Consider the following 113,029-nt stretch of genomic DNA (forward strand, 5'->3'; position numbering starts at 1 on the left):
CGGCTGATGCAAGGGACCCGGCCACGCTAGGCCTGCCGGGGGCATATCGATTGCCCCGCAGCGCACCGGTTGTTGACCGGTGGCGCACATGCGGCCGGTGATCCTCCGCCCGGTGCGCCTGCCGGCCCGCGCCTCCTGCCCTGTCTCCCGCTCACCGGTGCGAGCCGGTCACTCCGGCAGGGGGCGGTCGTCGACGACGTGCTTCATGACGAGCGTGGAGTTGAGGCGCTGGACGCCGGGGAGCCTGGCGAGCTGCTGGTCGTAGAGCTGCTGGAAGGCGCCCAGGTCGGTGGTGGCGACGCGCAGGAGGTAGTCGGGGTCGCCGAACAGGCGCTGCGCCTGGAGCACGTGCGGGACGGCCGCCACCGCCTCTTCGAACGCGGAGACGGTGTCCGCGTCCTCCCAGCGCAGGGTGACGAAGACCAGGGCTTCGAAGGTGAGGCCCACGGCGGCCGGGTCCACCACGGCGCGATATCCGCGGATCGCGCCCTCGCGTTCGAGATCGCGCAGTCTGCGGTGGCAGGGCGAGACGCTCAGTTTCACGCGGGCGGCCAGCTCGGTGACGGTGAGGCGGCCGTCCAGCTGCAGCTCGGTAAGAATTTTCCGGTCCAGGGCATCCATGGAGAAGATTCTGCCCCAGATCACGCGATCAAGGAGTAAAGAAGGGAACACCTTCGGGCCGATCCGCCCTAGCCTTCCTCTCGCACCACGGCATGTGAGAGGGAACGATCGATGGACACGACGACGCTGGCGGCCTTCCTGGCGGTGGATCTGCTGCTGATATTCACCCCCGGTGCGGACTGGGCCTACGCGATCACGGCGGGCCTGCGGGACCGGTCGGTCGTGCCGGCGGTCGCCGGGCTGGTCGCCGGATACGCGGGGTACACCCTGCTCGCGGTAGCGGGTCTGGTGGTGATCGTGGCGAGCTCGGGGACGCTGCTCACCGCGCTGACCGTGGCCGGGTCCGGCTACCTGGTGTGGCTCGGGTGGGGGGTGCTGCGGCAGCCGGCCACCCTGACGGCCACCGGGGCCGAGCTGGGCGCCGGGGGTTCGTCCCGGGTGCGGGTCATGCTCAAGGGAGCGGGTACCAGCGGGCTGAACCCCAAGGCCCTGCTGCTCTACTTCTCCCTGTTCCCGCAGTTCATCGACCCCGCGGGTGCCTGGCCGGTCGCCGGCCAGACCGGCCTGCTCGGCTCACTGCACATGACCGCCTGCGCCGTCGTCTACCTCACCGTGGGGGTCCTGGCCCGCACGGTCCTGAGGACCAGGCCCTCCGCGGCCCGGGCGGTGACCCGTGCCTCCGGCGCCCTGATGATCGTCATCGGCGGCTTCCTGCTGGTGGAACGCCTGGCCGTCTGACGGACCCGAGCGGGCCTCTGCCGCAGACGAGCCCGGGGGGAATCCAGCGCAGGATCACCGTGCTCGGCGGTGAGGCTTGGCGCACTTGAAGCCCGGCGGGAACGAGCGACGGATGTCGCTCATCCGGCCGGGCAGCCGGCCACACAGGTCGCCGGAGAGCACCTCCCTGTCGCAGGCGACGGGTGCGGACCGGTTCGACACCCCGGGCCCCGGTGACGGTGGCGGCGCGCATCCGCTCCGCCAGACCGGCCAGGGGGCTTCTGCGCGGGGCCGCCACGTCGGTGTCGATCGTCCGCTCAGCCATCTCGCCTTCGTCTTCACTGGTCACCGCGGTGGCGCACGGCAGACGAGCCACAGCGGGTCGGTAGCGGGACAATCGGTGCAGGGAAGCGTGAGCAGGCAGGGGCGGCACATCCGGAGGCACCGTGGAGGGACGCGTACCGGAGGATTTGGCGGTCGTCGTCGACGCCGACGGGGCGATCATGGTGTGGAGCGACGGTGCTCGCCGCCTGCTCGGATACGAGCCGGCCGAGCTCGTGGGCAGGCCCGTCGTCGACCTGCTCGCCGCCCGGCTCCCGGAGTCCACGCGGCGGCACGCGGCCGAGGGCCGACGCTGGGCCGGTGAGGTGGCGCTGCGGCACCGGGACGGCAACCGGGTGGTGGTCCGGCTGCAGGGGACGCCGCTGCTGGACGCGGAGGGCAGGCGGCTCTGGCTCGTGACCGGCACGGTGCCCGTGTACACGGCCGCGCCGGCCGATCACGGGGCCCTGCCCTTGTGGGACCTCACGCTCGCCCAGCTCCCCGTGCCGGTGGCGGTCTACGACCGGGACGCCCGGCTGGTGGCGGCCAACGAGATCATGACCGAGGTGATGGGCAGGTCCGAGGAGGAGATGAAGGGCCTGACCCTGTGGGAGATCGAGCCGAACCCGCCCTTCGACGCCTACGACCGCCTCCAGCGGGAGGTCCTGCGCACCGGCGAGCTGATCTTCCACGAGGAGCACGGCAAGGCCCCGGGCGAGATCCGGCCGCACGCCTGGTCGATGTTCATGTCGCCGCTGAAGGACGAGACCGGCGCGGTCCAGGGCATGTCGGCGACCGTGTTCGACACGACGGAGCAGTACTGGGCCCGCCGCCGGCTGGCGGTGCTCAACGAGGCCAGTCTGCGGATCGGAAGCACCCTGGACGTGACCCGGACAGCCGAGGAGATGGCCGAGGTGGCCGTCGCCGGGGGGTTCGCGGACTTCGTCACCGTGGACCTGCTGGAGTCCGTCGCCCTGGGTGACGAGCCGGAACAGCTGCCGCCCGACACGCCGGTCACCCTGCGGCGCACCGCGCAGCGGTCGGTGCTGGAGGGCTGCCCGGAGTCGGTGGTGGCCCCGGGCTCCACCACCCGCTACCCGGTGGGGACGCTTCCGCTGCGGACCCTGGCCGCCGGCCGGGGCGCCCGGCACCGGCCGGGCGATCCGGAGCTGCGGGAGTGGCTCGTGGCCTCCCCCGGCCGCGCCGAATCCGTGTCCAGGCACCTGATCCACTCGGTGATGATGGTGCCGCTGCGCGCCCGGGGCGTGACCCTGGGCCTGGTGCACTTCCTGCGCCACCGGACCCCGGACCCGTTCAGCGAGGACGACCTGCTGCTCGCGGAGGACATCGTCGCGAGGGCGGCGGTGAGCGTGGACAACGCCCGCCGCTTCACCCGGGAACGCCGCACGGCCCTGGCGCTCCAGCGCAGCCTGCTTCCCGAGCGGCTCCCGAAGCTCGCGGCGATGGACCTCGCCTACCGCTATCTGCCGACCGGGGCCGGAGCGGACATCGGGGGCGACTGGTTCGACGTCATCCCGCTGTCCGGTGCCCGCGTGGCCCTGGTCGTGGGTGACGTGGTGGGCCACGGCATCCACGCGTCGGCCACGATGGGCCGGCTGCGGACCGCCGTACGGACCCTCGCGGACGTCGATCTCGCCCCCGACGAACTGCTCACCCAGCTGGACGATCTCGTCATCCGCCTCGACCGGGAGGAGGGCCCGGAGGCGCGCGGGGCGGAGGAGGCGTCCGGGCAGGTCGGCGCCACCTGCCTGTACGCCGTGTACGACCCGGTGTCCCGCCGCTGCACCATGGCCCGTGCCGGGCATCCGCCGCCCGCGCTGGTCACACCGGACGGCGGCGTACGGTTCCTCGACCTTCCGGCGGGGCCGCCGCTGGGTCTGGGAGGCCTGCCGTTCGAGGCCGTCGAGGTGCAACTGGAGGAGAACAGCCTGCTCGCCCTGTACACCGACGGTCTGATCGAGGCGCCCGGCCACGACCTCGAGATCGGCACCGCCCTGCTGCGCCAGGCCCTGGGCAGTCCCGCCGGCACGCTGGAGGAGACCTGTGATCAGGTGCTGCACACGCTGCTGGCCGGCCGGCCCACCGACGACGTCGTGCTGATGCTGGCGCGCACGGCCGTGCTCGACGCCGGGAAGGTCCGCACCTGGCAGCTGCCGCCGGACCCCGCTGCCGTGGCCCGGGCCCGCAAGATGGCGGGCGAGCAGCTGGCCGAATGGGGGCTGGCGGAGGCGGAGTTCGCCACCGAACTGATCGTCAGCGAGCTGGTGACCAACGCGCTCCGCTACGGCGGCGCCCCCATCGAGCTGCGGCTGATCCGCGATGCGACCCTCATCTGCGAGGTGTCCGACGGCAGCAGCACCGCGCCGCATCTGCGCCGGGCCCGGGTCTTCGACGAGGGCGGGCGGGGTCTGCTGCTCGTCGCCCAGCTCGCCGAACGGTGGGGCACCCGCCAGACCCCCACGGGCAAGACCATCTGGACGGAACAGGCCTTGCCGGCCGGGGTGTGAGCCGATCTCACGCGTGTCGAGGGTGTCCGGGTCCCGACAGGCATGTTCCCCGGCGTCCGGTACGGGCGCGGTGTCCGAAGCGGCATGCCCGCAGGTACGAGGGGTACCCCGACGATCTTGCAAGCCGGCCCTCGGGCCGTACGTCGTCGGAAGGAGAGCCGTGTCTGACGAGACGGTGAAGAACGTCTTCGTGATCGGGCTCGACGAGGCCAATCTGCCCACGCTCCAGCAGGTCCCGGGAGCCGACCGGTTGCGCTTCCACCAGCTGCTGACGATCGAGGAACTCCAGGTCGGCGAAGTGCACCTGCCCACGCTGCTCGACAAGGCCCAGGGCGTGCTCGACGCGTTCGACGGCAGCATCGACGCGATCGTGGGCTACTGGGACTTCCCGGTCAGCACCCTCGTCCCGATGCTGAGCGAGCGCTACGGCACCCGCAGCACCAGCCTGGAGTCGGTGGTCAAGTGCGAGCACAAGTACTGGAGCCGGCTGGAGCAGCAGAAGGCCACCGATCGGCACCCGCGCTTCGACCAGGTCGACCTGTCGGCCGACCCGCCGCGCCCGCCGGAGAACGTGACTTTCCCCATGTGGCTCAAGCCCGCCCTCTCGTACTCCTCCGAACTCGCCTTCGGAGTGGATGACGAAGAGGAGTTCCACAAGGCCGTCGCCGAGATCCGCGAGGGCATATCGCGCATCGGCCGGCCCTTCGAGCACATTCTCGAACGCATCGACCTGCCGCCGGAGATGGACGGCGTGGGCGGCCGGGTCTGCCTCGCCGAGGAGGCGATGTCCGGCGTCCAGGTCGCCGTCGAGGGCTACGTCCATCGGGGCGAGGTGACCATCTACGGCGTCCTGGACTCCATCCAGTACCCCGACTCCTCCTGCTTCCTGCGCCACCAGTACCCCTCGATGCTGCCGCCGCCGGTCATCACACAACTGCACGACGTCAGCGAGCGGGTGATGCGGCAGATCGGGATGGACTCGGCCACCTTCAGCATCGAGTACTTCTACGACCCGCGGACCCAGGAGATCAACCTGCTGGAGATCAACCCCCGGCACTCCCAGTCGCACGCGGAGCTGTTCCAGTACGTCGACGGCGTGCCCAACCACCACTGCATGGTCAGCCTCGCCCTCGGCGAGGACCCGCACATGCCGCACCGCGAGGGCTCGTACGCGATGGCCGCGAAGTGGTACCACCGCTGGTTCACCGACGGTGTGGTGCGCCGGGTGCCGAGTCCCGAGGAGATCGCCCGCATCGAGCGGGAGACCCCGGGCGTGCGCATCGAAGTGATCCCCGGGGAGGGCGAGAGGCTCTCGGACCTTCCCGGGCAGGACAGCTACAGCTACGAGCTGGCGCACATCTACACCGGCGGAGCCGACGAGGCGGATCTGCGGAAGAAGTTCGACCACTGCGTGGCCGCTCTGGGCCTCTCCTTCGAGGACGCCCCGTCCGAGGCCGAAGCCGCGCGCAAGTGAGGAGCACGTCACTTCCATGCGTTACGTGACCAACCTGCCGTACGAGACGAAGGAAGAAGAGCACGTCACGATCCCGATGTCCGACGGGGTCCGGCTCTCCGCGCACATCTGGCGCCCCACCTCCTCCGACCAGGAGCCGGTGCCGGCGGTGCTGGAGTACATCCCGTACCGCAAGCGCGACCTGACCGCCGTACGCGACTCGATCCACCACCCCTACCTCGCCGGGCACGGCTACGCCTGCGTCCGTGTCGACCTGCGCGGCACCGGTGACTCGGAGGGCGTGCTGCGCGACGAGTATCTGGAACGGGAGCAGGCGGACGCCGAGGAGGTTTTGGCCTGGCTGGCGGAGCAGCCCTGGTGCGACGGCGGCACGGGCATGATGGGCATCTCCTGGGGCGCGTTCGCGGCGCTCCAGGTGGCGGCCCGCCGGCCGCCGAGCCTGAAGGCCATCGCCATCGCCTCGTTCACCGACGACCGGCACGCCGACGACATGCACTACATGGGCGGCGCCCTGCTGTCGGACAACCTCGCCGAGGCGGGCACCATGTTCGCCTACGGCACCTGCCCGCCCGACCCGTCCGTGGTCGGCGACCGCTGGCGCGAGATGTGGCACGAGCGGCTGGAGAACACCGAGCCCTGGGTCCTGCAGTGGCTGCGTCACCAGCGGCGCGACGACTACTGGCGGCACGCCTCGGTGTGCGAGGACTACTCCAGCGTGCGCTGCCCGGTCCTGGCCTCCAGCGGCTGGGCGGACGGCTACTCCAACGCCGTGACCCGGCTGCTCGGCCATCTGGACGTGCCCCGCAAGGGGCTGATCGGGCCCTGGTCGCACAAGTTCCCGCATCTCGGGGAGCCCGGTCCCGCGATCGGCTACCTCCAGGAACTCGTGCGGTGGTGGGATCACTGGCTCAAGGGCGTCGACAACGGCGTCATGGACGGGCCGATGCTCCAGGCGTGGATGCAGGACAGTGTGCCGCCCTCCACCTCCTACGAGGAGCGGCCGGGCCGCTGGGTGGGCGAGCCGGACTGGCCGTCCCCGCACATCCGACCCGTCACGCACCCGCTCACCCGGCACACCATCGGGCCGCCGCGGGACGCGGCGGCCGAGGCGCCCGAGGGCGGTGAGGCGATGGCCGTCCGGTCGCCGCTGTCGGTCGGGCAGTTCGCGGGCAAGTGGGCCTCCTACAACGCGCCGCCGGACCTGCCCTACGACCAGCGGGAGGAGGACGGCGGTTCGCTCGTCTTCGACACCGAGCCGCTGACCGAGCCGGTGGAGATCCTCGGCTCGCCGAGCGTGGAGCTCGACCTGTCGGTCAGCGAACCGGTCGCCCTGGTGGCCGCGCGGCTGTCCGACGTGAGCCCCGACGGCGCCGCGACGCGCGTCTCGTACGGCATTCTCAATCTGACCCGGCGTGACAGCACCGAGTCGCCCGAGCCGCTGGAGCCGGGCCGGCGCTACCGGGCCACCCTCCCGCTGAACGGTGTGGCACAGGCGTTCCCGCCGGGCCACCGCATCCGGCTGTCCCTGTCGACGTCGTACTGGCCGCTGGCCTGGCCGGCGCCCAAGCCGGCCCTGCTCAGCGTCCACGAGCACTCCAGCACGCTCACCCTGCCGGTGCGGCCGGTGGACGAGCCCGACGAGGTGCCCTCGTCCCCCTTCGGCGAGCCCGAGGGCACTCCCCCGCTCGCCATGACCCAGGTGACGCCCCCGGAGGAGCGCTGGGAGGTCAAGCGGGACCTGATCGACTACCGCTCCGAGCTGGACATCGTGAAGGACCGGGGCACGGTCCGCTTCGAGGACATCGGCCTGGAGGCCGGCCGCCGCGCCCACGAGCGCTACACGGCGGTCGCCGACGACTTCACCTCGGTCGGCGGCGAGACCACCTGGACCATGCGGTTCCGGCGGGACGACTGGGACGCACGGGTGGTCACCCACACCCGGCTGACGTGCGACGAGACGGACTTCTTCGTCGACGCGACCCTCGACGCGTACGAGGCCGACCGGCGGGTCTTCTCCCGCACCTGGAACGAGAAGGTCCCCCGCGACCTGCTGTAGGCCGCCTCATCTCAGCCGGGCGGCGCACCAGCGGAAGTGCCCGTCGTGCGGGCCCATGCCGAAGAGGTCGTACGTGATGAGGGCGTAGGCCCTCTGGTAGAGGGCCAGGACCTCTTCGGCATGGCCCAGTTCCCGGGCGAAGAGGCGGCTCAGCTCGGCTGTGTGGTGGGCGGCGTCGGGTCCGTACATGTCCCAGACGGCGGCCGTGACCGCGGCCTCGAAGGCGGGGTCGCCCGCGGTGGTGCAGAACCCGAAGTCGAGGACGGCGACCGGCCGCCCGGCCCCGTCCACGTGGAGGTTGGGCGGCACCAGGTCGCCGTGGATGACGCTGTCGGCCTGATCGGGCAGCGCCCGCAGCGCGGAGGCCGTGCGGGACACCACGTCGGCCAGCCCGGGCACCTGCGCGGCCAGGGCGGCCCGGTTGCGGTCGGCGGCCCGCTCCACGAGGGCGGCGAGGGCGTCGGAGAAGCGGGAGTGGCCCTGCCAGAGCGGCCGGTCGTCCCCCTGGAACACCAGACGCCGCATGACCTCGCTGCCCGGGACGGAAGCCAGCCCGCGCAGGACGGTGAGCAGGGCGTCGGTCTCCCGGCGGGGCAGGTCGCGGGCGGGCTGCTCACCCTCGGAGCCGGACCGCAACGGACGCCCGCCGAGCTCGCGTTCATAGCTGACGAGCACGCCGTCGCACTCCTCGGCGTCGAGGATCTCCGGAGTGCCGAAGGGCAGGGGGTGCCCGGCGATGTCGGCGTAGAGCCGTCGGACGAGGTCGAAGTCCCCGGGAGGACGCCCGGCCCACACCTTCGCGACGGTCCCCTCCTGAAGCCGGTAGACGGTTCCTTCCATGCCGGAGGCGAGCCGCCGCGCGTGGGGGTGGCCGCGTCGGGCGAAGTACTGAACCCAGGGGTCGGTCTCGTGCGCGCCGGTTTCGGTCATGCCCGGCATTCAACCAGCGCCCGTGTCGGGCCTGTCGAGGCCGTCGAAGTCCTGGTCACCGTCGGCGCACGCCCGGACACCGAATGGCCGGCGTGTACGCGGCCGGAAGTGCGGCCCGCCGGGACGACCCGCTGTTCGGAACGTCGGCCGGGTAGGAGGCGGTCGGGGCCGTGTCGGCCTGACCCGGGACACCGCGCGGGGCGGGCGCGGACAGGTGCCGCTCCCGCCTTGTGGCCCCCGCGGGTACGGCGGCGGATACTGGAGGACTCGCGATACGGACCGGTTCCCGACCCACCGTCACCGCCAGGAGGACCAGATGACCGTGCGCACAGGACGTGTCGAACTGACCCCCGCCGCCGAGGAACTGCTGCGGCGGCTGACCGCGGCGCACGGGCCGGTGATGTTCCACCAGTCCGGCGGTTGCTGCGACGGCAGCGCCCCGATGTGTTACCCGCGCGGCGAGTTCCGGGTCGGCGCCTCGGACGTCCTGCTGGGGCACGTGGCCGCAGACACCCCGTTCTGGATCAGCGCGGACCAGTTCACGTACTGGTCGCACACCCACCTCACCGTGGACGTGGTCCCGGGCCGCGGCAGCGGCTTCTCACTGGAGGCTCCGGAGGGCGTCCGCTTCCTGCTCCGTTCCCGCCTCCTCACCGACGAGGAGCTGCGCCGCCTGGAGTCGGAACCGCCGCTGCCGAACGGGGCGGACCACACCCCCTAGGGTGGGCCCATGTACACGTCCCGGGTCTCCGGTCATGTCGACGCTCCCCGTGCGGCCGTCTACCGGGCGCTGGTCAGCGCGGAGGCGATCGCGCGCTGGCGGGTTCCGGCCGGGATGAGCGGCGACGTGCACGAGTTCGACGCCCGCGAGGGCGGCAGGTTCCGCGTCTCGCTCACCTACGACGCCCCGGACGCCGCGGGGAAGTCGGCCGCGCACACCGACACCTACCACGGGCACTTCGCCCGGCTGGTGCCGGACGAGCGGGTGGTCGAGGTGCTGGAGTTCGAGACGTCCGACCCCGCGCTGGGCGGCGCCATGACGCTGACGACCACGCTCTCCGACGCGGAGGGCGGCGGCACCGACGTGCTCATGGTCCACGAGGGCATCCCGGACGCCGTGCCCGCCGCCGACAACGAGACGGGCACGCGCACGGCCCTGGCGAACCTGGCCCGGCTCGTCGAGAGCGGCGACTCCGTCTGAGCGGCGGGGCTACCGGGCCTCGGCGCACACCGGCGGCAGCGCCCGTCCGAGTCCCTTCAGATGCAGGGCGTCGAGCCGGTGGCTGTAGGCGGACCAGCCGGCCGCCGTGGCCAGGCGCGGACCGCACGACGGCACGGCCCGGGCCCGTTCCGTCTCCTGCAGCGCGGCCAGCAGCCGAGTGGTGATGCGGTCCAGGGCGGGCCGGACCTCCTTGGCGAGGTCAGGGCGTTCGGTGGGGCGCTCGCCCGGGTGCGCGTCCCAGCGGGCGTACAGACCGCGCTGCACCAGCTTGTTCGCCTCGATCTGGTCCCGGAACACGGCGGCCACGGCCTCCGGGTCGAGCCCCAGGCCGGCCGCCCTGGCCCGGACGTCGTCCAGGATCTGCGCCTCGCGCACCGGGTCGTCGATCGGCGTGGCGGTGCCGTACTTGGCGGCGGCGACCTTGTCGGCCAGCAGCAGCCGCTGGGCGAACAGGCCGGTCATCGGAGTGAGGCCGTGGGCGGCGGCCGTCTGACGGGCGGGAGCGGGCCGCTGGGCTTCGGCGGTGGCCGGTCCGGCCGCACCGAGGGTCAGCGAGACCGCCACAGCGGCAGCGGCGGGAACGGTGAGAGCGGACCGGAGGGATGGAGAGCGCACCAGGTTGACCTTCCGTGGGGGGCGAGGCGGGCGACAACCTACCGATCCCCCGTCGTGACGCGCGACGGCGCCCACGTCCGCCGTGGAGCACGTTCCGTCGGCCCGTGCCCCGCCCCAACTCTCGCTGCGGCAGGGGCTCCCGGGCCGGAAGCGGTGCACCAGCGGACCCACCGCCCACATCTGGACGCTCTCACAGGGCCTCGCCTATGGTGCAGCGGCAAGCGCTTTCTAGCCTGCCCATGCCACCTCCCTGTGCGCGCAGCCCCGCCGACGGCCGGACGTCGACCGCCGCGGGGCCGGCGCGGAAAGGCAGTGCCCAGTGCCCCAGAGACCGCCGTTCCCGTCCGTCACCCGCAAATCCTTCTTACGGGGCATGGCGGCCGCGGGTGCCGCTCCCCTGCTCCCCGTCACCGCCGCCGAAGCCGCGGCGCCCTCGGCCCACCGCCCCGGTTTTCCCCTGCTCCGGGACGGCACCGCCGTGGACGTGTTCGTCGACGCGGCGGACGACCCCGCCGTCATCCGCGCGGCCGGCGACCTCCAGGCGGACGTGGAGCGCGTCGGCGGCGTGCGACCGGGGCTCCTGCACACCGTGCCGCCCCGCGCCGAACTGCTGGTCCTGGTGGGGACGATCGGCACGAGCCCGGTGATCGACCGCCTCGTCGGGCAGGGACGCCTGGACGTCTCCCGGGTGAAGGGCCGCTGGGAGGCGTCCGTCACCCAGGTCGTGGACCGCCCGCTGCCCGGTGTGGGACGTGCCCTGGTCATCGCCGGAAGCGACCGCCGCGGCACGGTCTACGGCGTCTACGACACCTCGGAACGCATCGGCGTCTCGCCCTGGTACTGGTGGGCCGACGTTCCGGTGGCCCGCCGTGACACGGTGACGGTCCCGGCCGGCCCCTTCGTCCGCCGGGAACCCGCCGTCCGCTACCGGGGCGTCTTCATCAACGACGAGCAGAACCTCACCACCTGGTCCCACCGCACCCAGGAGCCGGACAAGAACATCGGCCCCAGAACGTACGAGCGGGTCTTCGAGCTGCTGCTGCGCCTCAAGGCCAACTACCTCTGGCCCGCGATGCACCCCTACTCCGACTTCTTCAACAAGCACCGCGAGAACCCCGAACTGGCCGACCGCTACGGCATCGTGGTCGGCTCCAGCCACCCCGAGGCCATGCTGCGCAACGGCGTCCACGAATGGGAGCCGTGGGCCGAGGAGCACCGGGCCGAGGACGGCACGCCGCCCGTCTACGACTACACGGTGAACCCCTCCGTCATCTCCGACTACTGGCGGGCGCGGGCCCGTCAGAACGCCGCCTACGAGAGCAGCTGGACGATCGGCATGCGCGGTCTGCACGACTCCGCGCTGGAGACGAGGCACGCCACCACCGTCCCGGAGAAGGTGCTGGTGATGAACGACATCATCGCCGACCAGCGCCGCATCCTGGCCGAGGAGGTGGGCCCGGCGGCCGAGCCGCAGATCTTCATCCCGTACAAGGAGGTCCTGGAGCTGTACAACGCGGGCGTCCGGGTCCCCGAGGACGTCACGCTGATCTGGCCGGACGACAACCACGGCAACATGCGCCAGCTCCCGAACGACGCCGAGCGACGCCGCCCCGGCGGCAACGGCATCTACTACCACCTCTCCTACTGGGGACGCCCCCGCAGCTATCTGTGGCTGGACACCACGCAGTTGAGCAAGGTGTGGCAGGAGTTGCGCCGGGTCCACGAGCACCAGGTGGACCGCATGTGGATCTTCAACGTCGGTGACATCAAGTCGATCGAGACCGGGCTGTCCTTCTGCCTGGACATGGCCTGGGACGTGGACCGCTGGGGCCCCGGGAACGTCGAGGACTTCCTCGTGGAGTGGGCCGGGCGCCAGTTCGGCCGGCGGTACGGTTCGGAGATCGCCGCCATCCGCACCGAGTACTACCGCCTGGCGGCGGAGCGGCGCCCGGAGTTCATCGACCGGGCGGTCTTCTCGACGGTGCATCACGGCGACGAGGCGGGCCGCCGCATGGCGGCCTACGAGCAGTTGCTGGACCGTGCGCGGCGGCTCGGCGCGAAACTGCCCGAGGCCTACCGGGACGCCTACTACGAGCTGGTCGAATACCCCGTCCACGGTGCCTGGTTGATGAACCTCAAGTACTACTGGGCGGACCGCAACGCCCTCGCCGTCAGGCAGGGCCGCGGGGCGGGCACGAACCGCTTCGCGGACCTGGCCGAGGCGGCGCACGCCGAGGAGCAGGCGATCACCCGGCGCTACACCACCGAGGTCGCGGGCGGGAAGTGGGACGGCATCGTCAACCCCTACCCCTCCGAGATCCCGAAGGCGCCGGGCCGCCCGGCCGTGACCAGGGTCCCCCGCCAGGAGACAGCGGGCCTGGGCCTCGCGTCCGAGGGCAACGAGACGGGGGCCGACCGCCCGTTGTCCTTCTCGTCCTACACCCGCGACCGCCGCTTCGTGGACGTCTTCAACACCGGCTTCCTGCCGCTGGAATGGCGGGCCGAGCCGAGCGCCCCCTGGGTCCGGCTGAGCGCGGCGGGCGGTGAACTCACCGACCAGGTCCGGGTGTGGGCCGAGCTCGACTGGGCGCGGGTGCCCGAGGGCACGCACCGTCCCGTGCTGACCTTCACCGGCGCGGACCGGAGCATCGAGGTGCCGCTGCTGGTGGTCAACGACGGGGAGCGGGCGCGGCGGCGCGTCCGCGGCTTCGTCGAGGCCCATGGCCATGTGTCGATCGACGCCGCGCACTTCGACCGGGAGGTGCCGCGCGGCGGTGCGCGGTGGCGGGTCGTGCGGGGGCTGGGCCGCCGTACGGCCGCCGTCGAGGCGGTCCCGACGACGGCACCGCCGATCACCGAGGACCTCACCGTGCGGTCCCCGGAGCTGCGGTACCGCATCCGCTTCTCCACGGCCGGCACGTTCCCGGTGACGGTGTTCCGGCTGCCCTCTCTCGACGAACGCGGCAAGCGGCGCGTCGCGGTCGCCCTCGACGACCAGCCCCCGACGGTCCTGTCGGGCCAGGCGATCGCCACCGGCAACCGGGGCGACACCTGGGCCCGCAACGTGGAGGAGGGCATCGAGAAGCTGACGACCCGGGTGACGGTGTCCGCGCCCGGCGAGCATGTACTGAGGGTGTTCATGGTGGACCCGGGGATCGCGGTGGACCAGATCGTGATCGACACGGGTGGGGTGGCGGGCGGGTATCTGGCGCCGCCGGAGAGTTATCGCCGCTCCTGACCCCGGGGCCGGGCGGACCCGAAAACCGGCCATGGGCACCGCCCGGCCCTTCGCTCCGGCATATTCCTCCGCTTCGTGTATACGGAAAGGACGTGAGGACTCCCCGAGAAGCGCGAGTGACGGAAGAAGACCACTTGTCGCCTGGCGTGCTTCGGAAGTGATTCACCCAGCGCTTCCCCCGTGCACCCGTGCGCCCCCCTGGAGAAAGGGTTCGTCAAGTCGGCGGCCCGCTTGGACTGGGCAGGACATGGTGCAAGCGCCACGTCGGTGAAACGTCACCGTTTTCCCTGGTCGACCGAAGCGGGTGGTATTTCGATGAACGGTTCCGTTCCTGAATCGGAACAGGCATGGACGGTTGGTACTGCTCCAGGCATATTCCCATCCATCGGCCACGGTATCGCCTTGTTCCGTCGGCCGCTGGAGTTTCTGAATTCTCTTCCCGCGCAAGGCGATCTGGTCGAGATACGCCTGGGCCCCCAGAGGGCGTGGATGGTGTGTCATCCGGAGCTCGTTCACCGGATGCTCCGGGACACCCGGACGTTCGACAAGGGCGGGCCGCAGTACGAGCGACTGCGGGCGCTGATGGGCAACGGCGTCGTCACCTGTCCGCACGGGGAGCACCGGCGTCAGCGCCGCATGCTGCAACCCACCTTCCGCCCTGCCGGCGTCGCCGCTCAGACGGACCTGATGGCCGAGGAGGCCGAGTCGCTGTGCCGTGACTGGCGCGAGGGTCAGCAGGTCGATGTCAGTGCCGCCACACTGGGTCTGACGACCCGGCTGATCAGCCGGCTCCTGCTGTCCGACTCGCTCGGTCCGGCCGCGGCCGACGAGGTGCGGCACTGCCTCGCCGCCATCGTCCGCGGCCTGTTCGTGCGCACGGTCGTACCGGTGGACGCCCTGTTCCGTCTTCCCACTCCCGCGAACCGCCGTTACCGGCGCGCGGTGCGGCGGGTGCGCGAGCTCATCGACGCGGCTGTCGCCGAGCGCCGCCAGGGCCCGCCCCGCGACGATCTGCTGGGGCTCCTGCTGGCGGCCGCCCAGGCCGAGGACGACACGGCTCCGGTCACGGACCGGGAGGTCCAGGACCAGTTGGTGTCACTCCTGCTCACCGGTTCGGAGAGCCCCTCGATGTGTCTGGCCTCGGCCTTCAGTCTCCTGGCCCGGCACCCGGAGGCGGAGCGACGGCTGCACGCCGAGGTCGACTCCGTCCTGGGCGGCCGGTTGCCGGGCGTCGACGATCTGCCGCGTCTGGTCTACACCCGCTCCGTCCTCACCGAGACCCTGCGCCACTCCCCGCCGGGCTGGCTCTTCACCCGGGTCACGACCCGCGAGGCGGAACTGGCCGGACGCCGGCTGCCGCCGGGAACGACGGTCCTGTACAGCCCGTACCTGCTGCACCACGACCCGGCGTCGTTCCCCGAGCCCGACCGGTTCATGCCCGAGCGCTGGGCGGCGGACGAGGCCGCCCCCGGTCCGCACGGGGCGCTCATCCCGTTCGCCGCGGGCAGCCGCAAGTGCATCGGCGACCTGTTCTCCATGGCCGAGATGACGGTGGCCCTGGCGACCATCGCCGGCCGCTGGCGGTTACGGCATCCGGCCGGGCGCATCGCACCGCCGCGCCCCGGCGCGACGCTCGGGCCGCGGTCCCTGACGATGATCTGCGCACCACGGGGGGACGCACCGGGCGGCACCGTGCCGCACGCCGCCGCCCTCGCGCCCGGAGCCGCGCCCGCGGTGGCCGGCGTGGAGAAGACCCGGAGGGAGGGTGACAACGGTGTCCACCACGCATGAGGAAACAGCGATCGTCACACCGAGTGGAATTGCCAGTTCCACCTTGGTGGAGCTCATCGACGCCCATCTCTACATGCCCTTCCCGTTCCGCCGGAATCCGCATGAAGCGGCGGCCACGGCGGGCGTCGACCAATGGCTGCGCGGGACCGGACTGAGTGACGAACCCGGAGTGCCGGCCATGATCTCCCGCACCCGCCCGGCCGAACTCGCGTCCTGCAACAGCCCCGATGCGGATCCCGGCGTGCTGCAGCTCATCGCCGACCAGATCGCGTACCAGTTCGTCTTCGACGACAGGGCCGAGGAGGTCGGCCGGCACCGGCCGGGCCGGCTGCTGCCGATGCTGTGCGAGAGCATCGCGATCCTGCGGGACGGAGCACCGGCCTCCACCTCTCTGGGAGCGGCCCTGGCCGACCTGTACCGGCGAGTCCGCGAACGGTGCACACCCGCGCAGGCCGCGCGCTGGGCGTGGAAGAGCCGCGAGTACGTGCACGGACTGCTGTACGAGGCGGTGGCCCAGACCCATCCCTCCCCCCTGCGGTCCGGGCTGTGCACCTCGATTCGGTCCCTCACCGCGGGCGTCGAGCCCTTCTATCCGCTGTGCGAGGCCGCGCAGCCGTGCGAGCTGAGCTCCGGGGAACTCCACCACCCGCTCATGCGTCACCTGACCCGGCTGTCGGCCGACGCGGCGGTGTGGATCCCCGACCTCTTCTCCGCGGTCAAGGAGCAACGGTCCGGCGAAATGATCAACCTGGCCCTCGCCTACCAGCGGTCCCACCAGTGCCCCCTGCCGGTGGCCGTCACCCTGGCCATCCAGCAGATCAACCGCACGATCCGCGAGTTCGAGAAGGTCTACGACGAGATCAAACCGTCGTTGAGCCCTTCGGGCGTCGGCTATGTGGAAGGCATGGCCGGCTGGATCCGCGGCTGCTACTACTGGTCCCGCACGGTGCCGCGCTACGCGGATGCGGCGGCCCCGGCCCCGGGGTGAGAGGGCGCTTCCACAGGCCGCGGGGCGGGTGCCCATTCGAGCGACGGTACCCGCCGGACCCACGTTTCACGCGCCTGCAGCAGGTCATTCACCCTTCTTTGTCGTGCTTGTTTCAGATTGCGGAACCGTGCCCCTCGGGAGGCGTACGCTCTCGCTGCCTCCCGATGGGCGACGACAGGAAGCGGTACGGCACATGGCGAATGAGCTGCGGCAACCCCCGCCCGAGACCCGGCCGTTGCTCGAGCGCCGCAAAGAGCTCCGCGCGCTCGACTCGGCGCTGACGCGCCTGCGTGACACCGTCGACGGCGTGCCTCAGGCGCCGCGCGGCGGACTGCTCGCCTTCACCGGTCCGGCCGGGATGGGCAAGACCGCCCTGCTGACCGAGGCGCGGGCCCGCGCCCGGGCACACGGGTTCACCGTGCTGTCGGGCAGGGGCGGCGAGAAGGAGCAGGAGCTGGCGTTCCACCTGGTGCGCCAGATCGTCCAGCCCGCGCTGGCGTCCATGGACGAGAAGGAGCTCCGCACCTTCCTGGGCGGCTGGCACGACATCGTCGCCGCCGCGCTCGGCCTGGTCGCGACGCCGAGCGGCCATGTGCCGGATCCGACCGGGGTCCGAGACGGTCTCGACTGGGTGATGACCCGCCTGGCGGTGATGAAGGCACCCGTCGTGCTGCTCCTGGACGACCTGCACTGGGCCGACGTCGAGTCACTGAGCTGGCTCGCCTCGTTCGCGCCCCGGGCCGTGGACCTCTCGCTGCTGATCGTCGTCGCCTTCCGGCCCGACGAACTGCCGCTCGAGGCGGCCGCCTTCAGCGCTCCGGCCCCCGACCTGGGGAACCGCCCCTTCGCCCTGGCTCCGCTCAGCGCGACGGCCGTGGCACGGATCGTCCGGGACGAGGTCGGCGAGGAGGCCGAGGACGCGTTCTGCGAGGAGTGCTGGGAGGTCACCGGAGGGAGCCCCTTCGAGGCCGTGGAGCTCTCCATCAGGCTCGGCGAGCGCCGTCTGCGGGGCACCAGCGAGGACCTTCCCGCGATGCGGGACCTCGCCGCCGCGGTGAAGGGGCCCGGGCTGATCGAACGACTTCAGCGGCTGGGCACCACCACCGTCCGCTTCGCCTACGCGGCGGCCGTCCTCGGGCAGGCCATCTCGCCGGAAGTGGCCGCCCGTATCGCGGCGATCGGCCGCACGGCGGCGGCCGAGGCCACGGAGAAGCTGCGCGCCGCCCGCATCCTGGCCGACGGCGAGGGGCCGGGAGAGAGCCTGGACTTCGTCCACCCGCTGATCGCCACCACGATCTACCGGTCCATCGCGCCGAGCCTGCGCGAGGGCCTGCACAATTCGGCCGCGGAGGCCGTCCGGGCGGCCGGACTCGGCTACGCCGCCGCGGCCCGGCACCTGCTCGAAGTGCCCTGCGAGGGCAGCACCGAGGCCGTCGCCTGTCTGCGGCAGGCCGCCCGTGAAGCCCTGCACTCCGGTGCCCCGGAGGCGGCCCGGCGGCTGCTGAACCGGGCCCTTCAGGAGCCGCCGCTGCCGGAGGACCGCGCCGCGCTGCTGCACGAACTCGCCTGCGCGACCTTCCTCATCAAGCCCACGGCCACCGTCTCGCATCTGCGGGAGGCGCTCACGGAAGGGGACATCGACCCCGAGCTGCGTGCCTCGATGGTGTACCGGCTCACCCAGGCGCTGGCCCACACCGACCGGATGGCGGAGGCCGCGACGGTGGCCGCCGATGAGGCCAAGCGGGCCACTGCCCATCCCCGGATCCGGTTGCGGATGCAGGCCGACCACTTCGTGTGGAGCGCGTTCCGCACCGACGAGGCGGACTCCTCCGGGCGTTCGCGGGCCCTGGCCCGGCTGGCCGACCGGCTTCCCGGCCGTGGTCTGGAGGAGCGTTACATCCTCGGCTCGCGCGCCTGGGACGCCATGATGCGCGGCGAGCCCCGGCAGAAGGCACTCGCGTACGCCGAGGAGGCCCTGCGTGGCGGACTGAGCTGGACCCACGAGAACCGGGGCTTCGAGGTCCCCGTCTCGGTCGCTCTGGTGTTCATGTACTGCGACCAGCCGCGGCGGGCCGAGGAACTGTTCGCGAAGGGCATGGCCGAGTGCGAGTCCAAGGGCTGGCGCGGCTCCCATCTGGCGTTGGGCCAGACGCTCTCCGGGTACATCCGGTACCGCCGCGGGTGCCTGGCCGAGGCCGAGAACCTGGTGCGGGAGGGCCTGCGCATCGCCGACCGGGTGGAAGGCGCGGTCCCCGCCCAGTGGTTCGCCATCGGCATCCTGATCCAGACACTCCTGGCCCGCGGCCGTGTCGTGGCGGCACGCCGGCTCGCCGACGGGTACCACTACGGCGAGAACATCCCGAACGCCGTCATCTACCCCGACCCGCGCACCGTCTACGCGGAGCTGCTCCTGGCCGAGGGCCGGCTCGACGACGCCGCCGCCCTGCTGACCGCTGTCGGCGAGTGGCTGGAGGGCCGGGACTGGCGCAACCCCGCCTGGTGTCCCTGGCAACTGGGACTGGCGTCCGCTCTGTCGCGCCGTGCTCCCGACCGGGCGGTGCGCCACGCGCAGGACGCCGTGAAGCGGGCCCGTGACTTCGGCGCGGCCTCCGCGATCGGCCAGGCGCTGCACGCCCAGGCGGAGGTGACGGGTGGGGAGGCCGCGCTCGATGTGCACGCGGAGGCCGTCGACCATCTCCAGCAGTCGCCCGCCGCGTACGAACTGGCTCGCGCCCTGGTCGGCCACGGGGCCGCGCTGGCCCGCGCCGGCCGTCTGCACGACGCCGCCGACCGGCTCTACCAGGGCCTGGAAGGGGCGGTGCACTGCGGTGCCGAGGGCCTCGCCGCCCGGGCCAGGCGGGAACTCTCCGCGGCCGGACTGCGCCCCCTGCCCCTGCGCTACGCACAGACCGACATGCTCACGGCCCAGGAACGCAAGGCCGCCGAGATGACAGCCCAGGGCCACCCGGCGTCGGCGGTCGCGAAGGAGCTGCGGATCACCGCGCAGGGGGTACGGCAGCGGATGTCCTCCGTGTACCGGAAACTCGGCACGGACGCGGGCGGCCTCGTGGCGGCGCTGGAGGCCGGTCCTCGGCCCGGGCGGTGACGGGCCGGCCCCCTGCGCCACGCACCCGGCCGCCGGGAAACCCGCACGCCGCCACCGCTCACCGCGGTCGCGCGTTGTGCCGCGCCCGGTGCCCTGTGGACGCCCTGGGGCGCAACGTCCGCCCCCCACCGATGACTTGACGCTGAACCGTTTCACTGCTTCCCTCGAAAGGCTGCCAATGGGAGCGCTCCCACCTCCACCCCCCACGTGAAGGGAACCCCGTGCAGACCACCCCCCACACCTTTCCGAGACGTGCCCTGCCGGCCCTGCTGGCGGCGGCGCTCATGGCCTGTCTGCTGTCCTGGGCCGGCGGCTCGCCCGCGCACGCCGCCCCCGGTGACGGCTCGGTGTCCGATCCCGACATCGCGTACGTCGAACGCCGGGACACCTCCGCCGGCACCGCGGCCGTGCCCCACCGGGCCGAGCGTCCGGCTCCCGTCGTCCGCGCCCGGCTCGGCGGCACCGCCACGGCGAAGGCGGCCGCCCCCGGGCAGCCCGGTGACCCGAACATCAAGTTCGTCGGCCGCTGGGACACCACCAGCTCCACCACCGCCTACACCCCGTACTGGGCGGGCGCGTACTACCGGGCCGGCTTCACCGGCCGCACGGTCAAACTGAAGCAGCGGGGCACGATCGACCTGTGGGCGCGGATCGACAACGGTCCCGTGAAGTTCTACGACGACGTCAAGGGGACGGTGAACCTGACCCCGACGGCCCTGTCCCCCGGCAACCACACCCTCCAGGTCAACTACCAGGTGGTGGCCGGGTCGTACAAGGGCGACGCCGTCTTCCAGGGACTGGTCCTGGACAGCGGCGCGACGACGTTCGCACCGCCGGCCCCGTCCAAGCTGGTCGAGTTCGTCGGCGACTCCATCACCGTGGGCACCACGAGCTCGCAGAACGCCCGCACCGCGTACGGCTGGCTGATCGGCGAGCGGCTGGGCGTCGAGCACACGCAGATCGCCCAGGGCGGGGCGTGCCTGGTCGCGGCGGCGGACGGATGCGTGGGGCTGGAGCGGCAGTTCACCAAGCTCAACCCGAACGCGGCGACGCCCGACTGGAACTTCTCGCGCTACCGGGCCGACGCGGTCGTCATCAACCTCGGCACCAACGACGTCGGGCACGGGGTGACTTCGGCACAGTTCCAGTCGGCGTACAGCAGTCTGCTGCGCAAGGTGCGGGCCGCGTATCCGCAGGCGTGGATCTTCGCGCTGGAGACGTTCCGGGGGCGGTTCGTCCCGCAGACCGAGGCCGCGGTGAAGGCCGCCGTCGCCGGTGGTGACGCGCGGGTGTCCTTCGTCGACACGACCGGCTGGCTGGGCTCGGGCGACCTGACGGACTCGGTGCATCCCAACGACCGGGGGCACCGGGCCATCGCCGACCGCCTGGCGCCGGTCATCGCGGCGCGGATCGGTTCGTAGCGGCCCTGAAGGGTGCGGGGGCGGGCCTCACATCGGACCGGGGCCCGCTCCTCCCTTGAGGCGTTCGAGGTCCGAGGGCCGGACCTGGATGACGACCAGGGCGATCAGCGCGGCGACGGCGGTGAAGATCGCCGCCACGATGAAGGCGGCGGAGACGCCGGCGGTGAGGATCTCGTCGGACCAGGGCTTGGGCAGTTGCCCGGTGCGCTCGAACCGGATGCGCTCGGCCGGGGTCGCCTGCCGGAGGAAGTCCGGGACCTGCTTGTCCGCCTCGTTGGTGCTGGCCGTGCCGTACATCGTGACCAGGATGGACAGGCCGAGGGAGCCGCCGACCTGCTGGGTGGCGTTCAGGAGCCCGGAGGCCGCACCGGTCTCCGGTGTGGGCACGTTGGACAGCGCCATGAGCGTCAGTGACACGAACTCCATGCCCATGCCCAGGCTGAAGACGAGCATCGGGCCGAGGACGCTGCCCGCGTAGGTGGAGTGCACGTCGGTCAGGGTCAGCCAGGCCAGCCCGGTCGCGGCCAGGATCGCACCCACCACCATGAACGGCTTGGGTCCGTAGACGGGCAGGAACCGCGAGGCCAGTCCGGCGCCGACGGCGATGACCGCGCTGACCGGCAGGAAGGCGAGGCCGGCCGAGAGCGGGCTGAACCCGAGCACGTTCTGCACGAAGAGGGTGAGGAAGAAGAACATGCCGAAGATGGCGGCGGCCAGGCACAGCATGATGCCGTAGGTGCCCGCGCGGTTGCGGTCGGCGAACATGTGCAGCGGCGTGATGGGCTGTTTCGAACGCCGCTCGATCGCGATGAAGACCGCCAGGAGCACGACCGCTCCGGCGAACGAGGCGAGGGTGAGGGGGTCCCGCCAGCCGTCCTGCGCGGCTCTGATGAAGCCGTAGACGAGCAGCACCATGCCCGCGGTGGAGGTGAGGGCGCCGGTGATGTCGAAGCGGCCGGGATGGCGTTCGGACTCCCTGATGAAACGCGGCGTGGCGAGCACGATGAGCAGGCCGATGGGCACGTTGACGAACAGCACCCACCGCCAGTTCAGCCACTCCACCAGCATGCCGCCGGCGAGCAGGCCGATCGCGCCGCCGCCGGCCGAGACCGCGGCGAAGACCCCGAAGGCACGGTTGCGTTCCGGTCCCTCGCGGAAGGTGGTGCTGATCAGGGCGAGGGAGGTCGGGGAGGCGATGGCCCCGCCGACGCCCTGGAGGGCACGGGCGCCGAGGAGTTGGCCGGCGTTCTGGGCGAATCCGCCGAGCAGGGAGGCGAGTACGAAGAGCAGCACGCCGAAGACGAAGACGCGCCGTCGGCCCAGGATGTCTCCGGCCCGGCCGCCGAGCAGGAGCAGACCGCCGAAGGTGAGGGTGTAGGCGTTCACCACCCAGGACAGGCTCGTGGTGGAGAACTCCAGTGAGCTCTGGATGTGCGGCAGCGCGATGTTCACGATGGTGATGTCGAGGACCACCATCAACTGGCAGGAGGCGATGACGAGCAGCGCCATCGCGTTTCCGCCACCACCGGATTCCCTGGTGGTGGTCGCCTGTGGTGAAGCCGGCTGCGGGCTGCTGCCTGCGGTGTCCACCGTTCGACGGTACGCCCGGCTCCCACGCCTCACCACTCGATCACCGTCGGCCTTCGAGGGCGCCTTGCGGGGCCGCTCGGGTGCGCGGGGCGGCCGGTCGTGCTGCCGCCCGAACTGAAATCAGCGCGAGGTGCGGGGATAATCCGATCAAGGTGGCCCGGCGGGCCGCGTACGGCGGAGAGGAGCGACCGTGATCCGCGTTCTTCTCGTCGAGCAGACCCGTCTCGTGCGGGGAGCCTTCGCCGCTCTGCTGTCGCGCGAGGACGACATCGAGGTCGTCGCCGAGGCCGACGGCAACGGTGACGTCCTCGCGCGTGCGCTGGTGTGCCGGCCGGACGTGGCCGTGATCGGCGTGGACTCCAGGCAGGGCGAGGAGATCGCCGTGCGGGGCGAGCTGCGGGCGCGGCTGCCGGAGTGCCGGCTGCTGCTGATGATGGCCTCGACGACACCCGAGCGGTTGCGCCGCATGCTCGATCTGCACGCTGCCGGTGTCATCAGCACCAATGCCCCGCCGGACCGGCTGGTGCACGGTGTCCGCAAGCTGGTGAGGGGGCAGCGGTTCGTCGACCCCGAGTTCGCGCTGGCCGCGCTGGACGCGGGGGCGAACCCGCTGACCCCGCGCGAGGTGGAGGTGCTGCGGCTGACCGCCGTCGGCACTCCTACACGGGAGATCGCCGAGCGGCTGTGTCTGTCCGCGGCGACGGTCCGCAACCACCTGTCGGCGATCACCCGGAAGACGGGCGGCCGCAATCGGATCGACGCGATCCGGATCGCCACGGAGTCGGGCTGGGTGTGAGCCTCCGGGCCCCGTTCACGCCCCCGTTCCGCGCCTGGGTCCCCGGCTCCGGACCGGGTGTCCCCGGCTCCGGGCCTGACACGGGAACGGCCGGGCAGGTCATCGAGGTGTACCTGCCCGGCCCCCGCGGGCCCTCGCGCCCTGTCCCGGGATCTGCCACGAGCATCCCACCGCGGGCACATCGCCGGCCAGCACCGTTTGTCACGTGTGCGGCGTGAAGGCGTCACCCCGGGACCGTGAGGAACGACGGTGCGGGATGGTCGTTCGGCTCGGTCTCCGCCGGTCAGCGGCCGCCGCGGATGAGGCCCGTCAGATAGCGCCACAGCGAGGAGCGCTGGCGGGCGGTCGGGTCGGGCAGGACCTCCTCGGCCACCCCCGGCGCGGGCTCCTCCGCCCACGGCCGCGGAGGCGGCGCGGAGGCCAGGTCGTACCGCACGGGCAGGGAGCGCAGGCCCCGCATGAACGGCGAGGAGCGCCACGGCAGTTGGTCGGCGGGCAGGGCGAGATCGAGGTGGTCGAACCGCTCGAACAGGCGCCCGACGCCGGCCGCCGCGACCGTCGAGGCGAGCTCCCGCGCCGGGCACTGGCGCGGCCCGGCGCCCCAGGACAGGTGGGCCCGCGTGCTGATGGCGGTGCCCGAGGCGACGTGGTCGGCGAAGAGCGGATCGGCATGGGCGGCCCCCGGGGAGACCCACACCGGGTCGCCGGCCCGGATGGTGTAGTTGCCGAGCGGGGTGTCCCGGGCGGCGAAGCGCGGGACGAAGTTGACCAGCGGCGGCTTGCGCATCACCACCCGGTTCATGGTCTCCCTGACCATCCCGGCGGACAGGCTGGCGCGCACGCTGCCCTCGCCCGAGATGACCTCCACGACGGTGTTGGAGATGAGGATGCCGACGTGGTCGGAGGTCATGCCCAGCAGCATGAACAGCTCGCGGGCGAGGTGGTCGAGCGACAGGTCCGGGTGGGCGGCCAGCAGGTACGAGGGGAAGTCGTCGCCCGGCTTCTCCAGCTTCAGCGCGGCCAGTTCGGCCAAGGTGGCCAGCAGGCGCTCCAGTGCGGCCTCGGCGTCGGGGCCGGCGTCGAGCACGCGCCACATGTCCATCAGCGCGTCGTCGCCCTGCGAGCCGGGGAAGCCCAGCAGGTGGCTGGCCACCATCAGCGGAAGCGGCCGGGAGAACTGGGCGGACAGGTCCGCGACGCCGGCCTTGCCGCCCTGCCCGATGAGGGTGATCAGTTCGTCGGCGTAGGCGGTGACGGCGGCCTTCAGGCGCCTGGCCTGGGGGTGGCGGGGGTCCTGGAAGGGCTTGAGGGCGACGTCCCACGCGGTGCGCAGCGGCCGGTAGCCGGCACCGCCCTGGATCAGGATGTGGTTGACCTCCAGGGAGGGGCCGAGCGGCCAGTCGGCCGGCACCCGTCCCTCGGAACGGGCCCGCCAGTTCTCCAGGCCCTTGGGCCAGCCGTCGTCGTCCTGGAGCACCTGGAGCGACTCGCGGTAGCCGAGGACCAGCCAGGCGGGCACCCCCAGCAGGTCGACCGGCGCGACCGGGCCGTGCTGCTGGCGCAGCCGCTCGTACACGAGCGCGGGACGCGTCTCGTAGTCCCTGGTCAGCAGTGGTTCGGGACCGAGTGTCTCCAGCCTCGTGTCGTCCAGGTCCACGGATCCGCCGTCACCCCACTGGGATTCCATCGTCTTGCCACCCTCCGACACGCCCTGTACCGGCGCACCATCAGTCGGTAGCCGGAAACGGTGGGGACCCTACCCCAGGCCGAACCCATGGGTAACGACGGGGGGTGGGGTGGCGAGGGCGCCTCCGGCGGCGGGTCAGGCCGCCGTGTAACCGAGTTGGCGGCGCATGTAGGGCGTCATGAGGCTCTTCGCCTTGGCCAGGGTGGTGGTGCGGCTGCCGAGTACGGCGGACTCGCCGCCCGGCACGGGCAGCACGGTCAGTCCGTCGGCGAAGCCGAACGGCACGATGAGCGGGATGCGCCGGATCGGGCGGTACAGGCGCGGTTCCTTGCGGTGCTTGCCGGAACTCCGCAGGTAGCCGCGGATGTTGTGGGCGGCGATGTCCGCCTGGGCCAGGGCGGCGGGGGTGATCTTGAGTTCGCTGACGTCGTTCACGTCGCCGACGGCGAACACGTCCGGCCTGCCCACGACCCGGAGTGTCCGGTCGACCTTCACCCGTCCGTCACCGTTGAGCCAGTCGCCGTGCCCGGCCAGGCGCAGCCAGAGCGTGTTGGGTGTGGTGCCCGTCGCCCAGAAGGACAGGTCGGCCTCGATGACCGTGCCGCGGGCGTCGCGGTAGGTGCCGAAGTCGTTGCCGGGTGACATGAAGGAGTCGAGCCGTACCTCGATGTCGTGGGATTCCAGCCAGGCCAGCGCCTTGCGGCCCGGGCGTGGGCTGCCGGTGGCGTCGAGCAGCGCGGGCCCGGAGTGGGCGAGGGTGACCCGGGCGTCCGGGCGGGCGAGGCGGATCTCGGCGCTGAGCTCGACTCCGCCGGGGCCGCCGCCGACGACCAGGACGTGCTCGGCCGTGGCGACGTCGCGCTGGTGCTCGGCGAAGGACTTGGCCGCTTCCTCGGTGGTGGTGCCGGTGAAGCGGGCCGGTTCGGGGTAGTCGGCGCCGGTGGCGATCACGACCACGTCGTACGGCAGCCGCTCACCGGTGGCGAGGACGACCTGCCGTTCGGCGGTGTCGACGCGGACGGCCTTGCCCGTGACCACCCGGCCGTGGCGCAGCAGCCGGTCGTAGGGGATGAAGGGCGTGTGGGTCCACTCGGGGTGCACTCCGGCGCGCAGGGAGGCGATGCGGTGGAAGAAGACCTCCTTGCGGTCCACCAGTGTGACCCGGGCCGTGGCGTCGAGCCGCTTGGCCAGCCGGACACCGGCGTACCCGCCGCCGATCACCACTACGTCGCCGTCGTACACACCGAGTCTCCTGTACCGGGGTGGGGGGGAGCGAGGGCCGCCGCGGACGGGCCCCGCTCGGATCGACCCACGGCGGCCACTCGACTGACGCGACAGTAGCGCTTGAAACCTAAAGGGATTCCGAGGTTCCGTGCATGTTCCGTGAAGGGATCGGCACCTGACCGGCCGTCACTTCCCCCAGATCTTCCGGTACGCCTCCCGGTAGCCCGACGGGTCCCAGGTGCTGGCGCCTTCGCTGTTGGCGGCCGTGGCGATGTGCACCGGCGCCACGTATCCGCTGTGGGGACGGCCGGAGAAGGCGCGGTTGAACTCGTCGACGATCTGCCATCCCTGGAGGGACAGCGGCTCGGGCACGGTGGCGGCCTGGTACTGCCTGCTGTTCACGCGCTGGAAGGCCGACGGGTCGCCGTCGCCGGCCCCGATGTTGAAGGGCGGGCCGGAGCCCTTCTCGCCGGCGGCGCGGAAGGCGGGGGCGGCGTCGGCGAAGTACAGGTCGTTGATGGCCACGGAGTGGGTCCACCGGTCCTTGAAGCGGGACAGCAGGGAGGAGATCTCCCGAGGGGTGCGGCTGCTGGCGTCGGGGATCGGGATGTTCTCCACCGAGAGCAGCCGCACCCCCTGACAGCTCGCCAGTTCCTTGCGGATCAGGTCGGACTTGTTCCGTGCGAAGGGGATCGAGGCGTCGGTGATGAGCACGACCCCGGCGCGGCCGTCCGAGTCGGAGATGATCCACTGCGCGCTGATCCGGGCCACGTCCTGGACGCGGGTGGTCACGTTGGTGAAGAGGTCGGGCTGCCGGCTGGGGCCTGGCTCGGGGACCGCGTGCCAGCCGACGAGCGGAATGCGCTGTGCGTTGGCCCGGGCGGTCTGCTGGGCCGTCGAGTCGGGGTCGAACCCGCCGATGACGATGCCCGAGGGCCGCAGGGCCACGGCTTCGCTCATGGCCGCCTGGATGCCGGCCGGGGTGCCGCCGCCGTCGATGACCCGGACGTTCCAGCCGATGGCCCGAGCGGCGTCCCGCACCCCGTCGGCGGCGCCCGCGACGCCGGGGTTGGTCATGGTCTGGGCGACGTAGACGATCGTCCTGCCGGACACCGCCTCGGGGCCGCTGGTGGGCCCTCCCCAGGGGATGCCGGTCCGCTGCGCCCGCGTGACGGCTTCCCGGGCCCGGGCGTGAACGACGGGGCAGCCGTTTTGGCCGGTCGCGGTCTCCTCCGCGCTGTCGGAGGAACCGCGTTCGCAGCCGATGAGGGCGGCGGCCGTGGCCAGCAGGGCGCAGGAGGCGAGCCGCGCGGTGCGGACTGCGGGGGCGGCCTTGCGGGTGCGGTGCACGGGAGCTCCAGTGAGGGGATCGACGCGGCGGACGTGCCGAGGGGGTCAGGGCGGTGACGTCCCGTTCTCCGGCGCCGGGGAGGACGGGGGCGGGGGCGGCGCGGCGGGCGTGTCGCGGGCCGCGCCGCCGCGCAGCCGCCGGCGGGCCGCGTAGCCGGCCAGGCCCACCGCGATGAGCAGGGTGCCGCCGTTGAACAGCGGGACCGTCCAGAACTCGGCGCCCAGCTGGGCGATGCCGGTGAGGCCGACGGCGAGGACGGCGACGGCGACGACGGTGCCGAGGGCGTTGGGCCGGCCGGGCTTGATCGCCGTGGAGCCCAGGAGGGCGCCGACGAAGGCGGGCAGCAGGTAGTCGAGGCCCACACTCGGGTTGCCGATCTGCTGCTGGGCGGCGAGCAGCACACCGGCGAAGCCGACGATCAGGCCCGAGGCGGCGAACGCGTAGACGGTGTACCTGCGGGTCGGGATGCCCACGAGACCGGCCGCGCGCGGGTTCGACCCGACGACGTACAGGTACCGGCCCAGCGGCAGCCGCTCCAGCACCAGCCAGAGGGCGGCCGCGAGGGCGAGCACGTAGAAGGCGGGGACGGGGAGGCCGAGGAACGAGGAGTCGTAGAGGTCGGTGAACGCGGGCGGCAGGCCCTGCGGGCCGGGGACGATCCGGCCGCCGTCGGTGATCCAGCCGGTCACGGCGTACATCATGCTGCCGGTGCCGAGGGTGGCGATGAAGGAGTCGATCCGGCCGAACTCGACGACGACGCCGTTGAGGACGCCCACGGCCAGTCCTCCGGCCAGCACGGTGAGACAGGCGAGCGGCCAGGGCCAGCCCTCCTCGACGACGAGCCACAGCACCATCACATGGGCCAGGCCGAGGCCGTAGCCGATGGAGAGGTCGAACGCGCCGGTGACGATGGGCACCATGGCGGCGAGCGCGAGGACCGCCGGGATCGACTGGTTGGACAGGATCGAGTCGACGGTGTCCAGCGTCGGGAAGGTGTCCGGCAGAGCGAGGGAGAAGACCAGGTAGAGCAGGGCGGTCAGGACGAGCAGGCCGTAGGCGCCGACGAGGTGGCCGCCGGGGCGGCGCCGGGACCGGGGCGGCGGCGTCATGGGCGGCCGGCCGTGGACGGGGGCAGGGCCGAGGCCGCCCGGGTGAGCCCGGCGACGGTGAGGGCGGGGCCGCTCAGCTCCGCCGTCACGGCACCGCGCACGAAGACCAGCGTGCGCCGGCACAGGCTCGCCACCTCCTCGAAGTCGGTGGACAGCAGCAGGACCGCGAGACCCGCCCGAAGCGCCTCCTGGAGCAGACGGTGGATCGCGGCCTTGGCACCGACGTCGACGCTCGCGGTCGGCTCCTCCAGGATCAGCAGCCGCAGGTCCGATCGCAGCCAGCGGCCGATCATGACCTTCTGCTGGTTGCCCCCGGACAGCGTGGCGATGGGGGTCTCGGTGTCCCGGGGGCGCACCGCGAACCGTTCGATCAGGGCCGCGGCCCGGACCCGTTCGCCGCGGGGGCCGATCCAGCGCGGTGCGGGCAGGCCTCCGGCGCGGGGGTTGGCCAGGAGGTTCTCCCGTACGGTCAGCTCGGCGAGGCAGCCCTCCCGCAGCCGGTCGCCCGGTACCAGGCCGACTCCGAGGGCGACGGCCTCCGCGACCGTGCGGGGGCGGTACGGCCGCCCGTGCAGCACGGCCCGCCCGTCCAGGAGGGGCCGGGCGCCGGCGAGGGCGCGGCCCAGGTCCATGTGCCCGGCTCCGGAGAGGCCGACCAGGCCGAGGACCTCACCGGCCGCCAGTTCGAGGCTGACGGGCCCGGTCCCGGGGGTGCGCACGCCGTCGAGGGTCAGGGCGGGGGGTGCGCCGGCCGGGGTCGCGGCGGTGCGGTGCGGGGCCGGTTCGTCCACCTCGCCGACGATGTCGTGGACCAGCCGGGCGGGGCTGTGGTCCGCCAGCGGACCGTGGCTGACGAGGCGTCCGTCGCGCAGGACGGCGAAGGCGTCGGCGACCCGGTAGACCTCGTCCAGGCGGTGGCTGACGTAGAGGATGGCGTGCCCTCGGTCGCGCAGGTCGTGCAGGACGCGGAAGAGCCGGGCGCTGTCCGCGGCGGGCAGGCGGGCGGTCGGCTCGTCGAGGACGACGATCCGCGCGCGGGCCGCCAGGGCCCGGGCGATGGCGACCAGCGAGCGGTCGGCCGGCGCGAGTCCGGAGACCGGGGCACCGGGGTCGACTCGGGCGGCGACGGTCCGCAGGGCGTCGGCGCAGCGCTCGCGGGTGCGCCGCCAGGAGATCAGCCCCGACCGGCTGCCGTACCCGGTGGTCAGGGCGAGGTTCTCGGCGACCGTCATCCACTCCACGAGCCCGAGGTCCTGGTGGATGAAAGACATGGTCCGGGTGGCGGCCGGGCTGCCGAGAGGCTCCCCGGCGACGGTGATCTGTCCCGCGTCGGCGTGGTGGACTCCGGCGAGGATCTTGATGAGGGTGGACTTCCCGGCACCGTTGGGCCCGAGCAGGGCGAGGACGCTGCCAGGGCGGACGTCCAGATCGACCCCGGCCAGCGCGACGGTGCCGCCGAACCGCTTGCTGAGCCCGCGGATGCGGACCAGGGGTTCCGGCCCGAAGGGCGAAGCCGCCTTCGCCGGCCTGTCGGGAGCGTCACGCACTCGATCAAATTACAGCATTTCGGGCATTTTTCGGTTCGCTGCGGCGTCGATGGGGCGCGCCTTCATGGACGGGAGCGGGGCCGGCATGGGGCCGGTGGCCGCGTCACGCCGCGTCGAGCCCGCATTCGGCCCAGATGACCTTGCCCTCCGGCAGGTAGCGCGTGCCCCAGCTCTGCGAGAGCTGCGCGACGAGGAACAGACCGCGGCCGCCCTCGTCGGTACTGGCCGCACGGCGCAGGTGCGGGGCGGTGTTGCTGGCGTCGGAGACCTCGCAGATCAGGGTCCGGCCGTAGAGCAGCCGCACCCGGATGGGCGCGGCGCCGTGCCGGATGGCGTTGGTGATCAGCTCGCTGAGGATCAGCTCCGCGGCGAACGCGGTCTCGTCGAGTCCCCGGTCGGTGAGCCACCGCATGGCGGACGCGCGGACCTCGCCGACGAGAGCCGGGTCGGCCTGCATCTCCCAGCCGGCGATCCGGCCGGGGTCCATGGCGTGGACGCGGGCCACGAGCAGGGCGATGTCGTCGTGCGGGTGCGCGGGTGCGACGGTGTCCAGGACCGCCCGGCAGGTCTCCTCGGGGGCGCGCTCGGGGTGGGCCAGGGCCTCGCGCAGCTGTTCGAGGACCACGTCGACGTCGCGGTGCCGGTCCTCGATGAGCCCGTCGGTGTACATGACCAGCTGACTGCCCGCGGGGAGATCGACCTCGACGGCGTCGAAGGGCAGGCCTCCGAGGCCGAGCGGGGGCCCGGCGGGGAGCTCGGGGTAGGTCACGGCGCCGTCGGGACGGACGAGCGCGGGCGGTGGGTGCCCCGCGCGGGCCATCAGGCACCGCTGCGAGGTCGGGTCGTAGACGGCGTAGAGGCAGGTCGCGCCGATGACGCCGGCACCTTTGCCGTCCGGGTCCTCCCGGTCCAGGCGGCCCACGAGGTTGTCCAGGTGGGTGAGGACCTCGTCCGGCGGGAAGTCGAGTTCGGCGAAGCTGCGGGCGGCGGTGCGGAGGCGGCCCATGGTGGCCGCGGAGAGCATGCCGTGGCCGACGACGTCACCGACGAGGAGCCCGACGCGGGCGCCGGACAGGGGGATGACGTCGTACCAGTCGCCGCCCACGTCGGACTCGGCGGGCAGGTAGCGGTGGGCGACCTCGACGGCGTCCTGGTCGGGCAGGCCGTGCGGGAGGAGCCGGCGCTGGAGGGCCAGGACCATGCCGCGTTCGTGGGTGTAGCGCCGGGCGTTGTCGATGGACAGGGCGGCGCGGGAGGCGAGCTCCTGGGCCAGGGAGCGGTCGTCGTCCCCGAAGGAGCCGCCGGACCGGTAGAAGCTGGCGATGCCGAGGACGACACCGCGGGCGAGCAGCGGGACCGCGATGAGGGAGTGGACATGGGTCAGCAGGCGCGCGGTGTGCTCGGGGTCCTGGGCGAGCCATCCCGCGGCGGCCTTCAGGTCCGGTTCCAGCACGGCGTCGCCGCTGGTGAGGCAGCGCAGCTGGGGCGCGGTCGGGCCGAAGTCGATGCGCTTGCCGGGCGGGGTGAAGGGCAGGCCCTCGCGGATGCCGTGGAGGACCGTACGGCGCAGGTCGGCGAGGGGATCGGCGGACTCCTCGCCCCGCAGCACGGCGTCGGGGAGGTCGATGGTGACGAAGTCGGCCAGCCCGGGAACCGCGGTCTCGGCCAGTTCCTCGGCGGTGCGGCGCACGTCCAGGGTGGTGCCGATGCGGCTACTGGCCTCGGACAGCAGCTCCAGACGCCGGCGCGCGGCCAGGGCGTAGGCCCCGACGTGCGGCTCCCCCAGCATCACCAGCCCCCGGGCCGGGAACGCCGCCTCGGAGTGCTCACCCGCAGGGCCCCGGCCTGTGCCGGCCGCGAGGGGCGCGCCGGACCCGGAAGCGCTCCGGCCCCCTCGGGCCGTGCCGGCGTCGCCGGGCCCGGCGACGCCCTCACTCCTGCCGGCCGTGCCGGGCTCGCCGGGGCGGTGGCCACCGGCGGTGGGGGGCTCGGGGGCCCGGTCGCCACCGGCCCTGCCGGGCTCGGCGGGGCTTTCGCCCCCGTCCCCCGCGACCGGCCCGAGGGCGCTCCCGCCGCCGTCCGCCGGGAGGGTCGCGCCGGGCTCGGTGGGCACCCCCGATGAGGCGGCCGCGCCGGCCCTGGCGACCGCGTGCGGCCCGTCCGTGCCGCCGTCTCCGTCGGCCGTGACGACCGGGCCGGGGACCGCGGCGAGGTGGCCGGGCGGCAGGATGATCGCCGGGCGCGCGGCCGAGAGCGGGGCGGCGAGGGCGGGCAGCTCGTCCGTCTGGTGGGGTATGGCAAGCGGCTCCCCCGCCGGGGCGCCGGGCAGTACGGCCTCGATGGCGATGCCCCGTACGCCGGAGCTGCTCGTCACCGGGCGGCTCACGAGCGTCACCCGCCGGCCGCCGGGCAGGGTCACCTCGACGGCACCCCGTTGTGCGCCGGAGATCAGCTCGGCGGCCTTCTCCCTCAGGATCGCCTCGTCACGGGAGCGGAACTCGTTCGCCAGCGCGTCCATCGCCACGCCGCGATGCGGACCGGCGGTTTCGGCCCCGGCGGCCAGGTACGTCCGCAGCAGGGCGCGCTCGTGCGCGGAGCTCTGCGCCAGCAGCCGCCGTTCGATGCCCTCGGCGGCCCTGCGGATGGCGACGCCCAGGGCGGGCCGCTCGAAGCCGCGCGGATAGCCGAGGCACAGCACGCCCTCGATGCGCCCGCTGAGCGGGTCCCGGACGGGCAGCGCGACGCAGGCGCTCTGCTGGGAGCGCTCCGCGAAGTGCTCGGCGCCGTAGACGCGGATGAGCTGCCGCTCCGCCAGGGCCAGCCCGATCCCGTTGGTGCCGGCGACCTGCTCGGCGAACACGAACCCTGGCACGACCTGGATGGCGGGGAGGTTCCTTGCCATCGACGGGTCCCCGAAGCGGCGCAGCAGCACCGTCCCGTTCGCGTCGGCGACGGAGATGTTGACCTGGCTCCCGGCGAACGTGGCCTGAAGCCGGTCGAGCACCGGCGCGGCCGCCCGGACGATACGGCCGCCCGGGTCGAAGTCCTCCCGGTAGGGCAGGTCGAGCGTGTTCGGCGACAGACCCAGGGAGCGGCAGCGCCGCCACGAGTTCAGGATGGACGTCCGTACGCCCTCCGCGACCGGCTCGCCCTGGAGGAACAGCTCACGAAGACTGGCGGGCCCCGTGCCGTCCGTCGCACGCCCCGCCGGCTTGGGTTCCTCGCCGGACCGAACCACGCTTCGCCTCACTTGCGCCGCGGCAATCCGCTGCTCGAAAGACAGTCTGGCATTGATGAGGATACGGGCATTACGGTCAGGCGTCACGGCGCGCGGACGTCACACGGGCCGGGGACCGGCGGGCCGCGGCGGGCGGGCGGCACTCACCCCAGGAAACTCAGGCGCACCTTCCGTTCGGGGTTGTCCCTGTTGGTGTCCACCAGGCACACCGACTGCCAGGTGCCGAGCTCCAGCCGGCCGCCCAGCACCGGCAGGGTCGCGTGGGGCGGGACGAGGGCGGGCAGGACGTGGTCGCGGCCGTGGCCGGGGCTGCCGTGCCGGTGCTGCCAGCGGTCATCGGCGGGCAGCAGGGTGTGCAGCGCGGCCAGGAGGTCGTCGTCGCTGCCGGCGCCGGTCTCCAGGACGGCGATGCCGGCCGTGGCGTGCGGGACGAAGACATTGAGGAGGCCGTCGCGGCCGGCCGCCGCCTCGCGCAGGAAGGACTCGCAGTCACCGGTGATGTCGAGGACCCTCTCCGCGGCACCGGTGCTGACGTTCAGAACTCGGGTGGTGAAGACATCTGACATGCCCCCATCCTGACGCACGCGCCGGGCTTCCCCGGGTCATGCCCGGCCGGGTGGCGAAACGGCCTTCGGACGGGGCGCGGGCCGGGCGGGCATCGCGAGCCTCGCCAGGGCGCCCTCGCGCGAAGATCCACGGCGGGAAGATCCATGACCCCGTCCCGGTTAGTAGAAATGTGAACTACACGCGTGAGGTCGAGGTAGTCGTCATAGGCGCAGGTCAGGCCGGTCTGGCCGGCGCCTATCACCTGCGGCGGTCCGGTTTCGAGCCGGACCGCGACTTCGTCGTGCTGGACCACTCCCCCGGCCCCGGCGGTGCCTGGCAGTTCCGGTGGCCGTCGCTGACGTACGGCAAGGTGCACGGGATGCACGCGCTGCCGGGTATGGAGCTCACGGACGCCGACCCGCGGCGGCCGTCCGCCGAGGTGATCAGCGCCTACTTCGACCGTTACGAGCGGACCTTCGACCTGCGGGTCAGGCGCCCGGTGGACGTACGGGCCGTGCGCGAGGGGCCCGGCGGGCGGCTGCTCGTGGAGACCTCGGACGGCGTGTGGGCGGCACGGGCGCTGATCAACGCGACCGGCACCTGGGACCGGCCGTTCTGGCCGCGCCATCCGGGCCAGGAGACCTTCCTCGGGCGGCAGTTGCACACCGCGCAGTACCCCGGGCCCCAGGAGTTCGCAGGGCAGCGGGTCGTGGTGGTGGGCGGCGGCGCCTCGGGCACCCAGCACCTGCTGGAGATCGCGCCGTACGCGGCGGCCACCACCTGGGTGACGCGGCGCCCGCCGGTCTTCCGTGAGGGACCCTTCGACGAGGACGCGGGCCGCGCGGCGGTCGCGCTCGTCGAGGAACGGGTTCGTCGGGGACTGCCGCCCCGCAGTGTCGTCTCGGTCACCGGGCTGCCGCTCAACGACGCGATCCGGCAGGGCATCGAGGACGGGGTGCTCGACCGGCAGCCGATGTTCGACCACATCACACCGACGGGCGTCGACTGGGTCGACGGCCGCCATGCCGACGCCGATGTCATTCTCTGGGCCACCGGATTCCGCGCCGCCATCGACCACCTCGCCCCGCTCCGCCTGCGCGCCCCCGGCGGCGGCATCCGCATGGACGGCACGCACGCGGCCGCCGACCCCCGGGTCCACCTCGTCGGCTACGGCCCCTCGGCCAGCACCATCGGAGCCAACCGGGCCGGCCGCGCGGCCGTACGGGACATCAGGCGACTGCTGGAGAGGGAGCAGGCCGCGGCCTGACACCGGCCGGAGAGGGCCCACCGGGCGGTCACCCGGCCGCCCGCGCTCCGCTCTTCTTGCTCTGCGCGTTGAACTCCGCGACGTTGCGCTGGTGTTCCTGGTAGTCCGCCGTGAAGCGGGTGTCACCCGGGCGGACCGTGACGAAGTACAGCCAGTCCCCCGCAGGCGGGTTGACGGCCGCCCGCATCGCCTCCTCGCCCGGGTTGTCGATGGGCGTGGGCGGCAGCCCCATGCGCTGGTACGAGTTGTAGGGGCTGTCGATCCGGGTGTCGCTCTCCGTCGTACGGAGGGTGGAGCGGTTGAGCGCGTAGTTGATGGTGGAGTCCATCTGCAGGGGCATGCCGCGTTCGAGGCGGTTGAAGATCACCCGGGCCACCTTGCCCATGTCGGCCCTGGTGGCCGCCTCCGCCTGGACGATGCTGGCGATGGTGACGGCCTGATAGACGTTCATGGCGTTGCGCTGCGCCCCGGCGGCGATGGGCGCGCCGTTGAACTTCTCGTTCGCGGTGTCGACCATCAGCGCGAGGAGCTTGTCCGGCGTGGCCTTCTCCTGGAGCGGATAGGTGGCCGGGAAGAGATAGCCCTCCGGGTTGCCCTCGGCGTCGTTCGGCAGTTTCAGGGCCGCCTTGTCCAGGGACTTCTTCGTGCTCCCCGCGGGCAGGTCCAGGGCCTTGTCGACGGCCGCGTAGACCTGGCTCGCGCGCCAGCCCTCCGGGATGGCCAGGGTCGTGGGCCGGCCCTCCTCCTCGGTGCCCAGGGTCAGCAGCGGCACCGCCACGGCGGTACCGACCACGACGGCTCCGGTCGCGACGAGGGCGATACGGCCCCGGCGCGTCAGTCGAATCGTGCTCCGTGGCGGAGTGTTCTTCTGCATGCGGGCACGGTAACCCGCATATCGTCATAAACCCGGCATATTTTCATCTTGTCGGTTCCAGTTGGGCGTCCCGGCGTACGAGCGTCGCGTACCGGCCGCCCTGCCGCAGGAGTTCCTCGTGCGTGCCGCGTTCGACCGCCCGCCCCGAGTCGAGGACCACGATCTGGTCGGCGCCGCGCACGGTGGACAGCCGGTGGGCGATCGTGAGGGTGGTGCGGTTCGCCGACAGGGCGTCGATGGCGTCCTGGACGGCGGCCTCGGTCCGGGTGTCCAGCGCGCTGGTGGCCTCGTCGAGGATGAGGACCGGCGGATCGCGCAGGATGGTGCGGGCGATGGCCAGGCGCTGCTTCTCCCCGCCGGAGAAGCGGTGGCCGCGCTCGCCCACGACGGTGTCGTAGCCGTCGGGCAGGGCCGCGATGTGGTCGTGAATCTGCGCCGCCTTCGCCGCCTGGTGGAGTTCGTCGTCCGTGGCGTCGGGCTTGGCGAAGCGCAGGTTGTCGGCGACCGAGGCGTGGAAGAGGTACGTCTCCTGCGAGACGACGCCGACCGCGCGGGCCAGGGTGTCGAAGTCGAGGTCCCGGACGTCGACCCCGTCGAGGGTGACGCGGCCGCCGGTCACGTCGTAGAGCCGGGGCACCAGATAGCCGAGCGTGGACTTGCCGGCGCCCGTGGGGCCGACGACCGCGAGGCTTCCGCCGGCCGGGACGGTGAGGTCGATGCCGTCGAGGACCGGGCCGCCCTTGCCGTCGTAGCCGAAGGAGACGTTCTCGAAGCGGACCTCGCCCTTGATCCGGTCCAGGCGCACGGCGTCGGGTCGCTCGGTGATGTCGATCGGCAGGTCGAGGTACTCGAAGATGCGCTGGAAGAGGGCGAGCGAGGTCTGGATCTGCACACCGGTCGACAGCAGGCTCACCGCCGGGCGGAACAGGCCCTGCTGGAGCGAGACGAAGGCGACGATGGTGCCGATGGAAACCTCGGGGCCGCCCAGCTGGAGGGCCATGCCGGCGGTCCAGTAGATGACGGCGGGCAGGGCGGCCATGACGATGGTGATGACGGCCATGCGCCACCGGCCGGCCATGTTCGACCGCACCTCCAGGTCGACGAGTTCCTCGGACTCGTCGGAGAAGGACTTCGTCAGCGAGTCGGAGCGGCCCATCGTGCGGCCGAGCAGGATGCCGCTGACGGAGAGCGACTCGGTGACGGTGGCGGCCATGGCGGCCATCTGCTTCTGGCGCTGGGTGGTGATCTTCCGGCGTTCGTTGCCGACGCGGCGGCTGATCCACACGAACACCGGCAGCAACAGCAGTGAGACGACCGTCAGGCGCCAGTCGAGGGCGATCATCGCGACGATCGTGGCGACCACGCTGGTGACGTTGGAGACCAGGGAGGTCGCGGTGGAGGTGACGGTGGCCTGCATGCCGCCGATGTCGTTGGCGATGCGGGACTGCACCTCGCCCGTGCGCGTGCGCGTGAAGAAGGCGAGGGACATGCGCTGGAGCCGGCCGTAGACGGCGGTGCGCAGGTCGTGCATGACGCGCTGGCCGATCGTCGTGGAGATCAGGGTCTGGAGGACTCCGAAGACACTGGTGAGGACGGCGCTGAGGATCATGCCGAGGGCGAGCAGGCTGAGCAGGCCCGTGCGCCCCTCGGGGATCGCGACGTCCAGGATCTCCTTCAGCAGGAAGGGCGTGGCGACCGAGACCAGTGACGCGGCACCGACCAGCAGGCCGACGATCGCGAGCCGGCCACGGTAGGGGCGGAAGAGGCCGAGGATGCGGCGGACCTGCCGGGGCTGCTCCTTCGAGTCGGCCGGCGGGGTCCAGGGGGCTTCACGGTCGGGATGCATGGGCTCCTACGAGGGATGCGGCGGATCAGATCACAGCTCATTGTTACCTATACTCACAATGAACTGCATCCTGATATTGTTCCCGTATGACCACGCCCGACTCCGACGGCCTGCTCGCCGAGCAGTTGCTGCGGCTCACCCGCCGGGTGCACCGCATCCAGAAGCGCCATCTGGAGCAGCGCGAGCTCGGCATCACCCCGGCCCAGTCCCGGCTGCTGCGCACGCTGGCGCACTGGGGCTCACCGCCCCGCATGGCCGACCTGGCCGAGCGGCTGGAGGTGGTGCCGAGGGCCGTGACGACGCTCGTCGACGGCCTGGAGGCGAGCGGCAAGGTGCGGCGGGTCCCGGACCCGGCGAACCGGCGGGTGATCCGCATCGAGCTCACGGACGACGGGCGGGCCGCGCTGCGCGAGCTGCGGGCGGCGCGCAGGTCGGCGGCGGAGGAGATCCTCGCGCCGCTGACCGGGGATCAGCGCGAGGCGCTCGGGGGGCTCCTGGACACGCTGATCGACGGGGCGCCGGTGCGGTCCTGCTGACCGGCCGGACCACGGCATCGGGCCGCGGCCGCCGCTCGTCCTGCCGGAGCGGTGGCCGCGGCCCGTTCGGTCCGGGTCAACCGGCCTCGGGGGCGGGCTCCTTGAGCTCCTCGACTTCCCTGGGCTTCTGGGCCGGGATGCCCGGGGCGAGCGCGTCGGCGCCCGTCTCGGCGCCGGCGGCCCCGTCATCGCCGTCCGGTTCGGAGGTGTCCTCCCCGTCGAGCACCCTCTTCGCCCGGGCGGTGTCCAGGGCACCCTCCCAGCGGGACACCGCGAAGACGGCGACGCAGTTGCCGAGGAGGTTCGTGACGACGCGCATCGAGTCCATGATGCGGTCCACGCCGAGCAGCAGCGCGACGGCACCGGCGGGGATCGCCCCCAGGGACGAGGCGGTGGCGGACAGGGCGAGGAACGCCGAACCGGGGATGCCCGCCATGCCCTTGCTGGTCAGCATCAGCACCAGGACGACGGTGATCTGCTGGCCGAGGCTCAGGTCCACGCCCACCGCCTGGGCGATGAACAGCGTGCCGATGGACAGGTAGAGCGAGGCGCCGTCGAGGTTGAAGGAGTAGCCGGTGGGGAGCACCAGTCCCACGGCGTCGTCGCGGGCGCCGGCCCTGCGCAGCTTCTGCATCACGCGTGGCATGACCGACTCGGTGGAGGCGGTGCCGAGCGCGAGCAGCATCTCCTCGCGGATGTAGCGCAGGAACTTCCAGAGGCTGAGCCCGGTGACGGTCTTCAGGGCGACGGCGAGCAGCGCGACGAACAGCGCCGCGGCCGCGTAGCAGAGCACGATGAGCTCGGCGTACGTCCTCATCACGCCCAGGCCGTAGTTGCCGACGAGGTGGGCCATCGCGCCGAACACCGCGAGCGGGGCCAGCCGCATGATGAAGCCGACCACGGCGAAGACGATCTCCTGGGCCTGCTCGATCGCGGGCAGGACCTTCGGCACCTTGGTGTGCCCGAGGTGGAGCAGGGCCGCGCCCACCAGGCAGGCCAGGATGAGGACTTGGAGCAGCTCGTTCTCGGCGAAGGCGCCGACGAAGCTCTGCGGCAGCGCGTTCAGGACGAACTCGGCCGTCGTGGGCAGATGTCCGCCGCCGGTCGTCTCGTCCACCGCCGCGGTGTTCAGCGAGGAGGGGTCGACGTTCATGCCCCTGCCCGGTCCGACGACGTTCGCCGCGACGAGGCCGATGACCAGGGCGGCCGTGGAGGCGATCTCGAACCAGATGAGGGCCTTGACCCCGATCCGGCCGAACGCCTTCAGGTCACCGGCCTTGGCGATGCCGACGACGACCACGCAGAACACCAGCGGCGAGATCACCGTCTTGATCAGCCGGGTGAAACCGTCGCCGAGCGGCTGGAGCGCCGTGGCCGTGTCCGGCCACAGCTTTCCGACGACGATTCCGAGGACCAGCGCGCAGGAAACCTGCGCGAAAAGGGAGGTGCGTAGAGTGCGGGCGACGCGGCGCGGGAGGGACGGTACGGACGGCGGCACGAAGCCTCCTCGGGGGACGGGACGCACAGAAGCCCGAGAGGGCCTCCGTGATACGGAATGCAAATTCCGTTTCCGACACTGTGGAGGCCGTCTTGATCACGCACAAGACCGCAGCGTTTCAGCCATGTAAAAGCGCCATGCGTGACGCACATCACCCGCGTCGCGCGCCTCCCCTCAGCAACGCGAGCGGTCGTCCGTGAGCACCCCCTGGACGGTGGTCAGCGTGCGGTCGTAGCAGCCGCGCGAGCCGTGCAGCCGGTAACGCTCGCTCGTGGTGCCGACCGCGTGGCGCTGATCGCGCGGCACGTTCACCGTGTACGTCGCGTCGCCCGTATACGAGTGGTCGAGCCGGGACCACGAGGTGCGCCGCCCGCCGTGCGTCCCGGCGACCGTGGCGCGGTCGCCGAGGGTCAGCACGGTGCGCAGCCGGTCGTCCGCGCCGAGGGTGGTCGTGCCGTCCATCGTGTAGGTGCGGCGGGTGCGTGTGGCGTGGCCGTCGACCGTCACCGATTCGTCGTCGGTCCAGGTGGCTTCGAGCGCGTCCGTCGTCTCGCCGTCGGTCCAGCGGTGCGCGGAGGAGTGGGCGAGCGAGCGGCTCACCGTGGTCCGGACGCGGCCGTGCGAGGTGTCGACATGGCCGCCGACGGTCAGCCGGTGGGCGCCCTCGGTGTCGACCGCATGCTCCGAACCGGGCGTGTACACCGATGAGTCGGCGAGGTCGCCTTCCCTGTGCACGGTGAGCTTCCCGGTGACCCGCTCGCGCTGCTCGTCCTGCCAGACGAGGACGTTCACGGGTGTGCTCCAGCCGCTCTGTCCCTCGGGCACGCCGACGACCGAGACCTCGACGTGGTGCGGGCGGCCGTCGTTGAGGATCCCGGCGAAGGGCGTGAGGTCGTAGGTGATCGGCTCGATGTCGAAGGCGCGCGGGCCCGGGATCACGTACCAGAGGAACGGGTTGGACCAGCCGCCGGTCCACACCGTCGGGAACGGGGCGGCGATGCCGGCGAGGCGGCCGTCCACGCTGATCCGCACCTCCCTGTAGGGTCCGTGGCCGGCCTTGCAGGAGTACGGCGCCGGATCGGGCACCGTCAGGTACCAGTACTCCTCGCAGCCGCCGCCGGAGCCGGTCGCGTACACCTCGGCGACGATGCGCTCGCTGTTGCGCGGGGTGGTGAGGGCCGAGTCGCCGTCGAGGGTGAGGACCCGGTCGGGGCTCGTACCCTCGGGGCGGCCCCGGTAGAACGTCAGCGTGACCTCGATGTCGAGGACGCCCGTGTAGGTGTCGTCGACGACGTTCCCGATGAGCATCTCGACGCCCCGGACCGACCGGAAGGTGTCGCTGTAGCGCGTGACGTCCTTCTCCACGGACCACTCGATGCCGTCCGGTGAGGGCTGTGGCGTCGACGTCCGGAAGATCTCGACCCCGCCGACACGGAGGTACCCGAGCCGGTCGTACTGGCGTCCCTTCACCTTGCCGTCGAGCCTCAGCACCACCTTGCTCCAGCGGTCGCCGCAACCGGTGGGCGGTGTGTACGTGCCGCGGTACGGGGTGAAGTCACGGAACTGCGCCCGGGCGAGGGGGACTTCACAGAACTTTCCGGCGGGCCTCCCGACGGGCGGGGCGGCCGTGACCGGGTCGTGCCAGTCGGTGCCGAACTCGGCGGGGACATCGGCCGGCCGGGCCGGGACGTCCGCCGCCCCGGCGGTTCCGGTGCCGAGGAGGGTGCTTGTCAGGAGGGCCGCTCCGGCAAGCATGGACATGACGATCCGTCTCTTCATGGGCGGTGTTCTACGGGGAGTCGACCACCCGCGCAATGAGGACTAGGCCGCCAGGTCCGCTCTGTCCCCCATGACCACCACGGGACGCTGTCGCGGGTCGAGCGTGCGCAGCAGGTACCTCATCGCCTGCTCGGGCATGCTGACGCAGGCCGACGTGCCGCTGCCGTGGTCCATGTGCAGCCAGATCCCGCCGCCCTTCTTCTCGCCCTCGGGGCGGGTCTGGTCGTTCGGCGGGGTGCCCTTGACGCGGTTGTAGTCGATGGCGATGACGTAGTCGAAGTCATGCCAGTACGACTTGGCCCACCAGCGCGGGGCGGCGAAGGCGGCGGACCGGGTGTACGGGAGCCGGGAGCCCGGGTCCGGCAGCACGCCACCCGCGTCGCTGAGGGTGAACACGCCCACCGGGCTGCGGTCGTCGTCCTCGTGGTGGTCGGTGGTCCAGCCCTTCTTGCCGTTGTGCCCGGCCCAGCCGCGCTCCCGCTGCCAGGTGGAGCCGTGCTTGGTGTACAGCACGACCGTGGAGTCGGCGGAGTCCTTCCCGTCGCCGTAGACCGCGACGACCTGGCGGGAGTCGGACGGGATCCGCCGCTGGAGCCGGTCGCCGACGCCGGGGATGCGCGTCGGGGCGGCCGTGGCCGCCTGGGTGCGGGCCGCCTGGCCCGCGGCTCCCGTCCCACCACCGCCGTCCACGCCGCCGCAGCCGGACAGAACCGTCAGGAGTGAGGCGAGGCCCGCCGTCGCGGCCACCGCTCGTCGTACGCCACCACCGTGCATCGCTCCATGGTCGCACCACGTTCCCGACGGCGGTGGGCTGAGACCCGGACAGCCGGTGCGCGACGGACGGCGGCCCCTTGCCGGCCGGTTGCACCCGGCTGTCGGCCGGTTCCGCACGGTGGACGGAAAACCGTTTGCCTCCGGCTACGTCGCGACGCGAACCTGTCACGGTTTGCTGCCTCTGTCGGCGGCCGCCCCACTCCCCTGCCGACTCCGTCTCCCCATCCCGTTCGCCCCCCTGACACGAGCCACTGGGACGTCATGCAGATTCAAGACCTTCCGTACCCCGACCCGGGCGTGCCGGACGCGCGTTCGGGGCCCCGATTCCTGTGGTGGCTCTTCCGCAATCAGCTGGGCGGTCAGCTCAAGTCGCTGGCCTGGGGGCTGCTGCACTTCGCCTCCGTCGCCGCGCTGCCGTTCTGTGTCGGGGTCGCCGTGCAGGCCGTCGTCGACCGCTCCGGCTCACGGCTCGCCCTGGCGGGCGGCCTGCTGGCGCTGGCCTGCGTCGGCAACGCGGTCGGCGACACCTTCCTGCACCGCACCGCGATCACCAACTGGATCACGGCGGCCGCCCGCGTCCAGCAACTGCTCGCCCGCAAGGCCGCCCATCTCGGCTCGGCACTGACCCGGCGCGTCGCGGCCGGTGAGGTGGTGGCTGTTTCGACGGGTGACGTCGAGAAGATCGGCTGGTTCGTCGAGGCCCTGTCCCGCTTCACCGCGGCCCTGGTCACCATCGTGCTGGTCTGCGTCGGACTGCTCGTCTACCAGCCGGCGCTCGGCGTGGTCGTCGCCGTGGGGCTGCCCGCGCTGGCGCTCGCCGTGCTGCCGCTGCTGCCCCGCGCCACCCGGCGCGCCGACACCCAGCGCGAGAAGGCCGGACGCGCCACCGAACTCGCCTCGGACACCGTCGCCGGGCTGCGCGTGCTGCGCGGGATCGGCGGCGAGGAGCTGTTCCTCGACCGCTACCGCAGCGCCTCCCAGGAGGTCCGCCATGCGGCCGTGCGCAGCGCCCGGATGTGGTCCCTGATCTCCGCGATCCAGGTCCTGCTGCCCGGGCTGCTGCTCATCGCCGTCGTCTGGTACGGCGTGCGGCTGGCGCACGAGGGGCGGATCACCGTCGGCGAACTGGTCACCGTCTACAGCTCGGTGATGGTCCTCACCTACCCGCTGCGGCACTTCGAGGAGATCGCCATGGCGTACTCCTTCTCCCGGCCCTCCGCCAAGCGGGCCGCGGGAGTGCTGTCGCTCCAGCGGCCCACGGACACCGCCGGATCGCGCGCCGACGACGTCCCCTCCGGTGACCTCTACGACCCTGAGACCGGGCTGCTCGCGCCCGCCGGGCGGCTCACGGCAGTGGTGTGCGGCGACCCGGACGCGGCGGGCCTGCTGGCGGAACGGCTGGGCGGACACCCGTCCCAGGAGGGCACCTCGGTGCTGCTGGGCGGGGTGCCGCTCGACGAACTCCCGCTGGACAGCGCCCGTACGGCCGTCCTCGTCCAGGACAAGGACCCGGTCCTGCTGTCGGGCACGCTGCGCGACCTGCTCGACGTACCCGCGTCGGGTGACGTCCCGCCGCAGGCGGCGCTGGCGGCCGCGCAGTGCGACGACGTGCTGGCGGCGCTGGTGCAGGGCTCGCTGGACGCCGCCGATCCCATGGACGCGCGGATCACCGAACGCGGCCGGTCCCTGTCCGGCGGTCAGCGGCAGCGGCTCGCGCTGGCCCGTTCGCTGGTCACCGACCCGGAGGCGCTCGTCCTGGACGAGCCGACCTCGGCCGTGGACTCGCACACCGAGGCGCGGATCGCGCAGGGCGTGCGGGAGTTGCGCGCCGGGCGCACGACCGTGGTGTTCACCTCCTCCCCGCTGCTCCTGGACCGCGCCGACCGGGTCGTGTTCCTGCACGACGGCGAGGCCGTGGCGGTCGGCGCCCACCGCGAGCTGGTGCGGAGCGAGCCCCGCTACCGGGCGGTGGTCACCCGCGAGACGGACGACGAGGCCGCGCTGAACGGCTCCGTCGCCCTGAAGGACGTCCTGAAGGATCTGGAAGAGATCGAGGAGAAGGCATGATCGGCGTCGCGCCACCGGCATACGACCCGGCGGCCCCGACCACGGCGAGCACCCTGCCGGTCGGCGCCCCCGGGACCGTCCGCGCCTACGTGGCCGAACTGCTGCGCCGGCACCGGCGGGCGTTCCTGCTGCTGATCGCCGTCAACACGGCCGCCGTGATCGCCTCGATGGCCGGTCCCTGGCTGCTGGGCGGACTCGTGGAGCGCGTGTCCGACGGGACACGGGACCTGCGGCTGGAACTGACGGCCGGGCTCTTCGTGGCCGCGCTGGCCGTCCAGGCGGTGTTCGTCCGCCAGGTGCGGCTGCGCGGGGCGATGCTGGGCGAGCGGATGCTGGCCGACCTGCGCGAGGACTTCCTCGTCCGGTCGGTGGGGCTGCCGCCCGGGGTGCTGGAGCGGGCCGGGACCGGCGACCTGCTGTCCCGGATCACGACCGACATCGACCGGCTGGGCAACGCGATGCGCGAGGCCGTGCCGCAGCTGTCCATCGGCGTGGTGTGGGTCGTTCTGCTGATGGGCGGACTGGTGATCACGGCGCCGCCGCTGGCGCTCGCCGTGCTGCTCGCCCTGCCACTGCTGATCGTCGGCTGCCGCTGGTACTTCCGGCGGGCGGCCTCGGCCTACCGATCCGAGGCCGCCGGGTACGCCGCCGTGGCCGCCGCGCTCGCCGAGACCGTGGACGCCGGGCGCACCGTCGAGGCCCACCGCCTGGGCGAGCGCCGCGTGGCGCTGTCGGAGCGCCGGATCAGGGAGTGGACCGCCTGGGAGCGGTACACGCTCTGGCTGCGGTCGGTGCTCTTCCCCGTCATCAACGTCACCCACGTCACCGTGCTCGCCTCGGTCCTGATGATCGGCGGCGTGTTCGCCCTGCACGGGTGGATCGACATCGGGCAGCTGACCACCGGCGCGCTGATCGCCCAGATGCTGGTCGACCCGGTGGGCATGATCCTGCGCTGGTACGACGAGCTCCAGGTGGCGCAGGTGTCGCTGGCCCGGCTCGTCGGGGTCCGGGACATCGAGCCCGACGCCGGGGATCCGTCGGTCGCCCCCGAGGGACGGCACGTGCACGCCGACCGGGTGCACTTCGGCTATCTGGAGGGCGTGGACGTCCTGCGCAAGGTGTCGCTGGAGGTCGCCCCCGGCACCCGGATGGCCCTGGTCGGCCCCTCGGGTGCGGGCAAGTCCACGCTGGGCCGGCTGCTCGCCGGGATCTACGCGCCCCGGGACGGCCGGATCACCCTGGGCGACGCCGAGCTGTCCCGGATGCCCGCAGAACGCGTCCGCTCCCATGTGGCCCTGGTCAATCAGGAGCACCACGTCTTCGTGGGCTCCCTGCGCGACAACCTCCGGCTCGCGCGGACCGGTGCCGTCGACGCCGAGCTGTGGGCTGCGCTGGGCGCGGTCGACGCGGACGGCTGGGCCAGGGCGCTGGAGGACGGCCTGGACACCGAGGTCGGCTCGGGCGGCCTGGCGCTCACCCCGGCCCAGGCCCAGCAGATCGCGCTGGCCCGCCTGGTGCTGGCCGACCCGCACACGCTGGTCCTGGACGAGGCGACGTCGCTGCTCGACCCGCGCGCCGCCCGCAACCTGGAACGCTCCCTGGCCCGGGTCCTCGACGGCCGCACCGTCGTCGCCATCGCCCACCGGCTGCACACCGCACACGACGCGGACGTCATCGCCGTCGTCGAGAACGGCCGCATCAGCGAACTGGGCAGCCACGAGGAGCTGGTCGCGGCGGACGGGGCGTACGCGGCGCTGTGGAGGTCGTGGCACGGCTGAGCGCCTCGTCGTGCGGGACGGCGTCGCCCGGAGGGGGGCCGCCGGGTCCTTGGCGTTGCGCGGTCCCGAGCCGGGGTGGAAGGCTGGAATCAGGCACCGGCTCGGGGAACGCCCGGTACTCAGCGGTTCGGGCGGCGCCAGTGCTCCGTGCGGCGGCGGCCCGGCGCGGGACCCGTGCGATCGGGCCCGTCCCCACCCCCTGGAGGTACCCGTGAACAGCTCCGACGGCTGGGGAGACGACGTCTACCAGCCGGACCAAGACGAGCAGAGAGAGGACACGGGGCTGCTCGACGCCGAGGACACCCTGGAGTACGACGGCGTCGACGATCCCCTGGACCGGGGCTGGTCCCCTCCCGAGCGGCCTTGGGCCGTCGAGCACCTCGGCGTGACGGCGGCCGAGCGGCAGCGGGGCGAGACGCTGGACCAGCGGCTCTCCGAGGAGCTGCCGGATGCCACCGCCCCGGACGGTGACGGCCTCGGGGACTGCGAGGGCACCGACGGGGAACTCCTGGACAACGAGGTCGGCGCCGCGCGCTCCGGCCGGCTCGTGGCACCCGACGAGGGCGCCCACGAGGACGAGGAGGAGGCACTGGTCGCCATGGACGTGGGCATCGACGGCGCCGCAGCGTCGGCCGAGGAGGCCGCCGTGCACATCGTCGACGAGGACACCCTGTCCGGCTGATCGCGAAACCGGCCCGAGTCGTTCGAGGAGCATTCATGCCGCAGGACAAGCACCCCGACTACCACCCCGTCGTCTTCCGCGACCGCGCCGCCGGATACGCGTTCCTCACCCGGTCCACCGCGACCAGCGACCGGACCATCGAGTGGGACGACGGAGAGACCTACCCGGTCGTGGACGTGGAGATCTCCTCGGAGAGCCACCCCTTCTACACGGGCAGGGCCCGCACCGTGGACTCGGAGGGCAGGGTCGCCGCGTTCGAGCGGCGCTACGGCGGCCGCTGAGGCTCCTTCCGGCGGGCCGCGCTCAGATGACGTTGAGCGCCGCCGCGCAGCCCACCCCGCCGAGCAGCATGAACACCGGCATCAGCACCTTCAGCTCCACCCAGCTGCCGGCCCGGAACCGCATGACCTTCGGCGGCCCGATCGGGTACCAGCGCTTGCGCCCCACCGGGATGGGCCACAGGATCGGGCAGCCGGACACGGTGAGCGCGTCTCCGATGTCGTGCACGAGCGCGCCCAGCACCACCGGCAGTCCCAGCCACAGGTACTCCTGGCCCGGCGCCGTGAACAGCCAGTCCGCTCCGTTGCCGGGCTTGTCCAGCACGCCCGCGAGGATCCACGCGGTGGTCGCAGCCAACAGCCACACCAGGACCTCGCTGCTGGAGCCGCGCGTCGCCCGCCACAGCAGGCCCTCGATGGCCAGGACCATGTGCACGAAGAGGACCGCGAGGACGCCCCAGCGGTCGCCGGTGATCGCCACGACCGAGGTGCCCGCACCGATCAGGACCGCCCACAGCCAGGTGTGCGTGAGGGTGCGGTGCCCACCGGAACGGCGCGGGTCGCCCTGCTTCTTGGTGGCCTTGTAGACGGCGTACGACAGCTTGTCCACGATCTCGCACAGCCAGCGCGACACCGGCCCGAAGGACCGGGAGATGGTCGCGGCCTTGTGGTCGAGGTCCGGGGCCAGGGCCGCTCCGGCGCAGATCAGGGCGCCGACGAGGAGGACCGGCCAGGGCATCGGGTGCCCGGCCGCCGCGGCGGCCGCACCGACGCCGAGCCAGGCGGCGGCTCCCGACAGTGAGTGTGCTGGTCCCATCATGACCGCTGCCCGCCCCATTCCTGATGTGCCGCTGTCCAGTTGACCGGGCGCGCTGACGTCCCGTCGGCGCCCCAGCGTAGCGTTCGTGATCTTCGGGCCCGCAGCCGATTCCCGCATCGGGCATCGGGCCAGGCAAGATGGGGGCGTGACCCTCATCGATCAGCTGCCGCGGACCGCCGACCCCGACGCCTTGTACGAAGCCTTCGAGTCGTGGGCCGGCGAGCGCGGGCTCACCCTCTACTCCCACCAGGAGGAGGCGCTGATCGAGGTGGTCTCCGGTGCGAACGTGATCGTGTCGACGCCCACCGGCTCCGGCAAGAGCATGATCGCGGCGGGCGCGCACTTCGCGGCCCTCGCCCGTGACGAGGTCACCTTCTACACCGCCCCGATCAAGGCGCTGGTGTCGGAGAAGTTCTTCGAGCTGTGCAAGATCTTCGGCACGGAGAACGTCGGCATGCTGACCGGTGACGCGTCCGTCAACGCCGATGCCCCCGTGATCTGCTGCACCGCCGAGGTGCTCGCGTCGATCGCGCTGCGCGACGGCAGGCACGCGGACGTCGGCCAGGTCGTGATGGACGAGTTCCACTTCTATGCGGAGGGCGACCGCGGCTGGGCCTGGCAGATCCCGATCCTGGAGCTGCCGCAGGCGCAGTTCGTGCTGATGTCCGCGACGCTCGGCGACGTCTCCTTCTTCGAGAAGGACCTCACCCGCCGCACGAACCGCCCGACCGCGGTGGTCCGCTCGGCGACCCGGCCGGTCCCGCTCTCCTACGAGTACCGGTACACCCCGCTCACCGAGACGCTCACCGACCTGCTGGCGGCCCGGCAGGCGCCCGTCTACATCGTGCACTTCACTCAGGCGCAGGCCGTGGAGCGGGCGCAGGCGCTGATGAGCATCAACATGTGCTCGAAGGAGGAGAAGGAACGGATCGCCGAGCTGATCGGCAACTTCCGCTTCACCACCAAGTTCGGGCGCAACCTCTCCCGTTACGTCCGGCACGGCATCGGCGTGCACCACGCCGGCATGCTCCCCAAGTACCGCCGCCTGGTCGAGAAGCTCGCCCAGGCCGGTCTGCTGAAGGTCATCTGCGGTACCGACACACTCGGCGTGGGCGTCAACGTCCCCATCCGCACCGTGCTGTTCACGGCCCTCACCAAGTACGACGGCACCCGCGTGCGCACCCTGCGCGCCCGGGAGTTCCACCAGATCGCGGGCCGTGCCGGACGGGCCGGGTACGACACGGAGGGCTTCGTCGTCGCGCAGGCGCCCGAGCACGTCGTCGAGAACGAGAAGGCCCTCGCCAAGGCCGGCGACGACCCGAAGAAGCGCCGCAAGGTGGTCCGCAAGAAGGCACCGGAGGGCTTCGTCGCCTGGTCGGAGCAGACCTTCGAGAAGCTCATCGGGTCCGAGCCGGAGCCGCTGACGTCCCGGTTCCGGGTGACGCACACGATGCTGCTGTCGGTGATCGCCCGCCCCGGCAACGCCTTCGAGGCGATGCGGCGGCTGCTGGAGGACAACCACGAGCCGCGCAAGCAGCAGTTGCGGCACATCCGCCGGGCCATCGCGATCTACCGTTCGCTGCTGGACGGCGGCATCGTCGAGAAGCTCGACCAGCCGGACGCCGAGGGCCGCGTCGTCCGTCTCACGGTCGACCTCCAGCAGGACTTCGCGCTCAACCAGCCGCTGTCCACGTTCGCACTCGCCGCCTTCGAACTGCTCGACCCCGAGTCGCCGTCGTACGCGCTCGACATGGTGTCCGTCGTGGAGTCGACGCTCGACGACCCGCGGCAGATCCTCGCCGCCCAGCAGAACAAGGCGCGCGGCGAGGCCGTGGCCCAGATGAAGGCGGACGGGGTCGAGTACGAGGAGCGCATGGAGCGCCTCCAGGACATCACCTACCCCAAGCCCCTGGAGGAGCTGCTCTTCCACGCGTACAACACGTACCGCAAGAGCCACCCCTGGGTCGGCGACCATCCGCTGTCGCCCAAGTCGGTCATCCGTGACATGTACGAACGGGCGATGTCCTTCACGGAGTTGGTGTCCCACTACGAGCTGGCCCGCACCGAGGGCATCGTGCTGCGCTACCTCGCCAGCGCCTTCAAGGCCCTCGACCACACCGTTCCGGACGACCTCAAGTCCGAGGACCTCCAGGATCTGATCGCCTGGCTGGGCGAGATGGTGCGCCAGGTCGACTCCAGCCTGCTGGACGAGTGGGAGCAACTGGCCAACCCCGCGGAGATGACCGCCGAGGAGGCCCAGGAGAAGGCCGACGAGGTCAAGCCGGTCACCGCCAACGCGCGCGCTTTCCGCGTCCTGGTCCGCAACGCCATGTTCCGCCGCGTGGAACTGGCCGCTCTCGACCAGGTGGGCGAACTGGGCGAGATGGACGGGGAGTCCGGCTGGGACGCCGACGCGTGGGGCGAGGCGATGGACAAGTACTGGGACGAGTACGAGGATCTCGGCACCGGTCCCGACGCCCGCGGCCCGAAGCTGCTGCTCATCGAGGAGGAGCCGGAGAACGCCCTGTGGCGGGTCCGGCAGATCTTCCACGACCCCAACGGCGACCACGACTGGGGCATCAGCGCGGAGGTCGACCTCACGGCCTCCGACGCGGAGGGCCGCGCGGTCGTGCGCGTGACCGACGTCGGCCAGCTCTGAACGGCCGGACAGCAGCGAGCACAGGAGAATCCCACCCATGACGACGAACCCGGCCGAGAGACTGGTCGACCTGCTCGACCTGGAGCAGATCGAGGTCGACATCTTCCGCGGCCGCAGCCCGCAGGAATCCCTGCAGCGGGTCTTCGGCGGGCAGGTGGCGGGCCAGGCGCTGGTCGCCGCCGGCCGCACCACGGAGGGCGACCGCCCGGTGCACTCGCTGCACGCGTACTTCCTGCGGCCGGGCCGGCCGGGTGTGCCGATCGTCTATCAGGTCGAGCATGTGCGCGACGGGCGGTCGTTCACCACCCGCCGGGTGACGGCCGTGCAGCAGGGCCGCACGATCTTCAATCTCACCGCGTCCTTCCACAAGCCGGAGGAGGGCAGCTTCGAGCACCAGCTGCCGCCAGCCCGCGAGGTCCCGGACCCGGAGTCCCTGCCCACGGTCACGGACGAGATCCGGGAGCACCTGGGCGCGCTGCCCGAGCAGCTGGAGCGGATGGCGCGCCGCCAGCCCTTCGACATCCGCTACGTGGACCGGCTGCGCTGGACCGCCGCGGAGGCCCGGGACGCCGAGCCGCGCAGCGCCGTGTGGATGCGCGCGGTCGGACCGCTCGGCGACGACCCTCTCGTGCACACCTGCGCCCTCACCTACGCCAGCGACATGACGCTGCTGGACGCCGTCCGCATCCCCGTCGAGCCGCTGTGGGGCCCACGCGGCTTCGACATGGCGTCGCTGGACCACGCCATGTGGTTCCACCGCCCGTTCCGCGCGGACGACTGGCTCCTCTACGACCAGGAGTCACCGATCGCGGTCGGCGGCCGGGGCCTGGCCCGGGGCCGGATCTACGACCGTGAGGGCCGTCTGGTCGTGTCCGTGGTGCAGGAAGGGCTCTTCCGGAAGCTCGGCTGACCTGGGCGCTCACCGATCGGAGCACCGCGGGCCGGGGCTCCGATCGCGCCGCTGACCGGATCCGGCGACCATGGCAGGAGCAGGCACTGCCGGCGTCACACGCCCGCCGATCCGGGAGGTGGCCACGCTGCACACCGTGCTCCCTGTCGTGTTCGCGATCTGCGCGGCCTTCAGCAACGCCGTCGCGACCGTGCTGCAACGCAAGGCGGCGCTCACCGTGCCCGCGTCGCAAGGCCTGCGGGCCGGCCTGATCGTCGATCTGCTGCGCCGGCCCGTGTGGCTGGCCGGCATCCTCGCGGTGATCGGCGCCGCCGTCTGCCAGGCGCTGGCGCTGGCCACGGGGCCGCTGACGATCGTGCAGCCGCTGTTCGTGCTGGAGCTGCCGCTCACCCTCATCGTCGCCTCCGTGCTGATGCACCGGCATCTGCCGGGGAGGGGCTGGCTGGCCGTGACGGTGGTGGTGGCCGGTCTGGCGGTCGCGCTCGCCGCCGCCTCCCCCGCCGGCAACCGCACCCACGTGGCGCTGGACCGCTGGATTCCCGCACTCGCCGTGTGCGCGGGGGCGGTCGTCGCCCTCGCTCTGGCGGCCCTCCGACGGCCGGAGGGCCGTGCCCGGGCGGCCTGCCTGGGTGCCGCGACGGCGATCAGCTACGCGGTGACCGCGGCGCTGATGAAGGCCGCCATGCACATCCTCGACGAGCAGGGCGTCGTGGGGTTCCTCACCGCCTGGCAGACGTACGCCTTCGCCGCCGCCGGTGTGTGCGCGCTGTTCCTGCTGGAGAACGCGATGCAGGCCGGCCCACTGGTCGCGTCGCAGCCCGCGCTCACCCTCGGCGACGCCCTGGTGAGCCTCGCCCTCGGCATCACCCTGTACGAGGAGACCATCCGCACCGGGTGGTGGCTGCTGCCCCAGCTGTTCGGTGTCGCGCTGATCGCAGCGGGGGTGTTCGCGCTGGCTCGGATTCCGTTCACGCAGTCGCTGGTGGCCCCGGACGAGGAACGGGAGACCGCGGCGGCACCCTGAGCGAAGGAGGCCCACGAAGGGACGCGTCAGCGGGCGGGTGACGATCGTCAGGGGCGGGGCCGGAGGCCTCGGAACCGTGGTGACCCGTGCCCTCGCAGACGGAGGGCGCCTCCGTGATGATCGCCGGTTCCGGGACGCCGAGGGTGCGGACCTCGCGGCACGCCTCCCGGATCACCCGTCCCGCTGGCACTCCGGGCACCACACCGTGCCCCGCCCGGCCATACGGGACCTGCGCAGGCGCATCTCGCGGCACGCCTCCCGGATCACCCGTCCCGCTGGCACTCCGGGCACCACACCGTGCCCCGCCCGGCCATACGGGACCTGCGCAGGCCGCTGCCGCACCGCGGGCATCTCGGGTCCCGGTCGTCCCGGTGGCCGGTGAGCCAGGAGTCCCTCGGCGGCACGCAGCCGGCGGTGACGGACGAGCGCAGGGTGCGGCGCATCTCGTCGAACAGGCGGCGGCGGTCCTCCTGGGTGAGATCACGCGCCCCGCGGTCGGGGCGCAGCCGGGCCCGCCACAGGATCTCGTCGGCGAGCAGATTGCCGAGCCCGGCGAGGACGGACTGGTCCGTGAGGGCCGTCTTGAGGTGCCCTCGGCGCGACACGAGCACCTCGTCGAACCGCGCACGGTCCACCGCCAGCGCGTCGGGGCCCTGCCGTCTCAGCAGCCGCTCCAGGTCGGACTCGTCGTGGGCCAGCCAGATCCCCTGCAGTTTGCGCTGGTCACGGAAGCGCAGCTGACGGCCCCCGCCCAGGGTGAACAGCACTCGGTCGTGCGTCTCTACGGGATCATCGGCGTGTCCGCAGACCAGCAGCCCCGTCATGCCGAAGTGCAATACGAGGGTGGGGCCGCCGGTGCGGGCGAGCAGCCACTTGCCGTGCCGCTCCGGCGTGCCGAACCTGCGCCCCTCCAGCGCGTCCCGCAGCCGCCGGGCGTCGACGCCGTGCAGGACGCCCGCGTCCCGCACGTCGACGTGCCGGATGACGCGTCCCTTCGCGCAGGACGCGAGCACCTGCCGGAAGCCCTCGACGTCGGGCAGCTCGGGCATGACCTGCGTGTCAGGTTTCCTGGAGGACGGACAGCACGTTCCCCGCCGGGTCGGTGAACCACGCGATCAGCGGGCCGCCGCCGCGGAAGATCCCCTTGTCGTCCGTCTTGAGATGGTCGTAGCGCTCGAAACGCACCCCTCTCCTGCTCAGTTCGTCGACCGCGGCCTCGATGTCGTCGACCGGGAAGTTGAGGATGGTGAACGTCGCCGGGGTGTGATCCGGCTTGGGGTAGACCAGGGTGTCCCGGTCACCCGCGAGGTGCAGGATCAGCATCCCGTTGTCCTCCGACACCCGCAGCCCCAGCGTGTCACCGTAGAACGCCCTGGCCGCGTCGATGTCGTTCACCGAGAACCCGCTGAACGCCTTCGTCGTACCGAACATGATCGCCTCCCGGACACAGTCTCGTCAGAGGTGGACCCGGGCGCATCCGGAAACTCATCGGTCAGGGCGCCGACCAGCGGTGATGCGGTGCCGAAGGGGTCACCCGGCCCATCGCCGGCCTCTGCGGAGGAGCCTGTTCAGCAGGCCGTGGGGAGGGACGGGCCTCGGGGGCACGGGCCGCGCAGCCGGCGGAGCGGGGGGTGGCGCGAGCGTCTCGGGTTCTGACCGCGGTGTCGGGGGCGGGGCCTCTGCCACGGGGAGGTGCCTTCGGGCCGTCCGCAGGGTGTGGGCCAGGTCTGCCCGGAACCAGTCCACTTCGTCCGGCTCGCTCGCCGTCATGAGGGTCTCGGCCAGCTCGGCGGCGCGTGAGCCGGGAGTGCCGTGCGCCGGGAGCCGGGGGCAGCAGCGGTCCAGGTGGGCGCGTTCGTGAGGATCCGGGACGACGTCCGCCACGTCGGCGGGGTCCAGGAGGCAGGCTACGGCTGCCGCGCGTGCCCAGGGGTCGTCCCCCGCTTGCCGCGTCAGGAATCCGACGTGCCGGCCCCGCCAGTTGCGGGGCCGCCGGTCCATCCCGGACTTCAGCCCTTCCCGGATCTCCGCGGGCGTGCGACGGCCGGTCAGCAACCGGACGTTGCTGCCCTCGGCCGCGAACTGCCGTAGTTCTTCGGCCAGATACAGCCAGACGACCGTCCGGTAGCGGTTCAGGGAGAACGTCACCGGGATCAGCAGGCCGAAGCGCGCGAGGCTCGTGAACCTGGTGGGCGCCACCTCCATGAGCTTCGCGCCCTCAGTGGTGCCGACGGTCGCGACGCGCTCGCGCAGGGCACCCGGGAAGCCGTCCCCGGAACGCAGCCGGTCGATCTCGCCCCGGGGCACGCGCCGGCCCCCGCCTCCTTCGTCGGGAACGGTCCGGATGAGCCCCAGGTTCGCCGCGAGGTCGAACTCGCGGCGTTTGAGGTCCAGTTCGCGTGCGGCCCGGCTCGGGGCGCAGGTGAGGCGGTCGGGTGTCGTGCCGATGCGTGCCATGGTCGGTCTCCCCCGTGGAGTCGGCGGCTCACGCCGTGTGCGGTCGCCGTGAAAAAACCGTAGCCGCTGCGGCGGATCTCGCGGCGAGCCTGTGGACAACTCCGCGGGGGATGGCGAATACGCAGGTCAGAGGTCTGCGATCGGTTTTGGCTCCGGCTGGCGGGCATCCACGTCGAGGTGCTCGCCGACCCGGTTGACCAGCAGTGTCATCTCATAGGCGATCTGGCCGATGTCGGCCTCCGCGCCGCTGAGGACGCACAGACAGCTGCCCGTTCCGGCGGCGGTGACGAAGAGCACCGCGTCGTCGAACTCGATCATCGTCTGGCGTACGCTGCCCGCACCGAAGTGCCGTCCGGAGCCCTTGGCCAGGCTGTGCAGTCCGGACGACACGGCCGCGAGGTGCTCCGCGTCCTCGCGGCGCAGTCCGGTGCTCGCGCCGGTCACCAGGCCGTCGTTGGACAGGACCAGTGCGTGACGCACTTCGTGGACGCGCTCGGTCAGGTCGTCCAGCAGCCAGTCGAGTCCCTGGTTCTGCGCCATGTTCCGCTCTCCCCGTTTTCTCCCCGTGCGATTCTCCTCCTGGCCGGAGGATCTCCACGCCAGCCTTACCCACGTCCGCTGTCGGGGCAAGGAGGATGGGAGCCATGGCAGAGAAGATGACCGACGCGCAATGGCGGGAGTTCGTTTCCCACGGCACCCGCACCGCGAAGCTCTCCACGGTCCGGGCCGACGGCAGCCCGCACGTGGCTCCGATCTGGTTCCTGCTGGACGGGGACGAAGTGGTGTTCAACACCGGCCAGGACACCGTGAAGGGGCGCAACATCGTGCGGGACGGCCGGGTCGCCCTGTGCGTGGACGACGACCGGCCGCCGTACTCCTTCGTGGTGCTGCGGGGCCGCGCCCGCGTCTCGGACGACCTCGACGAGACACGGCACTGGGCCACCCGGATCGGCGCCCGGTACATGGGCGAGGAGCGCGCCGAGGAGTTCGGCGCGCGCAACGGCGTTCCCGGCGAACTCCTCGTCCGTGTCACCGTCGACAGGGTGCTGGCGGAGCGGGACGTCGCGATCTGACCGCGGTACGCCCCGGTCAGCCGACCGAGTCGAGCAGCCGGGCGGTGTGCATCCGCCCGGCGTACTCGACGAGCCGGATCAGCACCTCCTTTCCGGAGTCGCGGTCACGGGCGTCGCAGAGCACCACGGGCGTGCCCTTGTCGAGGTCGAGGGCGCGCGAGACGTCCGGGACGCCGTGCCGCCGGGCGCCCGCGAAGCAGTTGACGGCCACGACGAACGGGATGCGCCGGTGCTCGAAGTAGTCGACGGCGGGGAAGCAGTCCTCCAGCCGGCGGGTGTCCGCGAGGACCACCGCGCCGAGCGCCCCTTGCGACAACTCGTCCCACAGGAACCAGAACCGGTCCTGGCCCGGCGTGCCGAACAGGTACAGGGAGAGGCCGGACCGGATGGTGATGCGCCCGAAGTCCATGGCGACGGTCGTGGTGGTCTTGTGGTCCACGCCGTCGGTGTCGTCCACCGACTGCCCTGCTTCGCTGAGCAGTTCCTCGGTGCGCAGTGGCCGGATCTCGCTGACGGCGCCCACCAGGGTCGTCTTGCCCACGCCGAACCCGCCGGCGACCAGAATCTTCAACGCCAGTGCGGCGGTGTCGCCGCCCGGGGCGTCGGAGTGCTCGGAGACCATTGATCACTTCTCTCAGGAGTGCCGGGTGTCGTGCATGCGCGGAGGGTGGGTGTTCGGCCAGTGGGTGACTACAGCGCCCTCAGCCCCTCGATCACCTCGCGCAGGATGCGTTCGTCGGGCAGCTGCGCCGGTGGTACGGGGCGGCTGACGGTGACGCAGCCGAGTTCCAGGAGGTCGCCGAGGAGGACCCTGACCACGCCGACGGGCAGGTCCGCACCGGCGGCGAGTTCGGCGACCGACTGGGTCTCCGTGCGGCACAGGTCGAGGAGGTTGCGGTGTTCCGGCCCGAGCGGGGCGTCCTCGACGCCGGGCGCGCCCGGGTCCAGTGTGACCAGGGCGATCAGGTCGAACCGGACGCCCGTGGGGCCGGGCCGGGTACGTCCGCCCGTCATGGCGTAGGGGCGGACGAGCGGGCCGGCCTCGTTGTCGTACCACTGACTGTCCTGTTCGAGCGGGGTGCCCGTCGTGTCCTCGGTCATCTGCGTGGACCGTTCTTCCGGTTCATCCGGCGGCGGGTGGCCGCGCGGCCACGCGGGGCGCCGTGCCGAGGTGCTCGCCGACGCGTTTGACCAGGCGTGCCATCTCGTAGGCCACGAGGCCGATGTCGGCGGTGACGGCGGTGAGGAGGGCGAGGCAGGAGCCGTCGCCCGCGGCGGCCACGAACAGGAAGCCCTCGTCCATCTCCACCATGGTCTGGCGGACCCCGCCGGCGCCGAAGTGCCGCCCCGCGCCCTTGGCGAGGCTGTGGAAGCCCGAGGCGACCGCGGCGAGGTGCTCGGCGTCCTCGCGGCGCAGGCCGCTCGAGGCGCCCACGGCGAGGCCGTCGTTGGACAGCACCACGGCGTGCCGTATGTCGCTCACACGGAGCACCAGATCGTCCAGCAGCCAGTCGAGTTCGCCGGACCGCCGGGCGGCCTGTGTGCTCGGGTCCTGGATCATGCGGGGTCTCCTTCGCTGCTGTCGCTGCCCGTCGCGGGGCCGGGAGTGGTGCCGCGGCCGGGTCGCCTGCCGCCGCCGCGCGCCCAGCCGTCGCGGTAGGCCGCCATGCGGTTCCGTACGAGTTCGGGGGTGCGTTCGTCGTCCCGGGGGGCCGGCGTCGGCGGTTGCTCCTCGGGCCGCCCGTCGCGCAGTTGGGGAGCGAGGCTGGCCTGTCGTACGCGGCGCGGAAGGTCGTCGGAGTCTTCGGGCTGCTGCGGTGGGCGGTGCAGTCGCAAGGTGGCGACTCCTGGGGGTGGGGTCTGGCTCGGGGTCTCCGGATGACGTCGGCTCTCCGCGTGATGCGGGATGTCCGCGTGCCGCACGGCTTCGCTCTCCGCGACGGCCGGTACGGGAGCCACGAGGGCGCGCCGGTCGCTCTGGGCGGGGACGGCGTCCTGGAGCGTGGTGGCGTCGGGCACGCGCGCGCAGGCGCGTTCCTCGGGTTGCCTCGCGGGCCGCGCGGCGTCGGGGGACCGTTCCGCCGCCCCTGTGTGGAGCAGGGCGGTGGGCAGCAGGACGACCGCCGTGGTGCCGCCGTACGGCGAGGTCCTCAGGTGGACCTTGACGTCGTGCCGGGCGGCGAGCCTGCTGACCACGAACAGCCCGAGCCGGTCGCTGTCGAACAGGTCGAGCGCCTCGGACTGCGCGATGCGGCGGTTGGCTTCGGCGAGGGTCTCCTTGCCCATGCCGAGGCCGCGGTCCTCGACCTCGACGGCGTAGCCGTTGCCGACGGGTTCGCCGGTGACGCGCACGCGCGTGTGGGGCGGCGAGAACTGGGCGGCGTTCTCGATGATCTCGGCCAGCAGGTGTGTCAGGTCGGCGACGGCGGCGCCGACCACGGCCGCCTCGGGAAGCTGCCGTACCTCCACGCGCGCGTAGTCCTCCACCTCGGAAACGGCCGCGCGGACCACGTTCGTCAGGGAGACGGGCATGCGCCAGGCCCGGCCGGGGGCGGCTCCGGAGAGGATGATCAGGCTCTCCGCGTGGCGCCGCATGCGGGTGGTGAGGTGGTCGAGGCGGAAGAGATCACTCAGCTCGTTCGGGTCGTCGGAGCGGCGTTCCATGCTGTCCAGGAGGGCCAGCTGCCGGTGGACGAGGATCTGGCTGCGGCGGGCCAGGTTGACGAAGACGCCGGAGATGCCGCTGGCGAGTTCGGCGCGTTCCACGGCGGCCCGCAGCGCGGCGCGGTGCACGGTGGTGAGGGCCTCGGCGACCTGCCCGGTCTCGTCCTCCGCGGGTACTCCCGGCGGTGCCTCGGCGCGGATGTCGATCTCCTCCCCCGCCCGCAGTTTCCGCATGGCGTCGGGGAGTTTGCGCCGGGCGATCTCCAGGGCGCCGTTGCGCAGGCTGACCAGTTCCACGACGAGGCCGCGCCCGATCCGCACGGAGATGACGAGCGAGGCGGCGACGGCCGCCAGGCCGAGCAGGACGGCGGCACCGGCCGGGGTGAGCAGTCCGCGGGTGAACGGGTCGGCCCGCTCCGCGACTCCGCGTGCCGCGTCGTCCTCGATGGTGCGCATGCCGTTCCGCACGCGCGTGTGGGCCGCGTTCCAGGTGCTCTCGGGTGCCGCTTCGGCCGTCTTCGCTCCCGGCCCGCGAGCGAGGACGCCGTCCTCGGCGCGGCCCAGGGCGGTGTAGGCGCTGTGACCGGCGAGGGCGTCCCATGCGGAGCGTTCGCCGGCGCTCAGATCCGCGACGGCCGACTCGGTGAGCGTGCGGCGCAGGTCGACGGCGCCGGTGAAGAGCCGGAACCGCTCCCCGCTCAGGGCGCCGTCCAGGCGGGCACTCGCCAGTACCGCGTCCTCCTGGGCCAGCGCCTCGCCCGCGCGGGCGAATTCGAGCAGCACGCGCGCGTCGGAGCCGAGGTCGGCGTCCTGGATCCCGCTGAGCGCGCCGCCGACGCCGAAGGCGGTCGAGATGGTCCGGGTGTAGCGGTCGTACGTCTCCGCCCAGCCGGCGCGCCCGTCCCGCACCGCCGTGCGCAGCGGCCGCAGTTGCTCGGCACCGGTGACGAACGCCTTCAGCCGGCGGGCGACTCCGGCGGGCAGTTCCCCGCTGTCGGCGACGGTGTTGTCTGTGCCGAGCCGCAGTTTCGCGACGGCCCGGTCGGTGCGCCGGGCGAGATCGTCCAGTTCGTCGGTGCGGACGGCGGAGGGATCGGTGGCGTGGCGTACGGCGGCCGCGCGTTCGGCCTGGAGGGCGTCGACAGCGGCGGAGACGGGGGCGCGGACCGTGGCGTCCACGCGTTGGACCTGCCGCAGCCGGGAGACGTCCTGGGCGGTGGTGACGGTCGCGTAGGCCCACAGGGCCAGGAGGGAGACGACCGGCACCATCAGCAGGCAGACGATCTTGGCACGCACGGTGCGGGGGCGGATGTGCCAGCGCTCCGCGCGCACGGGTATTCCGTCCGCCGCGGCGGACGGGGGCGTCTCGGGACTCTCGTCGGCCGGGGGCCCGGCGTGCGCACGGCGGCCGCGCACGGGCGGGGGCGGCGCCTCGGCGCCGTCTGTGGGGGTCCTACGGGGTGTTCGCATGGACTCCTCGCTCGGGAGTGGGTCGGGGGCGTGCGGTCCGGCGTGCCGGCCAAGGCGCCCCGTCCGGACCGGAGCGCAGGGCCGGGAGGCGGGCTGTCCGCGCCGGGTGCGCCACCGGGGCCGCTGAGGCGGTTCCTCCTGGTCGCGGGGCCGCTGACCGGGAGGCGCACCTCGCACCACCCGGGCCGTTGCGTCGCGTTCGGCCTTCCGCGGCTCTGCGGTGTGCGGTCGCCTTCGCGGCTAGGGTGCGGCGCTTCCCACCGGTCGCTGAGCCGAGGCGGACGCCGCCCGCTCCCCGGCCGTCGGCGACAGGGCGACGAAGGCCGAGGTGAGGAAGAGGTAGGAGCCGAGGCCGACGGCCAGGGGGAAGATGAACTGCATCGCCGATGCTCCGGGCAGGGCTCCCCCGGAGGGGGTCACGCGCACACCCACCGCGAACATCCCGGTGTAGTGCATGCTGCTGACGGCCGCGCCCATGATCAGGGAGGCGATGGTGACCGCCACGGGCGACTTGATGTGGAGAGCCGCCCAGAGGGCCGCTGTCGCGGCGACGACGGCGATCAGCACGGAGAGTCCGACGAGCAGCGGGTCGTAGGTCACGTCGCCGTGCAGACGGACGGCCGCCATGCCCAGGTAGTGCATGCTCGCGACGCCGAGCCCGGTGGTGAGCCCGCCGGCGAGCAGCGCACGGCCCCGGTCCCTGCTGTAGCCGACGGCGAAGACGCCTGCGCAGACGACGACCATGGCGACGAGCAGGCTCAGCAGCGTGAGCGGCACGTCGTAGCGGATGTCGGTGCCGGTGACGCCGAACCCGAGCATGGCCACGAAGTGCATGGTCCAGATGCCGGTGCCGATCGCCGAGGCGGCGGTGACGAGCCAGTTGCGGCGCGAGCGCCCGGTGGTGGCGAGCGCGCGGACGGTGCAGCGCAGACCGAGCGCGGCGCCTATGCAGGCCATCACGTACGACAGTGCGGGGGTCAGCCACCCCAGGGCTGCGTGGTCCAGGTGTCCCATGGCCCCGGGACGCTAGACCCGGCTGGGGCGCGCGAAGGGGGCGCATTTCGAAAGGTGCTGGAATATGACGCAAGGATGTATCGGAACGATCGGGTGACGCTCGAACATGTGCACTGAGGCGTCATCCTTGCCGGTGAGGAATCATGCGGTGCATGAGCGACGAGCAGACGCGTGTCCAGGAGTTCTTCACCGCCCGCGCCGCCGACTGGGACAGCCGGTTCCCCGACGACGGTCCGGCCTACGCGGCCGCGGTCGCCGAGCTCGGGCTGCGGGCGGGTGACCGGGTCCTCGACGCGGGATGCGGCACCGGACGCGCCCTGCCGCCGCTGCGAGCCGCCGTCGGAGCATCCGGAGTGGTCCTCGGGGCCGACCTGACGCCGGCCATGCTGCGGGAGGCCGTACGGGCCGGGCGGGACCGTGACGGGCGGTTGCTGCTCACGGACGTCGCCGCGCTGCCGCTGCGCTCGGAGTCTCTGGACGCCGTGTTCGGGGCGGGTCTCATCTCGCACCTCGGGAGCCCGGCCGAGAACCTGCGGGAGCTCGCGCGCGTGGTGCGCCCCGGTGGGGTGCTGGCGCTGTTCCACCCGATCGGCAGGGCGGCTCTCGCGGCACGCCACGGCCGCCCGCTCACCCCGGACGACCTGCGCGCCGAGCCGAACCTCCGTCCGCTGCTGGCCGGTTCCGGGTGGCGTCTGACGTCGTACGTCGACGAGGACTCCCGCTTCCTGGCACTGGCCGTGCGCGAGGACTGAACACCGTGCACGAGGACCGAACACCGTGCGCCAGGACCGAGCCGTGCGCGAGGACCGAACACCGTGCGCCAGGACCGAGCCGTGCGCCAGGACCGAGCCGTGCCCGAGGGCCGAGCCGCCGTGTCACCCGGCCTCGGCGTCCGGCGCCGCGTGACGCACGGGGCAGCCCCGGACACCCGGGACGGGGCGGGTGCCCAGGTCGGCGATCCGGTAGCCGTAGGGGTAGCCCTTGATCTCCCGGTTCTGGCGCGCGAAGTGCGGGGCCCGCCGGGGCGGCAGCAGGCGGACGGCACGGCCGCGGAGCCGGACCGCGCGACGCACCCACGCGCGCGTGGCGGCACTCGGCGGGGTGTAGCGGAAGGCGCGCAGCAGCGGGTCGTCGAGCAGCGAGAGGGTCGTGGTGCGCAGCAGGGGGGCGAGGGGGCCGGGGTACCAGGAGGCCATCAGGCCGAGCGTGGCGTCCGAGACGCGCCGGGCGTCCTCGTCCCACGCGAAGTGGGCGGCCTCGTAGGAGTCGAGGCAGTTCTCGAACTCCTCGTAGGTCTCGGGGATGCCCTTGATGCCCATGTGCCGGCCCAGTGTGCGGTGATGGACCACACTGGCGACGGTCTCGTGGCGTGACATCCTGCGCCAGCCGTAGGCGTCGATCCACCGTTTGGGCATCACGACGAACGTGCAGAGCACGTAGCGCATGTCGTCGTCGCTGATGTCGTAGCTGCGGTGCATCTGGTTGATGCGGCGGATCGCGGTCCTGCCCTGGTCACTGCCGAAACCGTGCTCGACGATGGTGTCCAGGAGCAGCGAGGTGTCGTCGTAGCGCTTCTGCGCCCGGTCCGTGAGCTCCGCCGTCCGCGCGAGCAGCCGGCCGATGCTCGGGACGGCGTAGGTGCGGTACAGGGCCAGTTCCAGGGCCCGTGTGAAGTCCCACGGGAACTCGTACGCCACGCTCAGCCGGTAGATCTCCGTGGCCTCCTCGTACGGGTCCATCCGCCGGATCTGTTCGAGGCGTGAGAAGCGCTTCACCGTGCCGTCCCCCTTCTGCCACAGGTTCTCCAACTCTACGTTGGTCACCAGGAGATGAACGACCAGGCAGGACAGGCGCACAGGGGGAAGGTGGTCAGCATGTGGGACAGGTTCCGCAAAGCCGGGGGAAGGGTCGCCGATGTTCTGCGCACGGAGCCGAAGGCCGGTGGGGACAGGCGGCCGCACAATCTTTTCGAGGCCGCGGCGACCTACGTCACGGCGTGCGCGCAGGACGACCAGGAGCGGTCCGACGAGGCGGCCGGCTGGGTGTCGCCGGAGGCGCTGTCGTTCGGTGTGACCGAGCTGGCCTGCCGGGCCGTGATCGCGCTCGCCCGGGAACGCGGCGAGTCGCCGGAGACCGTGGCCCGCGAGTTGCTGGGGCTGCCGGCGGCGTGAGGGGGCGTTCCGCACGGTCGATTCGCCCCGTCCGCCGGAAAACTGCAGCTCCGAGTGCGCGGGCGAGGCCGTGACAAGGGGCTTCCGGGCGCATTAGGGTGCGCGCCGGTGGACGAACCGATGGGGAGGCTGGGATGGCCGGGACGGACGAGGAAGCCGTCGCCGCCGCGGACGATGCGCTCTATGTGCTCACGGCGGTGCTGCTGACGCCGGCGAAGTTCCCGAGTGTGCTCGGCGACGACTACCCCGAAGCATGCGCGGCGCTCGGTCTCGCGCCGCTCGCCGACGGCTACGGATTGGTGCTCGGCCAAGACGGCGAGGGCGCCCGGTGGACGGTGGCCATCGACGACGTCTCCCTGGTGGCCGTAGCGATCGCGTCCTGGGACTGCGGCATGGAGTACGAGCTGTCGCCCGACGAACGCACGGTCGTCGCGGCCCTGCCCGGCTGGCCCCTCGCGGTGGCCGTCGCGGCCCCCGGGGTGCCCGCGCCGCACGATCCGGGCCCGGAGGCCGACGACCGGCCTCCGCTGACTCCTCCGGACGCCACCGTCTGGGGCCCGGCCCAGCGGCGCCTGGGCGCGGACGAGATCGCGCTGCAGTGGGCGGTGTGGCGGGAGCAGGTCGACGACGCGGACTTCCCGGCGCCGGGGTCCTCGGGGACACCGGATGACGGGGACGGGGCGGGCGACGGCCCGGACGAGGGCGGGGAGAGCGGGCAGAAGGGTGGCCACAGCGGCATCCGGCGCGTCCTCGCCGAGGCCCGCGCCTACATCGACTCACCACCGCCGCTGGGCCGGGTCCGGTCCTCCTTCGCGCCGGGAGACGCCCGGACCCTGCGGGCCGACGGTCCGGGCTGGTCGCTCGTCGCCAGGACCGACGACATCGCCTTCGTGCTGCTCGACGAGGAGCCCGGCGAGGTCCTGCCGGTCGGCCGGGGGCCGGAACTGCCCGGTCTCCTCCAAGCGCTCGACAAGATGGCCGTACGGCCGAACTGAGCCGGTCCGGCCGGGCCCTGCGGCGTCGGCCGGGCCGCACCGGATCAGCGCCTCAGCGGCCGAGTTCCTTGCGGGTGGTGCGGCGGAGCCTGCGCCGCTGCGACGGATCCAGCGCGAGGTACGCGGCGGCCGGGACTCCCAGGATGATCAGGAGCGATGCCCACCAGGGCAGCCAGATCAGCAGGATGAGCCCGACCGCCACACCGCCTGCGGCGATCTTGGCGTTGTTCGACATGACTGTCGCCTCCTTCGCGGCCGCTGCCGCTCTCTGTCTCGAAAACGGACCCGCGCTCACGGCGGTTCCGGACCACGACCCTGAGACATCCCTGAGGTGCGACCCCGACGCACCCCTGAGACCTCCATGGTGACCCAGCTCACAGCTCAGCCATACCCGTGCGCACCGGAAGTGCTGTACTCTCGGCGACTCCGCCTCCACTAGTCAAATTTGAGGAATCCGCCATAGCCGAGCATCCGACTCCCCCGGCATCCTCCTCCGACCTCTCCGAACTGACCCTTTGTCGCTCCGTGTTCCTGCCCGGCGACCCCGCGCGCACGGGCAGGATCGCCTTCTGGCGACCCGACGCCGCCTCCCCTCCGGCCGTGGCGTCCGCGCCCGTCACGGACCTGACCGTCGTCGTGCCGCACGGCGGCGGTGTCGAGGAAGCGCACGTGCCCGCCGCCCTGGTGCCGGTGCGCACGGCCCTGCCGGTCCTCACACGCGCGCGTGCCCACGGGCAGGGACACCGGTCCACCGTCTTCTGGGGCGCCGCGGCCCTGCACGCCCTGCACCTCGTGGCGCGCGGACTGCTGCTGCCGGGGCTGTCCCCGGGCGACCACGACGCCTGGCGCACCGGCCCGCTGCGCACCGAGGACATCGAGGCCGTACGGCGCCTCGCCGCCTCGATGCCGCCCGAGGCGCACGCCGTGCCCCTGGAGAGCGACGGGACGCTGCGCCTGCCCGACCCGGAGCGGCTTCTGCGCGCCTTCCTCGACGCGGTCGCCGACACCCTGCCCCGCTCCCCCGCCGCGCCGCTGGTGACGGGCGCCCCCGCCTACGCCTCGCCGGAGCCGGTGCGGATGCCAGAGCAGCGCGCCTGGGCCGCCGATGTCGCCGCGGGCCACGACGCGGGCGTGCGGCTGTCGTTGCGGATCGAGGCGGACGGCCTGGAGGAGACGGCGACCCACGACGCGGACGTGACGTTCCGGGCCGTACTGCAGGTGCACAGCGTGAGCGACCCCGCGCTCGTCGCGGACGCGGCGGATGTCTGGGCCGGCGGCGAGGCCTTCGGCCCCCGCGCGCGGATGGACGCGCTGCTCGCCCTGCGCCGCGCGGCCCGGGCCTGGGCCCCGCTCACGCCGCTGCTGTCGGCGACCGTGCCGGACGCGGCCGAACTCGCCGACGAGGAGGTCACCGAACTTCTCGGCGCGGGCGCCCGAGCCCTGAGCGCGGCCGGGGTCGACGTGCACTGGCCGAAGGGACTGACCCGCGAGTTCACCACGCGCGCGGAGGTGGGCCCTCCCGACGGCGACCCGGAGTCCGGCAAGGGCTTCGCGGCCATGCCGTCGTTCCTGTCCGCCGACGCGCTGCTCGCCTTCACCTGGTCGTTCGCCCTGGGCGACCGGCGGCTGGACCGCGAGGAACTGGACCGCCTGGCCGAGGCCAAGCGTCCGGTGGTGCGGCTGCGCGACCAGTGGGTCCTGATCGACCCCCAGGAGGTGCGCCTGGCCCGCTCCCGGCGCGACCGCAAGGTGACCCCGGTGGATGCCCTGGGCGCGGCCCTGACGGGCTGGGCGGAGGTGGAGGGCCACCGGGTCGAGGTACGGCCCACCGGATGGCTGGCCGCCCTGCGGGAGCGGCTCGCCGACCCCGAGGGGCAGCGGCCGGTGGAACAGCCGGCTGCCCTCGCGGCCACCCTGCGGGACTACCAGCGGCGGGGTCTGAACTGGCTCTCCGGTATGACGTCGCTGGGCCTGGGCTGCTGTCTCGCCGACGACATGGGGCTCGGCAAGACGATCACGCTGATCGCCCTCCACCTGCACCGGCAGACCGAGTCGGAGTCCGCCGGGCCCACCCTGGTGGTCTGCCCGACGTCCCTGATGGGCAACTGGCAGCGGGAGATCGAACGGTTCGCACCCGGCACACCGGTGCGGCGCTTCCACGGCGCACGTCGCGCCCTGGACGGCCTGGCCGACGGCGAGTTCGTGCTCACCACGTACGGCACGATGCGCCTGGACGCACCCCGGCTCGCCGCAGTGCCCTGGGGCATGCTCGTGGCGGACGAGGCCCAGCACGTGAAGAACCCGTACTCCTCGACCGCGCGGGAGCTGCGTTCCATCGGGGCACGCGCGCGTGTGGCGCTCACCGGCACCCCGGTGGAGAACAACCTGTCGGAGCTGTGGGCGATCCTCGACTGGACGACTCCGGGGCTGCTGGGGCGGCTCGGCACCTTCCGCAGGCGGTACGCGGAGGCCGTCGAGGGCGGTCAGGACCCGGCCGCGGCCGACCGTCTGGCCCGGCTCGTACGGCCGTTCCTGCTGCGTCGCCGCAAGTCGGACCCGGGGATCGCGCCCGAGCTCCCGCCGAAGACGGAGACCGATCACGCCGTGTCGCTCACCCAGGAGCAGGCGGCGCTGTACGAAGCCGTGGTGCGCGAGGCGCTCGCGGAGATCTCCGGCGCCGGCAGCATGGCCCGCCGGGGCCTGATCGTGAAGCTGCTGACCGGCCTCAAGCAGATCTGCAACCACCCGGCGCAGTACCTCAAGGAGGAGCGTCCTGTGATCACCGGACGCTCGGGGAAGCTGGAGCTGCTGGACGAACTGCTCGACACGATTCTCGCCGAAGGGGCGGGCGTGCTGGTGTTCACGCAGTACGTGCGGATGGCCCGCCTGCTGGAGCGGCATCTGGCCGCCCGGGGCACGTCCTCGCAGTTCCTGCACGGCGGGACCCCGGTCGCGGAGCGCGAGGCCATGGTGCGGCGCTTCCAGGACGGTGAGGTGCCGGTGTTCCTGCTGTCGTTGAAGGCGGCCGGCACCGGGCTGAACCTCACCCGGGCCGAGCACGTCGTGCACTACGACCGCTGGTGGAACCCGGCGGTGGAGGCGCAGGCGACCGACCGCGCGTACCGCATCGGCCAGACCCGGCCCGTGCAGGTGCACCGGATCATCGCGGAGGGAACCATCGAGGACCGCATCGCCGAACTGCTGCTGCGCAAACGGGAGCTGGCCGATTCGGTCCTCGGCGCCGGCGAGGCGGCGCTCACGGAACTGACGGACGCGGAACTGGCGGATCTGGTCGAACTGCGAGGGGGCCTGCGATGACTCGGCACGAGGGCGACACGGAACGCACCTTCGCCGCACTGCCGCCCGCGCACGGGCGGGGCTTCACGCAGACCTGGTGGGGTCAGGCGTGGCTGACCGCGCTGGAGGGCACGGCTCTGGACTCGGCGCAGCTCAAGACGGGCCGCCGGCTCGCCCGCGCGGGTGCGGTCGGCGCGGTGTCGGTGCGCCCCGGGCGGCTCACGGCCGTCGTCCTGGACCGCGACCGTACGGCGCACCGGGCCGACGTCCTGCTGGAGGAGCTGTCGCCCGAACAGTGGGACCGCTTCCTGGGCATGGCGGCGGAGCGGGCCGGTCACGTGGCGGCGCTGCTGGACCGGGAGATGCCGCCGCACCTCGTCGAGGACGCGGCGGACGCGGGCGTCGAGCTGCTGCCCGGCCTGGGCGATCTGGAACCGGAGTGCGACTGCGGGGCCTGGGACCACTGCGCGCACACGGCGGCGCTCTGCTACCAGGTGGCACGGCTGCTGGACCAGGACCCGTTCGTCCTGCTGCTGATGCGCGGGCGCGCCGAGGCCACCGTGCTGGACGACCTCCAGACGCGCGGCGGCGGTACGTCCGCTCCCGAGCCCTCAGCGCCCTCGGGTGTGGACGCGGTGGAGGCGTACGCGGGCGGAGACATCCTGCCCCCGCTGCCGGCCCTGCCCGAACTCCCGGGCGAGCCGGGCGTGCCGCCGTCCCTGGACACCGAGACGCCACCCGCTCCGGGCGTCGATCCGCACGCGTTGGAGTTCCTGGCCGCGCGGACCGCCGTCCGGGCCCACCGTCTGCTCACGGGAGCGCTCCGGGGCGGCTTCGATGCGGAACCGACGCTGACGCAGGACGCGGCGCGGCTGGCCGCGGGCGATCCCGGCCGGGAAGTGGCGGACCGGCTCGCCGACGGATCAGGCCGCGGCCGGGAGGGGCTGGCGGCGGCGGTACGCGCCTGGCAGCACGGCGAGGCGGCCGCCCTGTCCGTTCTCGACGAGGAGTGGCGCGTGGAGGGCGACGCGCTCGCACGCGCGCGTGCCGCCCTGGAATCGGCCTGGGACACGGACGAACGACCGGAGCTGCGGGCGCACGGCAACCGCTGGACGGTCGTCGGGGCGCCGGTCCAGCTGCGCCTCGGCCGGGACGGCCGGTGGTGGCCCTACCGCAAGGAGCGCGGCCGCTGGTTGCCCGCGGGATGCGCCGCCCAGGATCCGGCGACGGCCCTGGCCGCGGTGGCGGCCGTGGCTCCGTCGGAAGCCGCCCCCGGAGACGAGAACGCCCTGTGAGGGGCCGGCCGGACGCCCCGGACCGGGCCCTCCGTCGGGGCCTCGGCCTTCAGGACGCAGGCGTCACGGCAGGAGATCGCCGGGATCCAGGGACGGGAGGAGCGATTCGACGCCGCTCGGAAGATCGCTGGGCAGACCGCTCGGCAGCCGGGTAGGGAAGCCCGAGGGCAGCCGGGTCGGCAGCTCACTGGGCAGCTTGGTGGGGATGCCGAAGGACGGGGCGGGAGTGCGGCTCGTGCTCTCGCCCGACGGCTCCTCGTCCGGCGAGTCGCCTCTGCCCGAGGCCATGAGCACGACGAGGGACACGGCCACCACGGCCACGATCACGGCGAGCAGCACGAACAGCGGATTGCGGCGCCGGGGAGGTCCGGGCGGGTGCGGCGGTACGGGCGGCAGGGCCATACCGACCAGAGTCGCCGCGCACCGCGCGAGCCGGGAGGGGCGTGCGGAAGCTGATACGGACTCATGGCATGGATCGCATGATTCCGGTGCATGACGGGTCCGTCGGCCGGCCGGAGTGACCGGCCGACGGGCCCGCACGCGCGCGTGGTCTCAGCCACGTGCCCCCAGCAGGTGATCCATCGCCAACTGGTCCAGGTGCTCGAACGCCATGCCGCGCGCGGCGGCCGCCTCCACGTCGAACGCCTCGAACGCCGACTGGTCGGAGAGCAGCGCCTGGAGGCCGTCCGCGGCGGTGGGCCGGGCCAGCTCGTCCAGGCGGGCCGCGCGCAGGGCCTCCTGGACCTCCGGGTCGGCGCGGAAGGCGGCGGCGCGCTCCTTGAGGATGAGGTAGTTGCGCATGCACCCGGCCGCCGAGGCCCACACGCCGTCGAGGTCCTCGGTCCGCGGCGGCTTGAAGTCGAAGTGGCGCGGACCGGCGTAGCCCGCCGACTCCAACAGGTCGACCAGCCAGAACGCGGCACGCAGGTCGCCGGCGCCGAAGCGCAGGTCCTGGTCGTACTTGATGCCGGACTGGCCGTTGAGGTCGATGTGGAAGAGCTTGCCCGCCCACAGCGCCTGTGCGATGCCGTGCGGGAAGTTCAGCCCGGCCATCTGCTCGTGCCCGACCTCGGGGTTCACGCCGTACAGCTCGGGACGCTCCAGGCGCTCGATGAACGCCAGGGCGTGGCCGACGGTCGGCAGCAGGATGTCACCGCGCGGCTCGTTCGGCTTGGGCTCGATCGCGAAGCGCAGGTCGTAGCCCTGGGAGGTGACGTACTCGCCGAGCAGATCGAAGGCCTCCTTCATCCGGTCCAGGGCCGCGCGGACGTCCTTGGCGGCGCCGGACTCGGCACCCTCGCGGCCACCCCAGGCCACGTACACCTCGGCACCGAGTTCGGCGGCGAGGTCGATGTTGCGGATGGTCTTGCGCAGGGCGTAGCGGCGCACGTCGCGGTCGTTGGCGGTGAACGCGCCGTCCTTGAAGACGGGGTGCGTGAAGAGGTTCGTGGTGGCCATCGGGACCTTCATGCCCGTGGCGTCCAGCGCCTGCCGGAAGCGCTTGATGTGCGCCTCACGCTCGGTGTCACCGGAGCCGAAGGGAATCAGGTCGTCGTCGTGGAAGGTCACACCGTGGGCGCCCAGCTCGGCCAGGCTCTGCACCGTCTCGACCGGGTCGAGGGCACGCCGCGTGGCGTCGCCGAAGGGGTCCCGTCCCTGCCAGCCGACGGTCCACAGGCCGAACGTGAACCTGTCCTCGGGGGTGGGCTGGTAGCTCATGCCGCGGCTCCTTGCTCGCTGGGGGTATTTCGTCATGCCGATTTACAAATTAGTATGCGAGCACCTCTCTGGGAAGAGACAAGGTGCCTCCGAACGGAGTCACGTGCCGCGCGCAGTAGGGAGAAGCCCGATGTCAGCAGCCGAGGGTCCGCTCGTCGTCGGTGTGGATTCGTCCACCCAGTCCACCAAGGCGCTGGTCGTCGACGCGTCCACCGGCCGGGTGGTCGCGAGCGGCCAGGCGCCGCACACGGTCTCCTCGGGGGCCGGGCGCGAGACCGACCCGCGCCAGTGGTGGGACGCGCTGTGCGAGGCCCTGCGCCAGTGCGGTGACGCGGCGCACGAGGCCGCCGCTGTGTCGGTCGGCGGGCAGCAGCACGGCCTGGTCACCCTGGACGGCCGGGGTGAGCCGGTGCGGCCCGCCCTGCTGTGGAACGACGTGCGCTCGGCGCCGCAGGCCCGCCGGCTCACGGAGGAACTGGGCGGCGCGAAGTTCTGGGCCGACCGCACCGGAAGCGTGCCCGCCGCCTCGTTCACCGTCACCAAGTGGGCCTGGCTGGCCGAGCACGAGCCGGAGGCGGTGCGTGCCACGAAGGCCGTGCGGCTCCCCCACGACTACCTCACCGAGCGGCTCACCGGGCAGGGCACGACCGACCGCGGCGACGTCTCCGGAACGGGCTGGTGGGCGTCCGGGACACAGGCGTACGACGAGGAGATCCTGGCGCACGTGGGGCTCGACCCGGCCCTGCTGCCCCGTGTGGTCCGGCCCGGCGAGGTGGCGGGCACGGTGCGCGACGGCCATGACCTGCCGTTCTCCCGGGGCACCCTGGTCGCGCCCGGCACGGGGGACAACGCCGCCGCGGCACTGGGCCTCGGGGTCCGGCCGGGCGTGCCGGTGATGAGCCTCGGCACCTCGGGCACGGTGTACGCCGTGTCGCGGCACAGGCCTGCCGACCCGAGCGGCACGGTGGCGGGTTTCGCCGACGCCCGCGGCGACTGGCTGCCGCTGGCCTGCACCCTGAACTGCACGCTCGCCGTCGACCGCGTCGCGGCGCTGCTGGGGCTGGACCGCGAGGCGGTGGAGCCCGGCACGGCCGTGACGCTGCTGCCCTACCTGGACGGTGAACGCACCCCGAACCTGCCGAACGCCTCCGGTCTGCTGCACGGCCTGCGTCACGACACGACCGCCGGCCAGCTGCTCCAGGCCGCCTACGACGGTGCCGTGCACTCCCTGCTCGGGGCACTCGACCTGGTCCTCGACGAGGAAGCGGACCCCTCGGAGCCGCTGCTGCTGATCGGTGGCGGCGCCCGGGGCACCGCCTGGCAGCAGACCGTACGGCGGCTGTCGGGACGTCCCGTGCAGGTGCCCGAGGCCAAGGAGCTGGTCGCGCTCGGCGCCGCCGCGCAGGCGGCGGGCCTGCTGACCGGGGAGGACCCGGCGGCGGTCGCGCGCCGCTGGGACACGGCCGCCGGGCCGGTGCTCGACGCCGTCGAACGGGACCAGGAGACGCTGGCCAGGATCGCCGGGGTACTCTCCGACGCGGCTCCGCTGCTGGAGCGGCCCACCGACACCCACTGAGGACTGGCGTCAGGCATGACCGCACCGCTGCACGAGGCACGCCCCGCCGGTCCGGGACGCGCACTGCCCGACACCCAGCAGGGCATGCGCCGCCGCAATCTCGCCCGCGTCCTGCACGCCGTCCGCGCCGAGGGACCGCTGTCCCGGGCCGCCGTCGCCTCGCGGATCGGCCTGACCCGGGCCGCGGTGTCGACCCTCGTCGACGAACTCATCCGCTCGGGACTGCTGGAGGAACTGGGGCCCGAGCGGCCCGGCCGGGTGGGCCGCCCGGGCTCCGCGCTCGCCGTCAGCGGACGCGGCCCGGCCGGCATCGGCGCTGAGGTCGGCGTCGACCATCTCGCGGTCTGCGCCGTCGACCTGCGCGGCACGACCCGGTCGCGGGCGATACGGCAGGGAGCGAACCGCGGCCGCTCCCCCCAACCCGTGCTCGAGGAACTCACCGAGCTGATCCGGCAGGTCGTCGCCGAGGCCGAGGGCGAAGGCCTGTGGCCGGCCGGACTCGCCGTGGCCGTGCCGGGCCTGGTGGCGCGCGACGCCCGGACCGTCGTGCGCGCCCCGAACCTCGGCTGGCACGACACGGACCTCGGCGAGCTGCTGCCGGCGGGCCTCCCGCTGACCGTGGACAACGAGGCCAACTTCGGCGCCCTCGCCGAGCTCTGGCTGGGGGACGGCACGCCCCGCGACTTCCTGCACGTCTCGGCGGAGATCGGGATCGGCGCGGCGGTCGTGGTGGACGGCGGTCTGCTGCGCGGAACCCGCGGTTTCGCGGGCGAGTTGGGGCACATGCCGGTCCAGCCGGACGGGCCGGAGTGCGCCTGCGGAGGGCGAGGCTGCCTGGAGCAGTACGCCGGGGAGGAGGCCGTGCTGCGCGCGGCCGGTCTGGAACCCGGCGGGGACCGGGTCGGGTTGCTCGCGGGACGTGCGGCGGACGGCGACGAGGACGTACGCCGCGCCCTGTGCGACGCGGGGACCGCGCTCGGCGTGGCCCTGACCGGGGCGGTCAACCTGCTCGACCCGCAGAGCGTGGTCCTGGGCGGGGAACTGTCCGGGCTGGCGCCCTGGCTGCTGCCCTCCCTGCGGGAGGAGCTGTCCCGTCGTACGGCGGGTCCGGCCTGCCCCGTGTCCGTGTCCGGGCTGGGCCCTCAGGGGCCGCTGCTGGGGGCCGCGCACTCGGTGGTGCGGGCGGTGCTGGACGACCCGGCGGCCGTCGCCGGGCAGGCCTGAAACAGGCCCCCGAAAACAGTCACCAGCGGCTCGCCGATGCCCCGAATCACCCGCCCGGGTGAGGGAGTTGTCCACATCCACGGGCTCGTCCACCGCATCGCATCGTCTCCCCGCGACCGGCCGCCGGGAGCCGTAACTTGATCACCGCGGGCCGCGACCACAACGGCCGCCGCTCGCCGCAGTCGATCAAGGAAAACCCTCCCGTCGAGCCCTGAAGAGGCACACGCTCATGGCACGGATCTCCTCCTTCCCCGGCAGGCGCGGCATCCTCGCAGGCGCCGCCCTCACCGCCGTCCCGTCCGTCCTGCTCACCGGCGCCCGGGCCGGCGCCCGGCCGCAAGCCGTCGATCATCCCGGAGCGGCATGGCACCCGGCGAGCCGCGGCAACTACACGCCGTCGAACCGCCCGCGCGCCCATCCGCTGCACTACGTGATCATCCACGTGGCGCAGACGACGTACTCCGGCACCCTGTCCGTCTTCCGCAACCCCGAGAAGAACGTGTCCGCGCACTACGTGGTGCGCTCGTCCGACGGGCGCGTGGCGCAGTGCGTGCGCGAGTCCGACATCGCGTGGCACGCGGGGAACTGGGACTACAACACCCGCAGTATCGGCATCGAGCACGAAGGCTGGGTGGACCGGCCCGGCTGCTTCACCGACGCCATGTACGAGCGGTCGGCCCGGCTCACCGCGGCGATCTGCGCGAGGTACGGCATCGCGAGGAACCGCGCGCACATCATCGGCCATCACGAGGTACCCGGCAGCGACCACACCGACCCGGGCCGGCACTGGGACTGGAAGCGCTACCTCAGACTCGTCAAGTCCGCCTGAAACGCCGGTCGTAGCCCCGCGGTCCACCTCACGTCCCGGTTACAAATCGTTCAACCTCTGGTTGCGGACCGGTGAGCAGGCGACGATGGGGCCATGACTCTGGCCCAGCGCGCCATGGAGCGCCTGCAGGCCTGGCCCGACCTGATGGCGGGCCCGGCGGGTTGCGGTACCGGAAGGGCGCTCCGTTCCGTCCGTGACGAGATCGTCCACTTCCACTCCTCACGGGACGTGGACCTCCATCTCACTCGCCGGGCCATCCAGCGCTTCCACTACGATCTCGCCGGTTCGAGCGCGATCCACCTGCTGCCCGGATCGTGCTGGGTGACGGTCCACCTCGACTGCGAGGCGGACATCGACCTGCTGCTGAGTCTGGTGAGCATCGCGCTCAAGGCCCACCAGACCCCGCCCGCCGACGACGCGGAGCGGCGGCGCACGGGGTGCAACTTCCGCCGGGTCACGGTGCTGCCGCGTGACGCCGTGGCGGGTGGCTGAGCCTTGGCTGACGAACCGGAGGCGGTCGACGCCGAGGGGCGGGACACGTACGGAGCACACCATCCGGAACGGGGCACGGTGTCGCCCGAAGCGGCAGACATCGGCTGGGGGTTCGAGGGCGGCGGGCCGGGGAGCGAGGTGCTCGGGGACCTGACGGGCCGGCGGGTGCTGGACCTCGGGTGCGGTCCGGCCCGGCACGCCGCCCATCTGGTCCGGGCCCACGGAGCGCTGGTGGACGCCGTAGACGCCTCGGCCGGGCAGTACGAGCGGGCCCGGGCCCGCTACGGCTCGCTGCCCGGGCTGCGGCTGGTCCTGGGCGACGCGGTGGAACACCTGCGCAGGGCGGAGCCGTACGACGTCGTCTATTCCGTCGACGCCGTCCCGTACATCGATCCGCATCGGCTGCTGCCGGCTCTGGCCGGGGCACTGCGGCCGGGTGGCCGGCTCTGTTTCCGGGTGCCGCACACCGACAGTCGTGGTGACGGACCGTCGGACCGGGTCGCCGCCCGGCCGGCGGTCCTGCGGCCGTCGGGTGGCGGAGAGGTCACCGTCCCCCTCTGGGTGCTCGCCCCGGAACTCTGGACGGAGCTGCTCACCGAGTACGGGCTGCGCGTGGAGGGGATCGACGTCCTCGACGCGCCGCAGGACGGCAACAGGACGTCGTACCGGCTCTTCCGGGTGACACGGCCGGTCCGGGTCTCCTCCCGGCCTCGTGTCGACAGGCCACCGCCGCCGCACGCCGCGCTCGGGGTGGGCGCCGTCCTGTACGGGCCACGCGGGCTGCTGCTGGGCCGGCACCGGCGCGGGACGTGGGAGCTGCCCGGCGGGACGGTGGAGCCCGGGGAGTCGCTGCGGGAGGCGGTCGTGCGTGAACTCGGCGAGGAGACCGGGCTCACGGCCGGGCCCGAGGACGTCCGGCTGCTCGGGACGCTCCTGGACGACGCGGGCGGTGTCGTCCGCATGACCGTGGCGGCCCGGGTCACCGCCTGGCGGGGCGAGCCGTCGGACCAGCCCGGGGAGAGCGTCGGCCGCTGGCGCTGGTTCGGCCTGGACCGGCTGCCGGAGCAGTTGTTCGTGTGCAGTGCGCAGGCTCTCACCGCGTGGCGGCCCGGTCTGCCGATCGACCACGCGCCCGCGTCTTTCACCCCGTACGACACCGGAACGGGTGACAGCTGAAGCACCCGGAGGGGTGCGTTTTTTCAGCCGTTCCCGCGTGGTCGGCGCTCAGCCACCCTGCCGGGCCCCGTGGTCTGGTGCACTGCCCCTGAGCATCCGCACGGTTGACGAGGCATCAGGGGGCACGGTGACAGGTCGGCACAGGCGCGCGCGAGCAGGCAGAGCGGTACTGGCGTTTGTCACGGCGTTCGGCGCGCTGACCGGCGCGGCGCTGGCCGGGGCGGCTCCGGCCGGCGCCGTCCAGAAGGGCGGGCGGGTCGCGCCGGGCGTGACGTACGAGGAGTTCGACATCGAGGCGGCCAAGGGGGTGACGCACGCGCATGTGCTGAAGGTCGACCTGAGCAACCCTCAGGTGCGGGTCGACCTGCTGTACCCGGGGGCGGTGGCCTCGCGCGCCCAGGTCTCGGCGATGGCGAACACCCAAGGGGCGGTCGCCGGTGTCAACGGCGACTTCTTCAACATCAGCGAGACACAGCATCCGGGCGTCGAGGCGACCGGGGCGAGTGTGGGACCGGCGATCGCCGCCGGGCGGACGCTCAAAGCGGCCGTGCCGAACGGCCAGCGTTTCGGGCCGGCCCTGCCCCCGGGCACCAGCACCCAGGACGTGTTCGGCGTGGACGGTGACGGCCGGGCACGGCTGGACCGGCTGGCGCTCGCCGGTGCGGTCCGTACGTCCGAGACCGAGCTGCCTCTCGGCGGGCTCAACCAGTACGCGCTCCCTGTGGGGTCGGTCGGGGCGTTCACCTCGGAGTGGGGCAGTGCCTCCCGGGTCCGCGCGACGTGCGGCACGGACACGGACCGCGCCGCCCCGTGCAGCACGGACGTCCACGAGGTGACGGTCCGCGACGGCGAGGTCGTGTCGGCCGCCGACACCCCGGGCAGCGGCCCCATCGCCGCGGGGACCACCGTGCTGGTCGGCCGGGAGGCGGGCGCCCGGCAACTGCGCAAGTTCTCCACCGGTGAGACGGTCGAGATCGAGCACGGCCTCGTGGCGGCCACGGACGGCGCCGCGTACCGGCTCGCCCTCGGCGGCTACCCGGTCCTCACGGACGGGCAGCCGGTTCCGGGGCTCGACAGCACGACGTCGGCCGTCCGTACGGCCGTGGGGATCGCCGACGGCGGGCGGCACGTGCTGCTGCTCGCGCTGGACGGTGCCGCCGCCTACCGCAGCGGTCTGACGATCGCCGAAGTCGCCGCCGCCATGAGGGACCTGGGCGCCGAGGACGCCTTCAGCCTGGACGGCGGCGGGTCGTCGACCCTGGTCGCCCGGAAGCCGGGCGCGAGCGAGGTCTCGGTGCGCAATCACCCCAGCGGCGGCGCCGAACGCCCCGTCCCCAACGGCATCGGCGTGTTCTCCGGGTGACGTCAGGGCCGCAGACCGCTGACGATGTCCGCCGTCGCCGTGACGCCGCTGTGGATGGTGGGGGCGATGCTGGTGCTGGCCAGGTAGAAGCCGAGCAGCAGGCAGACCAGCGCATGGGAGACCTTCAGCCCGCCGTTGCGCAGGAAGATCACCGCCAGGATCACGAGCAGCAGCACCACAGAGATGGAAATGGCCATCGTCAACTCCTCCGCCACGCCGCCATGTCCGGTTCACGGCGTTCGGCCGCAAGTGTGGCGTAGCGAAGGGTTCGTCCGGGCGGCTGACCTGTCCGCCGAACGTGTGGTGTTCTGCCGCCTCAGGCCGCCCGGCGGGCGTCGAGGAACGCCTCCAGCCCGGCGAGGTCGTCGGTGTTGAGGTGGTCGACGCCGGCGGCGCGCAGTTCGCCCCACAGCGCGTCGCGGGCGGGTCCGGCCAGGTCCGGGGTCGCCCAGAACCGCACCTTCTGCCCGCGCTTGTGGGCGGTCCTCACGATGCCCCGCAGCTTGTGCCGCTCGGCGTCGGGGAACGGGCCCACGCCCCGCCAGGTGAAGTTGAGCGTCCAGTTGTCGCTGATCAGCGGGATGAAGGAGGCCGGCGCCTGGCTGCCGAGGTCGGCGAGGCGGCCGTCATAGAAGGCGCGCCGGACGGTCTGGGCCTCCATGGGCGCGCGGGCGGCGCGATCGCCCGAGATCACGACGGTGACCGGACCTCGGTGGACGCGGCCGTGGGCGTACGTGGTGAACAGGTGCCGGTGGCGCCGCAGGTGACGGTCGAGTGCGAGGTACGTCGTCGCGCCCTCGGTCTTGATGTCGACGAGCAGTTGGAGCGAGCCGCGGTACCCCCGGTACACCGAGCCGTGGTGGGCCCGGACGCGGGCGGCGAGCGGGGCGAGGTACAGGGACTCGAGGGTGCGGGCCGGGTCGAGGTCCTGCGGGTCGTGGGCGACGAGGAGCTGGTCGCCGACGAGGTGGATGTCGGCCTCGACGCTGCCGAAGCGGTGGTCGAGAGCGTCGAACAGAGGACGCGGGTGCTCGTAGTCGTTGTGGGCGTGGGCGCGCCACAAGGGGCGGGGCCGGTGCGTGCGTTCGCCGGCCGGCGCGGATGCGGCCGGGAGGGCGATCGAGCCCGCGAGGGCTGCGCCGAGGGTGGTGAGGGCTCGGCGACGGGTGGTGTGGGCCATGCTCTGCCTCCCTGGAGGTGCCGTACGGGAACCCTGTGAGTATGGGGTCCAGGTCGGCTCAAGGAGCAGGCCCGTGCGCGGAGTTGGCTGGACGGCCGCTACGCGTTCACTTCACCGGGCCGGGGCGCGGCAAGGGGCGCACGAAAAGGCCCGCCCCTGACGGGACGGGCTTTTCCGGGCTGCTCCGGGCGTTGCGGGTGCTCCGGGGGCGTTGCGGGTGTTCCGGACGTTCCGGGAGGTCGCCCGGTGTCGGACGGATGGACGTCAGGGAGCCCGCAGGTCGACCAGGCCGGCCAGGGCCTCCCGGTGGGCACCGGCGGTGCCGTAGGCGATCGAGTCGGCCTTCGCGCGCTTGAGGTACAGGTGCGCGGGGTGCTCCCACGTCATGCCGATGCCGCCGTGCAGTTGCAGGGCCTCCTCGGCGGCGTGCACCGCCACGGGCGCCGCGTAGGCCTGGGCGACGGAGACGGCCACGTCGACGTCCTCGCCGGTGGTCAGGGCGTCGGCGGCGTTGCGGGCGGCCGCGCGGGTGCTGACGACCTCCAGCCACAGCTGGGCCAACCGGTGCTTGAGTGCCTGGAAGCCGCCGACGGGCCGGTTGAACTGCTTGCGTTCCTTCAGGTAGCGGACGGTCTCGGTCAGCGTCCACTCGGCCAGCCCGCACTGCTCCGAGGCGAGCAGCCCGGCCCCGGCGCGCAGGGCGCGGCGCACGGCGGGTTCCGCGTCGCCCAGGAGCCGGCCCGGCGCCCCGTCGAGGCTGACGGTCGCGAGCGGCCGGGTCAGGTCCAGGGAGGTCAGGGGGGTGACGGTCGCGGCCGAGGCGTCGACCGCGTACAGGCCGCCGTCGTCGGCGGGCACGAGGAGGACGTCCGCCACGACCGCGTCGGCGATGCCGGTCAGTTCCCCGTGCAGGGCGCCGTCGTCGTGCCGGACGGTCCGGTAGGCGGCGCCCGGTGCGACGTCGAGGGCGACCGCGAGGGCACCGATCGTCGTCCCGGTCGCGAGGTCGCGGAGCAGGTCCTCGGTGCCGCAGGCCAGCAGGGCCTCGGTGGCGACGACCGCGCTCGTCAGATACGGCACGGGTGCGACCGCGCGGCCCAGTTCCTCCAGCACCACGGCGACTTCGCGGTGGGTGGCGCCCTGGCCGTCGAGTTCCTCGGGCACCAGCAGGCCGGCGAGGCCCATGCCGTCGGTCAGGGCCTTCCACAGGACCCGGTGGTGCGGGGTGTCCGACTCGGTGCGGGCGATGACGCCGGGGGCGTCGCAGTGGTCGGTGAGCAGGTCGCGGACGGCGGCGCGCAGCGCCTCTTCCTCTTCCGAGTACAACAGGTCGCTCATCGGGCGAGGTCCTTCCAGGCGACGTCCTTGTCGGTGCGCGGCTCGGCGGGCAGGCCGAGGACGCGCTCGGCGACGATGTTCAGCAGGACCTCGCTGGTCCCGCCCTCGATGCTGTTGCCCTTGGAGCGCAGGTAGCGGTACCCGGCGTCGCGGCCGGTGAAGTCGACCAGCTCCGGGCGCCGCATGGTCCAGTCGTCGTACAGCAGGCCCTCCTCGCCGAGGAGTTCCACCTCCAGGCCGCTGATCTCCTGGTTCAGGCGGGCGAAGGCCAGCTTCATGCCGGCGCCCTCGGGGCCGGGCTGGCCCACGACGAGCTGCTGGCGCAGCCGCTCCGCGGTGAGGCGGGAGACCTCGGCCTCCACCCAGAGCTTCAGCAGGCGCTGGTGCAGGTCGTGCGTGCGCAGCTCGGGCCGCTCGCGCCAGGTCTTCGAGATCGGGCCGATCATGCCGCCCTCGCGGGGCAGTCGCATGCCCCCGATGGCGACACGCTCGTTGTTCAGCGTGGTCTGGGCGACCTTCCAGCCGTCGCCGACCGCACCGAGGCGCCGCGCGTCCGGGATGCGGACGTCGGTGAGGAACACCTCGTTGAACTCGGCCTCGCCGGTGATCTGCCGCAGCGGCCGCACCTCGACACCCGGGTCGGTCATGTCGCAGACGAAGTACGTGATGCCCCGGTGCTTGGGCACCTCCGGGTCGGTGCGGGCGATGAGGATCGCCCAGCGGGCCACATGGGCGCTGGACGTCCACACCTTCTGCCCGTTGACCACCCAGCCGTCGCCCTCTCGGACCGCCCGCGTGCCCAGCGCGGCCAGGTCGGACCCGGCTCCGGGTTCGCTGAACAGCTGGCACCAGACCTCCTCCCCCGTCCACAGGGGCCTGAGGTACCGCCGCTTCTGCTCGTCGGTGCCGAAGCCCAGGATGGTCGGAGCGGCCATGCCGAGGCCGATGCCGATGCGCCGCGGGTCGTTGTCGGGCGCCCCGGCGGCCTCCAGTTCGGCGTCCACGACGGCTTGGAGGGACCGGGGAGCGCCGAGCCCGCCGAGGCCCTCCGGGTAGTGCACCCAGGCCAGTCCGGCGTCGAAGCGGGCCCGGAGGAAGTCCAGCCGGTCGGTGGAGGCCGGCGGGTGGGCGGCCAGCAACTCCCGGGTGCGGCGGCGCAGTTCCTCGGTGTCGGTCATGCTGTCTCCTCCATGACGACCGCGACCCGGCCGGTGGTCAGACCGTCCGCCACCTTCTGCACGGCGCTCGCCGCCGAGCCGAGCGGCACCCGCTCGCTCACCAGCGGCTTGATCGCACCCCGGGCGGCCAGCTCGGTGAGCTGCTCGTGGCAGTGCTGGACCAGTTTGGGGTTCTTGGTGTTGTACAGGCCCCAGTGCAGGCCGAGGATCGAGTAGTTCTTCACCAGGGCGTGGTTCAGGCCCGGGCTGGGGATCGTGCCGCTGGCGAAGCCGACGACGACGATCCGCCCCTCGAAGGCGACCGCCTTGGCGGACTGCGTGTAGGCCTCGCCGCCGACCGGGTCGTAGATCACGTCGGCGCCCCGGCCGCCGGTGGCCTCCTTGACGGCGGCGACGACGTCCTCGGAGCGCCGGTCGATCACGACGTCGCAGCCGAGCTCGCGGGCGACGACCGCCTTCCCGGAGCCGCCGACGACACCGATGACGGTGGCGCCGGCGGCCTTCCCGAGCTGCACGGCCGCGCTGCCGACCCCTCCAGCGGCAGCGTGGACGAGCAGGGTCTCGCCGGCCTCCAGACCGGCCCGGCGGTGCAGACCGAACCAGCCCGTCTGGTAGCCGATGTGCAGGGCCGCGGCCTCGGCGTCGTCGAGGGCGTCGGGCGCGGGCAGGAGCGCGGCGGCGTCCGCGACGGCGTACTCGGCGAAGCCGCCGTGCGGCAGCGCCGGGTTGGCGATCACCCGGCGGCCGTCCTCGGTCTCGCCGCAGATCTCCACGCCCGGGGTGAACGGCAGCGGCGGCCTGACCTGGTACTGGCCGCGGCACAGCAAGGCGTCCGGGAAGTTGATGTTGGCCGCCCGTACCTTCAGCAGGACCTGGCCGTCACCGGGCGTGGGGGGCTCCACGTCCTCGAGCCGCATCACCTCGCCCGGCTCACCGTTCTCGTGCACTTGCCATGCCTGCATGCGGGGCCTCCACGGGGGACTGCTTCGTCTGACCGGGGTCGGTTCGCATACTAAGCGGTCGCTTGCCCATCAGGGAACAGTCTCCGGTCAATCTCCCGCGCAGAGGTTTCCCGTCCGTCACAGCCGTCCGTCACAGCCGTCCGCCACGGCCCTCTGTCACGGCCCTCTGTCACGCGCCCTTCGGCCGGGCCCGCACATGCATCCGCTCGCCCTGCGGCCCGAACAGGCTGAGGAACTCCACGGGCCCCTCCCCCGTCGACCCGAACCAGTGCGGCACCCGGGTGTCGAACTCGGCGGCCTCCCCCGCCGTGAGCACCACGTCGTGCTCGCCCAGCACCAGGCGCAGCTTCCCGGCCAGCACGTACAGCCACTCGTAACCCTCGTGCGTCCGCGGTTCCGGTTCTTGTCTGCGCCGCGGTTCCAGGACCTTGTAGGCCTGAAGGCCGCCGGGCTGGCGGGTGAGCGGCCAGTGGGTGCGGCCGCCCATCACGATCGGCTTGGAGCGCACGCGCGGATCACCGGTCGGCGGGGCGCCGACCAGCTCGTCCAGGGCCACCTGATGGGCGCGCGCGATCGGCAGCAGCAGTTCCAGACTGGGTTTGCGCAGGCCGGACTCCAGCCGCGAGAGGGTGCTGACGGAGATGCCGGTGGTCTCGGACAGTGCCGCCAGGGTCACCTCCCGTTCCTTCCGCATCTGCCGCAGCCGGGGGCCCACGCCCGCGAGTACCTCGTCCGTCGTCATGGACGTATTGCAGATTCGGCAAAGCCGTTTGTCAATCCCGCAGCGCCGGGAGACGCTCGGCAGCGGAGGTGGTCACATGACCGAGAAGTACGCGGTGGTCGTCATCGGCGGGGGCGCGGCGGGCCTGTCCGCGGCGCTGGTGCTGGGGCGGGCCAGGCACCACACGCTGGTGGTCGACGCGGGCGAACCGCGCAACGCGCCGGCCGCTCACATGCAGGGCTATCTGTCCCGGGACGGCATGCCGCCCGCCGAGTTCCTGGCCATCGGCCGGGAGGAGATCGCGCGCTACGGCGTGGAACTCGTGCGGGACCGCGTCGTGGAGGTGGACAAGGGCGAGGACTTCACCGTGGTGCTGGCCGGCGGCCGGACCGTGCGGGCCCGGCGGCTGATCGTGGCCACGGGGCTGAAGGACGAGCTGCCCGCGGTTCCCGGGGTCGCCGAGCGGTTCGGCCGGGACGTGCTGCACTGCCCGTTCTGCCACGGCTGGGAGGTGCGCGACCAGGCCTTCGGGGTGCTGGCGTCGAGCCCGGCGAGCGTGCACCAGGCGCTGATGGTGTCCCAGTGGTCGAAGGACGTGCGGCTCTTCCTGCACACGGTCGCCGAGGAGGAGCTGTCCGACGAGGATCTGCGCCGGCTCGCCGCGGCCGGGGTGGAGGTGGTGCCCGGGGAGGTCGCGGAGCTGGTGGTCGAGGACGACCGGCTCACCGGCGTCCGGCTCGCCGGGGGTACCCCCTCCGGGGGAGGTACGACCCACGCCCGCTCGGTGCTGTTCGTCGCCCCGCGGGCCGTTCCGCAGACCGGCCTGCTGGAGCGGCTGGGTGCCGAGCTGCACGAGACGCCGTTCGGCGCGTATCCGGTGGTCGACGCGACCGGTCTGACGACGGTGCCGGGCGTGTGGGCCGCGGGCAACGCGATCGGCTTCGCCGAACAGGTCGTGCACGCGGCGAGCGGCGGGTACCGGGCGGCGTCCGCGATCGTCGGGGATCTGCTGATGACCGACCTCGACGCGGCCGCCCAGGTGTAGAGGCATCGCCTCCGGTGCACCATGGCTGCATGCTGCTGCACCGGCTGGCCCGAGTGTCCCGGGAGGTCGCCGCCACCTCGGCGCGGTCCCGCAAGACGGCCCTGCTCGCGGAGCTCTTCCGGGACGCCGAGGCCGACGACGTGCCGATCGTGATCCCGTATCTGGCCGGCCGGCTGCCGCAGGGCCGGATCGGCGTCGGCTGGAAGGTGCTCGGCCGCCCGGTCGACCCGGCCGCCGAACCGGGCCTGACCGTGCGGGAGGTGGACGCCCGGCTGTCCGAGCTCGCCAAGGTGTCCGGTCCCGGCTCCCAGGCGGAACGGTCCCGTCTGGTCGGCGAGTTGATGGGCGCGGCCACCGAGGACGAGCAGCGGTTCCTGCTGGGTCTGCTCACCGGCGAGGTCCGGCAGGGCGCGCTGGACGCGGTGGCGGTCGAGGGCCTCGCCCAGGCGACCGGCGCGCCGTCCGCCGACGTACGAAGGGCCGTGATGCTCGCGGGTTCCCTCCAGGCGGTGGCCGAGGCGCTGCTCGCGGACGGCCCCGCCTGCCTCGACCGCTTCCGCCTCACCGTCGGCCGCCCGGTCCTGCCGATGCTGGCGCACAGCGCCTCCTCGGTGGCCGAGGCGGTGGACAAGCTGGGCGGATGCGCGGTGGAGGAGAAACTGGACGGCATCCGCGTGCAGGTGCACCGCGACGGCGACACCGTTCGGCTCTACACCCGCACCCTCGACGACATCACCGACCGTCTGCCGGAAGTGACGGCCGCCGCCCTTCAGTTGCGGGGCGAGCGGTTCATCCTGGACGGCGAGGTGATCTCCTTCGACGAGGACGGGCGCCCCCGGTCGTTCCAGGAGACCGCCGGGCGCGTCGGTTCCCGCACGGACGTGGCGACGGCCGCCCGCGCGGTGCCGGTCTCCCCCGTCTTCTTCGACGCGCTGTCCGTGGACGGCCACGACCTGCTGGACCTGCCCTTCGCCGAGCGGCACGCCGAGCTGGCCCGCCTGGTGCCCGAGCCGATGCGGGTGCGGCGCACGCTGGTGTCCGGCCCGGACGACACGCCCACCGCGGAGGAGTTCCTCGCCGAGACCCTGAAGCGCGGCCACGAGGGCGTCGTCGCCAAGGCGCTCGACGCCCCCTACAGCGCGGGCCGGCGCGGGGCGTCCTGGCTGAAGGTGAAGCCCGTCCACACCCTCGACCTGGTGGTCCTGGCCGCCGAGTGGGGCCACGGCCGCCGCACCGGCAAGCTCTCCAACCTCCACCTGGGCGCCCGCACCGCCGACGGTGGCCTCGCCATGCTCGGCAAGACCTTCAAGGGCATGACCGACGCGACGCTCACCTGGCAGACCGAACGGCTCCAGCAGCTCGCCGTCGACGACAACGGCCACGTCGTGACCGTCCGCCCGGAACTCGTCGTCGAGATCGCCTACGACGGGCTCCAGCGCTCCACCCGCTACCCGGCCGGCGTCACCCTCCGCTTCGCCCGCGTGATCCGCTACCGGGAGGACAAGCGCCCCGAGGACGCCGACACGGTCGAGACGCTCCTCGCCGCGCACCCGGAGCTGAAGCCGTGAGGCGCAGCGCCGGCCTGCTGCTCTTCCGCCGCACCGGCGACGGCCTCGAAGTACTGCTCGGCCACATGGGCGGCCCGTTCTTCGCCCGGCGCGACGCCGGGGCGTGGACCGTGATCAAGGGCGAGTACGAGCCGGACGAGCCCGCCTGGGAGGCTGCCCGCCGCGAGTTCCAGGAAGAGCTGGGGCTCCCCCCGCCCGACGGCGAGGCCCTCGATCTCGGCGAGGTCCGGCAGACCAACGGCAAGATCGTCACGGCCTGGGCGGTCGAGGCGGACCTCGACCCGGCGACGATCGCGCCCGGCACCTTCCGGATGGAGTGGCCGCCGAGGTCGGGGCGGCTCCAGGAGTTCCCCGAGCTGGACCGGGTGGCGTGGTTCGGCCCGGACCGGGCCCGCGCGGTGATCGTCAAGGCGCAGGCGGCGTTTCTCGACCGCCTGGCGGAGCACTCGCCCTGAGGAGACGCTCCCGCGTTGCGGTCCCCTCCGCCGCGCGGGAAGGTCGAGACACAGCCCGCTCCGAGGGAGGTCAGCCATGCCCATCGCAACGGTGAACCCGGCGAACGGCGAGACGCTCAAGACGTACGAGGCCATGGGCGAGGAGGAGATCGAGCGCCGGCTCCAGCTCGCGGAGGCCACGTTCCGCACGTACCGGACGACGACCTTCGCCGAGCGGGCCCGGCTGCTGCACCGGGCCGCCGACCTCCTCGAAGAGGACCAGCAGGACATCGCCCGCGTGATGACCACCGAGATGGGCAAGCCGATCCAGCAGGCCCGCGCCGAGGCGGCGAAGTGCGCCAAGGCGATGCGCTGGTACGCCGACCACGCCGAGGAACTGCTCGCCGACGAGGAACCCGCCGACGCCGACGTCAAGGACTCCGGCGCCTCGCGCGTACGGGTCCGTTACCGGCCGCTCGGCCCGGTGCTGGCGGTCATGCCGTGGAACTTCCCGCTGTGGCAGGTGGTCCGCTTCGCCGCGCCCGCGCTGATGGCGGGCAACGTGGGCCTGCTCAAGCACGCCTCGAACGTCCCGCAGACCGCCCTCTACCTGGAGGACCTCTTCCACCGGGCGGGCTTCACCGAGGGCACCTTCCAGACGCTGCTGATCGGTTCCGCCGCGGTCGACGAGATCCTGCGCGACGAGCGGGTCAAGGCGGCCACGCTCACCGGCAGCGAGCCGGCGGGCCGCGCGGTCGCCTCCACCGCCGGGGAGATGGTCAAGAAGACGGTGCTGGAGCTGGGCGGCAGCGACCCGTTCGTCGTGATGCCCTCCGCCGACATCGACCGGGCCGCGAAGGTCGCGGTGACCGCGCGGGTGCAGAACACCGGGCAGTCCTGCATCGCGGCGAAGCGGTTCATCGTGCACACGGACGTCTACGACGCCTTCGCCGAGCGATTCGCCGAGGGCATGAAGGCGCTGAAGGTCGGCGACCCCCTGTCCGACGACACCGAGGTCGGGCCGCTCTCCAGCGAGCAGGGCCTGCGCGATCTGGAGGAACTGGTCGACGACGCGGTCCGCAGCGGGGCCCGGGTGCTGTGCGGTGGCGAACGGCCTGACGGGCCGGGCTGGTACTACACGCCGACGATCCTCGCCGGCATCACCCGCGAGATGCGGATCCACCGGGAGGAGGCGTTCGGTCCGGTCGCGACGCTGTACCGGGCGGCCGACCTCGACGAGGCCGTGCTGATCGCGAACGACTCGCCGTTCGGGCTGAGTTCCAACGTGTGGACGCGGGACGAGGGGGAGGTCGACCGGTTCGTACGCGACCTGGAGGCCGGCGGGGTGTTCTTCAACGGCATGACGGCGTCCCACCCGGCGTTCCCGTTCGGCGGTGTGAAGCGCTCCGGGTACGGGCGTGAGCTGTCCGGGCACGGAATCCGAGAGTTCTGCAACATCACCACTGTTTGGCATGGTGCGTGAGTGTTGCGGAGCTACGATCCCGTCTGTGAACCGCGAAGTGACTCTGCCTCTGATCGTCGACGACCGCGGGACCTTGCAGGTGGCTGCCGCGGATGTCAGCAAGCTCTTGCGGACGGTGGGGGGTCGGTGGGTGCGGCTCGTGGAAGGCGGGGAGTCGGGGCTGGACGAGGACACGGTCGCCGAGCTGGCCATCGAGCTGGCGAAACTGGCCGACCGTATCGATGTGGCCTGTATCGCGCACAGCAGTGGGAGTGCGACGTAGTCGTGGCGTGGTGCGGGTGCCTGGGGGCTTGTCGCGCCCACGCGGCGGAGCCGCACATCGAACACGGTCCCGCGCCCCTCATGGCACCCGGCTCAAGGTGTTCCAGAACATCGCCTCGTAGTTCTGCAGCAGGCGGCCGTACGTGTGGGCTCGTTCTTCGTCGAGGCGCCCGGCGTCCAGAGCCGCCTGGACGGCCGCCGTCGCCAGTCGATCCAGCTCCGGCGACGGCTGCGCGAAGAAGTCGAAGAAGGCGCAAGCCTCGTCGGTGAAGCCGTACCGCTCGCGCAGCGCGGTCGCGATCGTCGCGCAATAGCCTCCCCACGCGGAGAAGTTGGCCGTCAGGGCCAGGACCACGTCGGCCGGTGAGGCGTTCAGGGCCAGCCAGGCCACGTACGCGGGGTACTCCTGACAGCCCGCCAGCGGCTGGTACGACGCCTCCCGCGCCTCGTCCACTCCGCACGCTCGCGCGAACGCCGTCAGTCGCTCACCCGCCAGGGCCTCACCCTCGGCCAGGGCCGTGAAGAAGGCCGCGGCCTCCGGGTCGGCCGGCTCGCCGCGTGCCGCCAGGAACTCGAACGCCCGGCGGTCCGCCGGGATCACCCACGTCTGTTCCAGGGCCAGCGAGGCGAGGGTGGAGCGGGTGGCGGTGCCGTCGGCGATCCGGGGGATCAGCGGGTTGGCGCGCGGGTCCGGGGCGAGGGCCGCGGTCGTCGTCTTCAGCAGATCCCGTGCCGGGTGCGTCATCGCGTCCTCCGTCGTCGAGGTGTCCGTACGAGCGTGGCACGGCGTGCCCGATACGGAGTAGTCCGGCGCGAAGTCGGTGTACCGGCGGGAGATCGTGGGGGGACCACTCCTTGAGGTGACGCACCTTCTGACCGGGGGCGAAGGCCTTCCGGGCGGCGAAAGCAGGCACGGTTCATGGCGACTTTGTGCAGACCCGCGGTGTCCGTTCCAGAGCACGTGATCACGATGGAGGAGACGCTGGAGCTGGCGCGAGAGCGCCACGCCGACCACCCCCGACTGCCTCTGGCCCTCCGCCTGATCGAGAACACCGGTGTGCGCACGCGGCACATCGTGCAGCCCATCGAGGAAACTCTGAGACACCCCGGTTTCGCGGACCGCAACAAGCTCTACGAGGCCGAGGCGAAGGCCCGGGTGCCCGCGGTCGTCCAGCGGGCGCTGGACGACGCGGAGCTGCTCGCCACCGAGGTGGATCTGATCATCTACGTGTCGTGCACGGGCTTCATGATGCCCTCGCTCACGGCGTGGCTCATCAACGAGATGGGGTTCGACCCGACCACCCGTCAGCTGCCGATCGCCCAGCTGGGATGCGCGGCCGGCGGCGCGGCCGTCAACCGGGCCCACGACTTCTGCACGGCGTACCCCGACGCCAACGCGCTGATCGTGGCCTGCGAGTTCTGCTCACTGTGCTACCAGCCGACCGACATCGGTGTCGGCTCACTGCTGTCGAACGGCCTGTTCGGTGACGGCGTCGCCGCCGCCGTGGTCCGCGGCCGGGGCGGCGAGGGAGTCCGCCTGGAGCGCAACGGCTCGTACCTGATCCCCAAGACCGAGGAGTGGATCACGTACGACGTCAGGGCGACCGGCTTCCACTTCCTGCTGGACAAGCGGGTGCCGGCCACGATGGAGCCGCTCGCCCCGGTGCTGCAGGACTTGGCGGGCGACCACGGCTGGGACGCCTCCGACCTGGACTTCTACATCGTGCACGCCGGCGGGCCCCGAATCCTCGACGACCTCAGCACCTTCCTGCGCGTCGACCCGCACGCCTTCCGCTTCAGCCGGGCCACGCTCACCGAGTACGGCAACATCGCCAGCGCCGTCGTCCTGGACGCGCTGCGCCGGCTGTTCGACGAGGGCGGCCCCGAGGACCGGGCCCGCGGGCTGCTCGCCGGGTTCGGACCCGGTATCACCGCCGAGATGGCCCTGGGCCGCTGGCACAGCGGGGACGAGGCGAGGTGACATGAGCGAAGAGACGATCACCGGGATCCTGCCCCCTGCCCGTGCCGTGGTGAGCGGGCGATGACGGCGACGGAAGGGCTGCTCGTCCCCCCGGGGCACGGCCGGGTGGTGGCGGCCCCCGCCCAGCACGTCACCTTCAAGGTGACCGGCACGCACTCCCGGGCGGCCTCCACCTTCGAGGTGGTCGTGCCCCCGGGCTTCGACGTGGGCGCCCATGTGCACACCCGCAGCGAGGAGTTGTTCTACGTCCTCGAGGGCGAGCTGGACGTCCTCGCCTTCGAGCCGCGGGTCCGCACTCCCGACCACTGGCAGCAGTGGGAGTCCCGTTCGGGCAACCGGGTGGTACGGGCGACACCGGGAACGGTGATCGTCGTGCCCCCGGGGTGCCCGCACGCGTTCGCCAACCCGACGGAGGAGCCCGCGAAGGTGTTCTTCCAGGCGAGTCCGCCGCCGGATCACGAGCGGTATTTCGAGGAACTGCTGGAGATTCTCGGCGCCGGGGGCCCGCCGGACCACGCCGCGATCGAGGAGCTGCGGGCGCGGTACGACATCAAGCAGCTGACGCCGTTGAGACACCGTTAGCGGATGGGCACCCCGGCCAGGGTCCGGGCGATGACCAGCCGCTGGATCTCGCTCGTGCCCTCGAAGATGGTGTAGATGGCCGCGTCGCGGTGCATCCGCTCGACGGGGTACTCGCGGGTGTAGCCGTTGCCGCCGAGGATCTGGATGGCCTGGGCTGTGACGCTCTTGGCCGTCTCGCTCGCGAACAGCTTGGACATCGAGCCCTCGGCGGCGGTGAACGGCTTGCCGTTGATCGCCATCCAGGACGCGCGCCACACCAGCAGGCGGGCCGCGTCGATGGACGTCCGCATGTCCGCGAGCTGGAAGGCGACACCCTGGTTGTCGATGATCGGGCGCCCGAACTGCTCGCGCGTCCTGGCGTAGTCGAGGGCGACCTCGTAGGCGGCGCGGGCGGTGCCGACCGCCATGGCGCCGACCGCGGGACGCGAGGCCTCGAACGTGGCCATCGCCGCGTTCTTGACCCGCTCCCCGCCCTGCTTGGCCTTCTCCCGTGCGCGGGCCAGCCGCTCGTCCAGCTTCTCCTTGCCGCCGAGCAGGCAGGAGCCGGGGACGCGCACGTTGTCGAGGATGACCTCGGCGGTGTGCGAGGCGCGGATGCCGTGCTTCTTGAACTTCTGGCCCTGGGCCAGCCCCGGCGTCCCCGGCGGGACGATGAAGGAGGCGTGCCCCTTGGAGCCGAGTTCGGGGTCGACGACCGCGACGACGACATGGACGTTGGCGATGCCGCCGTTGGTCGCCCAGGTCTTGGTGCCGTTGAGCACCCACTCGTCCTTGGCCTCGTCGTACACGGCGCGGGTGCGCATCGAGGCGACGTCGGAGCCGGCGTCGGGCTCGGAGGAGCAGAACGCGGCGACCTTGACATCGTTGGCGTCGCCGTACATCTGGGGGATCCAGGTGCCGATCTGCTCCTCGGTGCCGTTGGCGAGGACACCCACGGCGGCCAGGCCGGTGCCGACGATCGACAGGGCGATGCCCGCGTCACCCCAGAAGAGCTCCTCCATCGCCATGGGTATGCCGAGGCCGGTCGAGTCGAAGTACTGCTGGGCGTAGAAGTCCAGGGAGTAGATGCCGACCTTGGCGGCCTCCTGGATGACCGGCCAGGGAGTCTCCTCACGCTCGTCCCATTCGGCGGCCGCGGGGCGGATCACATCGGCCGCGAAGCCGTGCAGCCAGTCCCGGACCTCCTTCTGTTCGTCGTTGAGCTCCATGGTGAACTCGGCCATGTCGTCCCCTCCAGCGGCACACGTGCATGTTACTTGCGGTAACACCAGTCTGTTACCGACGGGTAGTCGAAGTCAACTCCAACCGACCGGTCGGCACCCGTCCGGTCTCCCGCGCATGCTTCAGTGTTAGTTTGCGCAGGCGTCAGCGAAACAGCACGGGTGGGGAGAGCACATGGAGACCACGCAGCGGTCCGATCAGCAACGGTCCGCCGACCGCCGTCGGCGTGAGCTGCTGGAAGCCGCCGACCGGGTGGTGCTGCGCGACGGCCCGCAGGCCTCGATGAACGCGATCGCGGCGGAGGCCGGCATCACCAAGCCGATTCTCTACCGGCACTTCGGCGACAAGGGCGGACTTTACGCGGCCCTTGCCAAACGGCACACGGACGCGCTGCTGGACTCGCTGCGGGCGGCGCTGGACGCGCCGGCGGACCGACGGGAGCGGGTCGAGGCGACGTTGGACACGTACCTCGCGGCGATCGAGGCGCGGCCCCAGGTGTACCGGTTCCTGATGCACCCGGCGGAGGGGAGCCAGCCGGGGGATCAGGGCTTCGATGTCGGCAAGCACAGCGCGCCGTTGCTGCGGCGTATGGGCGAGGAGCTGGCACAGGTCATCGAGGAGCGGCTGGACCTCGGCCCGGGCGGGCAGCAGCTGGCTCGGGTGTGGGGGCACGGGATCGTCGGCATGATGCACGCCGCCGGGGACTGGTGGCTGGGGGAACGGCCCTGTTCCCGTGCGGAGTTGGTGCGGAGTCTGGCCGATCTGCTGTGGGGTCGGCTCGCCGCCGCGGGTGACCGGGTGGGGGGCCCGGGGTTCTGACCGTCGCGCCCCGGCCCACCGCCGGTCGGGGCCGGTCGCGCCCACGCGGCGGAGCCGCATATCGAACACAGCCCCGCGCCCCTGAGGGAACGACGCTCAGGCACTCCAGGAAGCCCGGCTCACCTGGCGCATCAGCCTGCGGTGGCGCCAGCCCCTGAGGTGGTCCGCGTAGACGCGGCCCTCCAGGTGGTCGCACTCGTGCTGGAGGCAGCGGGCGAAGAACCCCGTGCCGTGGACGGTGACCGGCTCTCCGGTCACCGTGAAGCCCTCGACGACCGCGTGGTCGTACCGTTCCGTTCCCGCCTCCAGGCCGGGCAGGGACAGACAGCCTTCCGGGCCCCGGATCACCACACCGTCCATTTCGGTCAGACGCGGGTTGATCACATGGCCCACATGGCGGACGTCCTCGTCGTCCGGGCAGTCGTAGACGAAGACCCGCAGCGGCTCGCCGACCTGGTTGGCGGCGAGCCCGACACCCTGGGCCGCGTACATGGTGGCGAACAAGTCCTCGACGAGCCGGGCCAGTTCGGGGCCGAAGTCGGTGACCTCCGCGCAGGGCGCGTGCAGGAGCGGATCGCCGTGCAGGGTGAGGGGTCTCACGCGGCCGTGGGCGCCGGGGATGGGGCTGTGTCGCATGGCGGCAAGAGTAAGGTCCTGTCGGTCCGCGCCTCCCACACGAGTTCGCCACAGTGCCGCGGTTCGGGAGTGCGAATGGATCTCGATAGGCTGAGGTCCACACCACGTGGCCGTCAGGCTTCAAGGCGCGGCGCGTACGCAAGGAGGATCGAGAACTGATGGCAGGCAACTCGGACCCGCTCTCGCCGCGGGCCAAGCTGGCCGTGACCGCGGGCAAGGCGGTCGCGGCGGCATCGCGCGCCGCAGGGCGCGGCAGCGGTTCGGTGATCGGTGGCCGGGTCGCGCTCAAACTCGACCCCGACCTGCTCGCCCGGCTCGCCCAGAACCTGGACGTGATCCTGGTCTCCGCGACGAACGGCAAGACCACCACCACCCGGCTCATCGCCGAGGCACTGCGCGCGGCGGGACCGGTCGTCTCCAACGCGCTCGGCGCCAACATGCCGGCCGGCATCACCTCGGCCCTCGCCGGCAGCTCGGACGCCCGCTACGGCGTCATCGAGGTCGACGAGAAGTACCTCGCGGGCGTCGCCCGGGACACCGCCCCGAAGTGCATCGCCCTGCTCAACCTCTCGCGCGACCAGCTCGACCGCGCCGCCGAGACCCGCATGCTCGCCGAGAACTGGCGGGAGGGACTCGCGGGTTCCAAGGCCGTGGTCGTGGCCAACTGTGACGACCCGCTGGTGGTGTGGGCGGCGTCCTCCTCCCCCAATGTGATCTGGGTCGCGGCCGGGCAGATGTGGAAGGACGACGCCTGGTCCTGCCCGTCGTGCGGTGGCGTGATGCAACGCCCGGGCGACGACTGGTTCTGCGGTGAGTGCGGCTTCCGCCGTCCGACGCCGAGCTGGGCGCTCTCCGGCGACCACGTCCTCGACCCGCACGGCTCGGCCTGGCCGATCCACCTCCAGCTGCCGGGCCGCGCCAACAAGGCCAACGCCGCCTCCTCGGCCGCCGTCGCCGCCGTGTTCGGGGTGCCGCCGCAGGTCGCGCTGGAGCGCATGTACCAGGTGCAGGCGGTGGCCGGGCGCTACGACGTCGTCCAGTTCCAGGGCCGTGACCTGCGTCTGCTGCTCGCGAAGAACCCGGCCGGCTGGCTGGAGACGTTCTCCCTGATCGACCCGCCGCCCACCCCGGTCATCCTCTCCGTGAACGCCCGCGGCGCCGACGGCACCGACACCTCCTGGCTGTGGGACGTCGACTACACGCGCCTGACCGGCCACCCGATCTGCGTCGTCGGCGACCGGCGCCTGGACCTGGCCGTGCGCCTGGAGGTCGCCGACCAGCACTTCCAGGTCTACGAGAACCTCGACCAGGCCGTGGCCGCCTGCCCGCCGGGCCGGATCGAGGTCATCGCCAACTACACGGCGTTCCAGGACCTCCGCCGCCGCGTCGGCAACTGAGCACGAGACGTCAGGGGACTTTTGTGAGCGACAACCAACTGCGCATCGTCTGGATCTATCCCGACCTGCTCAGCACCTACGGCGACCAGGGCAACGTCCTCGTCGTCGAACGCCGGGCCCAGCAGCGCGGCCTGGACGTGGCCCGGCTGGACGTGCGCAGCGACCAGCCGATCCCGACCTCCGGCGACATCTACCTGATCGGCGGCGGCGAGGACCGTCCGCAGCGGCTCGCCGCCGAGCGGCTGCGCCGGGACGGCGGGCTGACCCGGGCCGTGGAGAACGGCGCCATCGTGTTCTCCGTGTGCGCCGGCTACCAGATCCTGGGCCACGAGTTCATCAACGACCTCGGCCAGCGCGAGCCCGGCCTCGGGCTGCTGGACGTGGTGTCGACACGCGGCGAGGGCGCCCGCTGCGTCGGTGACGTGCTGGGCGACGTCGACGCGCGGCTCGGCCTGCCCCCGCTGACCGGCTTCGAGAACCACCAGGGCGTCACCCACCTCGGCCCCACCGCCCGCCCCCTCGCCCGGGTGCGCTTCGGCAACGGCAACGGCACGGGCGACGGCACGGAGGGCGCGTACAACGACACCGTCTTCGGCACGTACATGCATGGGCCGGTGCTCGCGCGCAACCCGCTGATCGCGGACCTGATGCTGAAGCTGGCCCTCGACGTCAACGCGCTGCCCCCGACCGACGACCGCTGGTACGAGGCACTCCGCAACGAGCGCATCGCCGCTGCTCAGCAGCCTGCGTGAGCGCTGCGCCGCAGCGTGTCCGAAGGACGCGTCAACCTGCTGGTCAACAGCCCGTCTGACGGCACATCCGCACAGGTGAGCGGGGTCGTCCAGCAGGCGGACGCGTCCTTCGGTCCGGGCCCTCGATGCCGCTAGGGTGGCGGGGATTCGAGCCGGACAACGTGGTCCGGACCCGGCCCACGTGGAGAAGGTATTCGGGCTATGCGCATTGGTGTCCTCACGTCCGGCGGCGACTGCCCCGGCCTGAACGCCGTCATCCGGTCCGTCGTGCACCGTGCCGTCGTCGACCACGGCGACGAGGTCATCGGCTTCCGGGACGGCTGGAAGGGCCTCCTGGAGTGCGACTACCTCAAGCTCGACCTCGACGCGGTGGGCGGCATCCTCGCCCGCGGCGGCACGATTCTCGGGTCCTCCCGGGTCCAGCCCTCCCATCTGCGGGACGGTGTGGAGCGGGCCAAGGGCCACGTCGAGGAGCTCGGCCTCGACGCGATCATCCCGATCGGCGGCGAGGGCACGCTCAAGGCCGCGCGGCTGATGTCGGACAGCGGCCTGCCCGTCGTGGGCGTGCCGAAGACCATCGACAACGACATCGCGGTCACGGACGTCACGTTCGGCTTCGACACGGCCGTGGGTGTGGCGACCGAGGCCCTGGACCGGCTCAAGACCACCGCCGAGTCCCACCAGCGGGTCCTGGTGGTCGAGGTCATGGGCCGGCACACCGGCTGGATCGCGCTGCACTCCGGCATGGCGGCCGGCGCGCACGCCATCGTCGTGCCTGAGCGGCCCTTCGACATAGAGGAACTGACCAGGCGGGTCGGCGAGCGGTTCGAAGCGGGCAAGCGCTTCGCGATCGTCGTTGCGGCGGAGGGGGCGAAGCCCCGGGCCGGGAGCATGGAGTTCGACGAGGGCGGCAAGGACATCTACGGGCACGAGCGGTTCGCCGGGATCGCCCGGCAGCTGTCCGTGGAGCTGGAGGGGCGCCTCGGGAAGGAAGCCCGCCCGGTGATCCTCGGACATGTGCAGCGGGGCGGTACGCCGACCGCTTACGACCGGGTGCTGGCCACGCGGTTCGGGTGGCATGCGGTGGAGGCGGTGCACCGGGGGGAGTTCGGGCAGATGACCGCGCTGCGCGGGACCGACATCGTGATGGTGTCGCTGGCCGAGGCCGTCAAGACGCTGAAGACGGTGCCTGAGGATCGGTACGACGAGGCCGAGACCGTTCTCTGAGGTTGCCGTAGTGGGCCGGGGCGAACACAGCCCCCGCGCCCTGTGAGACGTCGTACCGCCCCCGGTCGCCATGACGACCGGGGGCGGTTCTAGTCTTGGGGCGGACAGATTGCAGCACACCCCCACGAAACAGGAGCCGGCGGAATGGATCACAGCGGGCACGGCATGACCATGGATCTGCCGCCGTTCACGCTGGGACGAGGTCTGGAGTGGTCGGCAGACCCGTTCTTCCTCGTCGCCTGCCTGGCCGGGCTGGCCCTGTACGGGTGGGGTGTCGTGCGGCTCGTCCGGCGCGGGGACAGATGGCCCGTGGGGCGGACGGTCGCCTACGTCCTGGGTGTGCTGAGCATCATGCTCATGATGTGCACCCAGCTGAACGACTACGGCATGGTCATGTTCAGTGTGCACATGGTGCAGCACATGGTCATCAGCATGGTGTCGCCCATCCTCATCCTGCTCGGGGCGCCGATCACGCTGGCGCTGCGGGCGCTGCCGACCGCGGGGCGGGGCCGCAAGGGGCCGCGTGAGCTGCTGCTGATGTTCCTGCACAGCCGGTACATGCGGATCATCACGCACCCGGCCTTCACGATCCCGCTGTTCATCGCGAGCCTGTACGGCCTGTACTTCACGCCTCTCTTCGACACCCTGATGGGTTCCAAGGCGGGGCACATCGCGATGATGGTGCACTTCCTCGCCGTGGGCCTGGTGTTCTTCTGGCCGATCATGGGCGTGGACCCGGGCCCGCACCGCCCGGGCTACCTGATGCGGATGCTGGAGCTGTTCGCGGGCATGCCGTTCCACGCGTTCTTCGGGATCGCGCTGATGATGGCGTCCGCACCGATGGTCGAGACGTTCGAGAACCCGCCCGCCTCGCTCGGCATCGAGGCGCTGGCCGACCAGAACGCGGCGGGCGGCATCGCCTGGGCGTTCAGCGAGATCCCGTCCGTGCTGGTGCTGGTCGCCCTGCTGTTCCAGTGGTACGCCTCGGACCAGCGGCAGGCCAGGCGCACGGACCGGGCCGCCGACCGCGACGGGGACAAGGAACTCGAGGCGTACAACGCTTATCTCGCCTCGCTGAACACGCAGGGGCGCTGAACACGACTCGTGTACGGGCCGTGCGCGCCGGGCGTCCGCCAGGCACCATGGAGGAACCGAACCATGAGGAGGGTGTTGCGATGCCCGGTTCCACGAACGGTTCCAACTCGACCAAGACCATGGGAGTGATCACCATGGGCGGGCTGGTCGTGGTGACGGCCTACACGGTGGCGCTCGGGAGCAACGGCTGGCTGTGGTTCGGCTGGGTCGTCCTGGGCCTGATCACCCTGGGCCTGGTGGTCACCGCGCGCAGCACCTGACGGCCCACCGCCCGGTCGGCCGGCGGGGCGGCTCACTCCCGGGTCAGCCGGCCCGCCGAGTGCACGCCCGGCTGGTACTTCGGGAGCCGGACAGTGATCTTCATGCCCGCGCCCGCGGCGGTCTCGATGACGAGGCCGTAGTCGTCGCCGTAGACCTGGCGGAGCCGGTCGTCGACGTTGGAGAGGCCGATGCCGCCCGAGGGGCTGACCTCGCGGGCGAGGATGCGGCGGAGCAGGCCGGGATCCATGCCGGCGCCGTCGTCCTCGATGACGACGAGCGCCTCGGCGCCCGCGTCCTGGGCGGTGATCTGGATGTGGCACCTGCCCGAGGACACGGCCTTGCCCTCCAAGCCGTGCTTGACGGCGTTCTCGACGAGCGGCTGCAGGCACAGGAACGGCAGGGTCACCGGCAGCACCTCCGGCGCTATCTGGAGGGTCACGGAGAGCCGGTCGCCGAATCGTGCCCGCACGAGCGCCAGGTAGTGGTCGATGGCGTGGAGTTCCTCGGCGAGGGTGGTGAAGTCGCCGTGCCGGCGGAACGAGTAGCGGGTGAAGTCGGCGAACTCCAGGAGCAGCTCGCGGGCGCGCTCGGGGTCGGTGCGGACGAACGAGGCGATCACCGCGAGCGAGTTGAAGATGAAGTGCGGGGAGATCTGGGCCCGCAGCGCCTTGATCTCCGCCTCGATGAGACGGGTGCGGGACTGGTCGAGATCGGCCAGTTCCAGCTGGACCGAGACCCAGCGGGCGACCTCGCCGGCGGCCCGGACGAGTACGGCCGACTCGCGGGGCGCACAGGCGACGAGAGCGCCGTGCACCCGGTCGTCGACGGTGAGCGGGGCGACGACCGCCCAGCGCACCGAGCAGTCGAGGCTGTCGCAGGTAAGCCGGAAGGCCTCACCGCGGCCGGTCTCCAGGGAGTCCGCGAGGCGTTCCATGATCTCGGTGCGGTGGTGGGCGCCGTCGCCGTCCCAGACCAGGACCTGCTCGCGGTCGGTGAGGCAGAGGGCGTCCGTGCCGAGCAATGAGCGCAGTTTGCGGGCGGACTTGCGGGCCGTCTCCTCGGTCAGGCCGGCCCGCAGCGGGGGCGCGGCGAGGGACGCGGTGTGCAGCGTCTCGAAGGTGGCGTGCTCGACGGGCGTGCCGAGACCGGCGAGGCTCTTGGCGCGGGCGGTGCGCCGGCCGAGCCAGACCCCCAGGGCGAGCACCGGGAGCACCGCGACGCACAGGCCCGCCAGGAAGCCGCTCATGCCGGCACCTCCGTGCGCAGTTCCTCGGGCAGATGGAACCGGGCCAGGATCGCCCCGGTGCCGGGAGGGACCCGGCCGGGGGTGGCCAGGGACACCAGGATCATGGTGAGGAAGCCCAGCGGCACCGACCACAGCGCGGGCCAGGCGAGCAGGGCGTGCAGTGCGGCGCCCTCACCCGGGTAGCCCGCCATGGTCGCGGCGACGGCGAGCAGGGCGGAACCGCCGCCGACCAGCATCCCGGCGGCGGCGCCGGGCGGGGTCAGCCGCCGCCACCAGATGCCGAGGACGAGCAGCGGGCAGAACGACGACGCCGACACGGCGAAGGCGAGCCCGACGGCGTCGGCGACCGGCAGCCCGCCGACCAGGACGCTCGCCGCCAGGGGCACGGCCATGGCGAGGACCGTCCCGAGCCGGAAGTGCCGCACGCCCCGGGACGGCAGGACGTCCTGGGTGAGGACGCCGGCGACCGCCATGGTCAGCCCCGAGGCCGTGGACAGGAACGCGGCGAAGGCGCCCCCGGCGACCAGCGCCCCCAGCAGGTCGCCGCCCACTCCCCCGATCATCCGGTCGGGCAGCAGGAGGACGGCGGCGTCCGGGTCGCCGGTGAGGGTGAGTTCGGGGGCGTAGAGGCGGCCGAGGGCGCCGTAGAGGGGTGGCAGGAGGTAGAAGGCGCCGATCAGGCCGAGGACCGCGACGGTGGTGCGGCGGGCGGCGACGCCGTGCGGGCTCGTGTAGAAGCGGACCACGACGTGCGGCAGGCCCATGGTGCCGAGGAACGTGGCGAGGATCAGCCCGTACGTGGCGTAGAGCGGGCGTTCCTGGCGGCTCTCGGCCTGTGACGGGGACAGGTCGCCGCCGCCGCTGCGCCCGGCCCGGGGGACGGGGGCGCCCGCGGCGAAGGTGAGGCGGGTGCCGCGTTCGATGTGGTGGGTGCCCGCCGGGAGGGTGAGGCGGGCGTCGGTGTGCGTCCGGCCGTCGACGGTGCCGGTCACGGTGACCGGCAGGGGGCGGTCCAGCTTCAGGTCGATGCGGTCCTCGACGAGGACGGCGCGCTGCTCACGGAAGGTGGCCGGTTCGTCGAAGGCGTGCCGGGGGGCGCCGTCGCTCTGCCAGGTGAGGACCAGGAAGAGGGCGGGGACGAGCAGGGCGGTGAGCTTCAGCCAGTACTGGAAGGCCTGCACGAAGGTGATGCTGCGCATGCCCCCGGCGGCGACGATGGCGGTGACGACGACGGCGACGATCACTGCGCCGAGCCAGTCGGGCGCCCCGGTCAGCACGGTCAGGGTCAGTCCGGCGCCCTGGAGCTGGGGCAGCAGGTACAGCCAGCCGACTCCGACGACGAAGGCACCGGCCAGCCGCCGCACGGCCTGGGAGGCGAGGCGGGCCTCGGCGAAGTCGGGGAGGGTGTAGGCGCCGGAGCGGCGCAGCGGGGCGGCGACGAAGAGCAGCAGGACCAGGTAGCCGGCGGTGTAGCCGACCGGATACCAGAGCATGTCGGGGCCCTGGACCAGGACCAGGCCCGCTATGCCCAGGAAGGAGGCGGCGGAGAGGTACTCCCCGCTGATGGCGGCGGCGTTGAGGCGCGGGCCGACGGTGCGCGAGGCGACGTAGAAGTCGGAGGTGGTGCGGGAGATGCGCAGGCCGAAGGCGCCGACGAGGACCGTCGCGACGACGACGAGGGCGACGGCGGGGATGGCGTAGCTGGAGTTCATCGGTGGGGATTCAGCGGTCTTCGACGAGGCGTACGAAGTCGCGTTCGTTGCGCTCGGCGCGGCGGACGTACCAGCGGGCGAGCAGGACGAGGGGGGCGTAGAGGCCGAAGCCGAGGACGGCCCATTCCAGGCGGCGGGCGTCGGGCATCGCCGCGAAGAGCAGGGGCAGCGGGCCGACGAGCAGGCCGAGGACGGCGAACACGGCGAGCGCGGCGCGCAGTTGGGTGCGCATCAGGGAGCGGACGTAGGTGTCGCCGAGGGTGGTCTGCTCGTCGATCTCGGTGCGCGGGCGGTAGTAGCCGGAGGCCGCTCGGCGGGTCTGCCGGGGCGGGCCGGTGACGACGACGCGGCGTTCGGTGTGGTCCTGGGGCACCGTCACGGCCTCCTCATGAGCAGGTCGCGCAGTTCGCGCGTGTGGCGGCGGCTGACCTGGAGTTCCTCGGAGCCGACGAGGACGCTGACGGTGCCCGCGTCGAGGCGGAGTTCGCCGATGTGGCGCAGCGCGACGAGGTGGCGGCGGTGGATGCGGACGAAGCCGCGGGTGCGCCAGCGCTCCTCCAGGGTGGACAGCGGGATGCGCACCAGGTGGCTGCCCTTGTCGGTGTGCAGGCGGGCGTAGTCGCCCTGGGCCTCGACGTGGGTGATGTCGTCGACGGCGACGAAGCGGGTCACGCCGCCGAGTTCGACGGGTATGTGGTCCGGGTCGGGTTCGTGCACGGGGATGCGCGGGGCGGCGCCGCGCAGCTCCGCGGCCCGGCGGACGGCCTCGGCGAGCCGCTCCTTGCGGACCGGTTTGAGGACGTAGTCCACGGCCTTGAGATCGAAGGCCTGCACGGCGAAGTCCTCGTGGGCCGTGACGAACACGACGAGCGGCGGCCGGGCGAAGCCGGTGAGCAGCCGGGCGAGGTCGAGGCCGTCGAGGCCGGGCATCTGGATGTCGAGGAAGACGACGTCGATGGCCTCCGGCCCGCCCGGGCCGGACTCCAGGGCACGGTTCATGCGGCGCAGCGCCTCGGTGGCGTCACCGGCACCCTCCGCGCTGCCGATGCGGGGATCGGCCCGCAGGAGGTAGAGCAGCTCCTCCAGGGAGGGGCGTTCGTCGTCGACAGCCAGGGCGCGCAGCATGAACCCGGAGTGTAGGGGTGATCCCCGCCGTCCGGACACGTGGATACAGTGCCCGCATGAACAGCAGGCCGTCCTCGCCGTTCGACGAACTCGACCGGAAGATCGTCACCGCGTTGATGGCGAACGCCAGGACGTCGTTCGCCGAGATCGGCACGGCGATCGGCCTGTCGGCCACGGCGGTCAAGCGGCGGGTCGACCGGCTGCGCGAGACGGGCGTGATCACCGGGTTCACGGCCACGGTGAAGCCGTCGGCGCTGGGCTGGCGCACGGAGGCCTACGTCGAGGTGTACTGCGAGGGTGCCGCCCCGCCGCGGCGGCTGGCCGAGGTCGTGCGTGACTACCCGGAGATCACCGCGGGGATGACCGTGACCGGCGGCGCGGACGCGCTGCTGCATGTGCGGGCGCGGGACGTGGAGCACTTCGAGGAGGTGCTGGAGCGGATCCGGCAGGAGCCGTTCATCCGGAAGACGATCAGCGTGATGGTGCTGTCCCATCTGCTCCCCGAGAGCCCGGAGGCGGGAGCCAGCCATCCGGCGCCCGAAGGGGGTCGGGGCGGCGCATCAGACGTGCGCTGAGCGGCCGGAAGACGCAGCGTTCCTGCGCGAACGCGCAACCATTGTCGCTTGTCGGGCACCTCCGCCAGTTCCTACCGTTGTGTCAACCACCAGTCACACACCGTGAGGAAGCGGAGGGACCCCTCTGTGCCCGACTCCCGTGTGCCGCGCCGGCGGCGCTACCTCGTCTGCGAACCCAGACACTTCGCCGTGCAGTACGCGATCAACCCGTGGATGCACCCCGACGAACCCGTCGACGTCATCCGCGCCCTGGACCAGTGGCAGGCGCTGGTCGACGTCTACCGTGCCCACGGCCATACCGTGGACACCGTGAAACCCGTTCCCGGTCTGCCCGACATGGTCTTCGCCGCCAACGCGGCGGTCGTGGTCGACGGCCGCGTCTTCGGCTCCCTCTTCCACGCGCCCGAGCGCCGTCCCGAGTCCGTGCCGTACGAGGCGTGGTTCAAGGCGGAGGGCTACGAGGTCTATCACCCCGAGTCGGTGTGCGAGGGCGAGGGCGACCTGGTGCCGGCCGGGCGCTGGATCCTGGCCGGGACGGGCTTCCGCACGACCCGGGAAGCCCACAGCGAGGTGCAGGAGTACTTCGGGACGCCGGTGATCAGCCTGAAGCTGGTGGATCCGTACTTCTACCACCTGGACACGGCACTGTTCGTCCTCGACGAGGAGAACATCGCCTACTACCCCGAGGCGTTCTCGCCGGGCAGCCGAGAGGTGCTGGCCCGGATGTACCCGGACGCGGTGCTCGCCACCCGCGAGGACGCGATGGCGTTCGGGCTCAACTCCGTCTCCGACGGGCGCCATGTGTTCATCTCACCAGGGGCGACGGCCCTGGCCGAGCAGCTCTCCAGCCGTGGCTATGTCCCCGTCCCCGTCGACCTGTCCGAGTTCCAGAAGGCCGGTGGCGGCATCAAGTGCTGCACCCAGGAGATCCGGGAGATCCGCCCATGACCGCACCCGTCCGCACCGGCGACCCGCAGGGGACGCGGGGCTCCGAGGAGCTGATCCGCGCCGAGGAGCCGGTCCTCGCGCACAACTACCATCCGCTGCCCGTCGTCGTGGCCCGCGCCGAGGGCACCTGGGTGGAGGACGTCGAGGGCCGGCGCTACCTCGACATGCTGGCCGGCTACTCGGCGCTCAACTTCGGCCACCGGCACCCGGCGCTGATCGAGGCGGCCCACCGCCAGCTCGACCGGCTGACGCTCACCTCGAGGGCCTTCCACAACGACCGGCTCGCCGAGTTCGCGGAGCGGCTGGCCGCGCTGACCGGCATGGACATGGTGCTGCCCATGAACACCGGCGCGGAGGCGGTGGAGAGCGGGGTGAAGGTGGCCCGCAAGTGGGCCTACGACGTCAAGGGCGTACCGGCCGACCGGGCGACGATCATGGTCGCGGCGGACAACTTCCACGGGCGTACGACGACGATCGTCAGCTTCTCCACGGACGAGACGGCGCGGGCGGGCTTCGGGCCGTTCACGCCCGGCTTCCGGGTGGTGCCGTACAACGACCTGGCCGCGATGGAGGCGGCGGTCGACGAGACGACGGCGGCGGTGCTGATCGAGCCGATCCAGGGCGAGGCGGGGGTGATCATCCCCGACGACGGCTATCTGGCGGGCGTGCGGGAGCTGACCCGCCGCAAGGGCTGTCTGTTCATCGCGGACGAGATCCAGTCCGGGCTCGGCCGCACGGGCCGCACACTGGCGGTCGAGCACGAGCCGGTGGTACCGGACGTGCTGCTGCTGGGCAAGGCGCTGGGTGGCGGGATCGTGCCGGTGTCGGCGGTGGTCGGGCGCCGGGAGGTGCTCGGGGTGCTGCACCCCGGGGAGCACGGCTCGACGTTCGGCGGCAATCCCCTGGCGGCGGCGGTCGGTACGGCGGTGGTGGAACTGCTGGAGACGGGTGAGTTCCAGCGCCGGGCGGCCGAGCTGGGCATGATCCTGCGCGACGGCCTGACAGCGCTGGTCGGCAAGGGCGTGGTCGGCTTCCGCTCGCGCGGGCTGTGGGCGGGGGTGGACGTCGACCCCGCGCTCGGCACGGGCCGTGAGATCAGTGAGCGGCTCATGCGGGAGGGAATCCTGGCGAAGGACACCCACGGGTCGACGATCCGCCTGGCCCCGCCGCTCACCATCACGGCCGAGGAGCTGCGGGGGGCGCTCGCAGCGCTGGAGAAGGCACTGGGGTAAGCGGCCCGGCCGCCACCGGGGTGGGGAGCGGCGCGGTCAGCCCCTCCCCAGGGGGCCGCGGGGCGGGCTTGAGCGGATGCCCCGGCGGCGGCCTCTCAGCAGGACGTCGGCGACGCCGCGCAGACGCTACGTCGGCCTGCCCGTGGCCTGTCGTCCCCCCTGCCGGTCGAGATCACGCGGGGCCGCGAGTGGAAACGCCCCCACCCCACCGGCCCCGCCCAGGCCGCCCGGTGTCGCCGGAAGGGTGAAGATTGGGGCAAGAGGTGGTAGACCACTCTCAGCGACAGAGAGGTCGGCCGTGGGCGCAGACGAGGAGTACGGCGTTGCCCGGCAGCGGTTCGACGTGGCCGACGCGGCGCCCCTGTTGCTCGATCCACAGGGCGTGGTGACGGGCTGGACCAGCGGTGCCCGGCGGCTGCTGGCGTATCCGGCTTCCGAGGCGGTCGGCAGGAAACTGGCCGATCTGCTGGTCGCCGAGGACGCGCAGCGCGTGCCGGACCTGGTCGAGCGGTGCCGCAGGGACGGCGGTTGGACGGGGCTGCTGACGGCCCGCCGCAGGGACGGGCAGCCGGTGAAGGTCGTGGCCCGGATCGCCTCGGCCGAGGAGGCGCACGGCGGGGCGCGCTGGCTGATGCTCCTGTCGGAGCTGGCCGACGCCCCCGGCTGGGACATGAGCCGTACGGTCCTGGAACAGATGACGGCGGGCGCCCCGGTCGGTATCGCGATCGTGGACACGGAGCTGCGCTTCGTGTGGTCGAACGCCGCCCTGGAGCAGTTCGGCGGCGGTCCGGCGGCGCGACGGCTCGGTCTGCGCTTCGCGGACGTCCAGCCGGGGATGAACGCCCAGGCGGTCGAGGCGCAGATGCGGCACGTGCTGGAGACCGGTGAGGCGGTGATCGGTTACGAGCACGTGGGTCACGTGCGCTCGGCACCGTTGCGCGAGACGGCGCACATGCTGTCGTTCACCCGGCTCGAGGACGACCGGGGCCATCCGATCGGCGTGTACTACACGGTCGTCGACATGACCGAGCGGCACCGCGCGCGGCAGCGGCTGGCGCTGCTCGACCGGGCCGGCCAGAGCATCGGCCGCAGCCTGGACCTCAATCGCACCGCCCAGGAACTCGCGGACGTGGCCGCGCCGGGGCTGGCCGACTTCGTCACCGTGGACCTGCTGGAGTCGGTGCTGCGGGGGGCCGAGCCGGCTCCCGGACCGCTCGCGGAGTCGCAGGAGCCGGTGGAACTGCGCCGCGCCGGATACCGGTCCGCGCAGGACGACCTCACGGAGGCCGTCATCGCGATCGGCGAGGTGGTCGCCTTCCGGGCCGGGACGCCCCCCTTCCGTTGTCTGGCCACGGGGCGGTCCTGGCGTGAGGAGCGGCTCGACCCGCTGATCCGGGACTGGACCACGGACACCCCGAGCGGGCGCAGGGCCACGTTCGGGGAGCTGGGACTGCACAGCGTGATGGCCGTGCCGATCCGCTCGCGCGGCACGACGCTGGGCATCACGACCTTCTACCGGCGCCACCACCGGGAGCCCTTCGACGAGGAGGACCTGCGGCTGGCCGAGGACGTCGTCGCCCGCGCGGCCGTCTGTGTGGACAACGCCCGCCGCTACACCCGGGAGCGGGACGCCGCGCTCGTCCTGCAGCGCAGTCTGCTTCCCCACCGGCTGCCCGAGCAGGACGCCGTGGAGGTCGCCGCGTGCTACCGGCCGGCCGACGAGCTGACCGGACTCGGCGGCGACTGGTACGACCTCATCCCGCTGTCCGGGGCGCGTGTCGCGCTGGTCGTGGGCGAGGTGCCCGGGCACGGCATCGACGCCGCGGCGGCCATGGGACAGCTGCGGACCGCCGTACGGACGCTGGCGGCTCTGGATCTGCCGCCCGAGGAGGTGCTGGCGCATCTCGACGACCTGGTGGCGCGGTCGGCGCGGGAGGAGGGTGCCGAGCCCGGCACGGTCGGCGCCGCGGGCACGCAGTGCGTGGGCTCCGGATGCCTTTACGTCGTCTACGACCCGGTCGACGGCGGCTGCGCGATGGCCGCGGCGGGGCATCCCGCACCGGCCGTGGTGCTGCCCGACGGCTCGGTCGTGTTCGTCGAGCTGCCGCAGGGGCCGCCGCTCGGCGTGGGCGGCCCGCCCTTCGAGGCGGTCGAGCTGTCCCTCGCGGAGGGCAGCACGCTCGCGCTGCACACCGACGGGCTGCTGGCCCGGGGCGAGACGTGGGCCGTCGACGCGGGCCGGGAGCGGCTGCGCCGGGCACTGGAGCGGGCGGGCCCGCTGGAGTCGCACTGCAGGGCCGTGGTCGACGCGCTGGTCCCGGCCCGCCCGTACGACGACGTGGCGCTGCTGATGGCCCGGACGAAGCGTCTCGGGACCGAGCAGGTCGCGGCCTGGGAACTGCCCTCGGACCCGGCCGTGGTCGCCGACGCCCGCCGCACGGCCACCCGGCAGCTCGCGCACTGGGGCCTGGACGAGCTGGCCTTCACCACGGAGCTGGTGGTGAGCGAGCTGGTCACCAACGCCATCCGGTACGCCACCGGGACCATCCGGCTGCGGCTGATCCGGGAACGCGCCCTGATGTGCGAGGTTTTCGACGGCGGTGCCACCGCGCCCCATCTGCGTCATCCCCGTACGACGGACGAGGGCGGACGCGGGCTGCTGCTGGTCTCCCAGCTCACGCAGCGGTGGGGCACGCGGTTCGTTCCCGAAGGGAAGATCATCTGGGCCGAGCAGTCCCTGACGGACCTCCCCGGATGAAGCCGCTTGAGGATCCTCCATACCATGCGAAACTGGTGTGATCCCGGCGGCGGTGAGGCGGCAGCCATGGCGGACACGGCGATCGACTACGGGGCGGTGTTCAAGGCCCTGCCCGGCATGGTGGCGCTTCTGACACCCGACCTGGTGTACGCGGATGTCAACGAGGAGTTCGTCCGCGTGTCCGGCCGCTCGCGGGTGCAGCTGATCGGCAAGTACCTGTTCGACGTCTTCCCGGACAACCCGACCGACCCGGCCGCGTCGGGCATGCGCAACCTGGAGGCCTCGCTGTACCGCGTCCTGGCCACGGGGGAACGCGACACCATGGCCCTGCAGCGCTACGACATCGAGGATCCCGAGCGGCCCGGCGAGTGGCAGAAGCGCTACTGGAGCCCGGTGAACGCGCCGCTGCTCGGCCCGGACGGCAGGGTCGCGCTGATCCTGCACCGCGTGGAGGAGGTCACGGAACTGATCCGGGCCCGGGGCGGCGCTCCGGGGAACCGGGGCAGCCGGGCCCGGGTGCTGGAGGCCGAGCTGTACACCCGCGCCCGGGAGCTGCAGGAGCTCAACGAGCGGCTGCGCCAGGCCCACTCCCGGGAGCGCGAGGTGGCCTTGGCCTTGCAGGAGGCGATGCTGCCCGCCCCCCGGCAGGTCGGGCACCACCGGGCCGCCGTCCGGTACCGGCCCGCCGTGGGCGCGCTCAACGTGTGCGGGGACTGGTACGACCTGGTCGATCTGGTGGGCGGCGACCGCATCGGTGTGTCCGTGGGCGACGTGGTCGGGCACGGGCTGGCGGCGGCCGGTGTGATGGGCCAGTTGCGCAGTGCCCTCAGCGCGGCCTCCCGGGTCTCAGCGGGGCCGGCCCAGGCCCTGGACGTGCTGGGGCGCTACGCCCATGTGATCGACGGGGCCGAGTCGGCGACCGCCGTGACGACCTTCATCGACTGCGACCGCCACGTCATCACGTACAGCAGCGCCGGTCATCCCCCGCCCGTGCTCGTCCACGCCGACGGCCGCACGGAGTTTCTGGATCGGGCCACGGACACGCCGCTCGACGCCCGCCCGGACCCGATCCGCAGGCCCCAGGCCGAGACGACGTTCTCGCCGGGCGCGACGCTCGTGCTCTACACCGACGGCCTGATCGAACGGCGGCGCGAGGACATCGACACGGGCCTGGACCGGCTCGCGGACGCCCTGCGCGACCATCGGGACCAGGATCCCGAGACCCTCGCGGACACCGTGCTGTCGGAGTTGCTGCCGCCCGGCGGCGCCACCGACGACACCGCGCTGATCATCGTGCGTCTGTGAGCTACATGCGGGTCTTGCCGTGGTCCAGCAGCCGGACACGGTCGATGTTCTGCCGGTCCTCGGCGTCCGCGCTGGGCTCTCCGGCGAACCACGCGTCGAGGATCTCCGTCAGCAGCGGCTGCGACGTCAGCCGCAGGCTGAGCGCGAGCACGTTGGCGTCGTTCCAGCGGCGTGCCCCGTCGGCCGTGTACGCGTCCGTGCACAGGGCGGCCCGTACGCCGGGCACCTTGTTGGCGGCGATCGAGGCGCCCGTGCCGGTCCAGCAGCAGACCACCGCCTGGTCGGCCGTGCCGTCGGCGACCTCGCGGGCCGCGGCCTCGGAGCACACCGCCCACTGCGGGTCGTCCCCCGGGCGCAGCGCGCCGTGCGGGCGCACCTCGTGTCCCCGCTCGCGCAGGGCGGCCACGAGGGAGCGGGCGACGGGTTCGTCCATGTCCGAGGAAACAGAGATCCGCATGCTGGCAGGTTACTCGCCGGGGCGGCGCGGGCCACCGGCCCACAACGGCTGCCCGCCCGCAAGAGCCGCAGGCCCGCCACGCACCACCGCCATCGCGCCACGCCCCCCGTTCGGCTTGCCCGTCACCCGGGCGGCGCAGCACGCTGGTCCCGTGGTTCTCCCCAGCCGCACGAGCACCACCGGAACGCCCCTTCTTGACTGACCATCAGTCAATTGGCGAAGGATCTGTGCGGCCCGGCCGCACGAGGTGCCCGGTGGCCACGCCTGCACCTACACTGGCACCCCACGACATGCCGGTTGACCTGCTGGAACGCGGCGGTTGAGTCCACCGCGAGAGTCGAGGAGCGCCCGCTTTGTTCTACTACCTGCTGAAATACGTGCTGCTGGGCCCGCTGCTGAGACTGGTCTTCCGGCCTCGGATAGAGGGCCTGGAGCACGTTCCCGCGGAGGGCGCCGCCATCATCGCCGGCAACCACCTGTCGTTCTCGGACCACTTCCTGATGCCCGCGATCCTCAAGCGCCGCATCACCTTCCTCGCGAAGGCCGAGTACTTCACGGGTCCGGGCGTCAAGGGCCGCCTGACGGCCTTCTTCTTCCGCAGCGCGGGCCAGATCCCGGTCGACCGCTCCGGCAAGGACGCGGGCCAGGCGGCGATCCGCGAGGGCCTCGGCGTGCTGAGCAAGGACGAGCTGCTCGGCATCTACCCCGAGGGCACCCGCTCGCACGACGGCCGCCTCTACAAGGGCAAGGTCGGGGTGGCGGTGATGGCGCTGAAGGCCGGCGTCCCGGTGATCCCCTGCGCCATGATCGGCACCTTCGAGGCCCAGCCGCCCGGCAAGGTCATCCCCAACATCCACCCCGTCGTGATCCGCTTCGGCGAGCCCCTCGACTTCTCCCGCTACGAGGGCATGGAGCACGAGAAGGCCGTTCTGCGCGCCATCACCGACGAGATCATGTACGCGATCCTCTCCCTGTCCGAGCAGGAGTACGTCGATCGGTACGCGGCCGTGGTGAAGGCCGAGGAGGACGCCACCAAGGAGCGCAAGTTCCGGCGCATGCCCCTGCGTTGAGCTCTGCTGTCGGCAGAGGCCGGTTCCCGGCCGGCCTGCGGCGATCTACGGTCGCGGCATGAGACGTGCGGTGGTGATCGGGGCAGGCGGGCAGATCGGGAAGCCGGCGGTGAGGGCGCTGGCGCGGGACGGCTGGGAGGTGACGGCCGCCTCACGCGGCGGCGGCCGGGACGAGAACTGGCCCGGCGAGGTGCGGACACGACGGCTGGACCGCGAGGACGACGCGGCGCTCGACGCACTGATCGGCGACGGCTGCGACCTCGTGGTCGACATCGTCGCCTACGGGGCCCGGCACGCACGGCAGCTGACGCACCGGGCCGACCGGATCGGCTCGGCCGTGGTGGTGTCGAGCGTGTCGGTGTACGAAGACGGCAAGGGCCGCGGCTTCGACACCATGGGTGAGCCGGACGGCCTCCCGCGGTACCCCGTACCGATCGCGGAGGACCAGATCACGGTCCCGCCGGGGGACGCCACGTACAGCACCCGCAAGGTGGCCCTGGAGCGTGAACTCCTGGCGGCGGGCGACCGGTTGCCCACGACCGTGCTGCGCCCGGGGGCGATCCACGGACCGTGCAGCCCGCTCCCCCGGGAGCTGTACTTCGTCAAGCGGAACCTCGACGGCCGGCGCAGGCGGGTGCTCGCCTTCCGGGGCGAGAGCCTCTTCCACACCTCGGCCGCCCGCAACGTCGCCGAACTGATCCGCCTTGCGGCGGCCCGGCCGGGCTCGCGGGTCCTCAACGCCTGCGATCCGCGGCCGCCGACCGCGGTGGAGATCGGGGCGGCTGTGGACGCGGCCATGGGAGTGGAGACGGAGACCGTCCTGCTGGACGGACCGGCGCAGGCATCCGTGGGCGGCTCGCCCTGGTCGGTGGAGCTGCCGGTGGTGTGCGACATGTCCGCAGCGGAACGGGAGCTGGGCTACCGGCCGGTCGTCCGCTACCCGGACAGCCTGCCGGAGACGGTCGAGTGGCTCGTCCGCCGGCTGTCCGAGCAGGACTGGCGGGAGGCGTTCCCCACCCTCGCCCGCGCCTACCCGGACCTCTTCGACTACGCCGCCGAGGACGCCTGGTTCGCGGCACGGCAGGCATGAGGAAGGGGCGGCCGGTGTCCCGGCCGCCCCCCACCACCGTACGGATGTGCTACGGCTTCGGCGTGGCGTGCGGCGCGCAGGTCACGTCGGCGCCGTCCAGCTTGCCGGTGAGCAGGTAGCTGTCCACCCGGGGGTTGATGCACGGGTTGACCAGGCTGGTGACGCCGTGGGAGCCCGCGTCCTTCTCCGTGATCAGGCGGGAGCCCTTGAACCGCTTGTGCAGCTCCACGGCGCCCTCGTACGGCGTGGCCGCGTCACGCTCGGACTGGACGATGAGCACGCCGGGCAGGCCCTTGCCTGTCTTGACGTTCACCGGCGTCTGCTGCTTGGCCGGCCAGGTGGCGCACGGCAGGTTCATCCAGGCGTTGGCCCAGGTCATGAAGGGGTGGTCGCGGTGCAGCCGGGTGTTGTCCCGGTCCCAGGTGCGCCAGCTGGTGGGCCACTTGGCGTCGGCGCACTCCACGGCCGTGTAGACGGCGTTGCCGTTCTCCGAGGCCGCGTTGCCCGCCGTGTCGGACAGGTCCGGGGCGGCGGCGTCGACGAGCGCCTGGGTGTCGCCGGCGACGTACTTGCTGAAGACCGACGCGACCGGCGCCCAGGAGGAGTCGTAGTACGGGGCGCTCTGGAAGAAGGAGATGAGCTCGGCCGGGCCGACGACCCCGCCGATCGGGTTCTTCTTCGCGGTGGCGCGCAGCTGCAGCCACTTCGCCTGGACGGCGGCACGGGTGGTGCCGAGGTGGTAGGTCGCGTCGTTCTGGGCGACCCAGTCCTGCCAGTCCTTCCAGCGGCCCTCGAACGCGACGTCCTGGTCCAGGTTGGCCTGGTACCAGATCTTGTCCCGGGACGGGTTGACGACGCTGTCGACGACCATCCGGCGCACGTGGCCGGGGAAGAGGGTGCCGTAGACGGCGCCCAGGTAGGTCCCGTAGGAGACGCCGAGGAAGTTGAGCTTCTTCTCGCCGAGCGCGGCGCGGATGACGTCGAGGTCGCGCGCGGTGTTCGGCGTGGTCATGTGCGGCAGCATCGCGCCGCTGCGCTCCTGGCAGCCCTCGGCGTACTCGCGGGCCAGCTTGCGCTGGGCGAGCTTGTCGGCCTCGGAGTCGGGCACCGGGTCGGCCTTGGGCGCCTTGACGAACTCCTGCGGGTCGACGCAGGAGATGGGCGTGGACTTGCCGACGCCGCGCGGGTCGAAGCCGACGAAGTCGTAGGCCTTGGCCGCGTTGGCCCAGACGGCGTTCTTGTTGGTGACCCGGGCCGGGAAGCGCAGTCCGGAGCCACCGGGGCCGCCGGGGTTGTAGATGAGCGCGCCCTGCCGCTCGGCCTTGGTGCCCGTGTTGCCGATGCGGTCGACGGCGAGCTTGATCTGCTTGCCGTGGGGCTTGGCGTAGTCGAGCGGCACGGTGACGTACCCGCACTGGATCGGCTTGGCCAGGTTCCAGTCGGCGGGGCAGTCCTGCCAGTCGATGCCGGCCTTCGCGGCCCGGGCGGCGGCGATCGCGGTGCCGCGGGCCTCCCGGTCCTGGCCATGGCCGCTGCCCGCGCTCGCGTTCGCGGTGGGCGCCGCGACGGCGCCGGCTATCAGCGTGGCCGTGACGAGCGCGCCGGCCGAACCGAGCGCCGCCACCCGCCTCTTCGGTCTCGAACCCC

The 113,029-nt window shown here is 72.6% G+C and carries 98 protein-coding genes (1 of these 98 cut by a window edge); 53 read left to right on the plus strand and 45 right to left on the minus strand.

Features of this window, described 5'->3' with window-relative positions; all coding sequences use genetic code 11:
• Positions 1–168: 168 nt before the first annotated feature.
• A complete protein-coding gene (locus ACFY9E_RS20880; RefSeq protein ID WP_390986012.1) occupies positions 169–621 on the minus strand; it encodes an Lrp/AsnC ligand binding domain-containing protein in 453 nt (150 codons plus the stop codon).
• A 111-nt stretch (positions 622–732) separates the two neighbouring features.
• Between ACFY9E_RS20880 and ACFY9E_RS20885 the strand changes: the two genes are divergently transcribed.
• The 4 genes from ACFY9E_RS20885 to ACFY9E_RS20900 all read left to right on the plus strand — a co-directional run bounded on the left by ACFY9E_RS20885 (position 733) and on the right by ACFY9E_RS20900 (position 7,717).
• Positions 733–1,359 carry a LysE family transporter gene (locus ACFY9E_RS20885; RefSeq protein ID WP_390986014.1) on the plus strand — a complete coding sequence of 209 codons (627 nt, stop codon included), beginning with the start codon at positions 733–735 and terminating at the stop codon, positions 1,357–1,359.
• Positions 1,360–1,784: 425 nt separating this feature from the next.
• The gene (locus ACFY9E_RS20890; RefSeq protein WP_390986016.1) at positions 1,785–4,187 is read left to right on the plus strand and encodes a SpoIIE family protein phosphatase; all 2,403 of its coding nucleotides are present in this window, start codon (positions 1,785–1,787) and stop codon (positions 4,185–4,187) included.
• A 160-nt stretch (positions 4,188–4,347) separates the two neighbouring features.
• Positions 4,348–5,661, plus strand: a complete 1,314-nt coding sequence (locus ACFY9E_RS20895) for an ATP-grasp domain-containing protein (RefSeq protein ID WP_390986019.1) — start codon at positions 4,348–4,350, stop codon at positions 5,659–5,661.
• A gap of 16 nt (positions 5,662–5,677) precedes the next feature.
• The gene (locus ACFY9E_RS20900) at positions 5,678–7,717 is read left to right on the plus strand and encodes a CocE/NonD family hydrolase (RefSeq protein WP_390986021.1); all 2,040 of its coding nucleotides are present in this window, start codon (positions 5,678–5,680) and stop codon (positions 7,715–7,717) included.
• Between the two features lie 6 nt (positions 7,718–7,723).
• Here ACFY9E_RS20900 and ACFY9E_RS20905 read toward each other — a convergent pair whose 3' ends face one another.
• Positions 7,724–8,647 (minus strand): phosphotransferase, encoded by a 924-nt coding sequence (locus ACFY9E_RS20905; protein WP_390986024.1) that lies wholly within the window; start codon positions 8,645–8,647, stop codon positions 7,724–7,726.
• A 316-nt stretch (positions 8,648–8,963) separates the two neighbouring features.
• Here ACFY9E_RS20905 and ACFY9E_RS20910 point away from each other — a divergent pair, with 316 nt between their 5' ends.
• The gene (locus ACFY9E_RS20910) at positions 8,964–9,368 is read left to right on the plus strand and encodes a DUF779 domain-containing protein (RefSeq protein WP_390986026.1); all 405 of its coding nucleotides are present in this window, start codon (positions 8,964–8,966) and stop codon (positions 9,366–9,368) included.
• A gap of 9 nt (positions 9,369–9,377) precedes the next feature.
• A complete protein-coding gene (locus tag ACFY9E_RS20915) occupies positions 9,378–9,848 on the plus strand; it encodes an SRPBCC domain-containing protein (protein ID WP_390986029.1) in 471 nt (156 codons plus the stop codon).
• A gap of 9 nt (positions 9,849–9,857) precedes the next feature.
• On the opposite strand, the gene ACFY9E_RS20920 is transcribed toward ACFY9E_RS20915, so the two are convergent.
• On the minus strand, positions 9,858–10,484 hold the full coding sequence (locus ACFY9E_RS20920) for a chorismate mutase (RefSeq protein ID WP_390986032.1): 627 nt from the start codon (positions 10,482–10,484) through the stop codon (positions 9,858–9,860).
• A gap of 373 nt (positions 10,485–10,857) precedes the next feature.
• On the opposite strand from ACFY9E_RS20920, the gene ACFY9E_RS20925 reads away from it, so the two are divergent.
• From ACFY9E_RS20925 to ACFY9E_RS20945, 5 genes are all read left to right on the plus strand, one after another.
• Positions 10,858–13,722, plus strand: coding sequence for a glycosyl hydrolase 115 family protein (locus ACFY9E_RS20925; protein ID WP_390986035.1), 2,865 nt, complete (start codon positions 10,858–10,860; stop codon positions 13,720–13,722).
• A 315-nt stretch (positions 13,723–14,037) separates the two neighbouring features.
• Positions 14,038–15,513: a cytochrome P450 gene (locus ACFY9E_RS20930; protein WP_390986038.1), complete on the plus strand. Its 1,476-nt coding sequence runs from the start codon at positions 14,038–14,040 to the stop codon at positions 15,511–15,513.
• Positions 15,497–16,501: a (-)-alpha-amorphene synthase gene (locus tag ACFY9E_RS20935; RefSeq protein ID WP_390986040.1), complete on the plus strand. Its 1,005-nt coding sequence runs from the start codon at positions 15,497–15,499 to the stop codon at positions 16,499–16,501. Before ACFY9E_RS20930 ends, ACFY9E_RS20935 begins: the two co-directional genes overlap by 17 nt.
• A 193-nt stretch (positions 16,502–16,694) precedes the next feature.
• On the plus strand, positions 16,695–19,607 hold the full coding sequence (locus tag ACFY9E_RS20940) for an AAA family ATPase (protein ID WP_390986043.1): 2,913 nt from the start codon (positions 16,695–16,697) through the stop codon (positions 19,605–19,607).
• A gap of 221 nt (positions 19,608–19,828) precedes the next feature.
• Complete coding sequence (locus ACFY9E_RS20945; protein WP_390986046.1) at positions 19,829–21,028, plus strand: GDSL-type esterase/lipase family protein; 1,200 nt, start codon at positions 19,829–19,831, stop codon at positions 21,026–21,028.
• Positions 21,029–21,055: 27 nt separating this feature from the next.
• On the opposite strand, the gene ACFY9E_RS20950 is transcribed toward ACFY9E_RS20945, so the two are convergent.
• On the minus strand, positions 21,056–22,537 hold the full coding sequence (locus ACFY9E_RS20950; RefSeq protein WP_390986629.1) for an MFS transporter: 1,482 nt from the start codon (positions 22,535–22,537) through the stop codon (positions 21,056–21,058).
• 271 nt (positions 22,538–22,808) lie between these two features.
• Between ACFY9E_RS20950 and ACFY9E_RS20955 the strand changes: the two genes are divergently transcribed.
• Positions 22,809–23,414 carry a LuxR C-terminal-related transcriptional regulator gene (locus ACFY9E_RS20955; protein WP_390986049.1) on the plus strand — a complete coding sequence of 202 codons (606 nt, stop codon included), beginning with the start codon at positions 22,809–22,811 and terminating at the stop codon, positions 23,412–23,414.
• 283 nt (positions 23,415–23,697) lie between these two features.
• On the opposite strand, the gene ACFY9E_RS20960 is transcribed toward ACFY9E_RS20955, so the two are convergent.
• The 7 genes from ACFY9E_RS20960 to ACFY9E_RS20990 form a co-directional block, all read right to left on the minus strand.
• Positions 23,698–25,101, minus strand: coding sequence for a cytochrome P450 (locus tag ACFY9E_RS20960; RefSeq protein ID WP_390986052.1), 1,404 nt, complete (start codon positions 25,099–25,101; stop codon positions 23,698–23,700).
• Positions 25,102–25,236: 135 nt separating this feature from the next.
• The gene (locus tag ACFY9E_RS20965; RefSeq protein WP_390986055.1) at positions 25,237–26,343 is read right to left on the minus strand and encodes an FAD-dependent oxidoreductase; all 1,107 of its coding nucleotides are present in this window, start codon (positions 26,341–26,343) and stop codon (positions 25,237–25,239) included.
• Positions 26,344–26,511: 168 nt separating this feature from the next.
• A complete protein-coding gene (locus ACFY9E_RS20970; protein WP_390986058.1) occupies positions 26,512–27,675 on the minus strand; it encodes a substrate-binding domain-containing protein in 1,164 nt (387 codons plus the stop codon).
• 45 nt (positions 27,676–27,720) lie between these two features.
• Positions 27,721–28,785 (minus strand): ABC transporter permease, encoded by a 1,065-nt coding sequence (locus ACFY9E_RS20975; RefSeq protein WP_390986060.1) that lies wholly within the window; start codon positions 28,783–28,785, stop codon positions 27,721–27,723.
• Complete coding sequence (locus ACFY9E_RS20980; RefSeq protein ID WP_390986063.1) at positions 28,782–30,332, minus strand: ATP-binding cassette domain-containing protein; 1,551 nt, start codon at positions 30,330–30,332, stop codon at positions 28,782–28,784. Before ACFY9E_RS20980 ends, ACFY9E_RS20975 begins: the two co-directional genes overlap by 4 nt.
• 103 nt (positions 30,333–30,435) lie before the next feature.
• Positions 30,436–33,570: a SpoIIE family protein phosphatase gene (locus ACFY9E_RS20985; RefSeq protein WP_390986065.1), complete on the minus strand. Its 3,135-nt coding sequence runs from the start codon at positions 33,568–33,570 to the stop codon at positions 30,436–30,438.
• A gap of 143 nt (positions 33,571–33,713) precedes the next feature.
• Complete coding sequence (locus ACFY9E_RS20990; RefSeq protein ID WP_031137210.1) at positions 33,714–34,136, minus strand: YjbQ family protein; 423 nt, start codon at positions 34,134–34,136, stop codon at positions 33,714–33,716.
• A 170-nt stretch (positions 34,137–34,306) separates the two neighbouring features.
• Between ACFY9E_RS20990 and ACFY9E_RS20995 the strand changes: the two genes are divergently transcribed.
• Complete coding sequence (locus ACFY9E_RS20995; RefSeq protein ID WP_390986068.1) at positions 34,307–35,383, plus strand: NAD(P)-binding domain-containing protein; 1,077 nt, start codon at positions 34,307–34,309, stop codon at positions 35,381–35,383.
• A 28-nt stretch (positions 35,384–35,411) separates the two neighbouring features.
• On the opposite strand, the gene mltG is transcribed toward ACFY9E_RS20995, so the two are convergent.
• Entirely contained in the window at positions 35,412–36,257 is an 846-nt protein-coding gene (gene mltG, locus ACFY9E_RS21000) for an endolytic transglycosylase MltG (protein WP_390986071.1), read from the minus strand.
• Positions 36,258–36,300: 43 nt separating this feature from the next.
• Positions 36,301–38,103: an ABC transporter transmembrane domain-containing protein gene (locus tag ACFY9E_RS21005; protein WP_390986074.1), complete on the minus strand. Its 1,803-nt coding sequence runs from the start codon at positions 38,101–38,103 to the stop codon at positions 36,301–36,303.
• Between the two features lie 86 nt (positions 38,104–38,189).
• Between ACFY9E_RS21005 and ACFY9E_RS21010 the strand changes: the two genes are divergently transcribed.
• Positions 38,190–38,639: a MarR family transcriptional regulator gene (locus tag ACFY9E_RS21010; RefSeq protein ID WP_390986077.1), complete on the plus strand. Its 450-nt coding sequence runs from the start codon at positions 38,190–38,192 to the stop codon at positions 38,637–38,639.
• A gap of 76 nt (positions 38,640–38,715) precedes the next feature.
• Here the strand turns inward: ACFY9E_RS21010 and ACFY9E_RS21015 are convergent, their stop codons facing one another.
• From ACFY9E_RS21015 to ACFY9E_RS21025, 3 genes are all read right to left on the minus strand, one after another.
• Positions 38,716–40,137, minus strand: a complete 1,422-nt coding sequence (locus ACFY9E_RS21015; RefSeq protein ID WP_390986080.1) for a cation:dicarboxylate symporter family transporter — start codon at positions 40,135–40,137, stop codon at positions 38,716–38,718.
• 174 nt (positions 40,138–40,311) lie between these two features.
• The gene (locus tag ACFY9E_RS21020; RefSeq protein WP_390986082.1) at positions 40,312–41,916 is read right to left on the minus strand and encodes a peptide-N4-asparagine amidase; all 1,605 of its coding nucleotides are present in this window, start codon (positions 41,914–41,916) and stop codon (positions 40,312–40,314) included.
• A 42-nt stretch (positions 41,917–41,958) separates the two neighbouring features.
• Positions 41,959–42,690, minus strand: coding sequence for a L,D-transpeptidase family protein (locus ACFY9E_RS21025; protein WP_390986084.1), 732 nt, complete (start codon positions 42,688–42,690; stop codon positions 41,959–41,961).
• A gap of 261 nt (positions 42,691–42,951) precedes the next feature.
• Between ACFY9E_RS21025 and ACFY9E_RS21030 the strand changes: the two genes are divergently transcribed.
• From ACFY9E_RS21030 to ACFY9E_RS21045, 4 genes are all read left to right on the plus strand, one after another.
• Positions 42,952–44,757: an ABC transporter transmembrane domain-containing protein gene (locus tag ACFY9E_RS21030; protein WP_390986086.1), complete on the plus strand. Its 1,806-nt coding sequence runs from the start codon at positions 42,952–42,954 to the stop codon at positions 44,755–44,757.
• Positions 44,754–46,535 carry an ABC transporter transmembrane domain-containing protein gene (locus tag ACFY9E_RS21035; protein ID WP_390986088.1) on the plus strand — a complete coding sequence of 594 codons (1,782 nt, stop codon included), beginning with the start codon at positions 44,754–44,756 and terminating at the stop codon, positions 46,533–46,535. The genes ACFY9E_RS21030 and ACFY9E_RS21035 overlap by 4 nt, the downstream gene beginning before the upstream one ends.
• Positions 46,536–46,746: 211 nt before the next feature.
• A complete protein-coding gene (locus tag ACFY9E_RS21040) occupies positions 46,747–47,217 on the plus strand; it encodes a DUF5709 domain-containing protein (RefSeq protein WP_390986091.1) in 471 nt (156 codons plus the stop codon).
• Positions 47,218–47,252: 35 nt separating this feature from the next.
• Positions 47,253–47,498 carry a type B 50S ribosomal protein L31 gene (locus tag ACFY9E_RS21045; RefSeq protein ID WP_390986094.1) on the plus strand — a complete coding sequence of 82 codons (246 nt, stop codon included), beginning with the start codon at positions 47,253–47,255 and terminating at the stop codon, positions 47,496–47,498.
• Positions 47,499–47,520: 22 nt separating this feature from the next.
• Here the strand turns inward: ACFY9E_RS21045 and ACFY9E_RS21050 are convergent, their stop codons facing one another.
• On the minus strand, positions 47,521–48,315 hold the full coding sequence (locus ACFY9E_RS21050) for a metal-dependent hydrolase (protein WP_390986097.1): 795 nt from the start codon (positions 48,313–48,315) through the stop codon (positions 47,521–47,523).
• 145 nt (positions 48,316–48,460) lie between these two features.
• Between ACFY9E_RS21050 and ACFY9E_RS21055 the strand changes: the two genes are divergently transcribed.
• From ACFY9E_RS21055 to ACFY9E_RS21065, 3 genes are all read left to right on the plus strand, one after another.
• Positions 48,461–50,974: a DUF3516 domain-containing protein gene (locus ACFY9E_RS21055; RefSeq protein ID WP_390986100.1), complete on the plus strand. Its 2,514-nt coding sequence runs from the start codon at positions 48,461–48,463 to the stop codon at positions 50,972–50,974.
• Between the two features lie 37 nt (positions 50,975–51,011).
• Positions 51,012–51,884 carry an acyl-CoA thioesterase domain-containing protein gene (locus ACFY9E_RS21060; protein WP_390986103.1) on the plus strand — a complete coding sequence of 291 codons (873 nt, stop codon included), beginning with the start codon at positions 51,012–51,014 and terminating at the stop codon, positions 51,882–51,884.
• A 127-nt stretch (positions 51,885–52,011) separates the two neighbouring features.
• Positions 52,012–52,908: a DMT family transporter gene (locus tag ACFY9E_RS21065; RefSeq protein WP_390986632.1), complete on the plus strand. Its 897-nt coding sequence runs from the start codon at positions 52,012–52,014 to the stop codon at positions 52,906–52,908.
• A gap of 263 nt (positions 52,909–53,171) precedes the next feature.
• Here the strand turns inward: ACFY9E_RS21065 and ACFY9E_RS21070 are convergent, their stop codons facing one another.
• The 4 genes from ACFY9E_RS21070 to ACFY9E_RS21085 all read right to left on the minus strand — a co-directional run bounded on the left by ACFY9E_RS21070 (position 53,172) and on the right by ACFY9E_RS21085 (position 55,905).
• Positions 53,172–53,957: a DNA-formamidopyrimidine glycosylase family protein gene (locus ACFY9E_RS21070; protein ID WP_390986105.1), complete on the minus strand. Its 786-nt coding sequence runs from the start codon at positions 53,955–53,957 to the stop codon at positions 53,172–53,174.
• Positions 53,958–53,967: 10 nt separating this feature from the next.
• On the minus strand, positions 53,968–54,339 hold the full coding sequence (locus ACFY9E_RS21075) for a VOC family protein (RefSeq protein WP_390986108.1): 372 nt from the start codon (positions 54,337–54,339) through the stop codon (positions 53,968–53,970).
• A gap of 99 nt (positions 54,340–54,438) precedes the next feature.
• Positions 54,439–55,365: a DUF6397 family protein gene (locus tag ACFY9E_RS21080; protein WP_390986110.1), complete on the minus strand. Its 927-nt coding sequence runs from the start codon at positions 55,363–55,365 to the stop codon at positions 54,439–54,441.
• A 126-nt stretch (positions 55,366–55,491) separates the two neighbouring features.
• Positions 55,492–55,905, minus strand: a complete 414-nt coding sequence (locus ACFY9E_RS21085; RefSeq protein ID WP_031137176.1) for a roadblock/LC7 domain-containing protein — start codon at positions 55,903–55,905, stop codon at positions 55,492–55,494.
• 104 nt (positions 55,906–56,009) lie between these two features.
• Between ACFY9E_RS21085 and ACFY9E_RS21090 the strand changes: the two genes are divergently transcribed.
• On the plus strand, positions 56,010–56,438 hold the full coding sequence (locus tag ACFY9E_RS21090) for a TIGR03618 family F420-dependent PPOX class oxidoreductase (RefSeq protein WP_390986113.1): 429 nt from the start codon (positions 56,010–56,012) through the stop codon (positions 56,436–56,438).
• 16 nt (positions 56,439–56,454) lie between these two features.
• Here ACFY9E_RS21090 and ACFY9E_RS21095 read toward each other — a convergent pair whose 3' ends face one another.
• The 5 genes from ACFY9E_RS21095 to ACFY9E_RS21115 form a co-directional block, all read right to left on the minus strand.
• The gene (locus tag ACFY9E_RS21095; RefSeq protein WP_390986115.1) at positions 56,455–57,060 is read right to left on the minus strand and encodes an ATP/GTP-binding protein; all 606 of its coding nucleotides are present in this window, start codon (positions 57,058–57,060) and stop codon (positions 56,455–56,457) included.
• A gap of 68 nt (positions 57,061–57,128) precedes the next feature.
• Positions 57,129–57,539, minus strand: a complete 411-nt coding sequence (locus tag ACFY9E_RS21100) for a DUF742 domain-containing protein (protein ID WP_390986118.1) — start codon at positions 57,537–57,539, stop codon at positions 57,129–57,131.
• A gap of 22 nt (positions 57,540–57,561) precedes the next feature.
• Entirely contained in the window at positions 57,562–57,999 is a 438-nt protein-coding gene (locus ACFY9E_RS21105; RefSeq protein ID WP_390986121.1) for a roadblock/LC7 domain-containing protein, read from the minus strand.
• Positions 57,996–60,572 (minus strand): nitrate- and nitrite sensing domain-containing protein, encoded by a 2,577-nt coding sequence (locus ACFY9E_RS21110; protein WP_390986124.1) that lies wholly within the window; start codon positions 60,570–60,572, stop codon positions 57,996–57,998. The genes ACFY9E_RS21105 and ACFY9E_RS21110 overlap by 4 nt, the downstream gene beginning before the upstream one ends.
• Before the next feature lie 240 nt (positions 60,573–60,812).
• Entirely contained in the window at positions 60,813–61,586 is a 774-nt protein-coding gene (locus ACFY9E_RS21115) for an MHYT domain-containing protein (RefSeq protein ID WP_390986127.1), read from the minus strand.
• A gap of 152 nt (positions 61,587–61,738) precedes the next feature.
• Here ACFY9E_RS21115 and ACFY9E_RS21120 point away from each other — a divergent pair, with 152 nt between their 5' ends.
• Positions 61,739–62,338: a methyltransferase domain-containing protein gene (locus ACFY9E_RS21120; protein ID WP_390986129.1), complete on the plus strand. Its 600-nt coding sequence runs from the start codon at positions 61,739–61,741 to the stop codon at positions 62,336–62,338.
• A 123-nt stretch (positions 62,339–62,461) separates the two neighbouring features.
• On the opposite strand, the gene ACFY9E_RS21125 is transcribed toward ACFY9E_RS21120, so the two are convergent.
• Complete coding sequence (locus ACFY9E_RS21125; RefSeq protein ID WP_390986635.1) at positions 62,462–63,361, minus strand: oxygenase MpaB family protein; 900 nt, start codon at positions 63,359–63,361, stop codon at positions 62,462–62,464.
• Between the two features lie 99 nt (positions 63,362–63,460).
• On the opposite strand from ACFY9E_RS21125, the gene ACFY9E_RS21130 reads away from it, so the two are divergent.
• Both ACFY9E_RS21130 and ACFY9E_RS21135 read left to right on the plus strand, forming a co-directional pair.
• Positions 63,461–63,757, plus strand: coding sequence for a hypothetical protein (locus ACFY9E_RS21130; RefSeq protein WP_390986132.1), 297 nt, complete (start codon positions 63,461–63,463; stop codon positions 63,755–63,757).
• Positions 63,758–63,891: 134 nt separating this feature from the next.
• Positions 63,892–64,752 (plus strand): hypothetical protein, encoded by an 861-nt coding sequence (locus ACFY9E_RS21135; RefSeq protein ID WP_390986135.1) that lies wholly within the window; start codon positions 63,892–63,894, stop codon positions 64,750–64,752.
• A 52-nt stretch (positions 64,753–64,804) separates the two neighbouring features.
• On the opposite strand, the gene ACFY9E_RS21140 is transcribed toward ACFY9E_RS21135, so the two are convergent.
• Complete coding sequence (locus ACFY9E_RS21140; protein WP_031107015.1) at positions 64,805–64,987, minus strand: hypothetical protein; 183 nt, start codon at positions 64,985–64,987, stop codon at positions 64,805–64,807.
• A 290-nt stretch (positions 64,988–65,277) separates the two neighbouring features.
• Between ACFY9E_RS21140 and ACFY9E_RS21145 the strand changes: the two genes are divergently transcribed.
• Together ACFY9E_RS21145 and ACFY9E_RS21150 are read left to right on the plus strand one after the other, a co-directional pair.
• Positions 65,278–68,070, plus strand: coding sequence for an SNF2-related protein (locus ACFY9E_RS21145; RefSeq protein ID WP_390986138.1), 2,793 nt, complete (start codon positions 65,278–65,280; stop codon positions 68,068–68,070).
• Entirely contained in the window at positions 68,067–69,344 is a 1,278-nt protein-coding gene (locus ACFY9E_RS21150; protein ID WP_390986141.1) for an SWF or SNF family helicase, read from the plus strand. The genes ACFY9E_RS21145 and ACFY9E_RS21150 overlap by 4 nt, the downstream gene beginning before the upstream one ends.
• Positions 69,345–69,407: 63 nt before the next feature.
• Here the strand turns inward: ACFY9E_RS21150 and ACFY9E_RS21155 are convergent, their stop codons facing one another.
• Together ACFY9E_RS21155 and xylA are read right to left on the minus strand one after the other, a co-directional pair.
• Positions 69,408–69,746, minus strand: a complete 339-nt coding sequence (locus tag ACFY9E_RS21155) for a hypothetical protein (RefSeq protein ID WP_390986143.1) — start codon at positions 69,744–69,746, stop codon at positions 69,408–69,410.
• 150 nt (positions 69,747–69,896) lie between these two features.
• Positions 69,897–71,063, minus strand: a complete 1,167-nt coding sequence (gene xylA, locus ACFY9E_RS21160) for a xylose isomerase (protein ID WP_390986146.1) — start codon at positions 71,061–71,063, stop codon at positions 69,897–69,899.
• A 130-nt stretch (positions 71,064–71,193) separates the two neighbouring features.
• Between xylA and xylB the strand changes: the two genes are divergently transcribed.
• The 6 genes from xylB (at position 71,194) to ACFY9E_RS21190 (ending at position 77,723) form a co-directional block, all read left to right on the plus strand.
• Complete coding sequence (xylB, locus tag ACFY9E_RS21165; RefSeq protein ID WP_390986149.1) at positions 71,194–72,639, plus strand: xylulokinase; 1,446 nt, start codon at positions 71,194–71,196, stop codon at positions 72,637–72,639.
• Between the two features lie 15 nt (positions 72,640–72,654).
• Positions 72,655–73,863: an ROK family protein gene (locus tag ACFY9E_RS21170; protein ID WP_390986152.1), complete on the plus strand. Its 1,209-nt coding sequence runs from the start codon at positions 72,655–72,657 to the stop codon at positions 73,861–73,863.
• Between the two features lie 229 nt (positions 73,864–74,092).
• The gene (locus ACFY9E_RS21175) at positions 74,093–74,692 is read left to right on the plus strand and encodes an N-acetylmuramoyl-L-alanine amidase (protein ID WP_390986154.1); all 600 of its coding nucleotides are present in this window, start codon (positions 74,093–74,095) and stop codon (positions 74,690–74,692) included.
• 93 nt (positions 74,693–74,785) lie between these two features.
• Positions 74,786–75,184, plus strand: coding sequence for a luciferase family protein (locus ACFY9E_RS21180; RefSeq protein ID WP_390986157.1), 399 nt, complete (start codon positions 74,786–74,788; stop codon positions 75,182–75,184).
• A gap of 3 nt (positions 75,185–75,187) precedes the next feature.
• Complete coding sequence (locus ACFY9E_RS21185; RefSeq protein WP_390986160.1) at positions 75,188–76,360, plus strand: NUDIX domain-containing protein; 1,173 nt, start codon at positions 75,188–75,190, stop codon at positions 76,358–76,360.
• A 127-nt stretch (positions 76,361–76,487) separates the two neighbouring features.
• Positions 76,488–77,723 carry a phosphodiester glycosidase family protein gene (locus ACFY9E_RS21190; RefSeq protein WP_390986161.1) on the plus strand — a complete coding sequence of 412 codons (1,236 nt, stop codon included), beginning with the start codon at positions 76,488–76,490 and terminating at the stop codon, positions 77,721–77,723.
• A gap of 2 nt (positions 77,724–77,725) precedes the next feature.
• Here the strand turns inward: ACFY9E_RS21190 and ACFY9E_RS21195 are convergent, their stop codons facing one another.
• From ACFY9E_RS21195 to ACFY9E_RS21220, 6 genes are all read right to left on the minus strand, one after another.
• A complete protein-coding gene (locus ACFY9E_RS21195; protein ID WP_390986164.1) occupies positions 77,726–77,920 on the minus strand; it encodes a hypothetical protein in 195 nt (64 codons plus the stop codon).
• 119 nt (positions 77,921–78,039) lie between these two features.
• Positions 78,040–78,903 (minus strand): phosphatidylinositol-specific phospholipase C/glycerophosphodiester phosphodiesterase family protein, encoded by an 864-nt coding sequence (locus ACFY9E_RS21200; RefSeq protein WP_390986166.1) that lies wholly within the window; start codon positions 78,901–78,903, stop codon positions 78,040–78,042.
• A gap of 264 nt (positions 78,904–79,167) precedes the next feature.
• Complete coding sequence (locus ACFY9E_RS21205) at positions 79,168–80,241, minus strand: acyl-CoA dehydrogenase family protein (RefSeq protein ID WP_390986168.1); 1,074 nt, start codon at positions 80,239–80,241, stop codon at positions 79,168–79,170.
• Positions 80,238–81,419, minus strand: a complete 1,182-nt coding sequence (locus ACFY9E_RS21210) for an acyl-CoA dehydrogenase family protein (RefSeq protein ID WP_390986171.1) — start codon at positions 81,417–81,419, stop codon at positions 80,238–80,240. Before ACFY9E_RS21210 ends, ACFY9E_RS21205 begins: the two co-directional genes overlap by 4 nt.
• Entirely contained in the window at positions 81,416–82,381 is a 966-nt protein-coding gene (locus ACFY9E_RS21215) for a zinc-binding dehydrogenase (protein WP_390986174.1), read from the minus strand. The genes ACFY9E_RS21210 and ACFY9E_RS21215 overlap by 4 nt, the downstream gene beginning before the upstream one ends.
• A 169-nt stretch (positions 82,382–82,550) precedes the next feature.
• Positions 82,551–83,123, minus strand: coding sequence for a cupin domain-containing protein (locus ACFY9E_RS21220; RefSeq protein WP_390986177.1), 573 nt, complete (start codon positions 83,121–83,123; stop codon positions 82,551–82,553).
• Between the two features lie 76 nt (positions 83,124–83,199).
• On the opposite strand from ACFY9E_RS21220, the gene ACFY9E_RS21225 reads away from it, so the two are divergent.
• From ACFY9E_RS21225 to ACFY9E_RS21245, 5 genes are all read left to right on the plus strand, one after another.
• Complete coding sequence (locus ACFY9E_RS21225; RefSeq protein ID WP_390986180.1) at positions 83,200–84,147, plus strand: FAD-dependent oxidoreductase; 948 nt, start codon at positions 83,200–83,202, stop codon at positions 84,145–84,147.
• 29 nt (positions 84,148–84,176) lie between these two features.
• Positions 84,177–85,715: an ATP-dependent DNA ligase gene (locus ACFY9E_RS21230; RefSeq protein WP_390986183.1), complete on the plus strand. Its 1,539-nt coding sequence runs from the start codon at positions 84,177–84,179 to the stop codon at positions 85,713–85,715.
• Positions 85,712–86,170 (plus strand): NUDIX domain-containing protein, encoded by a 459-nt coding sequence (locus ACFY9E_RS21235; protein WP_390986186.1) that lies wholly within the window; start codon positions 85,712–85,714, stop codon positions 86,168–86,170. Before ACFY9E_RS21230 ends, ACFY9E_RS21235 begins: the two co-directional genes overlap by 4 nt.
• A gap of 76 nt (positions 86,171–86,246) precedes the next feature.
• Complete coding sequence (locus ACFY9E_RS21240; RefSeq protein WP_390986188.1) at positions 86,247–87,632, plus strand: NADP-dependent succinic semialdehyde dehydrogenase; 1,386 nt, start codon at positions 86,247–86,249, stop codon at positions 87,630–87,632.
• 25 nt (positions 87,633–87,657) lie between these two features.
• A complete protein-coding gene (locus ACFY9E_RS21245; protein WP_283970907.1) occupies positions 87,658–87,894 on the plus strand; it encodes a DUF6213 family protein in 237 nt (78 codons plus the stop codon).
• Between the two features lie 78 nt (positions 87,895–87,972).
• Here the strand turns inward: ACFY9E_RS21245 and ACFY9E_RS21250 are convergent, their stop codons facing one another.
• Positions 87,973–88,638 carry a transcriptional regulator gene (locus ACFY9E_RS21250; protein ID WP_390986191.1) on the minus strand — a complete coding sequence of 222 codons (666 nt, stop codon included), beginning with the start codon at positions 88,636–88,638 and terminating at the stop codon, positions 87,973–87,975.
• Between the two features lie 174 nt (positions 88,639–88,812).
• On the opposite strand from ACFY9E_RS21250, the gene ACFY9E_RS21255 reads away from it, so the two are divergent.
• Positions 88,813–89,874 carry a 3-oxoacyl-[acyl-carrier-protein] synthase III C-terminal domain-containing protein gene (locus ACFY9E_RS21255; RefSeq protein WP_390986194.1) on the plus strand — a complete coding sequence of 354 codons (1,062 nt, stop codon included), beginning with the start codon at positions 88,813–88,815 and terminating at the stop codon, positions 89,872–89,874.
• 60 nt (positions 89,875–89,934) lie between these two features.
• On the plus strand, positions 89,935–90,456 hold the full coding sequence (locus ACFY9E_RS21260; protein WP_390986197.1) for a cupin domain-containing protein: 522 nt from the start codon (positions 89,935–89,937) through the stop codon (positions 90,454–90,456).
• On the opposite strand, the gene ACFY9E_RS21265 is transcribed toward ACFY9E_RS21260, so the two are convergent.
• Positions 90,453–91,679: an acyl-CoA dehydrogenase family protein gene (locus ACFY9E_RS21265; RefSeq protein ID WP_390986200.1), complete on the minus strand. Its 1,227-nt coding sequence runs from the start codon at positions 91,677–91,679 to the stop codon at positions 90,453–90,455. The two genes, ACFY9E_RS21260 and ACFY9E_RS21265, sit on opposite strands and share 4 nt — an antisense overlap.
• 172 nt (positions 91,680–91,851) lie before the next feature.
• Between ACFY9E_RS21265 and ACFY9E_RS21270 the strand changes: the two genes are divergently transcribed.
• Entirely contained in the window at positions 91,852–92,496 is a 645-nt protein-coding gene (locus tag ACFY9E_RS21270; RefSeq protein ID WP_390986203.1) for a TetR family transcriptional regulator, read from the plus strand.
• Positions 92,497–92,592: 96 nt separating this feature from the next.
• Here the strand turns inward: ACFY9E_RS21270 and def are convergent, their stop codons facing one another.
• Positions 92,593–93,132 (minus strand): peptide deformylase, encoded by a 540-nt coding sequence (def, locus tag ACFY9E_RS21275; protein WP_390986206.1) that lies wholly within the window; start codon positions 93,130–93,132, stop codon positions 92,593–92,595.
• Positions 93,133–93,290: 158 nt separating this feature from the next.
• Here def and ACFY9E_RS21280 point away from each other — a divergent pair, with 158 nt between their 5' ends.
• From ACFY9E_RS21280 to ACFY9E_RS21300, 5 genes are all read left to right on the plus strand, one after another.
• Entirely contained in the window at positions 93,291–94,529 is a 1,239-nt protein-coding gene (locus tag ACFY9E_RS21280; protein ID WP_030835363.1) for a MurT ligase domain-containing protein, read from the plus strand.
• 23 nt (positions 94,530–94,552) lie between these two features.
• Entirely contained in the window at positions 94,553–95,281 is a 729-nt protein-coding gene (locus ACFY9E_RS21285; RefSeq protein ID WP_283970900.1) for a glutamine amidotransferase, read from the plus strand.
• Between the two features lie 201 nt (positions 95,282–95,482).
• Positions 95,483–96,508, plus strand: a complete 1,026-nt coding sequence (locus ACFY9E_RS21290; protein ID WP_390986209.1) for an ATP-dependent 6-phosphofructokinase — start codon at positions 95,483–95,485, stop codon at positions 96,506–96,508.
• A gap of 144 nt (positions 96,509–96,652) precedes the next feature.
• A complete protein-coding gene (locus ACFY9E_RS21295) occupies positions 96,653–97,603 on the plus strand; it encodes a cytochrome c oxidase assembly protein (protein WP_390986211.1) in 951 nt (316 codons plus the stop codon).
• Between the two features lie 80 nt (positions 97,604–97,683).
• A complete protein-coding gene (locus ACFY9E_RS21300; protein ID WP_390986214.1) occupies positions 97,684–97,863 on the plus strand; it encodes a hypothetical protein in 180 nt (59 codons plus the stop codon).
• 32 nt (positions 97,864–97,895) lie between these two features.
• On the opposite strand, the gene ACFY9E_RS21305 is transcribed toward ACFY9E_RS21300, so the two are convergent.
• From ACFY9E_RS21305 to ACFY9E_RS21320, 4 genes are read right to left on the minus strand one after another with little or no spacing between them, the layout of a single operon-like run.
• On the minus strand, positions 97,896–99,110 hold the full coding sequence (locus ACFY9E_RS21305) for a histidine kinase (RefSeq protein WP_390986216.1): 1,215 nt from the start codon (positions 99,108–99,110) through the stop codon (positions 97,896–97,898).
• On the minus strand, positions 99,107–100,822 hold the full coding sequence (locus ACFY9E_RS21310) for a cation acetate symporter (RefSeq protein ID WP_390986218.1): 1,716 nt from the start codon (positions 100,820–100,822) through the stop codon (positions 99,107–99,109). The genes ACFY9E_RS21305 and ACFY9E_RS21310 overlap by 4 nt, the downstream gene beginning before the upstream one ends.
• A 10-nt stretch (positions 100,823–100,832) precedes the next feature.
• Positions 100,833–101,195: a hypothetical protein gene (locus ACFY9E_RS21315; protein WP_390986638.1), complete on the minus strand. Its 363-nt coding sequence runs from the start codon at positions 101,193–101,195 to the stop codon at positions 100,833–100,835.
• A 2-nt stretch (positions 101,196–101,197) separates the two neighbouring features.
• On the minus strand, positions 101,198–101,947 hold the full coding sequence (locus ACFY9E_RS21320; RefSeq protein ID WP_390986220.1) for a LytTR family transcriptional regulator DNA-binding domain-containing protein: 750 nt from the start codon (positions 101,945–101,947) through the stop codon (positions 101,198–101,200).
• Positions 101,948–102,003: 56 nt separating this feature from the next.
• On the opposite strand from ACFY9E_RS21320, the gene ACFY9E_RS21325 reads away from it, so the two are divergent.
• The 5 genes from ACFY9E_RS21325 (at position 102,004) to ACFY9E_RS21345 (ending at position 108,765) form a co-directional block, all read left to right on the plus strand.
• On the plus strand, positions 102,004–102,522 hold the full coding sequence (locus ACFY9E_RS21325) for an AsnC family transcriptional regulator (RefSeq protein WP_390986223.1): 519 nt from the start codon (positions 102,004–102,006) through the stop codon (positions 102,520–102,522).
• 126 nt (positions 102,523–102,648) lie between these two features.
• Positions 102,649–103,470, plus strand: coding sequence for a dimethylargininase (gene ddaH, locus ACFY9E_RS21330; RefSeq protein WP_390986225.1), 822 nt, complete (start codon positions 102,649–102,651; stop codon positions 103,468–103,470).
• Positions 103,467–104,702 (plus strand): ornithine--oxo-acid transaminase, encoded by a 1,236-nt coding sequence (rocD, locus tag ACFY9E_RS21335; protein ID WP_390986228.1) that lies wholly within the window; start codon positions 103,467–103,469, stop codon positions 104,700–104,702. The genes ddaH and rocD overlap by 4 nt, the downstream gene beginning before the upstream one ends.
• 298 nt (positions 104,703–105,000) lie before the next feature.
• Positions 105,001–107,460, plus strand: a complete 2,460-nt coding sequence (locus tag ACFY9E_RS21340) for a SpoIIE family protein phosphatase (RefSeq protein ID WP_390986231.1) — start codon at positions 105,001–105,003, stop codon at positions 107,458–107,460.
• A 66-nt stretch (positions 107,461–107,526) separates the two neighbouring features.
• Positions 107,527–108,765 (plus strand): SpoIIE family protein phosphatase, encoded by a 1,239-nt coding sequence (locus tag ACFY9E_RS21345; RefSeq protein WP_390986641.1) that lies wholly within the window; start codon positions 107,527–107,529, stop codon positions 108,763–108,765.
• 1 nt (position 108,766) lies between these two features.
• Here ACFY9E_RS21345 and ACFY9E_RS21350 read toward each other — a convergent pair whose 3' ends face one another.
• Entirely contained in the window at positions 108,767–109,222 is a 456-nt protein-coding gene (locus ACFY9E_RS21350) for an RpiB/LacA/LacB family sugar-phosphate isomerase (RefSeq protein WP_390986234.1), read from the minus strand.
• A 353-nt stretch (positions 109,223–109,575) separates the two neighbouring features.
• Here ACFY9E_RS21350 and ACFY9E_RS21355 point away from each other — a divergent pair, with 353 nt between their 5' ends.
• Together ACFY9E_RS21355 and ACFY9E_RS21360 are read left to right on the plus strand one after the other, a co-directional pair.
• Complete coding sequence (locus ACFY9E_RS21355) at positions 109,576–110,292, plus strand: 1-acyl-sn-glycerol-3-phosphate acyltransferase (RefSeq protein ID WP_390986236.1); 717 nt, start codon at positions 109,576–109,578, stop codon at positions 110,290–110,292.
• Positions 110,293–110,350: 58 nt separating this feature from the next.
• Entirely contained in the window at positions 110,351–111,382 is a 1,032-nt protein-coding gene (locus ACFY9E_RS21360; protein WP_390986238.1) for an NAD-dependent epimerase/dehydratase family protein, read from the plus strand.
• Positions 111,383–111,431: 49 nt separating this feature from the next.
• Here ACFY9E_RS21360 and ACFY9E_RS21365 read toward each other — a convergent pair whose 3' ends face one another.
• A protein-coding gene (locus ACFY9E_RS21365; RefSeq protein WP_390986241.1) for an alpha/beta fold hydrolase crosses the window boundary here: on the minus strand, positions 111,432–113,029 show its 3' portion. The gene runs 4 nt beyond the window's last position; the window shows 1,598 of its 1,602 coding nt (coding positions 5–1,602); its start codon lies off the right edge, out of view — the gene reads right to left on this strand; its stop codon occupies positions 111,432–111,434.

This window comes from Streptomyces sp. NPDC012466 (assembly GCF_042955215.1).
In the GTDB taxonomy this organism is placed as follows: Bacteria; Actinomycetota; Actinomycetes; order Streptomycetales; family Streptomycetaceae; genus Streptomyces.

Excerpts from the sequence above, each read along its gene's own strand:
- xylB (WP_390986149.1), top strand. The coding sequence starts at position 71,194 with ATGTCAGCAGCCGAGGGTCCGCTCGTCGTCGGTGTGGATTCGTCCACC.
- mltG (WP_390986071.1), bottom strand. The coding sequence starts at position 36,257 with ATGCAGAAGAACACTCCGCCACGGAGCACGATTCGACTGACGCGCCGG.
- ACFY9E_RS21060 (WP_390986103.1), top strand. The coding sequence starts at position 51,012 with ATGACGACGAACCCGGCCGAGAGACTGGTCGACCTGCTCGACCTGGAG.
- ACFY9E_RS21220 (WP_390986177.1), bottom strand. The coding sequence starts at position 83,123 with ATGACGACGGACGAGGTACTCGCGGGCGTGGGCCCCCGGCTGCGGCAG.
- rocD (WP_390986228.1), top strand. The coding sequence starts at position 103,467 with ATGACCGCACCCGTCCGCACCGGCGACCCGCAGGGGACGCGGGGCTCC.
- ACFY9E_RS21295 (WP_390986211.1), top strand. The coding sequence starts at position 96,653 with ATGGATCACAGCGGGCACGGCATGACCATGGATCTGCCGCCGTTCACG.
- xylA (WP_390986146.1), bottom strand. The coding sequence starts at position 71,063 with ATGAGCTACCAGCCCACCCCCGAGGACAGGTTCACGTTCGGCCTGTGG.
- ACFY9E_RS21290 (WP_390986209.1), top strand. The coding sequence starts at position 95,483 with ATGCGCATTGGTGTCCTCACGTCCGGCGGCGACTGCCCCGGCCTGAAC.
- ACFY9E_RS20885 (WP_390986014.1), top strand. The coding sequence starts at position 733 with ATGGACACGACGACGCTGGCGGCCTTCCTGGCGGTGGATCTGCTGCTG.
- ACFY9E_RS21090 (WP_390986113.1), top strand. The coding sequence starts at position 56,010 with ATGGCAGAGAAGATGACCGACGCGCAATGGCGGGAGTTCGTTTCCCAC.
- ACFY9E_RS20915 (WP_390986029.1), top strand. The coding sequence starts at position 9,378 with ATGTACACGTCCCGGGTCTCCGGTCATGTCGACGCTCCCCGTGCGGCC.
- ACFY9E_RS20925 (WP_390986035.1), top strand. The coding sequence starts at position 10,858 with ATGGCGGCCGCGGGTGCCGCTCCCCTGCTCCCCGTCACCGCCGCCGAA.
- ACFY9E_RS21215 (WP_390986174.1), bottom strand. The coding sequence starts at position 82,381 with ATGCAGGCATGGCAAGTGCACGAGAACGGTGAGCCGGGCGAGGTGATG.
- ACFY9E_RS21230 (WP_390986183.1), top strand. The coding sequence starts at position 84,177 with ATGCTGCTGCACCGGCTGGCCCGAGTGTCCCGGGAGGTCGCCGCCACC.
- ACFY9E_RS21305 (WP_390986216.1), bottom strand. The coding sequence starts at position 99,110 with ATGAGCGGCTTCCTGGCGGGCCTGTGCGTCGCGGTGCTCCCGGTGCTC.
- ACFY9E_RS21155 (WP_390986143.1), bottom strand. The coding sequence starts at position 69,746 with ATGGCCCTGCCGCCCGTACCGCCGCACCCGCCCGGACCTCCCCGGCGC.
- ACFY9E_RS20975 (WP_390986060.1), bottom strand. The coding sequence starts at position 28,785 with ATGACGCCGCCGCCCCGGTCCCGGCGCCGCCCCGGCGGCCACCTCGTC.
- ACFY9E_RS21130 (WP_390986132.1), top strand. The coding sequence starts at position 63,461 with ATGTGGGACAGGTTCCGCAAAGCCGGGGGAAGGGTCGCCGATGTTCTG.
- ACFY9E_RS21030 (WP_390986086.1), top strand. The coding sequence starts at position 42,952 with ATGCAGATTCAAGACCTTCCGTACCCCGACCCGGGCGTGCCGGACGCG.
- ACFY9E_RS20960 (WP_390986052.1), bottom strand. The coding sequence starts at position 25,101 with ATGGAATCCCAGTGGGGTGACGGCGGATCCGTGGACCTGGACGACACG.
- ACFY9E_RS20910 (WP_390986026.1), top strand. The coding sequence starts at position 8,964 with ATGACCGTGCGCACAGGACGTGTCGAACTGACCCCCGCCGCCGAGGAA.
- ACFY9E_RS21140 (WP_031107015.1), bottom strand. The coding sequence starts at position 64,987 with ATGTCGAACAACGCCAAGATCGCCGCAGGCGGTGTGGCGGTCGGGCTC.
- ACFY9E_RS21110 (WP_390986124.1), bottom strand. The coding sequence starts at position 60,572 with ATGCGAACACCCCGTAGGACCCCCACAGACGGCGCCGAGGCGCCGCCC.
- ACFY9E_RS21205 (WP_390986168.1), bottom strand. The coding sequence starts at position 80,241 with ATGAGCGACCTGTTGTACTCGGAAGAGGAAGAGGCGCTGCGCGCCGCC.
- ACFY9E_RS21095 (WP_390986115.1), bottom strand. The coding sequence starts at position 57,060 with ATGGTCTCCGAGCACTCCGACGCCCCGGGCGGCGACACCGCCGCACTG.
- ACFY9E_RS21075 (WP_390986108.1), bottom strand. The coding sequence starts at position 54,339 with ATGTTCGGTACGACGAAGGCGTTCAGCGGGTTCTCGGTGAACGACATC.
- ACFY9E_RS20950 (WP_390986629.1), bottom strand. The coding sequence starts at position 22,537 with ATGGCGCTGCTCGTCATCGCCTCCTGCCAGTTGATGGTGGTCCTCGAC.
- ACFY9E_RS20900 (WP_390986021.1), top strand. The coding sequence starts at position 5,678 with ATGCGTTACGTGACCAACCTGCCGTACGAGACGAAGGAAGAAGAGCAC.
- ACFY9E_RS21175 (WP_390986154.1), top strand. The coding sequence starts at position 74,093 with ATGGCACGGATCTCCTCCTTCCCCGGCAGGCGCGGCATCCTCGCAGGC.
- ACFY9E_RS21265 (WP_390986200.1), bottom strand. The coding sequence starts at position 91,679 with ATGGCCGAGTTCACCATGGAGCTCAACGACGAACAGAAGGAGGTCCGG.
- ACFY9E_RS21080 (WP_390986110.1), bottom strand. The coding sequence starts at position 55,365 with ATGGCACGCATCGGCACGACACCCGACCGCCTCACCTGCGCCCCGAGC.
- ACFY9E_RS21300 (WP_390986214.1), top strand. The coding sequence starts at position 97,684 with ATGCCCGGTTCCACGAACGGTTCCAACTCGACCAAGACCATGGGAGTG.
- ACFY9E_RS21210 (WP_390986171.1), bottom strand. The coding sequence starts at position 81,419 with ATGACCGACACCGAGGAACTGCGCCGCCGCACCCGGGAGTTGCTGGCC.
- ACFY9E_RS21115 (WP_390986127.1), bottom strand. The coding sequence starts at position 61,586 with ATGGGACACCTGGACCACGCAGCCCTGGGGTGGCTGACCCCCGCACTG.
- ACFY9E_RS21280 (WP_030835363.1), top strand. The coding sequence starts at position 93,291 with ATGGCAGGCAACTCGGACCCGCTCTCGCCGCGGGCCAAGCTGGCCGTG.
- ACFY9E_RS20940 (WP_390986043.1), top strand. The coding sequence starts at position 16,695 with ATGGCGAATGAGCTGCGGCAACCCCCGCCCGAGACCCGGCCGTTGCTC.
- ACFY9E_RS21170 (WP_390986152.1), top strand. The coding sequence starts at position 72,655 with ATGACCGCACCGCTGCACGAGGCACGCCCCGCCGGTCCGGGACGCGCA.
- ACFY9E_RS21200 (WP_390986166.1), bottom strand. The coding sequence starts at position 78,903 with ATGGCCCACACCACCCGTCGCCGAGCCCTCACCACCCTCGGCGCAGCC.
- ACFY9E_RS21345 (WP_390986641.1), top strand. The coding sequence starts at position 107,527 with ATGGCGGACACGGCGATCGACTACGGGGCGGTGTTCAAGGCCCTGCCC.
- def (WP_390986206.1), bottom strand. The coding sequence starts at position 93,132 with ATGCGACACAGCCCCATCCCCGGCGCCCACGGCCGCGTGAGACCCCTC.
- ACFY9E_RS21270 (WP_390986203.1), top strand. The coding sequence starts at position 91,852 with ATGGAGACCACGCAGCGGTCCGATCAGCAACGGTCCGCCGACCGCCGT.
- ACFY9E_RS20990 (WP_031137210.1), bottom strand. The coding sequence starts at position 34,136 with ATGTCAGATGTCTTCACCACCCGAGTTCTGAACGTCAGCACCGGTGCC.
- ACFY9E_RS21100 (WP_390986118.1), bottom strand. The coding sequence starts at position 57,539 with ATGACCGAGGACACGACGGGCACCCCGCTCGAACAGGACAGTCAGTGG.
- ACFY9E_RS21260 (WP_390986197.1), top strand. The coding sequence starts at position 89,935 with ATGACGGCGACGGAAGGGCTGCTCGTCCCCCCGGGGCACGGCCGGGTG.
- ACFY9E_RS20905 (WP_390986024.1), bottom strand. The coding sequence starts at position 8,647 with ATGACCGAAACCGGCGCGCACGAGACCGACCCCTGGGTTCAGTACTTC.
- ACFY9E_RS21310 (WP_390986218.1), bottom strand. The coding sequence starts at position 100,822 with ATGAACTCCAGCTACGCCATCCCCGCCGTCGCCCTCGTCGTCGTCGCG.
- ACFY9E_RS21350 (WP_390986234.1), bottom strand. The coding sequence starts at position 109,222 with ATGCGGATCTCTGTTTCCTCGGACATGGACGAACCCGTCGCCCGCTCC.
- ACFY9E_RS21225 (WP_390986180.1), top strand. The coding sequence starts at position 83,200 with ATGACCGAGAAGTACGCGGTGGTCGTCATCGGCGGGGGCGCGGCGGGC.
- ACFY9E_RS21150 (WP_390986141.1), top strand. The coding sequence starts at position 68,067 with ATGACTCGGCACGAGGGCGACACGGAACGCACCTTCGCCGCACTGCCG.
- ACFY9E_RS21020 (WP_390986082.1), bottom strand. The coding sequence starts at position 41,916 with ATGAAGAGACGGATCGTCATGTCCATGCTTGCCGGAGCGGCCCTCCTG.
- ACFY9E_RS21005 (WP_390986074.1), bottom strand. The coding sequence starts at position 38,103 with ATGCATCCCGACCGTGAAGCCCCCTGGACCCCGCCGGCCGACTCGAAG.
- ACFY9E_RS21105 (WP_390986121.1), bottom strand. The coding sequence starts at position 57,999 with ATGATCCAGGACCCGAGCACACAGGCCGCCCGGCGGTCCGGCGAACTC.
- ACFY9E_RS20930 (WP_390986038.1), top strand. The coding sequence starts at position 14,038 with ATGAACGGTTCCGTTCCTGAATCGGAACAGGCATGGACGGTTGGTACT.
- ACFY9E_RS21250 (WP_390986191.1), bottom strand. The coding sequence starts at position 88,638 with ATGACGCACCCGGCACGGGATCTGCTGAAGACGACGACCGCGGCCCTC.
- ACFY9E_RS21050 (WP_390986097.1), bottom strand. The coding sequence starts at position 48,315 with ATGATGGGACCAGCACACTCACTGTCGGGAGCCGCCGCCTGGCTCGGC.
- ACFY9E_RS21035 (WP_390986088.1), top strand. The coding sequence starts at position 44,754 with ATGATCGGCGTCGCGCCACCGGCATACGACCCGGCGGCCCCGACCACG.
- ACFY9E_RS21360 (WP_390986238.1), top strand. The coding sequence starts at position 110,351 with ATGAGACGTGCGGTGGTGATCGGGGCAGGCGGGCAGATCGGGAAGCCG.
- ACFY9E_RS21045 (WP_390986094.1), top strand. The coding sequence starts at position 47,253 with ATGCCGCAGGACAAGCACCCCGACTACCACCCCGTCGTCTTCCGCGAC.
- ACFY9E_RS21320 (WP_390986220.1), bottom strand. The coding sequence starts at position 101,947 with ATGCTGCGCGCCCTGGCTGTCGACGACGAACGCCCCTCCCTGGAGGAG.
- ACFY9E_RS21135 (WP_390986135.1), top strand. The coding sequence starts at position 63,892 with ATGGCCGGGACGGACGAGGAAGCCGTCGCCGCCGCGGACGATGCGCTC.
- ACFY9E_RS21120 (WP_390986129.1), top strand. The coding sequence starts at position 61,739 with ATGAGCGACGAGCAGACGCGTGTCCAGGAGTTCTTCACCGCCCGCGCC.
- ACFY9E_RS21240 (WP_390986188.1), top strand. The coding sequence starts at position 86,247 with ATGCCCATCGCAACGGTGAACCCGGCGAACGGCGAGACGCTCAAGACG.
- ACFY9E_RS21070 (WP_390986105.1), bottom strand. The coding sequence starts at position 53,957 with ATGCCCGAGCTGCCCGACGTCGAGGGCTTCCGGCAGGTGCTCGCGTCC.
- ACFY9E_RS21255 (WP_390986194.1), top strand. The coding sequence starts at position 88,813 with ATGGCGACTTTGTGCAGACCCGCGGTGTCCGTTCCAGAGCACGTGATC.
- ACFY9E_RS20880 (WP_390986012.1), bottom strand. The coding sequence starts at position 621 with ATGGATGCCCTGGACCGGAAAATTCTTACCGAGCTGCAGCTGGACGGC.
- ACFY9E_RS21180 (WP_390986157.1), top strand. The coding sequence starts at position 74,786 with ATGACTCTGGCCCAGCGCGCCATGGAGCGCCTGCAGGCCTGGCCCGAC.
- ACFY9E_RS21085 (WP_031137176.1), bottom strand. The coding sequence starts at position 55,905 with ATGGCGCAGAACCAGGGACTCGACTGGCTGCTGGACGACCTGACCGAG.
- ACFY9E_RS21325 (WP_390986223.1), top strand. The coding sequence starts at position 102,004 with ATGAACAGCAGGCCGTCCTCGCCGTTCGACGAACTCGACCGGAAGATC.
- ACFY9E_RS21025 (WP_390986084.1), bottom strand. The coding sequence starts at position 42,690 with ATGCACGGTGGTGGCGTACGACGAGCGGTGGCCGCGACGGCGGGCCTC.
- ACFY9E_RS21010 (WP_390986077.1), top strand. The coding sequence starts at position 38,190 with ATGACCACGCCCGACTCCGACGGCCTGCTCGCCGAGCAGTTGCTGCGG.
- ACFY9E_RS21195 (WP_390986164.1), bottom strand. The coding sequence starts at position 77,920 with ATGGCCATTTCCATCTCTGTGGTGCTGCTGCTCGTGATCCTGGCGGTG.